General features: G+C 67.6%; 99 protein-coding genes and 1 riboswitch (1 of these 100 running past the window's edge). Of the genes, 38 read left to right on the forward strand and 61 right to left on the reverse strand.

What is annotated here, in order from left to right; genetic code table 11:
• The first annotated feature begins 107 nt into the window (after window positions 1-107).
• Window positions 108-1544 (forward strand): GGDEF domain-containing protein, encoded by a 1437-nt coding sequence (locus AC07PA_RS06470; protein ID WP_494608662.1) that lies wholly within the window; start codon window positions 108-110, stop codon window positions 1542-1544.
• A 38-nt stretch (window positions 1545-1582) separates the two neighbouring features.
• On the opposite strand, the gene AC07PA_RS06475 is transcribed toward AC07PA_RS06470, so the two are convergent.
• Window positions 1583-3157: an RCC1 domain-containing protein gene (locus AC07PA_RS06475; protein ID WP_494608661.1), complete on the reverse strand. Its 1575-nt coding sequence runs from the start codon at window positions 3155-3157 to the stop codon at window positions 1583-1585.
• A gap of 472 nt (window positions 3158-3629) precedes the next feature.
• Here AC07PA_RS06475 and AC07PA_RS06480 point away from each other — a divergent pair, with 472 nt between their 5' ends.
• The 8 genes from AC07PA_RS06480 to AC07PA_RS06515 all read left to right on the forward strand — a co-directional run bounded on the left by AC07PA_RS06480 (window position 3630) and on the right by AC07PA_RS06515 (window position 12054).
• Window positions 3630-4697 (forward strand): ABC transporter substrate-binding protein, encoded by a 1068-nt coding sequence (locus AC07PA_RS06480; RefSeq protein WP_494608664.1) that lies wholly within the window; start codon window positions 3630-3632, stop codon window positions 4695-4697.
• Window positions 4698-4977: 280 nt separating this feature from the next.
• Window positions 4978-6159, forward strand: a complete 1182-nt coding sequence (locus tag AC07PA_RS06485) for an ABC transporter substrate-binding protein (protein ID WP_494608660.1) — start codon at window positions 4978-4980, stop codon at window positions 6157-6159.
• A gap of 37 nt (window positions 6160-6196) precedes the next feature.
• Window positions 6197-7117 (forward strand): branched-chain amino acid ABC transporter permease, encoded by a 921-nt coding sequence (locus tag AC07PA_RS06490; protein ID WP_494608659.1) that lies wholly within the window; start codon window positions 6197-6199, stop codon window positions 7115-7117.
• Between the two features lie 16 nt (window positions 7118-7133).
• Window positions 7134-8159, forward strand: a complete 1026-nt coding sequence (locus AC07PA_RS06495) for a branched-chain amino acid ABC transporter permease (protein WP_494608658.1) — start codon at window positions 7134-7136, stop codon at window positions 8157-8159.
• The gene (locus AC07PA_RS06500; RefSeq protein WP_494608657.1) at window positions 8156-8926 is read left to right on the forward strand and encodes an ABC transporter ATP-binding protein; all 771 of its coding nucleotides are present in this window, start codon (window positions 8156-8158) and stop codon (window positions 8924-8926) included. Before AC07PA_RS06495 ends, AC07PA_RS06500 begins: the two co-directional genes overlap by 4 nt.
• The gene (locus AC07PA_RS06505; RefSeq protein ID WP_494608656.1) at window positions 8923-9636 is read left to right on the forward strand and encodes an ABC transporter ATP-binding protein; all 714 of its coding nucleotides are present in this window, start codon (window positions 8923-8925) and stop codon (window positions 9634-9636) included. Before AC07PA_RS06500 ends, AC07PA_RS06505 begins: the two co-directional genes overlap by 4 nt.
• Before the next feature lie 30 nt (window positions 9637-9666).
• On the forward strand, window positions 9667-10458 hold the full coding sequence (locus AC07PA_RS06510) for an alpha/beta fold hydrolase (RefSeq protein ID WP_494608655.1): 792 nt from the start codon (window positions 9667-9669) through the stop codon (window positions 10456-10458).
• Window positions 10459-10584: 126 nt separating this feature from the next.
• Complete coding sequence (locus tag AC07PA_RS06515; protein ID WP_494608654.1) at window positions 10585-12054, forward strand: methyl-accepting chemotaxis protein; 1470 nt, start codon at window positions 10585-10587, stop codon at window positions 12052-12054.
• 28 nt (window positions 12055-12082) lie between these two features.
• Here the strand turns inward: AC07PA_RS06515 and AC07PA_RS06520 are convergent, their stop codons facing one another.
• On the reverse strand, window positions 12083-13615 hold the full coding sequence (locus AC07PA_RS06520) for an amidohydrolase family protein (RefSeq protein ID WP_494608653.1): 1533 nt from the start codon (window positions 13613-13615) through the stop codon (window positions 12083-12085).
• 251 nt (window positions 13616-13866) lie between these two features.
• Here AC07PA_RS06520 and AC07PA_RS06525 point away from each other — a divergent pair, with 251 nt between their 5' ends.
• Entirely contained in the window at window positions 13867-14970 is a 1104-nt protein-coding gene (locus tag AC07PA_RS06525; protein WP_494608652.1) for an iron-containing alcohol dehydrogenase, read from the forward strand.
• Window positions 14971-15012: 42 nt separating this feature from the next.
• Window positions 15013-16473 (forward strand): aldehyde dehydrogenase family protein, encoded by a 1461-nt coding sequence (locus AC07PA_RS06530; RefSeq protein ID WP_494608651.1) that lies wholly within the window; start codon window positions 15013-15015, stop codon window positions 16471-16473.
• Window positions 16474-16618: 145 nt separating this feature from the next.
• Here the strand turns inward: AC07PA_RS06530 and AC07PA_RS06535 are convergent, their stop codons facing one another.
• The 4 genes from AC07PA_RS06535 to AC07PA_RS06550 form a co-directional block, all read right to left on the reverse strand.
• The gene (locus AC07PA_RS06535; RefSeq protein ID WP_494608650.1) at window positions 16619-17614 is read right to left on the reverse strand and encodes a tripartite tricarboxylate transporter substrate binding protein; all 996 of its coding nucleotides are present in this window, start codon (window positions 17612-17614) and stop codon (window positions 16619-16621) included.
• The gene (locus tag AC07PA_RS06540) at window positions 17611-18510 is read right to left on the reverse strand and encodes an alpha/beta hydrolase (protein WP_494608649.1); all 900 of its coding nucleotides are present in this window, start codon (window positions 18508-18510) and stop codon (window positions 17611-17613) included. Before AC07PA_RS06540 ends, AC07PA_RS06535 begins: the two co-directional genes overlap by 4 nt.
• A gap of 152 nt (window positions 18511-18662) precedes the next feature.
• A complete protein-coding gene (locus tag AC07PA_RS06545; protein WP_035203285.1) occupies window positions 18663-19568 on the reverse strand; it encodes a LysR substrate-binding domain-containing protein in 906 nt (301 codons plus the stop codon).
• A gap of 122 nt (window positions 19569-19690) precedes the next feature.
• Window positions 19691-20728: an amidohydrolase family protein gene (locus AC07PA_RS06550; protein ID WP_007854035.1), complete on the reverse strand. Its 1038-nt coding sequence runs from the start codon at window positions 20726-20728 to the stop codon at window positions 19691-19693.
• Between the two features lie 258 nt (window positions 20729-20986).
• Here AC07PA_RS06550 and AC07PA_RS06555 point away from each other — a divergent pair, with 258 nt between their 5' ends.
• Window positions 20987-22024, forward strand: coding sequence for a porin (locus AC07PA_RS06555; RefSeq protein WP_494608648.1), 1038 nt, complete (start codon window positions 20987-20989; stop codon window positions 22022-22024).
• Window positions 22025-22105: 81 nt separating this feature from the next.
• Here AC07PA_RS06555 and AC07PA_RS06560 read toward each other — a convergent pair whose 3' ends face one another.
• Window positions 22106-23731: an FAD-dependent monooxygenase gene (locus AC07PA_RS06560; RefSeq protein WP_035203289.1), complete on the reverse strand. Its 1626-nt coding sequence runs from the start codon at window positions 23729-23731 to the stop codon at window positions 22106-22108.
• Window positions 23732-24050: 319 nt separating this feature from the next.
• Between AC07PA_RS06560 and AC07PA_RS06565 the strand changes: the two genes are divergently transcribed.
• The 5 genes from AC07PA_RS06565 to groL all read left to right on the forward strand — a co-directional run bounded on the left by AC07PA_RS06565 (window position 24051) and on the right by groL (window position 28192).
• Window positions 24051-24317, forward strand: a complete 267-nt coding sequence (locus AC07PA_RS06565) for a hypothetical protein (protein WP_494608647.1) — start codon at window positions 24051-24053, stop codon at window positions 24315-24317.
• A gap of 10 nt (window positions 24318-24327) precedes the next feature.
• On the forward strand, window positions 24328-25167 hold the full coding sequence (locus tag AC07PA_RS06570; protein ID WP_007854028.1) for a fumarylacetoacetate hydrolase family protein: 840 nt from the start codon (window positions 24328-24330) through the stop codon (window positions 25165-25167).
• 31 nt (window positions 25168-25198) lie between these two features.
• Window positions 25199-25780: a VOC family protein gene (locus AC07PA_RS06575; protein ID WP_007854026.1), complete on the forward strand. Its 582-nt coding sequence runs from the start codon at window positions 25199-25201 to the stop codon at window positions 25778-25780.
• A gap of 359 nt (window positions 25781-26139) precedes the next feature.
• Complete coding sequence (locus AC07PA_RS06580) at window positions 26140-26430, forward strand: co-chaperone GroES (RefSeq protein ID WP_007854024.1); 291 nt, start codon at window positions 26140-26142, stop codon at window positions 26428-26430.
• A gap of 109 nt (window positions 26431-26539) precedes the next feature.
• The gene (gene groL, locus AC07PA_RS06585) at window positions 26540-28192 is read left to right on the forward strand and encodes a chaperonin GroEL (RefSeq protein ID WP_007854022.1); all 1653 of its coding nucleotides are present in this window, start codon (window positions 26540-26542) and stop codon (window positions 28190-28192) included.
• Window positions 28193-28294: 102 nt separating this feature from the next.
• On the opposite strand, the gene AC07PA_RS06590 is transcribed toward groL, so the two are convergent.
• From AC07PA_RS06590 to edd, 3 genes are all read right to left on the reverse strand, one after another.
• Window positions 28295-30391, reverse strand: coding sequence for a TonB-dependent siderophore receptor (locus AC07PA_RS06590; protein WP_494608646.1), 2097 nt, complete (start codon window positions 30389-30391; stop codon window positions 28295-28297).
• A 198-nt stretch (window positions 30392-30589) separates the two neighbouring features.
• Window positions 30590-31246 (reverse strand): bifunctional 4-hydroxy-2-oxoglutarate aldolase/2-dehydro-3-deoxy-phosphogluconate aldolase, encoded by a 657-nt coding sequence (eda, locus tag AC07PA_RS06595; RefSeq protein ID WP_494608645.1) that lies wholly within the window; start codon window positions 31244-31246, stop codon window positions 30590-30592.
• The gene (edd, locus tag AC07PA_RS06600; RefSeq protein ID WP_494608644.1) at window positions 31237-33006 is read right to left on the reverse strand and encodes a phosphogluconate dehydratase; all 1770 of its coding nucleotides are present in this window, start codon (window positions 33004-33006) and stop codon (window positions 31237-31239) included. The genes eda and edd overlap by 10 nt, the downstream gene beginning before the upstream one ends.
• 102 nt (window positions 33007-33108) lie before the next feature.
• Here edd and AC07PA_RS06605 point away from each other — a divergent pair, with 102 nt between their 5' ends.
• Window positions 33109-34026 (forward strand): SMP-30/gluconolactonase/LRE family protein, encoded by a 918-nt coding sequence (locus tag AC07PA_RS06605; protein ID WP_494608643.1) that lies wholly within the window; start codon window positions 33109-33111, stop codon window positions 34024-34026.
• Window positions 34027-34035: 9 nt separating this feature from the next.
• Here AC07PA_RS06605 and AC07PA_RS06610 read toward each other — a convergent pair whose 3' ends face one another.
• Window positions 34036-35250: an AGE family epimerase/isomerase gene (locus AC07PA_RS06610; RefSeq protein ID WP_145694578.1), complete on the reverse strand. Its 1215-nt coding sequence runs from the start codon at window positions 35248-35250 to the stop codon at window positions 34036-34038.
• A 93-nt stretch (window positions 35251-35343) separates the two neighbouring features.
• Window positions 35344-36906, reverse strand: coding sequence for a glucose-6-phosphate isomerase (gene pgi, locus AC07PA_RS06615; RefSeq protein ID WP_494608642.1), 1563 nt, complete (start codon window positions 36904-36906; stop codon window positions 35344-35346).
• A gap of 190 nt (window positions 36907-37096) precedes the next feature.
• Here pgi and zwf point away from each other — a divergent pair, with 190 nt between their 5' ends.
• Window positions 37097-38551 (forward strand): glucose-6-phosphate dehydrogenase, encoded by a 1455-nt coding sequence (gene zwf / locus AC07PA_RS06620; RefSeq protein ID WP_007854008.1) that lies wholly within the window; start codon window positions 37097-37099, stop codon window positions 38549-38551.
• A 179-nt stretch (window positions 38552-38730) separates the two neighbouring features.
• On the opposite strand, the gene AC07PA_RS06625 is transcribed toward zwf, so the two are convergent.
• From AC07PA_RS06625 to AC07PA_RS06665, 9 genes are all read right to left on the reverse strand, one after another.
• On the reverse strand, window positions 38731-39024 hold the full coding sequence (locus AC07PA_RS06625; protein ID WP_494608641.1) for a DUF4148 domain-containing protein: 294 nt from the start codon (window positions 39022-39024) through the stop codon (window positions 38731-38733).
• Window positions 39025-39089: 65 nt separating this feature from the next.
• Window positions 39090-39383 carry a DUF4148 domain-containing protein gene (locus AC07PA_RS06630; protein ID WP_108016751.1) on the reverse strand — a complete coding sequence of 98 codons (294 nt, stop codon included), beginning with the start codon at window positions 39381-39383 and terminating at the stop codon, window positions 39090-39092.
• 240 nt (window positions 39384-39623) lie between these two features.
• The gene (gloA2, locus tag AC07PA_RS06635; protein WP_494608640.1) at window positions 39624-40037 is read right to left on the reverse strand and encodes an SMU1112c/YaeR family gloxylase I-like metalloprotein; all 414 of its coding nucleotides are present in this window, start codon (window positions 40035-40037) and stop codon (window positions 39624-39626) included.
• A gap of 2 nt (window positions 40038-40039) precedes the next feature.
• The gene (glk, locus tag AC07PA_RS06640; protein WP_494608663.1) at window positions 40040-41011 is read right to left on the reverse strand and encodes a glucokinase; all 972 of its coding nucleotides are present in this window, start codon (window positions 41009-41011) and stop codon (window positions 40040-40042) included.
• Between the two features lie 193 nt (window positions 41012-41204).
• On the reverse strand, window positions 41205-42266 hold the full coding sequence (locus AC07PA_RS06645; RefSeq protein ID WP_145694581.1) for an ABC transporter ATP-binding protein: 1062 nt from the start codon (window positions 42264-42266) through the stop codon (window positions 41205-41207).
• 15 nt (window positions 42267-42281) lie between these two features.
• Window positions 42282-43151, reverse strand: coding sequence for a carbohydrate ABC transporter permease (locus AC07PA_RS06650; protein ID WP_007857801.1), 870 nt, complete (start codon window positions 43149-43151; stop codon window positions 42282-42284).
• Window positions 43141-44025 (reverse strand): carbohydrate ABC transporter permease, encoded by an 885-nt coding sequence (locus AC07PA_RS06655; protein WP_007857799.1) that lies wholly within the window; start codon window positions 44023-44025, stop codon window positions 43141-43143. Before AC07PA_RS06655 ends, AC07PA_RS06650 begins: the two co-directional genes overlap by 11 nt.
• A 167-nt stretch (window positions 44026-44192) precedes the next feature.
• Window positions 44193-45317 (reverse strand): carbohydrate porin, encoded by a 1125-nt coding sequence (locus tag AC07PA_RS06660; protein WP_238541887.1) that lies wholly within the window; start codon window positions 45315-45317, stop codon window positions 44193-44195.
• Window positions 45318-45402: 85 nt separating this feature from the next.
• Complete coding sequence (locus tag AC07PA_RS06665) at window positions 45403-46653, reverse strand: ABC transporter substrate-binding protein (protein WP_007857797.1); 1251 nt, start codon at window positions 46651-46653, stop codon at window positions 45403-45405.
• A gap of 238 nt (window positions 46654-46891) precedes the next feature.
• On the opposite strand from AC07PA_RS06665, the gene AC07PA_RS06670 reads away from it, so the two are divergent.
• Both AC07PA_RS06670 and AC07PA_RS06675 read left to right on the forward strand, forming a co-directional pair.
• Complete coding sequence (locus tag AC07PA_RS06670) at window positions 46892-47617, forward strand: response regulator transcription factor (RefSeq protein ID WP_007857796.1); 726 nt, start codon at window positions 46892-46894, stop codon at window positions 47615-47617.
• A gap of 9 nt (window positions 47618-47626) precedes the next feature.
• Window positions 47627-49036, forward strand: coding sequence for a sensor histidine kinase (locus AC07PA_RS06675; RefSeq protein ID WP_007857795.1), 1410 nt, complete (start codon window positions 47627-47629; stop codon window positions 49034-49036).
• Window positions 49037-49082: 46 nt separating this feature from the next.
• On the opposite strand, the gene tal is transcribed toward AC07PA_RS06675, so the two are convergent.
• From tal to AC07PA_RS06695, 4 genes are read right to left on the reverse strand one after another with little or no spacing between them, the layout of a single operon-like run.
• Complete coding sequence (gene tal, locus AC07PA_RS06680) at window positions 49083-50030, reverse strand: transaldolase (RefSeq protein WP_007857794.1); 948 nt, start codon at window positions 50028-50030, stop codon at window positions 49083-49085.
• Window positions 50031-50055: 25 nt separating this feature from the next.
• Entirely contained in the window at window positions 50056-51120 is a 1065-nt protein-coding gene (locus AC07PA_RS06685; protein ID WP_494608639.1) for an ABC transporter ATP-binding protein, read from the reverse strand.
• Between the two features lie 31 nt (window positions 51121-51151).
• Window positions 51152-53386 (reverse strand): ABC transporter permease, encoded by a 2235-nt coding sequence (locus AC07PA_RS06690; RefSeq protein WP_494608638.1) that lies wholly within the window; start codon window positions 53384-53386, stop codon window positions 51152-51154.
• Window positions 53386-54399, reverse strand: a complete 1014-nt coding sequence (locus AC07PA_RS06695; RefSeq protein WP_007857791.1) for an ABC transporter substrate-binding protein — start codon at window positions 54397-54399, stop codon at window positions 53386-53388. The genes AC07PA_RS06690 and AC07PA_RS06695 overlap by 1 nt, the downstream gene beginning before the upstream one ends.
• 232 nt (window positions 54400-54631) lie before the next feature.
• On the opposite strand from AC07PA_RS06695, the gene AC07PA_RS06700 reads away from it, so the two are divergent.
• Entirely contained in the window at window positions 54632-55477 is an 846-nt protein-coding gene (locus tag AC07PA_RS06700) for a MurR/RpiR family transcriptional regulator (RefSeq protein ID WP_108016385.1), read from the forward strand.
• Window positions 55478-55498: 21 nt separating this feature from the next.
• On the opposite strand, the gene fabF is transcribed toward AC07PA_RS06700, so the two are convergent.
• Window positions 55499-56824, reverse strand: coding sequence for a beta-ketoacyl-ACP synthase II (fabF, locus tag AC07PA_RS06705; protein ID WP_494608637.1), 1326 nt, complete (start codon window positions 56822-56824; stop codon window positions 55499-55501).
• Between the two features lie 112 nt (window positions 56825-56936).
• Between fabF and AC07PA_RS06710 the strand changes: the two genes are divergently transcribed.
• Window positions 56937-57545: a TetR/AcrR family transcriptional regulator gene (locus tag AC07PA_RS06710; RefSeq protein WP_007856609.1), complete on the forward strand. Its 609-nt coding sequence runs from the start codon at window positions 56937-56939 to the stop codon at window positions 57543-57545.
• Between the two features lie 87 nt (window positions 57546-57632).
• On the opposite strand, the gene AC07PA_RS06715 is transcribed toward AC07PA_RS06710, so the two are convergent.
• The 8 genes from AC07PA_RS06715 to AC07PA_RS06750 all read right to left on the reverse strand — a co-directional run bounded on the left by AC07PA_RS06715 (window position 57633) and on the right by AC07PA_RS06750 (window position 67811).
• Window positions 57633-58661, reverse strand: a complete 1029-nt coding sequence (locus AC07PA_RS06715) for an ABC transporter ATP-binding protein (RefSeq protein ID WP_007856608.1) — start codon at window positions 58659-58661, stop codon at window positions 57633-57635.
• A complete protein-coding gene (locus AC07PA_RS06720; RefSeq protein WP_007856607.1) occupies window positions 58658-59638 on the reverse strand; it encodes an ABC transporter ATP-binding protein in 981 nt (326 codons plus the stop codon). Before AC07PA_RS06720 ends, AC07PA_RS06715 begins: the two co-directional genes overlap by 4 nt.
• A 26-nt stretch (window positions 59639-59664) precedes the next feature.
• Window positions 59665-60576 carry an ABC transporter permease gene (locus AC07PA_RS06725; protein WP_007856606.1) on the reverse strand — a complete coding sequence of 304 codons (912 nt, stop codon included), beginning with the start codon at window positions 60574-60576 and terminating at the stop codon, window positions 59665-59667.
• 108 nt (window positions 60577-60684) lie between these two features.
• Window positions 60685-62262 (reverse strand): ABC transporter substrate-binding protein, encoded by a 1578-nt coding sequence (locus AC07PA_RS06730; protein ID WP_007856605.1) that lies wholly within the window; start codon window positions 62260-62262, stop codon window positions 60685-60687.
• Between the two features lie 70 nt (window positions 62263-62332).
• Window positions 62333-63550 carry a M20 aminoacylase family protein gene (locus AC07PA_RS06735; protein WP_007856604.1) on the reverse strand — a complete coding sequence of 406 codons (1218 nt, stop codon included), beginning with the start codon at window positions 63548-63550 and terminating at the stop codon, window positions 62333-62335.
• A 1-nt stretch (window position 63551) separates the two neighbouring features.
• Entirely contained in the window at window positions 63552-64532 is a 981-nt protein-coding gene (locus tag AC07PA_RS06740) for an ABC transporter permease (protein ID WP_007856603.1), read from the reverse strand.
• A 133-nt stretch (window positions 64533-64665) separates the two neighbouring features.
• A complete protein-coding gene (locus tag AC07PA_RS06745) occupies window positions 64666-66246 on the reverse strand; it encodes an ABC transporter substrate-binding protein (RefSeq protein ID WP_145694589.1) in 1581 nt (526 codons plus the stop codon).
• A gap of 515 nt (window positions 66247-66761) precedes the next feature.
• A complete protein-coding gene (locus tag AC07PA_RS06750) occupies window positions 66762-67811 on the reverse strand; it encodes a porin (RefSeq protein ID WP_007856601.1) in 1050 nt (349 codons plus the stop codon).
• A 329-nt stretch (window positions 67812-68140) separates the two neighbouring features.
• On the opposite strand from AC07PA_RS06750, the gene coq7 reads away from it, so the two are divergent.
• Complete coding sequence (gene coq7 / locus AC07PA_RS06755; RefSeq protein ID WP_494608636.1) at window positions 68141-68758, forward strand: 2-polyprenyl-3-methyl-6-methoxy-1,4-benzoquinone monooxygenase; 618 nt, start codon at window positions 68141-68143, stop codon at window positions 68756-68758.
• Between the two features lie 73 nt (window positions 68759-68831).
• On the opposite strand, the gene AC07PA_RS06760 is transcribed toward coq7, so the two are convergent.
• Window positions 68832-69281, reverse strand: a complete 450-nt coding sequence (locus AC07PA_RS06760; protein ID WP_494608635.1) for an OsmC family protein — start codon at window positions 69279-69281, stop codon at window positions 68832-68834.
• Between the two features lie 358 nt (window positions 69282-69639).
• Between AC07PA_RS06760 and ilvA the strand changes: the two genes are divergently transcribed.
• From ilvA to AC07PA_RS06775, 3 genes are read left to right on the forward strand one after another with little or no spacing between them, the layout of a single operon-like run.
• Window positions 69640-71199 (forward strand): threonine ammonia-lyase, biosynthetic, encoded by a 1560-nt coding sequence (gene ilvA / locus AC07PA_RS06765; RefSeq protein WP_494608634.1) that lies wholly within the window; start codon window positions 69640-69642, stop codon window positions 71197-71199.
• A gap of 28 nt (window positions 71200-71227) precedes the next feature.
• Window positions 71228-72034: an adenosylcobinamide-GDP ribazoletransferase gene (locus AC07PA_RS06770; RefSeq protein WP_494608633.1), complete on the forward strand. Its 807-nt coding sequence runs from the start codon at window positions 71228-71230 to the stop codon at window positions 72032-72034.
• Window positions 72027-72611, forward strand: coding sequence for a histidine phosphatase family protein (locus tag AC07PA_RS06775; RefSeq protein ID WP_494608632.1), 585 nt, complete (start codon window positions 72027-72029; stop codon window positions 72609-72611). Before AC07PA_RS06770 ends, AC07PA_RS06775 begins: the two co-directional genes overlap by 8 nt.
• Window positions 72612-72714: 103 nt before the next feature.
• Here AC07PA_RS06775 and AC07PA_RS06780 read toward each other — a convergent pair whose 3' ends face one another.
• Window positions 72715-73170, reverse strand: coding sequence for a type II secretion system protein N (locus AC07PA_RS06780; protein WP_494608631.1), 456 nt, complete (start codon window positions 73168-73170; stop codon window positions 72715-72717).
• Window positions 73171-73216: 46 nt separating this feature from the next.
• Here AC07PA_RS06780 and gspG point away from each other — a divergent pair, with 46 nt between their 5' ends.
• The 10 genes from gspG (at window position 73217) to AC07PA_RS06830 (ending at window position 83336) form a co-directional block, all read left to right on the forward strand.
• Window positions 73217-73684 carry a type II secretion system major pseudopilin GspG gene (gspG, locus tag AC07PA_RS06785; RefSeq protein ID WP_007856594.1) on the forward strand — a complete coding sequence of 156 codons (468 nt, stop codon included), beginning with the start codon at window positions 73217-73219 and terminating at the stop codon, window positions 73682-73684.
• A gap of 336 nt (window positions 73685-74020) precedes the next feature.
• On the forward strand, window positions 74021-74419 hold the full coding sequence (locus tag AC07PA_RS06790) for a type II secretion system protein GspH (RefSeq protein WP_007856593.1): 399 nt from the start codon (window positions 74021-74023) through the stop codon (window positions 74417-74419).
• On the forward strand, window positions 74416-74787 hold the full coding sequence (gspI, locus tag AC07PA_RS06795) for a type II secretion system minor pseudopilin GspI (RefSeq protein WP_007856592.1): 372 nt from the start codon (window positions 74416-74418) through the stop codon (window positions 74785-74787). Before AC07PA_RS06790 ends, gspI begins: the two co-directional genes overlap by 4 nt.
• A 2-nt stretch (window positions 74788-74789) precedes the next feature.
• Complete coding sequence (locus AC07PA_RS06800; RefSeq protein WP_494608630.1) at window positions 74790-75521, forward strand: prepilin-type N-terminal cleavage/methylation domain-containing protein; 732 nt, start codon at window positions 74790-74792, stop codon at window positions 75519-75521.
• Complete coding sequence (gspK, locus tag AC07PA_RS06805) at window positions 75521-76519, forward strand: type II secretion system minor pseudopilin GspK (protein WP_494608629.1); 999 nt, start codon at window positions 75521-75523, stop codon at window positions 76517-76519. Before AC07PA_RS06800 ends, gspK begins: the two co-directional genes overlap by 1 nt.
• A 50-nt stretch (window positions 76520-76569) precedes the next feature.
• Window positions 76570-77826 carry a type II secretion system protein GspL gene (gene gspL / locus AC07PA_RS06810; protein ID WP_494608628.1) on the forward strand — a complete coding sequence of 419 codons (1257 nt, stop codon included), beginning with the start codon at window positions 76570-76572 and terminating at the stop codon, window positions 77824-77826.
• Entirely contained in the window at window positions 77823-78500 is a 678-nt protein-coding gene (locus AC07PA_RS06815; RefSeq protein ID WP_494608627.1) for a type II secretion system protein M, read from the forward strand. Before gspL ends, AC07PA_RS06815 begins: the two co-directional genes overlap by 4 nt.
• Before the next feature lie 17 nt (window positions 78501-78517).
• Window positions 78518-79336, forward strand: coding sequence for a type II secretion system protein N (gene gspN, locus AC07PA_RS06820; protein ID WP_035204339.1), 819 nt, complete (start codon window positions 78518-78520; stop codon window positions 79334-79336).
• 4 nt (window positions 79337-79340) lie between these two features.
• Complete coding sequence (gene gspD / locus AC07PA_RS06825) at window positions 79341-81944, forward strand: type II secretion system secretin GspD (protein WP_494608626.1); 2604 nt, start codon at window positions 79341-79343, stop codon at window positions 81942-81944.
• A 3-nt stretch (window positions 81945-81947) separates the two neighbouring features.
• The gene (locus AC07PA_RS06830) at window positions 81948-83336 is read left to right on the forward strand and encodes a GspE/PulE family protein (protein WP_494608625.1); all 1389 of its coding nucleotides are present in this window, start codon (window positions 81948-81950) and stop codon (window positions 83334-83336) included.
• Window positions 83337-83410: 74 nt separating this feature from the next.
• On the opposite strand, the gene AC07PA_RS06835 is transcribed toward AC07PA_RS06830, so the two are convergent.
• The 25 genes from AC07PA_RS06835 to AC07PA_RS06955 form a co-directional block, all read right to left on the reverse strand.
• Complete coding sequence (locus AC07PA_RS06835) at window positions 83411-85114, reverse strand: methyl-accepting chemotaxis protein (RefSeq protein ID WP_494608624.1); 1704 nt, start codon at window positions 85112-85114, stop codon at window positions 83411-83413.
• A 175-nt stretch (window positions 85115-85289) separates the two neighbouring features.
• Window positions 85290-87185 carry a phosphomethylpyrimidine synthase ThiC gene (gene thiC, locus AC07PA_RS06840; protein WP_494608623.1) on the reverse strand — a complete coding sequence of 632 codons (1896 nt, stop codon included), beginning with the start codon at window positions 87183-87185 and terminating at the stop codon, window positions 85290-85292.
• Window positions 87186-87320: 135 nt separating this feature from the next.
• Window positions 87321-87448: riboswitch (TPP riboswitch) on the reverse strand.
• 31 nt (window positions 87449-87479) lie between these two features.
• Window positions 87480-87653, reverse strand: coding sequence for a hypothetical protein (locus tag AC07PA_RS06845; protein WP_494608622.1), 174 nt, complete (start codon window positions 87651-87653; stop codon window positions 87480-87482).
• Between the two features lie 10 nt (window positions 87654-87663).
• Window positions 87664-88587 (reverse strand): UDP-3-O-acyl-N-acetylglucosamine deacetylase, encoded by a 924-nt coding sequence (lpxC, locus tag AC07PA_RS06850; protein ID WP_035204894.1) that lies wholly within the window; start codon window positions 88585-88587, stop codon window positions 87664-87666.
• 130 nt (window positions 88588-88717) lie between these two features.
• Window positions 88718-89974, reverse strand: coding sequence for a cell division protein FtsZ (gene ftsZ / locus AC07PA_RS06855; RefSeq protein WP_145694604.1), 1257 nt, complete (start codon window positions 89972-89974; stop codon window positions 88718-88720).
• Window positions 89975-90128: 154 nt separating this feature from the next.
• Window positions 90129-91358: a cell division protein FtsA gene (ftsA, locus tag AC07PA_RS06860; protein ID WP_145694605.1), complete on the reverse strand. Its 1230-nt coding sequence runs from the start codon at window positions 91356-91358 to the stop codon at window positions 90129-90131.
• A 66-nt stretch (window positions 91359-91424) separates the two neighbouring features.
• On the reverse strand, window positions 91425-92225 hold the full coding sequence (locus tag AC07PA_RS06865) for a cell division protein FtsQ/DivIB (protein ID WP_007857393.1): 801 nt from the start codon (window positions 92223-92225) through the stop codon (window positions 91425-91427).
• Window positions 92225-93220 carry a D-alanine--D-alanine ligase gene (locus AC07PA_RS06870; protein WP_494608621.1) on the reverse strand — a complete coding sequence of 332 codons (996 nt, stop codon included), beginning with the start codon at window positions 93218-93220 and terminating at the stop codon, window positions 92225-92227. The genes AC07PA_RS06865 and AC07PA_RS06870 overlap by 1 nt, the downstream gene beginning before the upstream one ends.
• Window positions 93217-94665: a UDP-N-acetylmuramate--L-alanine ligase gene (gene murC / locus AC07PA_RS06875; protein WP_494608620.1), complete on the reverse strand. Its 1449-nt coding sequence runs from the start codon at window positions 94663-94665 to the stop codon at window positions 93217-93219. Before murC ends, AC07PA_RS06870 begins: the two co-directional genes overlap by 4 nt.
• Window positions 94662-95729: an undecaprenyldiphospho-muramoylpentapeptide beta-N-acetylglucosaminyltransferase gene (gene murG / locus AC07PA_RS06880; protein WP_494608619.1), complete on the reverse strand. Its 1068-nt coding sequence runs from the start codon at window positions 95727-95729 to the stop codon at window positions 94662-94664. Before murG ends, murC begins: the two co-directional genes overlap by 4 nt.
• Window positions 95726-97006, reverse strand: a complete 1281-nt coding sequence (ftsW, locus tag AC07PA_RS06885; RefSeq protein ID WP_494608618.1) for a putative lipid II flippase FtsW — start codon at window positions 97004-97006, stop codon at window positions 95726-95728. The genes murG and ftsW overlap by 4 nt, the downstream gene beginning before the upstream one ends.
• Window positions 97006-99108 carry a Mur ligase family protein gene (locus AC07PA_RS06890; protein ID WP_494608617.1) on the reverse strand — a complete coding sequence of 701 codons (2103 nt, stop codon included), beginning with the start codon at window positions 99106-99108 and terminating at the stop codon, window positions 97006-97008. Before AC07PA_RS06890 ends, ftsW begins: the two co-directional genes overlap by 1 nt.
• A gap of 2 nt (window positions 99109-99110) precedes the next feature.
• A complete protein-coding gene (gene mraY, locus AC07PA_RS06895; RefSeq protein ID WP_007857387.1) occupies window positions 99111-100289 on the reverse strand; it encodes a phospho-N-acetylmuramoyl-pentapeptide-transferase in 1179 nt (392 codons plus the stop codon).
• Window positions 100290-100337: 48 nt separating this feature from the next.
• A complete protein-coding gene (locus AC07PA_RS06900) occupies window positions 100338-101777 on the reverse strand; it encodes a UDP-N-acetylmuramoyl-tripeptide--D-alanyl-D-alanine ligase (protein ID WP_494608616.1) in 1440 nt (479 codons plus the stop codon).
• The gene (locus AC07PA_RS06905; protein ID WP_494608615.1) at window positions 101768-103267 is read right to left on the reverse strand and encodes a UDP-N-acetylmuramoyl-L-alanyl-D-glutamate--2,6-diaminopimelate ligase; all 1500 of its coding nucleotides are present in this window, start codon (window positions 103265-103267) and stop codon (window positions 101768-101770) included. The genes AC07PA_RS06900 and AC07PA_RS06905 overlap by 10 nt, the downstream gene beginning before the upstream one ends.
• Window positions 103267-105012: a peptidoglycan D,D-transpeptidase FtsI family protein gene (locus tag AC07PA_RS06910; RefSeq protein ID WP_007857384.1), complete on the reverse strand. Its 1746-nt coding sequence runs from the start codon at window positions 105010-105012 to the stop codon at window positions 103267-103269. Before AC07PA_RS06910 ends, AC07PA_RS06905 begins: the two co-directional genes overlap by 1 nt.
• Window positions 105009-105335, reverse strand: a complete 327-nt coding sequence (gene ftsL / locus AC07PA_RS06915) for a cell division protein FtsL (RefSeq protein ID WP_007857383.1) — start codon at window positions 105333-105335, stop codon at window positions 105009-105011. Before ftsL ends, AC07PA_RS06910 begins: the two co-directional genes overlap by 4 nt.
• Window positions 105332-106261 (reverse strand): 16S rRNA (cytosine(1402)-N(4))-methyltransferase RsmH, encoded by a 930-nt coding sequence (gene rsmH / locus AC07PA_RS06920; protein WP_007857382.1) that lies wholly within the window; start codon window positions 106259-106261, stop codon window positions 105332-105334. Before rsmH ends, ftsL begins: the two co-directional genes overlap by 4 nt.
• 9 nt (window positions 106262-106270) lie before the next feature.
• Complete coding sequence (gene mraZ, locus AC07PA_RS06925) at window positions 106271-106699, reverse strand: division/cell wall cluster transcriptional repressor MraZ (RefSeq protein WP_007857381.1); 429 nt, start codon at window positions 106697-106699, stop codon at window positions 106271-106273.
• A gap of 252 nt (window positions 106700-106951) precedes the next feature.
• Window positions 106952-108283 carry an ATP-dependent protease ATPase subunit HslU gene (hslU, locus tag AC07PA_RS06930; protein WP_494608614.1) on the reverse strand — a complete coding sequence of 444 codons (1332 nt, stop codon included), beginning with the start codon at window positions 108281-108283 and terminating at the stop codon, window positions 106952-106954.
• Window positions 108284-108383: 100 nt separating this feature from the next.
• Window positions 108384-108947: an ATP-dependent protease subunit HslV gene (gene hslV / locus AC07PA_RS06935; protein WP_007857377.1), complete on the reverse strand. Its 564-nt coding sequence runs from the start codon at window positions 108945-108947 to the stop codon at window positions 108384-108386.
• A gap of 80 nt (window positions 108948-109027) precedes the next feature.
• Window positions 109028-110746, reverse strand: a complete 1719-nt coding sequence (locus AC07PA_RS06940; protein WP_007857376.1) for an STAS domain-containing protein — start codon at window positions 110744-110746, stop codon at window positions 109028-109030.
• A gap of 53 nt (window positions 110747-110799) precedes the next feature.
• Window positions 110800-111585: an RNA polymerase-binding protein DksA gene (dksA, locus tag AC07PA_RS06945; RefSeq protein ID WP_081497363.1), complete on the reverse strand. Its 786-nt coding sequence runs from the start codon at window positions 111583-111585 to the stop codon at window positions 110800-110802.
• A gap of 234 nt (window positions 111586-111819) precedes the next feature.
• Entirely contained in the window at window positions 111820-112896 is a 1077-nt protein-coding gene (locus AC07PA_RS06950; RefSeq protein ID WP_494608613.1) for a CobW family GTP-binding protein, read from the reverse strand.
• A gap of 219 nt (window positions 112897-113115) precedes the next feature.
• A complete protein-coding gene (locus AC07PA_RS06955) occupies window positions 113116-114351 on the reverse strand; it encodes a class I SAM-dependent rRNA methyltransferase (protein WP_494608612.1) in 1236 nt (411 codons plus the stop codon).
• Window positions 114352-114641: 290 nt separating this feature from the next.
• On the opposite strand from AC07PA_RS06955, the gene AC07PA_RS06960 reads away from it, so the two are divergent.
• Window positions 114642-114971 carry the 5' end (the start) of a methyl-accepting chemotaxis protein gene (locus AC07PA_RS06960; protein ID WP_494608611.1) on the forward strand. It continues 1287 nt past the right edge of the window, so 330 of the gene's 1617 nt are visible here — the first part of the coding sequence; the start codon lies at window positions 114642-114644; its stop codon lies beyond the right edge, outside the window.

Genomic DNA, 114971 nt, shown 5'->3' on the forward strand with positions numbered 1-114971 from the left:
TCTGGTCAAAGACCGCAGATGACATCCTCGCGAGTGTCGAGAGATTTTGCCTGCGAACTTCTAACTCACGACACTAGTATCTGGTGAGCACGGCAAGGCCTGCTGCCATGAACCGCAACCCGCACCATCCGCCATTCAACGCTTCGCTCGCCAGCGAACCCGCGGGACCCAGGAAAACCTTTGCCGCCTGGCTCACCGTCATCCTGTCGCTGGTGCTGTTCGCGGTCGCCCTGCCCTATGCCCAGGTAGCGCTCACGCCGTTCCCGGCGTTCATCCCGATCTATGTCACCGCACTGGTGATCTTCGATCTGGTCACGGCAGTGCTGTTGTTCGGCCACTACCGGGCCTTGCGCTCCCTCGGGCTGCTGGTGCTGGGTGGCGCCTACCTGTTCACCGCCACGGCCACCGCGGCGTATGCGCTGATCTTTCCGGGGCTGTTCGCTCCGAGCGGCCTGCTGGGGTCCGGCCCCCAGACCTCATCGGCCCTGTACATGCTGTGGCATGCAGGCTTTCCGCTGATCCTCATCGCCTATGCCTTCATCAAGCGGTGGGAACAGGCGGGCCCGGTGCACCGCAAGGGCCCGCGGGCGCTCTGGAGCATCGCGGCCATGACCGCCGCCATCGGGCTGCTGGTGGCGCTGTTCACCGTGTTCGCCACGGCCGGGCATGGCTTCCTGCCCACGTTTCTCGAGGGCAACCGCACGACGGTCGTGGGCAAGGCCTTCCTGGCCGGCATCTGGCTGCTGAGCCTGGTGGCGCTGGGGCTGCTCCTGCGCAGCCGGCCCCATTCACTGCTTGATGTCTGGCTGCACGTGGTGATGTGCGTCTGGCTGCTGGACCTGGCCCTGGCGGCGGTCCTGAACACAGGGCGCTATGACCTGGGTTGGTACATGGGGCGCATCTACGGACTGCTGGCCGGCGGCTTCCTGTTGATCGTGTTGCTCAGCGAAAATGCGCGCCACCATGCACGGCTGCGCGAGCTGACGACCGCACTGGAGAGCGCCAACGAGACCCTGTGGCGCCTGTCGATGCAGGACAGCCTGACCGAGGTGGCCAACCGCCGTGCGTTCGATCTCCATCTGGCGGAGCATGTGGCCCTTGCCCAGCGCCACCAGCGGCCGCTGGCCCTGGTGCTGCTGGACGTCGACCACTTCAAGACCTACAACGACGAGTATGGGCACCAATTGGGTGACGAGTGCCTGAAGGCCATCGCCCAGGTCCTGCAGGCCAGTGGCAAGCGCCCCTCCGACCTCGCTGCCCGCTATGGTGGCGAGGAATTCGCCCTGGTGCTGCCCGAAACGGGTCCCGAGGGCGCCCTGCACATCGCCAACGCCGCCCAGGCGGCCGTGGCGAAGCTGTGCATTCCCCACCGCCAGTGCCCGACCGGGCCGCACGTGACCGTCAGCGCAGGCATCGCGACCCTGCACCAGGGCGAACGGCTGACCCCGCAGAGCGTGATCGAGGTCGCAGACAAGGCGCTGTACCAGGCCAAGAATGCCGGCCGCAACCGGATCGTGCTGCTGGAGGCCTCGGCCCTGCCTTGACGGCCCCGCCTTGTGCCGGGCCCTGTCGACAGCGCCGCTCAGTTGAGCGTGTGCACGACCTTGTAGCGGCCCGCGCGGACCATCTCCGCGGCCGCACTGGCATCATCCCCCACACCGTACCCCACCACCAGCTGCACGCCTTCCAGCCCGCTGAAGTTCAGGCCCGAGGCAATGCGCACCGGCACCATGCGCGGCAGCGCACCCGACAGGTACGCCGGGAAGGCACCACCCGTGTACTGCGCCCAGCCGTTGGGGCCCAGGAACAGCACGGTCGAGCCCGCGAACGCCGCCACGTACACGCGCCCGGTCTTGCCCCGGTGCAGCGTGGAGACCGTGGCCCCGACGTCCAGCGTCACGTTGCTCAGGGGGCCGGTCTGGCTTCCCGCGAAGGTGCCGCTGGCATCGCCCACCCGCCCGGCATCGAAGGCCGCTCCGTTACCGCCCATCACGCGCACAGGCGCGGTGGTCTTGTCGGTGCCGCCCAGGTTGGTGCCCTTGCCCCAGATCCAGACGCTGCCATCGGTGCCGATCACGCCGGAGATCGCCGAGCCCGCAGCCGCTGCAACCACGGGCGGCAAGCCCGCGATGTGCGCGATCTTGGGCACGTCGGTGCTGGGGTTGACCAGGGTGCCGTCGCCGAGCTGGCCGGCAGCATTGGCGCCGCAGGCGTGCACGGCGCCGTCGGCGTCAACGAACAGGGTATGGCCTTCTCCGGGTTCGATCTGCTGGATGCGCGACAGGCCGAGGATGGGTGAGATATCGATCAGGGCAAAGCCCGACGCGGCCGGCACGCCCTTCTGGCCGCAGAACGGTGCGTTGGTGCCGGCCTGGCCCCACACGGCCACGGTTCCGTCGTTCTTGAGCGCGTAGTACTGGCCGGCGATGTTGACGGAGGTGGAGGCCACGGCTTGCGCCGAGGGCAGCGCGTCGATCACGACGGGCGCCGTGGCGGTGCCTGCAACCGGCGCCAGCGCCTTGTTGCCGTTCGATCCCCAGGCGACCACCCGGCCGTCCTGGCGCAGCGCGAGCACCGCGGCGTCCGAGGCGCTCAGCGCCACCGCACCTTCGGCACCGACCACCAGCCGCGGCACAGGATTGCCACCCGGGCTGGTCTGCCCGGTGCCCAGTTGGGCGGTGCTGTTGCTGCCCCAGGCGTAGACCTGGCCGGCGGCATCCGTGGCAAACGCCGCCGCCGTGTTGGTACCGGCATTGATGCTGACGATGTTGGTCAAGCCGTTGATCTGCACCGGCACGCTGGTGCCGTTGCCGCCGGTGCGGCCACCGGAGTTGTCGCCCCAGGCCCAGACGCTGCCGTCGGCCTTGAGCGCCAGCGAGAACGAGCCGCGCGCCACCACCTGCACCACGTTCTGCAGCGTGGGGATCTGCGTGGGCGTGGTGCGGGTGGCGGTGTTGCCCAGGCCCAGTTGCCCGCCGCCGCCGTAGCCCCAGGACCAGACGGTGCCGTCGGCGCGCAGCACCAGGGCGTGGTCGTAGCCCATGGAGATGGCCGGCTGCACTGCGTGCGCCGAGGTCATCGCAAAAGCACTGCACAGTGCGGCAGCACCCAGGGCTGCGCCGGTGCGGAAATACGTGTTCTTCAGCAGTTGTTTCATCGGTTCCCTCAACAAGAATAAAAAAGAAAAGAAAGGATTCGCTGGAAGCCCCCGCCTGACAGCGCTGGCTGAAAAGGCCGCGCCGCAGACCCCTCGGCGCTTGACCGCTGCAGGCCGAAGCCGCCCGGCCGCCAACCCGCAGCGCCCTGGACTTGGCAGCGGTGGGCAGCACATGCACAGGCGCGGCGCACGACAGGGTGGCCGCAAGCGCCAAGACAGCGCAAGGTACCGAGGTTTGACGTCCTTCGCCCCACCCCGAGGGGGTGAGGTACCGCAAAGCCCCACCCGCACTACGGCGCTGCAAAGGCACCGAAGCGCCCGCCGTGCGCCGATGCCAAAGATGAATCGCCGGGAAAAAAGAGCCATCTGCCCTGCGGTCGAAGGATCTCCTACGGTGCTGGCCACCTCCGTACCACAGGCACAAAGACCCATGCAACACCTCGCATCGCTGATCCTGGCAGGCTTGGCACTCGTGACCGCAAGCGCCATCGCGCAACCACTGCTTGTCGGGCGCTCGCTGCCGCTGAGCGGGCCACTGCAATCGATCGGAGAGCTCAAGCGCGACGGCGCAGACGCCTACCTCCACAAGGTGAATTCCACCGGGGGTGTGGCCGGGCGCAAGGTGGAAACCATCACCTGGGACGATGGCTATGTGGCAGACAACACCGTCGCCAACCTTCGGCGCATGGCCAGTGAACACAAGCCCCTGGCCTTCCTGAGCCTGCTGCGGGTGCCCGCCGCCGGCCATGAAATCCCGCTGCTGGACGAACTGAAAATCCCGGTGGTGGGCATCGCATCCGCCACACACCTCCTGCGGGCCCGCCTGCACCGCTACGGATTTCCCGTCAGGGCGAGCGTCACGGACGAAGGGCGGGAGCTGGCAAAGCATGTCAAGGTCGTGGGCATCGATCGCATCGCCATCGTTTTCCAGGATGTGCCCCTGGGCCACGCGACCCGCCAGTCCATGGATGCGGGACTGCGCGAGGTGGGCCTGCAGGCCAGCCATGTCCTGCTGGACGCGGCAGCCACCCAGGCCGCCGAGGTGGCGCGCTCCGCCGTCCAGTCCAAACCCCAGGCCATCTTCCTGGGGGTGCTGACGCCTGCTGCAGCAGCGCTGATCCTGGAATTGCGCAAGCTGTCCTTCAATGGCTCGCTGTACACGTTCTCTTCCACCGACGTGGTTGTGCTGACGAAGCTGGTCGGCGACAGGGCCGTCGGCGTGGCGCTCTCGCAAATTGTTCCCATGTCGGATGGGCTTCGGGTCAAGGTCGTCGCCGAATACATCCAGGCGGTGAAGGAACTGGGCAAGGGGAGCCCGACGATGCTGGGACTCGAGGGTTTCCTGGAAGCGAAGATCCTCGTGGAAGGGCTGCGGCGCAGCGGCCCCAAGCCGACATCGGAGGGGCTGGTCAGGGCACTGGAGACCCTGCGCGACTTCGACCTCGGTGGCTTCTTCGTGAACTACAGCCCCCAGGCGCACACGGGCAGCCTGTTCGTGGAGATCGACATGATCGGCCCCGGCGGAAAGCTCATGCGCTAGGCGCCTGCCTCGTGCAGGCTTCTGGGGCGGCCACAGCGATACGCAGTGCGAATCACCTGGCCCTTTTTGACATCTTCTTGATGCACTGAAGCGCCCCTAGCATGCGCCCACGTCCCATGCATCGAGTGTCCACGTGAACCGTCCCCCTGTGCCCGATCCGGGCGTTCTCACTGCAGGCCTGCGCCTGCCGCGCCACGCCATGGCCTGCTGAATTCCACCATCCCGTGCAAGAGCCTCGCCACAAGGGGCCGCATGTTCCACCTCACCGGAGACAACCACCATGTTCAAGTTCACCACCTTCAAGGCCGCGGCCGCCGTCCTGGCGCTGGGCGCCGCGTGCGGCGCCCAGGTGCACGCCCAGTCGCCCATCAAGATCGGCTACCTCGGCACCTTCTCCGGCCCCATCGGGGCCCTGGGCCAGGACAACTACGACGGCTTCATGCTGGCACTGGAGCAGCGCGAGGGCAAGCTCGGCGGCACGCCCGTGCAGGTGCTCAAGGAGGACGACCAGTTCAAGCCCGACGTGGGCCTGCAGATCGTGCAGAAGCTGGTCGAGAAGGAGAAGGTGCCGATCATCACCGGCGTGATGGGCTCCAACGTGATGATGGCCGTGCACCGTCCGATCACCGAAAAGCAGGTGTTCCTGATCGGCTCCAACGCCGGTCCGTCGGCCCAGGCCGGCGCGCAGTGCTCGCCCTACCAGTTCGTCGTGTCCTGGCAGAACGACGGCCACGCCGAGGCAGCGGGCAAGTTCTCCATGGACAAGGGCTACAAGCGCATGGTGCTGATCGCCCCCAACTACCAGGCAGGCAAGGATGCGCTGCAGGGCTTCAAGCGCACCTACAAGGGCCAGGTGCTCGAAGAACTCGCGCCGGGCATGGCACAGCCCGACTTCTCCGCCGAGATTGCCCAGATCGCGGCAGCCAAGCCCGATGCGGTGTACGCGTTCTTCCCAGGCGCGCTGGCGGTGAATTTCATCCGCCAGTACCAGCAGGCCGGGTTGGGGAAAACCATCCCGCTGCAAAGCTCGTCGATGCTGGACGCCACCACGCTGCCGGCGCTCAAGGACTCGGCCCTGGGTCTGAACAGCACCCATTGGTGGGCGCCCGACCTGGACAACGCCGCCAACAAGGGATTCGTCGAGGCCTTCGAGAAGAAGTACAACCGCATCCCCTCGCTGTTCGCCGCGCAGGGCTACGACGCCGCGCTGCTGCTGGATGCGGCCATCGCCCGCGTCAAGGGCAATGTGGGAGACAAGCCGGCCTTCATGGCGGCGCTCAAAGCCGGCAACCCCCACTCCGTGCGCGGGGTGCTGAAGTTCGGGAACAACAACTTCCCCATCAACGACTACTTCGCCTTCACGGTGGTCAAGGATGCCAAGGATCGCTACACCCTGAAGACACTGGCCACGCCGCTCAAGGCGCACCAGGACGCCTACCACGCCCAGTGCCCTCTGAAGTGATTGCCGCCCGCGCAATCCCTTGCAAGGAGCATTCGACATGACAGGTTCTCTGCTGCTCGCGCAGTTGCTCAACGGGTTCCAGCTCGGGGTGCTGCTGTTCCTGCTGTCCGCCGGGCTCACGCTGGTACTCGGGATCATGCACGTGATCAACCTGGCGCACGGCTCGCTGTTCATGATGGGCGCGTACTTCGCCGCGGCCGCCTACGGTGCCAGCGACTCCTTCGTGCTGGCGGCGCTGGCCGCCGTCGGCGGCAGCCTGCTGCTCGGCCTGGCGCTGGAGCGCATGGTGATCGCCCGGCTGTACGACCGGGACCACCTCTACCAGGTGCTGGCCACCTTTGGCGTGATCCTCATCTTCAACGAAGTGGCCCGCTTCGGCTGGGGCCAGGCGCCGGTGTTCATGAACGTGCCCGACGCCCTTTCCGGCACGGTGGACCTCTTCGGCGTGGCCTACCCGGCCTACCGGCTGGCCATCATCGCCGTGGGGCTGCTGGTGGGTGCCGCGCTGTACTGGCTGGTACACCGCACGCGCATCGGCATGCTGATCCGCGCCGGGGCCAGCGACGCCGGCATGGTGTCGGCGCTGGGCGTGAACATCGGGCGGCTCAATGCCCTGGTCTTCGCGGCCGGTGCCGCGTTGGCGGGCCTGGCCGGGCTGATGGCCGGTCCCATCCTGTCGGTGCAGCCCGGCATGGGCGAGCCCATCCTGATCCTGACCCTGGTGGTGCTGATCACGGGCGGCGTCGGGTCCATCCGCGGCGCCTTCTACGGGGCCCTGATCGTGGGCGTCGTGGACACCATCGGGCGGGCCTTCATGCCCGGGCTGATGCGCGAACTGATGGAGCGCTCGCTGGCGCAGGCCGCCGGGCCGGCCATCGCCTCGATGCTGATCTACCTGCTCATGGCGGTCGTGCTGGCGGTGCGGCCTGCTGGATTGTTCCCGGTGAAACATGGCTGAAGTCCTTCCAACCCCTATGTCCCCCCTCTCCGTCCCCACCACCGGCAAGCCCATGGGCTCGCGGAGTCCTTCCCTGCGGCTGGCGGTCGCAGGCGCGCTGCTCGTCCTGCTGGCCCTGGTCCCGGTGTTCTCGCACGCCCTGGGCCAGAGCTTCTACGTGACGCTGGTGTCGCGCATGATGATCTTCGCGCTGGCCGCTACCGGGCTCAACCTGGTGATGGGCTACGGCGCCATGGTCAGCTTCGGCCATGCGCTGTACATCGGCCTGGGCGCCTACGCGGTCGGCATCCTGTCGCAGCATGGTATCGGCAACGGCTGGCTGCACCTGGCAGCGGCGCTCGGTGCGGGCGCGGTGCTGGCCACGCTGATCGGCCTGGTGTGCCTGCGCGCCCGGGGGGTGGGCTTCATCATGATCACGCTGGCGTTCGCGCAGATGTTCTACTTCCTCGCGGTCAGCCTCAAGCAGTACGGCGGCGACGACGGCTTCAGCATCGGCGGGCGCAGCGACTTCGGCGTGGTCGATCTCAACGACAACGTCGTGCTGTACTACGTGATCTTCGCAGCCCTGGTGGCGGCGCTGTTCCTGTTCCACCGGCTGGTGCATGCCCGCTTCGGCATGGTCCTCAAGGGCTGCCGCACCAACGAGCGGCGCCTGGAGGCACTGGGCATGCCCGTGGCGCGCGTGAAGCTCGCGGCCTATGTGCTGTCGGCCCTGGTCTGCGTGCTCGCGGGCGTGCTGCTGGCCAACCTCACGCGCTTCGTGTCGCCGTCCTACATGCACTGGGTGGTCTCGGGCGACCTGATCGTGATGGCCGTGCTCGGCGGCCTGGGCACGCTGATCGGCCCCGTGGTCGGCGCCATCCTCTGGCTGACACTGGAAGACTTGCTGTCCTCGTTCAACCTCGGCTGGGCCGTGCTCGATGACTTCGTGCGCAACCACTGGCTGGGCGTGCTCGGCCTGATGGCCCTGCTGGTCGCCCTGCGGCTCAAGGACGGCATCTACGGCATCCTCGTCGCCCGCGAGCAGGGGGACCAGCCATGAGCGCCGCCACGCAAGGATCCACGCTGCGCGTGGACGGGCTGGTCAAGCGCTTCGGCGGCCTGCTGGTCACGGACCACTTCCGCCTTGAAGTACGGCCCGGGGAGTTGCACGCCATCATCGGCCCCAACGGCGCCGGCAAGACCACGCTGATCAACCAGCTCTCGGGCGAGCTGGCGCCGCATGCGGGCAGCATCCAGCTCGACGGGCAGGAACTGATCGGCACGTCGGTGCAGCGCCGCGCGCGCATGGGGATCGCGCGCAGCTACCAGATCACCTCGGTGTTCCACGAGTTCACGGCGCTGCAGAACGTGATGCTGGCGGTGCAGGGCGCGAGCGGCCACAACTTCGCGTTCTGGAAGCCGGTGCTGCAGGACGCGGACCTGGTCGATCCGGCGCAGGCCCTGCTGCTGCAGGTGGGGCTGGGTGGCCAGGCCGGGACCCGTGTCTCGGCCATGGCACACGGCGCGCGCCGCCAGCTGGAGCTGGCGATGACCCTGGCGCTGCGGCCCCGGGTGATGCTGCTCGACGAGCCCATGGCCGGCATGAGCCAGAAGGAATCGGAGGACATGGTGCGCCTGTTGCATACGCTCAAGGGCCGCTACGGCATCGTGCTGGTGGAGCACGACATGGACGCCGTGTTCGCGCTGGCCGACCGCATCACCGTGATGGTGTACGGCAAGCCCATTGCCTGCGGCACGGCCGACGAGATCAAGAACGACCCCGAGGTGCGCAGGGCGTACCTGGGAGACCAGGTGGAGGCGGTATGACGACGACGTTGCTGGAAGTCGATGGCATCGAGACCTTCTATGGGGCCAGCCAGGCGCTGTTCGGCATGAGCTTCGACGTGCGCGAACGCGAAGTCATGACGCTGATCGGGCGCAACGGCATGGGCAAGTCGACGACCGTGAAGTCCATCATGGGCCTGCTGGCACCGAGCCGGGGCGCGGTGCGCGTGGCGGGCGAGGACGTGACGGGCCACGCCGCGCACCGGGTGGCGTGCAGCGGCATCGGCCTGGTGCCCGAGGGGCGGCGCATCTTTCCCAACCTCACGGTGCGCGAGAACCTGGTGGCCACGGCCGGCAACCGGCGCGGCAACACCGCGCCCTGGACGCTGGCACGCGTGTACGAGATGTTTCCGCGGCTGCAGGAGCGCGAGCGCAACCTGGGCAGCAACCTCTCGGGCGGCGAGCAGCAGATGCTGGCCATCGGGCGCGCGCTGATGACCAACCCGCGCCTGTTGATCCTGGACGAGGCGACCGAGGGCCTGGCACCGCTGGTGCGCGCCGAGATCTGGAAGTGCCTGGCGCGCCTGAAGGACGAGGGCCTGTCGCTGATCGTGATCGACAAGAACATCGAGCCCCTGCTGCGCCTGGCCGACCGCCATTGCATCGTGGAAAAGGGCCGCGTGGTCTGGCGCGGCAGCTCGGACGAATTGCGCCAGCAGCCCCGGCTGCTGCAGGAATACGTGGGCATCTGAACACACGCCCTACAAGACAAGGAGACATGGATGCAGACCGATTCGATGCAGGTGACGCGTTGGGGCCCGGCCGGCCCCCGCGTGGTGATGGTGCACGGCAGCGCACAGGGCAGCCGCCTGGGCGGCGAGCGGCATTTCGTGGCGCAGCAGCAGCTGGCCGCGCAGGGCTGGCAGGTCCTGGTGCCCGACCGGCCGGGCCACGGGCGCAGCCCCGACCCCGGCCGCCCCGATGATGCCGAGGCCGACGGTGCGCTGGTGGCCACACTGATGGAGGGCGAGGAAGGGGCCCACCTGGTAGGCCATTCCTTCGGCGGCTGTGTGGCGCTGGCGGCGGCGGCGAGCCACCCGGAGCGCGTGCGCTCGCTGACCATCATCGAGCCCGCCATGGCGGCGCTGGCGACGGACCTGCCGGTGGTGCGGCGCTTCCTGCTGCAGATCGTGAACGTGCTGTTCTTCTCGCTGTCGGCGCGCTCGCGCATCGAGCGCTTCATGCGGCTGGCCAACATCCCGGCCGAGATCGGCGGCCGCTCGTCCGAGGAAGAACTGCAGCAGATGGGGCGTGCCCTGAGGCGCATGAAACTGCCCAACAAGAAGACCCTGGCGCGCCAGCTCGCGGCGGTGCGGCAGGCCGGCGTCCCGGTGCTCGTGGTCTCGGGCGGCTGGAGCCCGGCCTTCGACGCGATCTCCGACCGCGTGGCCGAGGTCGCAGGCGGGCGCCGGCTGATGATCGCCTCGCCGCACCATTTCCCACAGCAGGTATCGCAGGAATTCAACCAGGTGCTGGACAGCTTCATGCGCGAGGCCGACGCCCGGCGGCCCTGACAGGCGCACACGGGCGGGGCCGCCCCGGCGGCCCCGCCCTTTCTTTCGACAAGACATCCCCGCCAGCTTGCGGGTTGCGCTGGCCGCGCCGCGCCGTTGCGTGACCCGCCCCACAGGAAACGTCCCATGAAATTCCGCCAGAAGATTTGGGCCCTGCCCGTGAGCGCCTGCCTGGTGTTCGGCCTGGGCGTATCGGCCAGCCTGGTCATCGCATCGGGCAGTGCTTCGCAGCTGGACCGGCTGCGCCACACCGACAACCGCCTGCTGGAGACCACGCTGCAGATGGAGCGCCTGTCCGAGCACATGGACAACGCCCTGGAGGCCGCCGCCATGGGCGACCCACGCCGGCTGAACGAAGCCAAGGGCCATGCCCAGGCGATCGAGCAGCGCCTGGACGGCACCACGCCGGCGCTGCAAGCCGCGTTCGCGGCGCACCGCGAGCACAGCTTCGCCGTGGTGGAGGGCATGATGTCCGGCCAGGACGTGTCGGAACGCGTCGCACAGCGGCGCGGCGCGCAGGCGCAATGGAACGCGGGCCGCAAGGCGGTGGTGGAGGAAACCCGGCGCTCGGTGGAAGCGGGTTTCGACACCCTGGAAAAGGCCTTGCGCGACACCGTGCTCGCCAGCGCACTGACCGCCATCACCGTGCTGCTGGTGCTGGGCCTGGCCTCCTGGCTGATCGTGCGCTCGGTGTGGCACGAGCTGGGCGGGGAGCCCGGGGAGCTGCGCCGGGTGGCCGAACAGGTCGCCTCCGGGCAGCTCGACTGGGACGCCACGCCCCAGATCCGCAACTCGCTGCACGACGCCATGGGCCAGATGACCGGCCGCCTGCGCGAGACGGTGGCCACGATCCGCGAAGCCTCCCGCTGCATCGACGATGCGGCCATCGAGATAGCCACGGGCAACCAGGACCTGAGCTACCGCACCGAAAGGGCCGCGGGCAGCCTGCAGGAAACCAGCGGCTCGGTGCAGCAGCTGGCCGACGGGGCGCGCGCGAGCGGCCGCGCGGCCACGGCCGCGAATGCCCTGGCCACCGCGGCGACCGAGGCCGCCAGCCGCGGCGGCCAGGCGGTTTCGCAGGTGGTGGCCAGCATGGACGCGATCAACCAGTCGTCGCGCCACATTGCCGAGATCATCGGCGTGATCGACTCCATCGCTTTCCAGACCAACATCCTGGCGCTGAACGCGGCGGTGGAGGCGGCCCGCGCCGGCGAGCAGGGGCGCGGCTTCGCCGTGGTGGCCAGCGAGGTGCGCACGCTGGCCGGCCGCAGCGCCGAGGCCGCCAGCCAGATCAAGGCCCTGATCCAGGCATCGACGGCGCGGGTGGACGGGGGCGCGCTGCTGGTGCGCGAAGCCGGCGAAGCCATGGCCCACATCGTCGACAGCGTGCACCAGGTCAGCCAGATGATCGACGGCATCCACCGGGCCACCGGGCACCAGGCCGAGGAGATCGGCGGCGTGAGCGAGGCCATCGTGCAACTGGACGGCATGACCCAGCAGAACGCCGCCCTGGTCGAGCAGTCCGCGGCCGCCTCGCTGAGCCTGCAGGAGCAGACACGCCGCCTGTCGGGCACGGTGGCGGTCTTTCGCCTGTAGCGGCCAGCCAGCCGCTGGCCGCCGCCGCTCAATGGCGGTGGCTGGTGTCGATCACCGTGCTCGGGTCGCGCAGCGGCGCGGCGGCGTGGTTCGCGGCCACGCCGTCCAGCAGCGCATCGAGCGCGCTGCGCGGGAAGTACTTGCCGGCATTGAACACGCCCGCGATCTTCGACAGGTTGGCGACGTCGGCCACCGGATTGGCATCGAGCAGCACCAGATCGGCATTCTTCCCTGCTTCCACCGTGCCCATGCTGGTCTCGCGGCCGAGAAAGCGCGCCCCATTGAGGGTGGTGGCCTGCAGGATCTCCAGCGGCGTGAAGCCGGCCTTGGCGAACGCGCGGAACTCCTGGTGCAGAGAAAAGCCGGGAATCACCCAGATGCCACCGACGTCGGTGCCCACCAGGGTCCGCGAGGCACCGCCGTTCTGGTGCAGCTGCGCCAGCGTGTGCTCGAACGACGTGTAAGAGCTGCGGAAGGTGGCCGCAGCGCTCGCCGGCTGCATGGTCTCGAAGTCGCGCGAGAGCTTGTTCCACAGGGCGCGCGTGGTCGGGTCCACGTAGCGCAGCAGCGGGTCGTTGCGGAATTCGGCGCTGTCGCTCTGGGTCATGGTGCGCATCCGGACCATGGTGGGCACCTGCCAGGTGCCCTTTTGCACCACGGCGCGGGTGACGGCATTGCAGGCGGCGCTGTCGTAGCTGTCCAGCGAGCGCTGCACGAAGGGCGCATCGGCGGCCGCATGGATGTAGGGGCTGATGGCATAGGTGGGCGGAAACGGCGAGGGCATCCTGGCGCCCTTGCCGGCCAGCAGGTCCTCGCGGATGGCGGCCTGGTCCCGGGCGCAGTCGAGGGCGATGCTCCAGCCACCGCCCAGGTGCTCCATGGCGGTCCACCCGATGTTGGCAGCCTCCACCGCGCCCATGCCGGGCGAGAGGTGCCCCGCCACGGCCAGGCCCTGCGCACGCGCCTCGGCCACGATGGCCGCCAGCGCCGCGGGCGAGGCACCGACCACCTTGACGAAGCTGCCGCCCATGGCCTGGGTCTGCCGCACGGCGGCCACGCCGTCTTCGGCCGTGCGCGCGCCCACGACCGGCGGACCGGGGATCTGCAACACCTCGGGCGCATCGAGCGTGCCGGCCGCGCGCGCGGCGTTGAATTGCTGCGCGGCGGCGATCAGCGGCGGTGCGCCGGCCATGTCGCGGATGCCCGTGACGCCGTTGGCCAGCAGCAGCGGCCAGTGGGGCGCTTTCTGGAACACGGCGGGCGGGACCGAATGGGTGTGCATGTCGAGGTAGCCCGGAACCACGTACTTGCCCGCGCCCACCACCACCGTGGCACTGCCTCCGGTGCGCACCGCCGCATCGGGCAGCACCTGGCGGATGCGGCCCTGCTCGATGACCACGGCCATGCGCTGCGCCAGCGCACCGGTGCGCGTGTCGACCACGGTGACATTGCGCAGCACGGTGCCGCTGGTCACTGGTGGGGTGTCTGGGGGCACGGCGCAGGCCGTGAGCATGGCGCCGACGGCTGTGGCGGCCGCGATGGCGAGAGGGGATCGCTGCATGGGATGGGTCTCCTGGTTGAATGGGCGCTCCGGGCAGGAGCGCCAGCGCCCAGGGACTCTAGGTGGGGCAGCCTGGTTGAAAAAGATGCGCCGTAGCTGCGGGCGATGCGCCTGCGGCATCGCTCGCAGCCGTCCGCAGGTGATTCAGTGGCGCTATCGGAGGTCCGAAAAAGCCATCTTCTGCGCAGTACTGTGGCTGCCTACCATGCAGCGACATGACCGCCGTGCCTTCGCCTTCCCATCACCCCGCCGTGCTGCCCCTGCCCCGCTGGATCCTCGGTCCCGGCAGCCTCTCTGGCCTGCCCGGGGAGCTTGCGCTGCTGCGCGTGGCGCGCCCCCTGCTGCTGAGCGACGAGGGCCTGGCGCGGGCCGGCGTGCTGGAGACGGTGGCGGCCTTTCTGCCGCCCGGAACCGCACGCCACCTGCTCGCCGCCGAGGACCCGACCTGCCGCGATGCGGACCAGGCCTTTGCCGTCTACCAGGCGTCAGGCTGCGATGGCATCGTCGCACTGGGCGGCGGCTCGGTCATCGACACGGCCAAGATCGTGGCGGCGCTGGTGCAGGTCCCCGCCGATGGCGCGCGCGGCCTGCTGGGCCGGCCCGATCGCATTGGCCCCGGAGTGGCGCCGTTGCTGGTGGTGCCCACCACCATCGGCACCGGCAGCGAAAGCTCGCCCGCCACCGGCCTGCACCCCAATGCGGGCACGCGCGCCATCGGCACGCGCAGCCCCTTCCTCGTGCCGCGCGCGGTGATCAGCGACCCGCAACTGGTGCGCAGCCTGCCGCCGCGGCTGGTAGCCGCGACGGGCATGGACGCGCTGGCCCATTGCCTGGAAGGCTTTCTCGCCGACCCGCCGCACCCGCTGGTGGACGCCATCGCCCTCGACGGCCTGGCGCGCGCCTACGGCCATGTGCAGGCCGCGCTGCACCCCGGCGCGGACGCTGCGCGCCTGGAGCTCATGGTGGCTTCGTTCGCGGGCGGGGTGGCCATCCACAAGGGCCTGGGGCCCGCACATGCCATTGCCCTTGCCTGCGGCGACCAGCGCCTGCACCACGGGATGATGGTGGCGGCCGCCCTGCCCGAGGCCATGGCCATCGCCGCCGACAAGGTGCCGGCCAAGTCCGACCGACTGGCGCAGGCGCTGGGACTGTGCTCACGCTTCGACATCGCCCCGGCCCTGCGCGAGCTGAATGCCGCGCTGGACCTGCCCACGCACCTGGGCCGCGCCGGCTACCGCGTGTCGGACCCGGACGGCCTGGTCCAGGCCATGGCCACCAGCCCCTTCAACCGCAGTGCGGCCTATGCACCCAGCGCCGACGAATACCGCGCGATGGCAGCCACGCTGCTCTTCTGACGCCACCGAACACGACACACCCAGAACCGGAGACACGACCCCATGCCCCCCTTGATCGACCACACCACCCACTTCATCGCAGGGCGCTGGAGCGCCCCTGACACAGCCACCTTCCCCGACCGCAATCCGTTCACGGACGAGGTCGTGGCGCAGGTGGCCGCCGGCACGCGGCAGCACGCGCAGGCCGCCATCGACGCCGCACACGCCGCCTTCCCCGCCTGGGCCGCGATGCCGCCAGGGCAACGTCAGCGGCTGTTCCTGGCCGCGGCCGACATCGTGGAGCGCCGCGCCGAGGACTTCGTGCGCCTGCTGGCGGCCGAGACCGGCACCGCCTCGGGCTTTGCGCGCTTTCAGATCCGCTGGTCCGTCGACCTGCTGCGCCAGGCCGCGGGCTGGGGCTACCGGCCTGCGGGCGACGTGCTGCGCAGCGACACGCCCGGGCGCTTCGCGATGGCCGTGCGCAAGCCCCTGGGCGTGGTGGCCGGCTTCGCCCCCTGGAACGGCGCGTTCTGCCTGGCCTGGCGCACCGTGGTGCTGCCCATGGCGTTCGGCAACACCATGGTGCTCAAGCCCTCGGAAGAGGCGCCCCTGTCCGCCGGCTTGGTGCTGGCCGAGGTGCTCGAAGAGGCCGGCTTCCCCGCGGGCACCTTCAACGTGGTGACGCACGGCCCCGGTGACGCCGGCCCGATCGCCGACGCGTTCTTCGAGAGCCCGCACGTGCGCAGCATCAACTTCACCGGCTCCTCGGCCACGGGCCGCATGCTGGCCGAGCGTGCGGGCCGCGCGCTCAAGCGCATCGTGCTGGAGCTGGGCGGCTACAACCCGCTGCTGGTGCTGGACGACGCCGACCTGGACCTGGCGGTGAACACCACGGCCTTCGGCGCCTTCTTCCACCAGGGGCAGATCTGCATGAACACGCGCAAGGTGCTGGTCGACCGCAGCATCGCCGACGCCTTCGTGGAGAAGCTGGCGGCCAAGACGCGGTCGCTGCCCCTGGGCGATCCGGCATCGCCCGGCACCGTGATCGGCCCGCTCATCAACGACCGGGCCCTGGCCCAGGTGCGCCAGCGCGTGGACGAAGCCGTGGCCCTGGGCGCGCGCGTAGTGACCGGCGGACGTGCCAACGGCCGCGTGTACGAGCCCACCATCCTGGTGGATGTGCCGGCAACGGCCCCGGTGAGCTGCGAAGAGACCTTCGGCCCGGTGCTGATCGTGCAGCCCGTGGACAACGCCGAGCAGGCCATGGCCGAGGCGCTGGCCACGCCGTACGGCCTGTGCGCCGGCATCCTCACGCGCGATGCGCAGCGCGGCTTGGCATTGGCGGAGCGCTTCGACTGCGGCATGGTGCACATCAACGGCGCCACCATGGCCGGCGAGCCGGCCATGCCCAATGGCGGCGTCAAGGACAGCGGCTGGGGGCGCTCGGGCCACTACGCCATCGAGGACTTCACCGAGGTGCGCCTGACCACCTTGACCCAGGGTGCGCTGCAGTACCCGGTGTGACACCCTTCGCATACCCCAGGCCCTGGATGCAGACCGGCATCCAGGGCCTTTCCCTTTCTGCGGGGCACCAACGGCGGCCCAAAGTAAAAGCCAGCCGGCGCGGGCCGACTGGCTTGGCATCCCCATCGGCGCTCCGGCGCATGCGTCAGTCGGCCGTGATGCCCGCGCGCTTGACCACGCCCTTCCAGCGGGCGATGTCGGTGTTGATCAGCGCGCCCATCTGGGCCGGGGTGCCCGTGCTCACGCGCAGGCCCTGCTTGGCCAGCTCGGCCTGCACATCGGCACGGTTCATCGCCTCGACGAAGTCGCGGTTCAGGCGCTGCACCAGGTCGGCCGGGGTGCGCGCCGGTGCCAGCACCGCGTACCAGGCGTCCACCGCGTCCATGGCAGGAAAGCCCTGCTCGCGGAAGGTGCGCACCGCCGGCAGCAGATCGCTGCGCTTTTCGCCGGTCACGGCCAGCGCCTTGACGCGCCCCGCCTGGATCTGAGTGCGCAGCGAAGGCACGGAGCCGAACATCATGTCCACCTGCCCGCTGATCAGGTCGGTCGTGGCATTGGCGATGCCGCGGTAGGGCACGTGGACCACAAAAACCCCTTGGTCCGCCTTGAACAGCTCCATGGCCAGGTGGTGCGGCGTGCCATTGCCCGGCGTGGCGTAGTTGAGCTTGCCCGGCCGGCCCTTGGCCAGCACGACCAGCGAAGCCACGTCCTGCACCGGCAGGGCCGGGTTCACCGCGAGCACGAAGTTGGCCTCGGCCAGCTTGGCCACGGCGGCGAAGTCGCGTGCCGCATCGTAGGGCTGGCTCGCCTGCACCGCGGGCGTCATGGTGTGGGTGTTGATGGCCATGAGCAGGGTGTGGCCGTCGGGCTCGGCCCGGGCCACGGCCTGCGCACCCATGGCGCCGCTGGCCCCGGGCTTGTTGTCCACCACCACGGGTTGGCCCCATTTGGCAGCCAGGTGCGGGCCGATCAGGCGGGCAATGGTGTCGCTGCCGCTGCCGGGCGTGAACGGCACGACCAGGGTCACGGCCCGGGCCGGGAACGCGGCGCGGGCCTGCGCGGCAGCGTGCAGGCCGGTACCGAGCAGGCCGGGCGCCGCCAGGCAGGCGAGCAGCTGTCTTCTGCACAGTGGCGTCGTCATGTGGCCTCGCATGCGCACTGCAGGGCAAACGCCAGCTGCTGCAGCTGCAGCGTGTAGCCGTAGTGGTGAAAGTCCATGCAGTGGCCGGTCTGCTGCACCATGGCGGCATCGACGCGCGGCGAGTGCGCCAGCGCCCGGGCAAAGCCCGCGACCTCGTCGGCGCCCATGATCCACAGCGGGTCCTGCGCCGACTGGCGGTAGTGCACCGGCACGCGGATGGCCGCGAGCGTGGCGGGCGCGTTGTCCGTCCAGGTGCTGACGATGTCCACCAGCTCCGCCTTGGGCGCTGGCGCATCGGCCGCCTGGCTGGCCTCGACCATGGCCGGATGGTAGCTGCCCGCCGGGCCGAACATCATCTGCACCTTGACGGGGCCGGGCATCTCCACGGTGGGGGTGTCGGGCAGGCTCTCCCACAGCGGCTTGTGCTCGGGCGGGGTTTTGAGGCACATGCCCGACAGCGCAATGCCCAGCAGCGGGAAGGCGGGCGCTGCACTGGCCGCCTCGGCGGCGAGGCTGGCGGTGATGGCGCCGCCGATGGAGTGGCCGATCAGGAAGATGCCGCGCGTGCCCTCGCCATAGCGCTGCCAGCAGTCTTCCAGCACCTTGAGCAGGTAGGTGGCCTGGCCCTTCACGGTGCTCTGCGCTGCGGGCAGGGCCGGGCTGCCGCCGTAGCCCGGGCGGTCCAGCGCCACCACAGGGATGCCGTTGGCCACGGCCCGGTCCAGCAGCGATGCGCCGGGAATGTCGAAGTAGCGCGAGGTGTAGGTGCCGCCGTGCAGGGCGACCACCAGGGGCAGCGGGGGGCGGCTATTGCTGCTGCCGGGCAGCCGCACGCGCCCGGTCAGGTCGCCGGCGACCTTGGCGGCGGGGCCGGGTTGGAACGATGAGGTATTCATGCTTTTTGTCTCCGTTGAAATGCTTCTGTGGGGCCATGCCCGGGTGCATATCCACCCACCGAACGCGCAGCGTAATGCCTCAGGGAAACAACGGACAGATGAGAAAGATGAGAAACCGATGCTGCGATTGCATCGCAGCGGGCCCTGCGGCCTCAAGGCACCACGGTGTCCATGTGCAGTGCGGCCCGGCGGATCATGTCGCAGAAGTACTCGGCCGCGGGCGTGAGCGGAAGGCCGGTGCGGCGCACGATGCAGATCGGCGGCGCAGCCAGCGATTCCTGCACATCGATCTTCTGCAGAAACCCCTTGAACAGGGGCACCTGCGCCCACTGCTGGGGCAGCATCGTCAGCAGGTCGGAATGCGCCACCGTGAAAAAGAAGGTCAGCGCGGAGTGGCCCTGCACGACCAGCCTGGGGGCGGGCAGGTCGTGCTGCTTGAACAGGGGGGAGAGCTCGTCTTCGGCACGGTGCGTCACCGAGGTGCTGACCCATTCTGCGCCCACGAGGTCCCTCAAGGACCTCGCGGATGACAGCGGGTGCCCCTTGCGCCCCAGGATGACGCGCTCATTGTCGAACAGCTTTTCCACCGTCAACTCGCCGGAAACCTCCCCGAGGATCGGGCCGATGTAGAAGTCCATCGTCCCGCCCGTGAGCTCCAGTTCCACCCGCGGCAGCACGGCGTCGAACAGGTCCAGGGTCACCTTGGGGAAGGCCTGCCTGAACGGCCCCAGGGCATTGGGAAGCAAGGCCATATGGGCAACGCTCGAGAGGCACATGCGGATGTGCCCATGGGTCGCACCTTGCAGCTGTTCGATCTCTTCCTGGGCACGCCGGAACTCGCTGCGCACGGCCTTCGCACGCCGCAGGAATACTTCGCCCATGGGCGTCAGCTGCACGCCTTTCGCACGGCGCTCGAACAGCACCGCACCGAGTTCCTTTTCCAGCTCCTGGATACTGCGCGTCATGGCCGGCTGCGCCAGTCCCAGCTGGCGCGCTGCGGCACGCAAACTTCCACGCTCTGCCACTGCCAGAAAATCACGAATCGAATTGAACTTCACTGGCGGAGTTTGGCGTGGGATGCGCTATGCAAAAGAGGGAGAAAGCCGAAAATTATCGGCCCTCCCTCGTGCGCCAGGCATCCGGGGAATCCCGCACCATCGGCCCGATGGCGGCAACGCGTTCAGCAGTCGCCGTGCATCCCGAGCAGCTTGTACGCGTTGCCGAAGTACAGCTTGCGCGCGTCCTTCTCGTCGAGGTCCAGGTCTTCGATGGAGCGGATGCCCTCCCGGATGAACATGGGTCCGCCCTCGGGATCGAACGGACAGTCGCTTGCAAACACCACGTGGTCGGCGCCGAAGAAATCCAGGCCGCAGCGCAGCGCGGAACTGGACCCACCGAGCACGGTGTCACCGTAGAACATCTTGAAGTACTCGATCGGCGGCTTGGACAGGCGTTTGAGCGCGTCGGCGTCCGACCCGTCGATGCTGCGGCTGCCCAGCTGGGCCCACAGCGTTTCGGCACGCCCGGAAAAGTACGGCAGCATGCCACCGCAGTGGTGCGTGATCAGGCGCAGCCCGGGCAGCTTTTCGAGCAGCCCCGAGAACACCATGCGGGCCATGGCGACGCTGGTCTCCACCGGCCAGCCCAGCACCTGCCAGATCTCGTACTGGGACTTGTCCTCGTCGGGGTAGTCGGCCCGGCTGGCTGGCCGCGTGGGATGCATCCACACCGGCATGCCGTGCTTTGTGGTCACACGCTCGAAGACCTCGAACAGCTCCGGCCGGTCCAGCGCGCTGCCGTTGACGCTGGTCAGGATCTGCACGCCCTTGGCGCCGAGGACCTCGATCGCATAGTCCATCTCGTCGAGCGCGGCCGCGGGATTGTTCATGGGCAGCGAGGCCACGAAGGCCGGAAACTTGTGCGGCCACTGGCGGCAGATTTCGGCCATGCCTTCGTTGGCCACCCGCGCGTAGCCCGGGGAGACATCGGGCCCGCCCAGCATTTCCGGCGACGGCACCGCACAGGTGATGACCTGCCGGACCTCGGGCCACTGGTCCAGCATCTTCACACGTGCCTCCATGTCCCAGAGCATGCGCAGGGAATTCATGCGCCGGACCATGCCGGGCTCCTTGCCATGCCGGTTCACCAGCTCCAGGTAGGCGGGGGGCATGACGTGGTTGTAGATATCGATCTTGGTGGGTTTTGCAGTCGTGGTCATGGGTCTCGGTGTCTCCTGCAGGCACTTTAAGCGACCCGGGCTGCTGCCCGGTAGATCACAAAAACGCGCATGCGCCACGGATTCTGAATCGCTCCACGCCGCCTGCGCAGGGCCGGCCCCGAGAGATGCGCCAACGCTATCGAACCGACGATTCCGTCATCTGTTGCGGAACTTCTTCGCTCCCTATCTTCGGGGCCCAGTTGCTCGCAACCCCATGCGGCGACTGACAACCCATCAGGAGACAAAGTGAAAAAATCCATGCTTGCCGTGGCAGCCATTGCTGCCACCGTTCCGTTTTCCACCCACGCCCAGTCGAGCGTCACGCTGTACGGCCGCATCAATGTCGGTGTCGAGCATTTCAGCTATGGCTCCACGCCCACGCGCGCCGCGTCGCGCCTGAGCGTGCTGACCAGCGACGCATCCCTGTGGGGCGTGCGCGGCAGCGAGGACCTTGGCGGCGGCAACCGTGCCTACTTCAAGCTGGAATCGGGCTTCCAGGCGGACACGGGCGCGGTCACCGACGGCACCAAATTCTTCAGCCGCGAGTCGTACGTGGGCCTGAGCAGCCCCACGATGGGCTCGCTGCAGCTGGGCAGCCAGTGGGCGCCAGGGCTGTGGCAGTCGCTGCGTGCGGACCCGTTCCTGCGCTTCGGGCCGGGCGGCCAGCCCTATGTGCTGCAGGTGGCGCGCGGCTACACCTTGCGCTACGACAACGCGCTGCAGTACCTCTCGCCCAAGCTCGGCGATGTCTCGGCCCGCTTCTACCATGCGCTGGGCGAAGGCCAGGCCGTCGGCAAGGCCAGTGCCCTGAGCGTGGACTACGACAGCGCACCGCTGTACGTCGGGGCCTATGTGGAGCAAAGCCGCGTCGATGGGGCCACCGTGGGCCGCCCTGGAGGCCCGGTCTCCAGCCGCACCACGTCCGTGGCGGCCTCCTACGACTTCTCGGTGGTCAAGCTCCACGCGCAGGCCCAGACCAACCACGTGGCCGGACTGCCCAACGTCGATGGCTACCTGCTCGGCGTGTCGATCCCCGTCGGCGTGGGGCAGATCAAGGCCTCCTACGTGCACAAGGATGCCCGCAACGCGGACGCATCGTCCCTGGGCGTCGGCTACTGGCATTCGCTGTCCAAGCGCACCATGCTGTTCGCGAACGTGGCCCGCCTGTCGAACAAGGGTCTGGCCGCCTACCGCATGGGCCCCGCGCTGGCCGAGCAGGGTGCCCTGGGCCCCAACGGTCCGGTGGCCGGGCAGAACGCCACGGCCATCAACATCGGCATGATGCACACGTTCTGAGCCTCCATGCAAAAAGCCGCAACACGGACCGTGTTGCGGCTTTTTTCTTGTGCGCCCGCTGCCGGCAGCGGGCCTCGGGAATCAGCTGCTGCGCCCGCTCACCCGTGCCAGCAGCGCCACCAGGTCCGCGGGCAAGCCATCCCCGCGCCAGGCCACGTGCTGGTCCGGACGCACCAGCACGTGGCGCGCACCATAGAGTGCTGCCACGGAACCTTTTGGCGCGCGCACCACGGTCAGTGGCAGCTGGCAGGCCCGCGCCGCGGCCTGCACCTGCTCCGCGGCCGCATCCTCGGACCCATCGGTCACCAGCCAGGTGAAGCCGCTGCCAAAGGTGTCGTAGAGCGAGCGCCCGTCGTGCAGCCAGGCGTGGGGTGCGATGCTGCCGGGGCGCGCCGAGGGCAGGTAGTTGAGGAAGTCGGCCTCGGGCTCGGGCCCTTCCTCGCTGGCGATGATGGGCGAAGCCACATACCGGTAACCCTTGACCACGCCCAGGGTGTTGAACTCGCGCAGCTTGGCGGCCATGATGCGCGCACCAATGGCAGCCCGCGCCTGCGTGCCCGCGGCGGAGTCGTCCTCCAGCCCGTCCTGCACCAGCTGGTTGCTCAGCGTCGAGTGGTTGGCCGTGGCCTCGTCCATCACGAACTGGTGCACCGGGCGGCGCTCGGCCTCATAGCTGTCGAGCAGCCGGGGGCCTCCCCAGCCCTGCAGCACGGCAGCCAGCTTCCAGCCCAGGTCCACGCCGTCGGCAATGCCCATGTTCATGCCGTAACCACCGAAGGGCGGGTGCAGGTGGCAGGCATCGCCCGCCAGGAAGACACGGCCCTGGCGGTAGCGGTTGGCCAGCAGCTTGCTCGCCACCCACTCGTCGGAACTGAGGATCTCGTAGGGCAGGTCGATCCCCGTGGCGCGCTGGATCAGCGGTGCGGCGTCGGCCGCACGGAACTTGACGCTTTCGGACACCGCGGTGGGCATGAAGAACCAGCGGTCCCCGGTGTCCATGGGGCCGATCAGGCTGGGCACATCGGTATTGACCTGCCAGTACATGATGGCCGGGCCGTGGCGGTGGGCCTTGTCCAGGCCGGGCGCGCGAAACACCACGTTGTAGTTGCGCGAGAGCCCGTAGCTGCCCTCCATCTTCGCGCCGATGGCGTCGCGCACGGCGCTGCGTGCGCCGTCCGCGCCCACCAGGAAGTCGGCCACGATCACGGACTCGCCACCGCCGTCGAGGTCCTTGACCCGGGCGGCCACGGTGTCGCCCTGCTCGAAGCCCAGCAGCTCGCAGTTGAAGCGGATCTCCACGCCCGGCAGCGAGGCGGCATGCTCGCGCAGCACCTCCTCCACCGTGTACTGCGGGATCCACTGGGCATGCTCGGAGTACATCGGGTTCTTGCCGGGCGCGCAGTACATCGCATTCTCGAAGCGGGCCAGCTCATGGCCGGCCAGCCGCGTCACGAAGAGCACGTTGGAGGGGTAGTCCACGCCCAGCGGCGAGGCCTGGCGCAGCTTGTCGGCAATGCCCCAGCGCCGCAGGTGCTCGCGCGTGCGCACATTGGTGGTCTTGGCGCGCGGCGCATGGCCGACCCGCGCATTGCGCTCGATGACCAGGCAGGGGATGGAGCGGTGGCCCAGCTCGATGGCCAGGGCCAGTCCGGTGGGGCCTGCACCGACGATCAGAACACGCGGCGTGGTGCGGAGGGGTTGATTCATGTTGTCATCCTTGGCTTGGTTGGCGCAGCTGTCGCCGCTTTGCGAGTCGGGATCGTAGGAACCAAGCACGAGCGCCAACAGATGCCGCACGCGTGGCATTGATAGCTGGTTTCGATCACCCGGCCATCTGTGGCGCCAAGTTGATTCACGGGCGGCATCGACAGGCGCTTTTTTCCATCTCCCTCGGCGGTGTCGTCAGTCCTACGATGCGCCCACAACAAAGGAGATGGCCGTGACAGCCGAGACAACCCCGTGGATACGTTCCGCGTTCTGGACTGGCCGGGTCAGGGCCGGTGCCGAAACACGCTTCCAGAAGCACATGCAAGAGGTCCTGGTGCCGGGCCTCGCGGCCATGCCCGGTGTGCATGGCGTGTACGCGCTGTGGCCCCGCAACCTGGAAGACTCCCCGCCCGCCATCGCCTGCCAGGTGCTGGTGACCTTTGCCAGCCGCGCCGACCTGGAACGCATGCTGGCGTCCGAAGAGCGCCGCCAACTGCGCCCCCAGGTGGCCGAGGCTGTCTCCATGTTCGACGGCAGCATCAGCCACATCGAGTTCGTGGCCAGCGCCCCCCCAACCCCCTACTGAAGTCCATCCCATGAAGCTGCTACGCCATGGCCTGCCCGGCCAGGAAAAGCCCGGCGCGCTCGACGCCGCCGGCCAGGTCCGCGACCTGTCTCTTCTGGTCGCTGATTTCACCCCCGAATGGCTGTCGCCCGAGAAGCTCGGTGCGCTGGCGGCCATCGACCTCGCCCGCATGCCCCTGGTGCCCGCGGGCACGCGGCTCGGCGTGCCGGTGGCCGGCATCCGCCAGTTCGTCGCCATCGGCCTGAACTACCGCAAGCATGCGCAGGAGGCTGGCATGGAGATCCCCAAGGAGCCGGTGGTCTTCAACAAGGCTCTGACCTCGATCGCCGGGCCCAACGACGACATCACCCTGCCCCCAGGATCGGAGGCCGGCGATTGGGAAATCGAGCTGGCCTTCGTGATCGGCACGCTGGCGCGGCAGGTGCCGGTGGAGCGCGCACTCTTGCACGTGGCCGGCTACTGCCTGGCCAACGACGTGTCCGAGCGCGACTGGCAGATCAAGCGCGGCGGCCAGTGGGGCAAGGGCAAGAGCTTCGACGGCTTCGGCCCGATCGGTCCCTGGCTGGTCACCGCCGACGAACTGCCCGATCCGCAGGCCATCCCCCTGGAACTCAGGGTCAACGGCGAGCTGCGCCAGCGCAGCAACACCTCCGACATGATCTTCGGCGTGGCCGAGGTGGTCTCGCACCTGAGCCAGTTCATGACGCTGCTGCCAGGCGACGTGGTGATCACCGGCACGCCCGAAGGCGTGGGCCTGGGCATGAAGCCCAACCCCGTGTTCCTGCGCCGTGGCGACGTGATGGCGCTGTCCGCCGGTCCGCTCGGTACCCAGACACAGCGGGTGGTCTGAAACCCACGCCGCCCAGATTCAGGAGTTGTCCATGACCGATACCATCCGCCCCCGCTCGTTCGCACACGTCGTGTACCGCACCTACCGCTTCGAGCAGATGCTGCAGTGGTACGTGACCGTGTTCGGCGGCCATGTCCAGTACCAGAACCCCGTGATCGCCTTTGTCACCTACGACGACGAGCACCACCGTGTCGCACTGCTCAACCTGGGCATCCTCAAGGGCGAGTCCCAGGACCGCGTGCCGCGCGGGCAGCCCGGCGTGGACCATGTGGCCTATGGCTTCCAGAGCCTGACCGAGCTGATCGCCAAATACGCCGAACTCAAGGCCCGGGGTGTTCTGCCGTATTGGTGCATCCACCATGGCGTGACGGTCTCCATCTACTACGCCGACCCCGATGGCAACCAGATGGAATTCCAGGCCGACTGCTTCACGACCAACGACGACGCCAACGGCTTCATGAACGGCCCCCACTTCGAAACCAACCCGATCGGCGTGGAATTCGACCCCGAGGTCTACCTCGCGCGCCTGAACATGGGAACAGCAGAAGCCGACCTGCTGCCGCGCAGGGAGCACCTGCCGGTCTCTGACATCCGCGGTACCCTGATGGGCTAACCCGCGAACCATTGGCACCTCCAAGGATTCGGGCCCCTTTTTGCGGGCCCTTTTTTTCGCCAGTCGACTCTGGCCCTGGCGGCCTGGCGGCCTGGCAGCCTCGCACAGTGGTCTGAATTTATTCACAATTAGTTACAAATACCCTCTGCTCGGGGCGGCTCCACGGCCGCGTTCCGCACAACCGGATGCGTGTTTGACATCTTCCAATCACCCCCATGTCTTGAAACGGCAACAAATGCCCGTATCATTAGCACTCACTGCAACGGAGTGCTAACACCCCTTGCTGGATGAAGTTTGGCAGTGACTGGCTTTTCCAGGCGCTGCGTACCGTCGGTAATTTTTGAACCAGGAGCAATGCAATGAACCTTCGCCCCCTGCACGATCGCGTGATCGTCAAGCGTATCGAAAGCGAAACCACGACCGCCTCCGGCATCGTGATCCCCGACAACGCCGCTGAAAAGCCCGATCAAGGTGAAGTGCTGGCCGTCGGCCCCGGCAAGAAGAACGACAAGGGCGAGCTGATCGCCCTGAACGTGAAGGTCGGTGACCGCGTTCTGTTCGGCAAGTACTCGGGCCAGACCGTCAAGATCAAGGGCGACGAGCTTCTGGTCATGAAGGAAGACGACCTGTTCGCAGTGGTCGAAAAGTAAAAAGCTGCCGAGCGCGTGCCATGCATGGTTGCCTGGCACCTGCTCACCGCGCTTTTTCTTTTTCCCCAAGACAGTCGTAATTGATTCAGTTAATTTTCAGGAGCTCCAAATGGCAGCAAAAGACGTAGTTTTCGGCGGCGAAGCCCGCGCACGCATGGTTGAAGGCGTGAACATCCTGGCCAATGCGGTCAAGGTGACCCTGGGCCCCAAGGGCCGCAACGTGGTGCTGGAGCGCTCGTTCGGCGCCCCCACCGTGACCAAGGACGGTGTGTCCGTGGCCAAGGAAATCGAACTCAAGGACAAGCTGCAGAACATGGGCGCCCAGCTCGTGAAGGAAGTGGCCTCCAAGACCAGCGACAACGCTGGTGACGGCACCACCACCGCCACCGTGCTGGCCCAGGCCATCGTGCGCGAAGGCTTCAAGTACGTGGCCGCCGGTATCAACCCGATGGATCTGAAGCGCGGTATCGACAAGGCCGTGACGGCCCTGGTGATCGAGCTGAAGAAGGCTTCCAAGCCCACCACCACCTCCAAGGAAATCGCACAGGTCGGCTCGATCTCTGCCAACTCCGACGAAACCATCGGCAAGCTGATCGCTGACGCCATGGACAAGGTTGGCAAGGAAGGCGTGATCACCGTGGAAGACGGCAAGTCCCTCGACTCCGAACTGGACGTCGTGGAAGGCATGCAGTTTGACCGCGGCTACCTGTCGCCCTACTTCATCAACAACCCCGAAAAGCAATCCGCGATTCTGGACAACCCCTTCGTGCTGCTGTTCGACAAGAAGATCAGCAACATCCGCGACCTGCTGCCCACGCTGGAGCAAGTCGCCAAGGCTGGCCGTCCGCTGCTGATCATTGCCGAAGAAGTCGAAGGCGAAGCCCTGGCGACGCTGGTGGTCAACACCATCCGCGGCATCCTGAAGGTCGTAGCCGTCAAGGCTCCTGGCTTCGGCGACCGCCGCAAGGCCATGCTGGAAGACATCGCCATCCTGACGGGCGGCAAGGTCATTGCTGAAGAAGTGGGCCTGACCCTCGAGAAGGTGACCCTGGCCGACCTGGGCCAGGCCAAGCGCATCGAAGTGGGCAAGGAAAACACCATCATCATCGACGGCGCCGGCGCTGCAGGTGACATCGAAGCCCGCGTCAAGCAAGTGCGCGTGCAGATCGAGGAAGCCACGTCCGACTACGACCGCGAAAAGCTGCAGGAACGCGTGGCCAAGCTGGCCGGCGGTGTGGCCGTGATCAAGGTTGGCGCTGCCACCGAAGTCGAAATGAAGGAAAAGAAGGCCCGCGTGGAAGACGCACTGCACGCTACCCGCGCTGCCGTGGAAGAAGGCGTGGTTGCCGGTGGTGGCGTGGCCCTGCTGCGTGCCAAGCAAGCTGTGGGTGACTCGGTCAAGGGCGACAACGCCGACCAGGAAGCCGGTATCAAGCTGGTGCTGAAGGCCATCGAAGCGCCCCTGCGCGAAATCGTCAACAACGCCGGCGGCGAAGCCTCGGTGGTGGTGAACGCTGTGTTGGCCGGCAAGGGCAACTACGGCTTCAACGCTTCGAACGACACGTACGGCGACATGCTCGAACTGGGCATTCTGGACCCCACGAAGGTCACCCGCACGGCCCTGCAGAACGCTGCCTCCGTGGCATCGCTGCTGCTGACGACCGAAGCCATGGTTGCCGAAGCACCCAAGGACGAGGCCGGTGCCGGCGGCGGCATGCCCGACATGGGCGGCATGGGTGGCATGGGCGGCATGGGCATGTAATTGCCTGGCCGGGCACAGGAGCAGGCCGCCACGCGGCCCCTGTGCCCACCATGAAAAAAGCCCCGCAGGCTGCAAGGCCTGCGGGGCTTTCTCGTTGGCGCGTCAGAATCTGTAAGTCGCGCTCAGCACCACGTTGCGGCGCGTGGCCCACCAGCAGTCGCCGCGCGCGAGGCAGGTGCTCACATACTGCTTGTCGGCCAGGTTGCTGATGTTGAGCGCATAGCGCCACTGCGGCGTGTCGTACGCGAGCAGCGCATCCACGACCCCGGCCGAGGGGATGGTGGGACCGGCACCATCGCGGAAGGACGACAGCCAGCGGTACCCCGCTCCGACCGAGAAGCCCCGTACATCGCCGATCGCAAAGCGGTACACGCCCCAGGCCGCGGCCTGGTGGCGCGGCAGGCCTTCGAGTTGCGCATCCACGTCGGTGTAGTTGTAGTGGGCGATCACATCGAAGGCCGTGGCGACGCGGCTCTTGACCTCCAGCTCCAGCCCCTTGTTGCGGGTCTGCCCGGCCTGCAGCGTATTGCCGGCATTCACCGGGTCGGCGATCTTCTGGTTCTTTTCCTTGAGGTCGTACACCGCTGCCGTGAACTGGGTGCCGCTGCCTTCGGGCACGTACTTCACGCCCAGTTCGATCTGCTCGCCCTCCAGCGGCTTGAAGCGTTGGCCCTGCTTGTTGGTGCCGCTCACGGGGCTGAACGACTCGGCGTAGCTGATGTAAGGCGTCCAGCCACCTGGCAGCTGGTACATCACGCCCAGGCGCTTGGTGGTGTCGCTGGTGCGGTCGTCGGCCGATCCGGCCAGGCTGTTCACCGCGCGGTCATGGCGCAGGCCGGCCACGACGATCCAGTGGCCCCACTTCATCTGGTCCTGCAGGTAGATACCACCCTGGCGCTGCACGTTGCGCGGGCTGGCCTCGAGCGGTGCGGTCACCAGGTTGCCGTACACCGGCGCATAGGCGTCGATGGTGCTGAAGGCGCTGGCGGTCGCCTTGTCTTCGGTCTGGCGGTTCCAGTCCACGCCCAGCAGCAGCTGGTGGCGCAGCGCACCCGTGGCCAGGTTGCCCTGCAGGTGCGTATCCACCGCGGCCATGCGCGTGCGGGTAAGGGAGTCATCGTAGAAGCGGCCCAGCACGCGCTGGTTGACCGGGTCGGAACCGAAGCCGCCAAGGGCCGTGTAGAAGTCGCCCCAGTGGTACACGCCGCGGTTCTCGTTGCGTGCCAGGCGCAGGTTCTGGCGCACGGTCCAGGCGTCGTTGAAGCGGTGCTCGAACAGCCAGCCGACCGATTCGCGGTCGCTGTCGTAGTGGTCACCGGGCTCGCCGATGAAGCGCGACAGCGACAGCTGGCCGTTCGGGTTGGGCAGTAGCGTGCCCGACCAGGGGAGGAACTGCGAGGTGCTGCCCGTGCGGTCCTGCTGCCAGTGCGCCTGCAGCACCAGCGAGGTGGCGGCATTGGGACGCCAGGCCAGCGAAGGGGCGATCAGGCGGCGGTCGTCGGGCACATGGTCCACCTGGGTGTCGGCCGTGCGCGCCAGTGCCACCAGGCGGTAGGACCACTCGCCCTCCTTGGTCAGCGGGCCGGTCAGGTCGGCCTGCACCTGGCGGCGGTTCCAGCTGCCCAGCTGCACACCGACCTCGCGCTGCGCCTCCTGCAAGGGACGCTTGCTGCCCATGTTTATCACGCCGGCCACCGTGCCCGCACCGAACAGCATGCCCGAAGGACCGCGCAGCACCTCGATGCGCTCCAGCGTGTAGGCGTCGGAGCGGGTGACGCTGGTGTACCAGTTGTAGTTCTGTCGCAGGCCGTCGAGGTAGACGTCCGGGTAGCTGCCGCGCACGCGCATGCCGTCGGAGCGGCTGTCCAGGCCGTAGGCATCGCTGCGCACCCCGGCTGCGTAGAGCAGCGCATCCTGCAGGTTGGAAGCGCCCTGGTCCACCAGTTGGTCGCGCGTGACCACGGTGACGGACTGCGGTGTCTCGGACAAGGGCGTGTCCGTCTTGGTGGCCGTGGCAGCATGGCGTGCGCGGTAGCCCACCACCGGGGCCGTGGCCGACTCCTTCTCAGCGTTTGCATCCACCCGCACCTCACCCAGGGTGGGTGCCGTTCCTTGCTGCGCAACAGCCCACGATGGAAGCAGGCCAAACGCGAGCGCGATGCCCATGCAGAATGCCGTCTGCTGGTGGTGGATCTTCATGATGGTCTCAAATGGAGTTAAGAATGATTCCCATTTTAAAAACCAAAATTGGACCACAGCCACCAGGTGTCGCTCTGAGACAACAAGCGTCCGGCGGGCTCCATCCCATGCAAAAGGCCCGCAGGCGATTCGCCTGCGGGCCTTTTTTCAGCCGCGTGTGAGAGGAATGGGTCAGCGGCCCACCGGGAGAAGCTGCGCTCAGCTGGCCGGCCGCAGCGACTGCGTGGCCTGCGCCAGCTGCGTGATGCGCGCCCAATCACCCGAGCGCACTGCATCGCCGGGCGTGAGCCACGAACCGCCCACGCAGCGCACATTGGCCAGCGCCAGGTAGTTGGGCGCCGTGGCATTGGTGATGCCGCCCGTGGGGCAGAAGCTCACCTGGCCAAACGGGCTGGCCCAGGACTTGAGCAACGGGATGCCGCCCACGGCCTCTGCCGGGAACAGCTTGAGGAACTGGAAACCATCGGCCAGCGCCTGCATGATCTCGCTGGAGGTGGCCACGCCGGGCAGCAGGGGCAGGTTCAGCCCCTTGCAGGCCGAGCCCACCGCCGAGGTGTAGCCCGGGCTCACGGCGAAGCGGGCACCGGCCTCGCTCGCGCGGCGCGCATCCTCGGCATTGAGCACGGTGCCCACGCCGACCACGGCCTCGGGCAGTTGGCGCGCGATGGCCTCGATGGCGGGCAGGCCTGCAGGCGTGCGCAGCGTGACTTCGAGCACCTTCACGCCGCCGGCGAGCAAGGCCTCGGCCAGGGGAATCGCGTCTTCGACACGATCGATCACGATGACCGGAATCACCGGGCCGTAGCTGGCGATGTCCAGCGGGTTCAGGGCAGGGGTGGAGGCATTCACAGCCATGTACAGGCTCCTTGTTCAGCGCCGCCTGCATGGCGGCGAAAGTTGGCAAACAGTTCACGCCCGAAGCCAGTGGCCACGGGCGCCTTGCATTCGTCGGGGGTGCGCGCAGACCATTCGGCCTCGTCCACCAGCACGTCGAGCGTACCGGCCACGGCGTCCACGCGCACCATGTCGCCGTTGCGCACCTTGGCCAGCGGCCCGCCGCCCAGCGCCTCGGGCGTCACGTGGATGGCAGCCGGCACCTTGCCCGAGGCGCCGCTCATGCGGCCGTCGGTCACCAGCGCCACCTTGAAGCCCTGGTTCTGCAGCACGGCCAGGGGCGGCGTGAGCTTGTGCAGCTCGGGCATGCCATTGGCACGCGGGCCCTGGAAGCGCACCACGGCCACCATGTCCTGCTGCACCTCGCCCGCGCTGAAGGCCGCGAGCAGTTCCTCCTGCGAGTCGAACACGCGCGCCGGCGCCTCGATGATGTGGCGGTCCTCCGGCACGGCCGAAACCTTGATCACGGCACGGCCCAGGCGCCCCTGCAGCAGGCGCAGGCCACCCGTGGGCGAGAACGGTTGGGCCACGGGGCGCAGCACGGCCTCGTCGCCCGAGGTGGCGGGCGCGGGCTGGCCACCGGCGGCGATGCCGCCCTCGTTCACGCTCAGCACGTCGGGGTGCATGAGGCCGTTGGCCAGCAGTTCGCGCAGGATCCAGGGCGGGCCGCCCGCGGCCTGGAACTGGTTCACGTCGGCGTCTCCATTGGGGTAGACACGGGCCAGCAGCGGCACCACGGACGACAGGTCGTCGAAATCGGTCCAGTCGATCAGGATGCCGGCGCTGCGCGCGATCGCCACCCAGTGGATCAGGTGGTTGGTGGAGCCGCCCGTGGCCAACAGTGCGGCCATGGCGTTGACGATGCAGCGCTCGTCCACCACATGGCCGATGGGCGTGAAGCGCTTGCCGCGCTTGCCGATGTCGAGCACGGTGCGCATGGCCTGGCGCGTGAACTCCTCGCGCTCGCCACTGCCCGGCGGGGCGAATGCGGCATCGGGCACGTGCAGGCCCATGGCTTCCAGCAGCATCTGGTTGCTGTTGGCCGTGCCGTAGAAGGTGCAGGTGCCAGGGCTGTGGTACGCGGCCGATTCGGCCTTGAGCAATTCGTCGCGGCCGACCAGGCCCTGCGCGTAGAGCTCGCGCACCTTGGCCTTGTCCTTGTTGGGCAGGCCCGAGCCCATGGGGCCGGCGGGCACGAACACGCAGGGCAGGTGGCCATAGTGCAGCGCGCCGATCAGCAGGCCGGGCACGATCTTGTCGCACACGCCCAGCAGCAGCACGCCATCGAACACGTCATGGGACAGCGCTACCGCGGTGGCCATGGCAATATTGTCCCGGGAGAACAGCGACAGCTCCATGCCGGGCGTGCCCTGGGTCACGCCATCGCACATGGCGGGCACGCCGCCGGCCACCTGGGCCATGGCGCCGTGGCGCGCAGCCTCGTCGCGCAGCAGCGCAGGGTAGCTCTGGTAGGGCTGGTGGGCCGACAACATGTCGTTGTAGGCGGTAACGATGCCGATGTTGGGCGCCTTCTCGACCGTCACCTTGAACTTCTCGGAGCCTGGCAGCGCGGCATAGGCATGGGCCAGGTTGGCGCAGCCCATGCGGTCCTGCGGGGGCTTGCGCTGGACCATGGCGTCGACCGTGGCCAGGTAGGCGGCGCGGGTGTCCTTGCTGCGTTCGATGATGCGGGCCGTCACGCGCGCTACGACTGAATGCATGGAATGCTCCATCGGGGGTGGATTTGGGTAGTGGGGAAAAGAGACAACGGCTCCGGTCGGAGCCTCTAGAATGTAACTCGATAACCATCCCGGATCAAGCCAATGTCCCTGCAGACCCTGCCCCTGCCGCCCTCGGAACTGGGCGAATCGCCGTTCTGGCACCCCCATGAAACATCCCTTTACTGGTGTGACATCCAAGGCAAACGGGTGAATGCCTGGGATCCGGCCAGCGCACGCCTGCGCACCTGGCATATGCCCTCCGAGCCCGGCTGCTGCGCACCGGCGGGTGGTCAAAAAATAGTAATCGGGTTACGGGACGGCTTTTACCTGCTCGATACCGTGAGCGGCGCCCTCGCCTGTCTGGCCCTGCTCCCTGCCGCCGCGCACGACACCCGTGTGCTGCGCCTGAACGATGGCCGCTGCGATTCGGCGGGCCGGTTCTGGGCCGGCTCGGTGATCAGCCCCCGCACGGCGCCCGACGCGGCCCTGTGGCGGCTGGAGGCGGCGCCAGGCGGCTTTCGGGTGCAGAAGATGGCCGGCGACAACTTCACTGCCAACGGCCTGGCCTTCAGCCCGGACGACCGCTGGCTCTACTGGTCGAACACGCCCGAGCACCGCATCGACCGCTTCGGCTTCGATGCCACCACCGGCAGCATCGAGGGCCGCACGCCCTGGGCCACCTTCCCGCCCAAGGTGGCCGGCGAGCCCTATGGCGGCCGGCCCGACGGCGCGGCCGTGGACGTGCAGGGCAACTACTGGGTAGCCATGTACGAAGGCGCCTCTTTGCTGCAGCTCTCGCCCGAAGGCCAGGTGCTGCAGAGCATTGCCGTGCCCGTGCAATGCCCCACCATGGTCTGCTTTGGCGGTGAGGAACTGCGCACGCTGTACATCACCTCGGCGCGCGCCGGGCGGCCGCAGGAGGAACTGGATGCAGCCATCCCGGCTGGCTCGCTGTTCAGCCTGCCCGTCGAGGTGCCGGGCCTGCCCGTGAACTTCTTCCAGGCCAGCGCGGCACTGTAAGACCCGCGCTCAGGGTGCGCGCTGCGCACCCAGCGCCAGCAATACGTCGTAGCAGGCGCCCATGTTGTGGTAATCGACCTTGCCGGCGTTGCTCTTCTCGCGCGTGTGGTTGCGGTTGCGGCCGTCGAGGATGCGGAACCAGGCGCCATGCGCGTGGTCCACGAAGTGCTGCCAGCAGTAGGCCCATATCCGGTCGTACCAATCCCAGTAGCGCTGCTCGCCGGTGTGCACGGCCAGCACGGCGGCGGCGGCCATGCTCTCGGCCTGCACCCAGTGGTACTTGCCGTCGTCGCAGATGCTGCCGTCGGGCGCCATGCCATAGACGATACCGCCGTGCGCGGCGTCCCAGCCCTTGTCCAGCGCGGCGTCGAACAGGAAGCGCGCGCACGGCAGGTGCCAGTCCGCAGGCGCCAGCGCATCGAGCTGCAGCAGCAGCTTGGCCCATTCGGTCTGGTGGCCGATCTGGTAGCCCCAGGGGCGGAAGATGTTGGTCCGGTCGTGGCGGTTGTAGTCCCAGTCCACCGACCAGTCGGCGCGAAAATGCTCCCACACCCAGCCACCCGACAGCGCCGCCTGGCGCTGGCAGATGCCCTGCGCGAGTTGCTCGGCACGCTCGATGTAGCGCCGCTCGCCCGTGGCGCGAAAGGCCGAGATCATGGCCTCGCAGGCATGCATGTTGGCGTTCTGCCCGCGGTAGTCCGACAGCGCCCAGTCGCGCGTGGCCTCATCGGCATACAGGCCCTGGGACGGCTGCCAGAAATGCTGCTCGGCCGTCTCGAAGGCCTCGGCCAGCCACTGCCGCGCCTCGGGCACGCCGGCTTCGTGCGCACGCGCATAGGCCAGCATCACGAAGGCCATGCCGTAGCAGTGGCGCGTGGCGTCGAGCAAGGTGGCATGCCCGCCATGCCAGTCGATGAGCCAGGCGTAGCCGCCGGTGGCCGGGTCGAGGAAGGCCGCGCGCAGGAACTGCAGCGCATGCTCCATGCCCTTGCGGTAGCGTGCCTCGCCCGTGGTCTGGAACAGGATGGCATGCGTGACCACGAAGCGCGTGGCGCTCACCAGGTGGCGCGTGCGCTCGTCGTAGACGGTGCCGTCGTCCAGGAAGAAGTGGTACATGCCGCCGCCCGCATCGGTGGCCACGGGCTCGTAGAACGCCATGGTCTGGCGGATGTGCGCATGCAGGAATGCGGGCGAACGGAAATCGGGCGGCTGCGGTGCAGTCATGGGCTTGTCTCCTCGTTGGGCCGCGGTGGGCGGCCTGGACGCCTGAAGGCGCCTCGTTGTGAATGCAATGGAAGAAAAACGCTGCGCGGCAGCTCAGCCGCCGCGCAGGCGCGCCAGCAGGCCTGCCGTGGAGCCATCGAGCCCCGCCGCATCGCCCGAGGCCAGGCGCGACTCCAGGTCGCGCGCCAGCACCTTGCCCAGCTCCACGCCCCACTGGTCGAAGCTGTTGATGCCCCACAGGCTGCCGCTCACAAACACGCGGTGCTCTTGCAGCGCGATCAGCGCCCCCAGCGAGGCCGGGGTCAGCGAGTCGAGCAGCAGGAACGTGCTGGGCCGGTTGCCCGGGAAGTGGCGGTGGCCGTCTTCGGGGCTGGCCTTGCCCACCATCAGCGCCTGGGCCTGGGCCAGGGCGTTGGCGAGCAGCTTGTCCTGGTGGCCCGGCAGCGGGTGTGCGGCCTGGCGCACGGCCACGATCTCCAGCGGCAGCACGTCGGTGCCCTGGTGCAGCATCTGGAAGAAGGCGTGCTGGCCGTTGGTACCGGGCTCGCCCCAGAGCACAGGCGAGGTGGCGTACGGCAGTTCCTGCCCGTCGGCCCCCACGCGCTTGCCGTTGCTCTCCATCTCCAGCTGCTGCAGATAGGCCGGCAGCCGGCCCAGCGAGGCATGGTAGGGCGCGATGCAGCGGCTGGTGAAGCCGTGGAAGTTGCGGTACCAGACATCGAGCAGGCCCAGGCGCACCGGCAGATTGGTGGCCAGCGGCGCGGTGCGGAAATGCTCGTCCATGGCATGCGCGCCGGCCAGCAGCTCACGAAAGCCCGCCGCACCGATGGCGATGGCAATCGGCAGGCCGATGGCCGACCACAGGGAATAGCGGCCGCCCACCCAGTCCCAGAAGCCGAAGGTGGTGGTGATGCCCAGGGCGCCAGCGGCTTCCACATTGGTGGTCAGCGCCGCGAAGTGGCGCGCCACGTCGGTGCCGCCTTCTGCACCGAACCAGGCCAGCGCGGAGCGCGCATTGGCCATGGTCTCGGCCGTGGTGAAGGTCTTGGAGGCGATCAGGAACAAGGTGCTCTCGGGCTTCACGCCCTGCAGCACGCCGTGCAGCTCGTGGCCGTCCACATTGGAGACGAAGTGCAGGCGCTTGCCGGCCGCGCGGAACGCATCGAGCGCGAGCACTGCCATGTGCGGTCCCAGGTCCGAGCCGCCGATGCCGATGTTCACCACGTCGGTGATCGCTCGGTCGTTGCGCACCTGCTCGGCGTACTGCAGCATGGCTTCGAGCGTGTCGTGCACCTCGGCCAGCTTCTGTGCGATGTCGGCGCCGTCACCGGGAAGTGCCAGGCCCTGGGGGCGGCGCAGCAGCGCGTGCAACACCGCGCGGCCCTCGGTGTGGTTGATGGCTTCGCCAGCGAACATGGCGTCACGCTGGGTGGCGAGCCCGCAGGCCTCGGCCAGAGCGAGCAACAAAGCCTCGGTCGGCCGGTCCCACAGGTTCTTGGACAGGTCGGCAAAGATGTGCGGCGCCTGCTGGCTGAAGTGGCCGAAGCGCTCGCCATCCTGCGCGAACGCCTGCCGCAGATCCAGGTGGCGTCCCTCGGTGTCGAACAAGGCCTGCAAGGCGGGCCACGGCGGGGTCTGGTCGCAACGGAGGGACATGGAAAGGCTACCTGGGGCGAAAGAATGAAAACGGCGAGATAGTAACTTGATTACCAAAACTGTCTGGTATTTTTTTGTTGCAGACACAGCTTGGAACGCCAGTTGCTCTGCAGTCCTACACAAAACGATGTAACGTGATTACAATTTCGAGCCACACGCGATCACACAAATGCACTGACACGGAGACCCCATGAGTTTTGACCTTGTCCTGTTTGGCGGCACCGGCGACCTGGCCTGGCGCAAGCTCATGCCGGCGCTGTTCCAGGCGTTCCGCCACGGAACGCTACCCGAAGGGGGCCGCATCATCGCGGTGGCCCGCGACGAGCTCAGCCATGAACAATACCGCAGCCTGATCCAGTCACGCTTCGATGGTGTGGATCTGGCCAAGCGGCCGACCCCCGACGAGTTCGCACGCTTCGGCGCCCTGCTGCACTACCTGCGCATGGACCTGTCGCAAACCCAGGACTATGCCCGCCTGGCCGAGATGTTGCACGAGCGCAATGCCGAGTCGGTGGTGATGTACGTGGCCACGGCCCCGAGCCTGTTCACCAATGTCTGCGAGCAGATCGCCGCCGTGGGCCTGAACGGCCCCACCACCCGCGTGGTGCTCGAAAAGCCCCTGGGCCACGACCTGCGCTCCAACCAGGCCATCAACGACACGCTGCGCCGCGTGCTCAAGGAGGAACAGGTCTTTCGCATCGACCACTACCTGGGCAAGCCCTCGGTGCAGAACCTGTTCGCCATGCGCTTTGGCAACGCCCTGTTCGAGCCGCTGTGGCGGCGCGAGACCATCGCCAACATCCAGATCACCATTGCCGAGGAGCTGGGCGTGGAAACGCGCGGCGCCTTCTACGACCAGACCGGCGCCCTGCGCGACATGGTGCAGAACCACGCCCTGCAACTGCTGTGCGCGATCGGCATGGAGCCGCCCATCAACGCCAGCGCCAACGCCATCCGCGACGAAAAGCTCAAGGTGCTGCAGTCGCTCAAGCCCTGGAGCCCTGAGACCATCGGCCAGCACGTGATCCGCGGCCAGTATGTGGCAGGCAAGACGCATGGCGCCAGCGTGCCGGGCTACCTGCAGGAAAAAGGCGTGGCCGCAGCCAGCACCACCGAGACCTTCGTCGCGCTGCGCACCGAGATCTCCAACTGGCGCTGGGCCGGCGTGCCCTTCTACATCCGCACCGGCAAGCGGCTGGCGGGGCGCGACGCGCACATCGTCGTCAACTTCCGGCCCGTGCCGCACCCGATCTTCCGCACCTCGGCCGGCGCCGCCAACCGCCTGGTGATCAACCTGCAGCCCAAGGACGGGCTGGAACTGCACCTGATGGCCCAGGGCGCCGCCCAGCACCAGACCGAGCCGGCCCTGTCGCAGGTGTACCTGAACCTTGACTTCGACCAGCGCTTCGGCACCGAGCGCGTGGGTGCGTATGAGCGCCTGCTACTCGACGTGATCGCCGGCCGCCTGAACCTCTTCGTGCGCAGCGACGAGCAAGAGGAGGCCTGGCGCTGGGTGGAACCCATCCTGCAGCACTGGCGCAATGACGCGCTGGGCCCACGGCCCTACACCGCTGGCAGCTGGGGCCCCAGCGCCGCCAGCGCCATGATCGCGCGCGACGGCTACTGCTGGAGTGAAGAGGTGTAAGGTCCAGCACGCGCCATTGCAGGCACCAACAAAAGAAGGGCTCCCAATGGGAGCCCTTTTCAATTGCCCGTTTCAGGGCAAGGGTGGGGAAACACTTCCACATGGTGGCGGCACCCACGACCGTGAAATGCCACCACCATGGGAAGGCCCGCAACTGGCGAGCCTTGGAAGGCTATCTATTACAGGGCGCTGATTTCGCCCGAAGGGATCTGGCCCAGGCGCACGGCTTCGGCGGCTGCTGCACGCACGGCAGCGCGGTCGGCCGTGGACTTGTAGGTCACGACGCGCGAGCCAGCGGGCTCGATGCTGCGGGTCTGTGCCACGGTAGCGGCTTCTGCCGCCACTTCAGCGCGGGTGCGGTTCGTCTCGAACTTCAGGGCGAACTGCGAGCTGTCGGCTTCGTCAGCGTGGGCACCGAAAGCGGAGAAAGCAGCCACAGCGGCGATGGACAGGAAACGTGCGGTCTTGTTCATGGTGATCTCGATTCTTTACTTTGTTTATTGATTGGGCAGAGGGTCAGTCCAGTCCGGGGCGCTGATTACAGAGCGCCGATTTCGCCAAAAGAGATCTGGCCGGTGCGAACAGCGTCAGCAGCCTGGGCACGCACGGCAGCGCGGTCAGCGGTGGACTTGTAGGTCACCACACGCGAACCAGCGGGCTCGATGCTGCGGGTCTGGGCCACGGTGGCGGCTTCGGCGGCCACTTCGGCGCGGGTGCGGTTGGTTTCGAACTTGGTGGCGAATTGCGAAGCATCGGCTTCGTCGGCGTAAGCACCGAAGGAAGCGAAAGCGGCAACAGCGGCGATGGAGAGGAAGCGTGCGGTCGTGTTCATGATGAAAATCCTTAAAGTGAAAAAGCGTCTCAAAAAAACCGGGACAAAAACAACTTCGAACCGGGTTCGGTGAGTCGCCTTGCGGGTTCGGCTCATCGATGGGTTGAACTGTACGCCTCACGTGTTCAGAGAAAAACTACCCAGTCGCAAACTGTCTGTTCCAGTTTTGAGAACAATGCGCACAAGAAAAATGCCGCGCAGGACACCCTGGGCGGCATGGCGCTGGACGTAGGAAAGCGGCTATGCCGGCGCTGGCCCCACGAGTTCGATGGGCAGCCCGTCCGGGTCGGCGATGAAGGTGAAAGGACAGCCCGTGAAGGGATCCATGCGCACCGGTTCGGCCGCAACGCCGTGGGCCGCGAGGGCTTGCAGGCTTGCAGGCAGATCGGCCACGCGCAGCGCCAGATGGCGCAGGCCGCAGGCCTCGGGGTAGGAGGGCCGCGGCGGCGCCTCGGGAAAGGAGAAGAGCTCGATCTGTGTGCCATCGGGCAGCGCGAGGTCGAGCTTGTACGACTGGCGCTCGGCGCGGTAGGTCTCGTTCACCACGGCAAGGCCCAGCACCTCGGTGTAGAAACGCTTGGAGCGCGCGTAGTCCGACCCGATGAGGGCCACATGGTGCACGCCCGCAAGCGGCAAGGATGGCGCACCGGCCATGTTCAACCGCCCGCGATGTCGAGCGCGCGCGAGGCGCCATAGAGCGCCGGGGTGGCGCTCGGATCGATGATCCAGCAGGGAATGGAAGCGAGGTAGGGCGCAAAACGCCCCTTGCCCTCGAAGCGCTGGCGAAAGGACGACTGGTCGAACCACTCGCCCAGGCGCGGCACCATGCCGCCGCCGATGTACACCCCGCCGCGCGCGCCCAGCGTGAGCGCAAGGTTGCCCGCCACATTGCCCAGGAAGCCGCAGAACAGGTCCAGCGCCTGCAGCGCCAGCGGGTCCTTGGCCTGCAGCGCGGCCTCGGTCACCTGGGCGGCCGAGTTCACCTCGGTGCCACCCGCCCGGGCCACGGTGCGCACCGCGTGGTACAGGTCCACCAGGCCCGAGCCCGAGACGGCGCGCTCGGCCGACACATGGCCATAGCGCTGCTGCAGAACCTGCAACACGTCGAATTCATGCTGGGTCTGCGCGGCCAGCGTGACGTGGCCGCCCTCGCCCGACAGCGGCACGCCGGCCGGCGAGTGGGGCGGGAACACCAGGCCCGAGACACCGAGGCCGGTGCCGGCCCCCACGAGGCCGATGGCCTCACCCGGCACGGCCTGGCCGCCGCCCACCTGGCGCAGCAGGTCGGGCGTGAGCAGGGGCAGCGCCAGGGCCAGGGCGGTGAAGTCGTTGATGACCACCAGCCGCGCAAAGCCGAAGGCCTCGCGCACCGCCTTCTGCGAAAAGCTCCAGCTGTGGTTGGTCATGCGGATGGCATCGCCCGTGACCGGGTTGGCGATGCCGAAGGCTGCCTCCTGCGGCGCAGCAATGCCCACCTCGGCCAGGTAGGTGCGGATGGCATCGTCCACCGTGGGGTACTGGGCGCACTGCAGCACGCGCGTGTCGTGCAGGGTGTCGTCGCCGGGGTTCTGCCAGGCCAGGCGGATGTTGGTGCCGCCGATGTCGGCGAGAAGGCGTGTTGCGGGCATGGGCATGGGAGGCAATGCATCCACTGGAACACAGCAGACGCGTCACCCCAAAAAAGAGTGGCGGATGGACGGCAGGACCGGTGCAAGACCTGTTTTTACCCCAGAACACCGCAAGCGGGCGGGTCAAAGTCCCCATGTACCAAGGCCGAAGGGAGGGCACTGCGAGCGCAGGCCCTGTCCTTTGGCCTGGCCGTCACGCGATGCGCTGTTCCGTACCGGTGTCGAACCAGTGGGCATGCGCCGGGGCCACAGCCAGGCCCACGCGGTCGCCGGGCTTCACGCGGGTCTGGGCATCGGTGCGCAGCGTCATGCTGCCGGCGGCGGTGTCCACCATCACATAGGTGTCCGGGCCAGTGGGCTCGACCACGCTGACCTCGCCGCGCCAGGGCGAGGTGTCCTGCAGCACCAGGTGCTCGGGGCGCACACCCAGCATCACCTCGGGCGCGGCCTGCGGCGCGGCCAGGTCCAGCGACACACCCTGCACCGCGAACTGCCCCGCCGCCTGCGTGCCGCGCAGCAGATTCATGGTGGGCGAGCCGATGAAGGTCGCCACATAGGTGTTGGCCGGGTGGTTGTAGATCTCGTCGGGTGTGCCCAGTTGCTGCACCACGCCGCCCTTCATCACGGCGATGCGCGAGCCCAGGGTCATGGCCTCGACCTGGTCGTGCGTCACATACACGCTGGTGATGCCGCTGGCCTGGTGCAGGCGCTTGATCTCGGCACGCATCTCCACGCGCAGCTTGGCGTCCAGGTTGGACAGGGGCTCGTCGAACAGGAACAGCTGCGGCTGGCGCGCCAGGGCCCGGCCCATGGCCACGCGCTGGCGCTGGCCGCCCGACAGCTGGCTGGGCCGGCGGTCCAGCAGGTGGCTGATCTGCAGCATGGCAGCCACTTCGTCGATGCGCTTTTGCCGCTCGGGCTTGGGCATCTTGCGCATTTCCAGCGCAAAGCCGATGTTGTCTGCCACGCTGAGCGTGGGGTACAGCGCATAGCTCTGGAACACCATGGCGATGTCGCGGTCGCGCGGAGGCATGCCCACCACGTTCTTGCCGGCGATGCGGATCTCGCCCTCGGTCGGTTCGTCGAGCCCCGCGATGATGTTGAGCAGCGTGGACTTGCCACAGCCCGAGGGGCCCACCAGGATCAGGAACTCGCCCGGAGCGACCTGGATGTCGATCTTGCGCAGCACCTCGACACTCTTGTCGCCCTTGCCGAAACGCTTGTTGATGCCCGCGATATCCAATGAAGACGCCATGATTGCTTAACCTCTTTAACCCTTGACCGCACCGGCCGTCAGCCCGCGCACGAAAAATTTGCCCGCCAGCACATAGATCACCATGGTCGGCAGGCCGGCGATGATGGCGGCCGCCATGTCCACGTTGTAGGCCTTGACGCTGGAACTGGTGTTGGCCAGGTTGTTCAGGCCCACCGTCACCGGCTTGGAGTCGGTGCCCGAGAACACCACGCCGAACAGGAAATCGTTCCAGATGTTGGTGAACTGCCAGATCAGCGTGACCATGATGATGGGCGTGGACAGCGGCAGCACGATGCGCCAGAAGATCTGGAAGAAGCTCGCGCCGTCCATGCGCGCGGCGTTCACCAGCTCCTTCGGTATCGCTGCGTAGTAGTTGCGAAAGAACAGCGTGGTGCCGGCCAGGCCCGCCAGGCAGTGCACCAGCACCAGGCCCGTGATCGAGCTCGACAGCCCGAGCCAGCCGAGCACCTGGCTCATGGGCAGCAGCACCACCTGGAAGGGCATGAACACGCCGAACAGCAGCATGCCGAACAGCGCGTCGCTGCCGCGGAACTTCCACAGGCTGAGCACGTAGCCGTTGAGCGCACCCCACACCGTGGAGACCAGCACGGCCGGCACGGCCATGGCCACCGAGTTCCAAAAGAAGGGGCGCAGGCCGTTGCAGTCCACACCCGTGCAGGCGCTGGACCAGGCGGTGCTCCAGGAAGACAGGTTCAGCGAGGCGGGCAGGGCCAGCAGCGCGCTGCTGCGGATCTCCTCGGCATCCTTGAACGAGGTGACCAGCATCGCGTACAGCGGCAGCAAAAAGAAGGCGGTGGCCAGGGCCAGCACCGCATAGACCAGCAGGCGGCCCACGGAAGGAAACAAGGAAGGCTTAGCGGTCATGGGGTTTGCTGCGCAATTCGCTGTACAGGTAGGGAATGACCAGGGCGGCCACGGTGGCCAGCATCATGGTGGCGCTGGCCGCGCCCAGGCCGATCTGGCCGCGCGAGAACGACATGGTGTACATGAACGTTGCGGGCACGTCGGTGGCATAGCCGGGCCCGCCGGCCGTGAGCGCCATCACCAGGTCGAAGCTCTTGATCGCCAGGTGCGACAGCACCATCAGCGTGGAAAAGAACACGGGGCGCAACGCCGGCAGCACGATGCGCCAGTAGATGCGTGGCAGCGAGGCACCGTCGACCTGGGCGGCCTTGATGATGCTGTCGTCGATGCCGCGCAGGCCGGCGAGGAACAGCGCCATCGCAAAGCCCGCGCTCTGCCAGATGCCGGCGATCACCACGCAGTAGATGGCCATCTCGGTGTCCACCAGCCAGCCGAACTCGAAATTGGGAAAGCCCCAGTCGCGCACCATCTTCTCGATGCCCAGGCCCGGGTTGAGCAGCCACTTCCAGGCCGTGCCGGTGACCACGAACGACAGCGCCATGGGGTACAGGTAAATCGTGCGCAGCGCGCCTTCGGCGCGGATCTTCTGGTCCAGCAGCACGGCCAGCGCCACACCGATGGCCAGCGAGCCGCCCACGTAGCCCACGCCGAAGATGCCCAGGTTCTTGAGGGCCACCCACCAGCGGTCCATCTCCCACAGGCGTTCGTACTGCGCCAAGCCCACCCATTCGTAGTTGGGCAGCATGCGCGATGCGGAAAGGCTCAGCACGCCGTTCCACACCATCAGGCCGTAAATGAAGGCAAAACCCAGCACGAAGGCTGGCGCGACGACCAGCTTGGGCAGCCAGGATTCAAAGGAGTTCTTGGTCGTCATTGCAAAAGAAGCATCGGGTGCATACGCAGGCTGGGACATGGGCGACGGCCACGCCGTCCATCATCACGTCAACAGGAAAAACAACAAGGAAAAAAGGGGGCACACAGGGAGTGCCCCCCAAGAACAAAGTCACCTCTGACTTAACTCGCTCTCACACTCACTCCCTCTTACCACCAGATCTCGTACTGCACACCCACCAGCGTGCGCGAGGTCTTGCCGTTGGCACCGAAGGTCGCGGCATTCGCAACCGCCGCCGCCTGGTTCCAGTTGGCCTTGGTCACGTACAGGCGCAGCTCGGGGCGCGACCAGAAGTCTTCGTTCATGGCCAGGGCGCCGGCCAGCGTCACCTTGCTCAGGCGCTGGTCAGGACCCGTGCCCTTGCGTGTGGTGGTCGACACTTCGGCCAGGGCCTTGAAGTTCTTCGAGAGGGCGTACGAACCGCGTCCACCCAGCGAGAAGTCCTTGGTCTCCACATTCGTCAGGTCGGTCTTGTTGGTCTGGTAGCCAATCAGGGCCTGCCCGCCGAAGGGACCGCTTTGCCAGTTGATGGAGTCGGCGATGCGCGTGGAGCGGCGGCCAGGACGGGTGCCGTCGATGGCTTCGAACTCACCGTCGATGCGGGCATGGCCGCGCGAGCCCTGCAGGTACAGGGTGTTGCTCACGCCGGACAGCAGGAAGTCCTTCTGGGTGTGCATCAGCGAGATGCCCGAACCCGAGCCGCCGTTGACCTGGTTCTTGCCGCCCACCGCGGTCAGCAGCACACGCAGCTTGCCGTTGGGGTTGGTGTTGATCTCGGACAGGTCGACGTTCAGGCGGTGTGCCTTGACGTCGTTGGGCAGGTTGCCGTCGAACTTGTCGCCCGAGAACACGCCCACGCCGAGCTTCATGCCGCCGATCGGCACGTCGGTCACGCCGGCACCGACGTTGTCGCCGTAGTTCAGCAGGAAGTAGTCGACGATGTGCACGTCCTGGATACGCAGGCGGCGCTGGCCGACCCAGAACTTGGCTTCGGGCGAGAACGACAGGCCGCTCATTTCCACATAGGCCTGCTCGGTGCTGATGTCACCACTGCCCCACTTGGCGGGCATGTAGTTCACCTTCCACTTGACGCCACCGGCCTCGAAGCTGCGGGCGAAGTTGACTTCGATGCCGTTGTCGCCTTCGTTGCCCAGGCGGTACTTCTGCAGCTCGCCGCCGAGCGACAGGTTGCCCTTGACGCCGTCGGAGTGGTTGAACACCGGGCCACCCCGCGAGTAACCGTTGAACTCGAAGCCGGCAACATCCATTGCCATAGCGCTACTCATCGCGCATGCGGCGGCCAAAGCCACCGCCGTGAGGCGGTTTCTTTTCATCATGATGGGATCCCTCAGTGTTGGTCTACTTGGTCTTCGCGGCGGTCGCGATCTTCTTCATGGCGTCGGCGACGCTCACCTTGTCGTCATTCCAGAACTGGCTGACGGCGTCCTTGATGGCACCTTCCGTGGCGGGTGCGATGGCCATGCCGTGGGCCACGCTGGGCAGCAGGCTGGCGCTCTTGGCGGTGTCGACGAAGTCCTTGGCGGAGGCCTTGGCACAGTCGTCGAACTTGTCCATCTTCTGGCCGGCGCGCACCGGGATGGAGCCCTTGTTCAGGTTGAACACTTCCTGGAACTCGGGGCTCATGATGGAGCTGGCCAGGTCGCTCTGCGCCTTTTGGGCAGCTGCGTCCTTGAGCTTGAACAGGATGAACGAGTCCACGTTGAAGGTGTAGGACGTGGTCGTGCCCGGCGCTGCGGCGCACAGGAAGTCCTTGCCCGGCGCCTTGTTGGCGGCCAGGAACTCGCCCTTGGCCCAGTCACCCATGAGCTGGAAGCCCGCCTTGCCCTGGATCAGCATGGCCGTGGCCAGGTTCCAATCACGGCCCGGTGCGCCGGAGTCGGTATAGGACTTGATGCGGCGGAAGGTCTCGAGCGACTTCTTCATGGTGTCGCTGTTGAGGGCCTTGTCGTCGAGCTTGACCAGGGCATCCTGGTAGAACTTGGGGCCGCCGACGCCGAGCACCACCGATTCGAAGGTGGTGAAGTCCTGCCAGTTCTGGCCGCCGTGGGCCACGGGCACCAGGCCTGCGGCCTTGAGCTTGTCGGCTGCGGCGAAGAACTCGTCCCAGGTCTTGGGCATGGCGGTCACGCCGGCCTTCTTCAGGGCCTCGGAGCTGCCCCACATCCAGTTGACGCGGTGCACGTTGACGGGGGCGGCCACGTAGGCGCCCTTGTACTTCATGATGTCGGCGACCACCTTGGGCAGCAGCTCGTCCCACTTCTCGGCCTTGGCCAGTGCATCCATGTTGGCCAGCACGCCTTCGGAGGCCCACTCCTGGATGGCCGGGCCCTTGGTCTGGGCGGCCGATGGCGGGTTGCCCGAGATCACGCGGCTCTTGAGCACGGTCATGGCGCTGTCGCCACCACCGCCGGCCACGGCGAAGTCACGCCAGGTATGGCCCTTGCCCTGCATGATCTTCTTGAGCTCGGCCACCGACTTGGCTTCTCCGCCCGAAGTCCAGTAGTGCAGAACCTCCACTTCCCCTGCACCGGCGGTCGCCGATGCCGCCAGAACCGCCGCGACGGCGGCGACTTTTGTCAACTTCCACATACCCATGTCTCCTCGTTTGTGTGAGTCCGTTTGTGCGCCGGCTGACCCATGCCGGTCAGCGCAGTCGGTACTTTAATTACAATAATTAATGAACATATCAGGGCTTTCCCGGGGTGTGCGTTACACGCCAATGGAATTCCACTGTTATCGAATTACGACGCCGCCTGCGCCTCGGTGCTTTCCCTGCTGTGAACACTCCCCCGCGCCTGCACGAAGGACCCTTTGCTATCCTCTATCCATGGCCACCCTATTGATAGTCGAAGACGATGCCTTGCTGCTGGACGCCTTGACGGGCCAGCTCCAGCAACTGGATTTCAACGTGTGCACGGCCTGCAGCGTGGCCGAGGCCACCGCCGTGCTGCAAAGCCAGGCGGTGGACGGCATCATCCTCGACCTGGGCCTGCCCGGCGCCGATGGCATGGAGCTGCTGACCTGGGCGCGCACCCACATTGCCGGCCTGCCAGTGTTGATTCTCACCGCGCGCGACGGCATCGATGACCGCATCCACGGGCTGAACGCCGGGGCCGACGACTACATCACCAAGCCCTTCAACATGCAGGAGCTGCAGGCCCGCCTGCAGGCCATGCTGCGGCGCGCGCGGCAGCCCGCATTCACGCAGGCCAGCAGCGCCTCTGGCGGCCCCAGTACCGCCATCGGCAGCCTGCAGATCGACCATGGCCAGCGCAGCGCCGTGCTCGGCGGTGAGCCGCTGGAGCTCACGCAGCGCGAATGGGAACTGCTGGAATTGCTGGTGAACCGCTGCGGCGAGGTGGTCACGCGCGACGACGTGCTTGCCGCCTGGCGTGCCGGCCCGCCCGAGCCCGGGCAGGCGGCGGCCGCACCACTCAACTCGAATGCGCTGGAGGTCTACGTGCACCGCCTGCGCAGGAAGCTCGACGCCTCGAACCTGGTGATCCGCAACATCCGCGGGCTGGGCTACATGCTGGCCAGGCCTGCCGAGTAGACCGCGTCCATGCGCCCCATTCCCGGTGTTTCCCTGCAACGCAAGCTGTTGCTGTGGCTGCTGCTGCCCCAGCTCGTGCTGTGGCTGTCGGGCGGCTTCCTGGCCTGGCGCATTGCGCTGCAGAACGGCGAGAAGGGCATCGACCAGACGCTGACCCAGTCGGTGCGCGCGCTGGCGCGCCAGATCAAGCCTATCGGCGATGGGCTGCTGGTCGATTTTCCGAAGGCCGCGCAGGACATCCTGGAGCAGGACCCGGCCGACCGCATCACCTACATGGTGTCTTCGCCGCCGGGCCGTTTCCTGCTGGGCAACGCACAGTTGCCACCGCCGCCGCCGGTGGACGTGGCGGTGGGCGACCCGTTCCTGTACCAGGCGCGGGTGGACGACCGTCCGGTGCGCGTGGCCCTGCTCGACGTGGACTACGGCACGCCGCAGACGCGCCAGCGCCTGCGCGTGCAGGTGGCGCAAAGCCTCACGGTGCGCGAGCGCATCGCGCAGGAGCTGCTCGAGCAGATGCTGCTGCCCATGGGCCTGATGGGGCTGGCGCTAAGCGCCGTGGTGTATGCCGGCGTGCTGCGCGGCCTGCAGCCCCTGAAGCGCCTGGAGGCGCAGATCGAAAAGGCCGGTGCCCGCAAGCGCAACACGGCCGACCCCTTGCCGCCCATCGAACTGACCTCGGCGCCGCAGGAGGTGCACTCGCTGGCCAGCACCATCAACGCCTTGCTGGAGGCCGTGGCGCGCGGCCAGCAAAAGGAAAAGCGTTTCCTCAACGATGCCGCCCACCAGCTGCGCACGCCGCTCGCGGGCCTGATCGGCCAGACCGAACTGGCACTGCACGAGAGCCGCGAGCCGGCTGTGCAAGAGAGGCTGCACAAGGTGCTGTCGGCTGCGCGGCGCAGTGCCCACCTGGTGCACCAGCTGCTGCAGCTGGCGCGCTCGGAAAGCAGCGTGGCCATGCAGACCCTGGACCTGCCTGCCCTGGCGCGCGAGGTGGCCCGCGACTGGGCTGCACGTGCCGTGGCCAGCGGCGTGGACCTGGGCTACGAGGGCGAGGAACAACTGGCCGTGCAAGGCCACCCGTTGCTGCTGCGCGAGGCGCTCAACAACCTCATCGACAACGCCCTGCACTACGCAGGCCATGGCGCCACGGTGACGGTGCGGGTGGACATTGCGGGTGCCGGCTTGGCCACCCTGGCCGTGGAAGACGATGGCCCGGGCGTGGAGCCGGCCCACCTGCGTGACCTGTTCGCGCGTTTCTGGCGCGGCTCGGACAAGCCCGGCGGCTGCGGCCTGGGCCTGTCCATCGTCGAGGAAATCGCACTCCAGCACGCAGGCCAGACCTTCGCCGAGCCCGTGGTCCCGCATGGCCTGCGGGTGGGCCTGAAGGTGCCGCTCAGCGCGGCACCGCTGCGGGCCTGACGGGGTTGAGTTCGTCCGTCCGCAGGGCGCGTGGCGCCCTGCGGAGTCAGGCCGCGAGGATCAGCTTCTCCAGCTTCACGGCATCCACCGCAAAACCGCGGATGCCCTCGGCCAGCTTCTCGGTGGCCATGGCGTCTTCGTTGAGCGCATAGCGGAAGCCCGCCTCGTCGTAGTTCACGACCGGCAGATCCAGGGTCTTGGCGGCCGCCGCATCGAGCGCCGGGGCCAGCGGGGCGTCGCTGGCGGCCAGCTGGGCCAGCAGGTCGGGGGCGATGGTGAGCAGGTCGCAGCCGGCCAGCGCGGTGATCTGGCCGGTGTTGCGAAAGCTCGCGCCCATGACCTCGGTGGCGATGCCGAAGTGCTTGTAGTGGTTGTAGATCTGCGCCACGGACTGCACGCCAGGGTCGTTCGCACCCGAGCGCGCGGCCTCATCCCACTGGGCGCCGGCCTGCTTCTTGTACCAGTCGTAGATGCGGCCCACGAAGGGCGAGATCAGCTGCACCTTGGCCTGGCCGCAGGCCACGGCCTGGCAGAACGAGAACAGCAGGGTGAGGTTGGTGTGGATGCCGCGCTGCTCGAGCTTTTCGGCCGCCTGGATGCCTTCCCAGGTGGCGGCTACCTTGATCAGCACGCGGTCGATGTGGATGCCTTCGGCCTGGTACAGCTCGATGATGCGCTCGCCGCGCGTGATCGTGGCCTCTGTGTCGAAGCTCAGGCGCGCATCCACCTCGGTGGAGACGCGGCCCGGGATCGTGTCCAGGATCTCGCGGCCGAAGCGCACGATCAGGCGGTCGATGATCTCGTCCATGGGCCGGCCACGGAACTGGTTCACCGTGTCCGTGAGCAGCGGTGCGTACTCGGGCTTTTGCACGGCCTTGAGGATCAGCGACGGGTTGGTCGTCGCGTCCTGGGGCTGGAACTGGGCCAGCTGCTTGAAGTCGCCGGTGTCGGCAACCACGGTGGTGAACTGTTTGAGGGCGTCGAGTTGGTTCATGCCCCCATTATTCCGCATCGCCGCGTCAGGGTCTTGTACTACCAAGCACCGATACGCCGTGCACGCCCAGAGCGAGCTGCACCGCTTCGCCGACGGCCAGCAAATCGCCCAGGTCGGAGGAGACGACAAAGATGCTGCCCAGCGCCGTCTCGAAGGTGTATTCGTACACGGCGCCCAGGTAGGCACGCTTGCGCAGCGTGGCGGGCAGCAGGTCTTCGCCGGCACGCTGGATGCTCCAGGCCTCGGGGCGCACCGCCACCTTCACCGGGCCCGGCGCGGCCGCGGTGCGCGGGCGTATCACCAGCGGGCCGAGCTGCACCGAGCCATCGGCCAGCGCGGTGCCGGGGAACAGCATGGCCTCGCCCATGAAGCCCGCGACGAACTCGGTGCGCGGCGCTTCGTACAGCGCCTGGGGGGTGCCGCTCTGCGCGATCAGACCCTGGTCCATGACGATGATCTGGTCGCTCACGGCCATGGCCTCGGCCTGGTCGTGCGTGACGTAGGCCACCGTGAGCGACAGGCGCTGCTGCAGCGCGCGGATCTCCTCGCGCATCTCGCGGCGCAGCCGCGCATCGAGGTTGGACAGCGGTTCATCGAACAGCAGCACCTCGGGCTCCAGCACCAGGGCGCGCGCCAGCGCCACGCGCTGCTGCTGGCCACCCGAGAGTTCGCTGGGCAGGCGATCGTCATAGCCCACCAGCCCCACGCCGCGCAGCGCATCGACGGCCTTGCTGCGCGCCACCTCCTTGGCCAGGCCGGACATGCGCAGGCCGTAAGAGACGTTCTCCACCACGTTCATGTGCGGGAACAGCGCGTAGCTCTGGAACATCATGCTCACGTTGCGCTGGGCCGGGCCCAGCGTGGTGACGTCCCGGCCGCCGATGAAGATCTCTCCCGAGGTGGGCGATTCGAGACCGGCGATCATGCGCAGGGTGGTGGTCTTGCCGCAGCCCGAGGGGCCCAGAATGGTGGTCAGCGTGCCGCGCGGCACCTCGAAGCTGATGCCCTTGACCGCCAGCGCCGCCGAGGCGTCGGCCCCGTAGCGCTTGGTGATGTTGCGAAACACGATACCCGCGCCGCTGTTGTTCATGGTGTCATTTCTCTCAGCATTCAGCATGGGTTCAGTGGGGGGCGGGCATGGCGGCTGCGCCTGAGCGCCGGCCCAGCTTGCGCTCGCCCACCAGCCACTGGATCAGCGCGATGGCCAGCGACATCAGCACGATCAGCACCGTGCAATAGGCCAGAGCCACGCCGTAGTCGCCATTGCCCACGCGGCCGATGATGTAGGTGGTGGCCAGCTCGTTCTCGGCCGTGACCAGGAAGATCACCGCGCTCACGGTCGTGATGGCACGCACGAAGCTGTAGACCAGCGCAGCCACCAGGGCCGGCTTGAGCAATGGCAGCACCACGTGGCGCAGCGTCTGCACGCTGCCGGCGCGCAGCATCAGCGAGGCCTCGTCGAGCGAGCGGTCGAGCTGCTTGAACGCCGCCGTGCCGGCGCGCACGCCCACCGGCAGGTTGCGGAACATGAAGCACAGCACGATGATCAGCGCCGTGCCCGTGAGCTCGAACGGCGGCACGTTGAAGGCCAGGATGTAGCTCACCCCCAGCACCGTGCCCGGGATGGCGAAAGCCAGCAGGGCCGAGAACTCGAAAGCCCCCTGCCCCTTGAACTCGGTGCGCGCCAGCAGCCAGGCAATGCCGATGCCCAGCGCCGCCGTGAGCGGCGCCGACAGGGCAGCCAGCTTGATGGTGGTGAAGAACGAGTTCCAGGCCGTGCCGGCCCACACCACACCGAACTCGCCCCACTCCATGTTGAACGCGGTGCGAAAGTGGTTGAGCGTGATGGTGTAGTCGCGCCCCCAGGTCTGCACAAAGCCGCCAGCCAGCGCGAACAGGTAGACGATGAGCGTGAAGGCCATCCACGGCAGCGCCACCGAATGCACCACGCGGCGCACGCCCGTGGGCAGCGGCATGGCGATGCCTGCATCGCCCTTGCCCGAGACGGTGGTGAAGTTCTGCCGCCCGAGCAGCGCGCGCTGGATGGCGAACACCGCCAGCGCGAACAGCGTGAGGATCCACGCCAGCGAGGCCGCACGCCCCTGGTCGTACTGCGCGCCGACGATGGCGAAGAAGATCTCGGTGGACAGCACCGAGAACTGGCCGCCGACCACGATGGGGTTGCCGAAGTCGGCCATGCTCTCGATGAAGCCCACCAGGAAGGCATTGGCCAGACCGGGCTTGAGCAGCGGCAGAGTCACCGTCATGAAGGTCTGGTGCGGGCTGGCGCGCAGGGTCTGGGCCGCCTCTTCGAGGCTGGGTGCCACGCCCTGCACCACGCCGCGCATGATCATGAAGGCAATGGGCGTGAAGGCGAAGGTCTGCGCCACCCACACGCCGAGCCAGCCGTAGAACCAGCGCGAGGGCGTGATGCCGAAGGCGTATTCGAGGAGCTGGTTGAACACGCCTGCGCGGCCGAACAGCAGGATCAGCCCCAGGCCCACGACGAAGGGCGGCGTGATGATGGGCAGCAGCGCCACGATGTTCAGCGGCCGCGCGTAGCGGCGCGAGGCGCGCTCGGCCATCAGCGCCATGAAGGTGCCGAGCAAGGTGGTGCTGGCCGCCGTCATGAGGCCCAGGAACAGCGTGTTCCAGGCCACGCCGCAGCGCTGGCCGCCAGCCAGGCAGGCCAGGCCGAAGTTGCGCTCGTGCGCCACGCGCTCCCACATCACGGCCAATGAGAACGGCCCGTCTTCCAGGAAGAAGGCACCGCTGAGCGCCTTGAGCACCGGGAACACGATGAACAGCGCCAGCAGGCTGCCCATGCCGAGCACGGCCGCGGCCACGAACAGGTCGCCCTTGAAGTAACCGCGCCGCGCCACGCCGAACGACGCCAGCACCAGCAGGGCCGTGAGCACCACGAAGCCGCCCCAGCCCACGCCGGGCTGGCGCATGGCCAGCTCGCCGAAGCTGGCGTTGAGCCAGTCGAAGGCCCAGCCGCGTGCACCGATGGCAAAGCCGCTGACCAGCAGGGACGCCAGGCCCAGGCCACCGCCCAGCACCAGCCAGCCGCCCTGCCTGCGCCCGGCGGGCAGCAGCGCGCCCACGCCAGCGATCGCCAGGCCCAGCAGCGCCAGCCACAACCAGGGCCGCCCGAAGGCAGCGGCCTGCATGAGCCCGCTGCCCGTCTGCGCCTGGCTGAAGACCTGGCCCAGCACGGTCAGGCCATTGGCATCCTGCTGGGCATACCAGGGCAGCGCCACGTAGCCCACCAGGCCCAGTGCCAGCCACACCCACAGCGACTGGTTGACCGCGGGCCTGCCGGCCAGCGGCGCCTGCAATGCGTGCGCCGACATCAGCGCCCGGCGTTCTGGACGTCTTTTTCCCAGCGCGCGATCAGGCGGCGGCGCTCGGCGCTCGCGCCGTACTTGGCGTAGTCGTAGTTGATGAGCTTCATCTTGGCCGGGTCCGTCATGCGGGGATCCCGGGGCACCTGGGTGTTGCTGGGCAACTGGAACTGCTTGGCCGCCAGGCCGAACTGCTGGCCGCCAGGCGTGAGCGCCCACTCATAGAACTTCTTGGCCGCCTCGGTGTTGGGGCCGTTCTTGACGATGCTCATCGAACCCACCTCGGCGCCCGTGCCTTCGGACGGGGTGGTCGAGCCCACGGGAAAACCATTGACGGCCTCGGTGGTCACGTCGTGCACGAAGCTCACCGACACCGTGGTCTCGCCGCGCGCGGCCGCCTTGACCGGTGCCGTGCCGGAGCGGGTATAGGCGCTGATGTTGGGATGCAGCGCCTTGAGGTAGTCGAAGGCCTTCTCCTCGCCCATGATCTGTACCAGTGTGGCGATCATGGTGTAGGCCGTTCCGCTCGAAGCGGGGTTGGCCATCTGCACCTCGCCCTTGAACTCGGGCTTGAGCAGGTCGGCCCAGGACTGGGGCGGATTGAGCTTGCGCTTGGCCAGCAGTTCCTTGTTGTAGCCAAAGCCCAGCGGGCCCAGGTAGACACCCACGGTGCGGTACTTGGAGTCGGACGCCTGTTTTTGCGCCCAGGGGTACAGCTGCGTGAGCTGCTGGGACTTGTACTCGAGCGTCAGGCCCTGCTCGGCCGCCTGCAGATGCGGGTCGCCCGTGCCGCCGAACCAGATGTCGGTCTTGGGGTTGGCCTTCTCGGCATTGAGCTGGGCCAATGCCTCGCCCGAGCCCTTGGCCGTCATGTTGACCTTGGTGCCGGTGGTCTTGGCATAGACGGTGGACATCAGGTTGCACCACTCGGCCTGCACGGAGCAGATGATGTTGACCTGGCCCTGTGCCAGGGCGCCGGAAGCCGCCAGCGCCAACGCAGTGCCCGCAAGGAATTTCTGCATGGAGTCTCTTTCTGTAGTTGTTTGTTTAGTGACAGTTTAATGACAAACATCCTACGATGGCCCCTTCGAGGCGACCAGCGGGATTACACGAAGGCAGGCGCTCACACCCGTGTGCCCGCCGCCGGGTGGCATCAGGGTTTCATGCGCTCCCCCCAATCGATGAAACCCAGTTACCATTGATCGCAACCATCCCAACCAGCCATGAACATGGTGCCCCCGAGGACCTGCCAGCGTGCTTGACCGCATCACCGCCTCCCTGTCGTCCCTCGCCCCTGCAGAGCAGCGCGTGGGCAAGCTCGTGCTGGCCGACCCGCGCAGCTTTGCGCGCCTGCCCGTGCGCGAGCTGGCCGAACGCGCCCATGTGAGCAAGCCCACCGTGGTGCGGTTTTGCCGCAGCATGGGCTATGACGGGCTGGCCGACTTCAAGCTCAAGCTCGCAGGCAGCGTGAGCGAGGGCGTGCCCTTCATCCACCGCAGCGTGGATGCGGACGACAAGACCGGCGACGTGCTGGTGAAGGTGGTGGACAACGCGGTGGCCGCCTTCTTGCAGTACCGCAATGCCGCGAGCACCGTGGCGCTGGAGCGTGCGGCCGAAGCCATTGCCGCCACCTGGAAGACCGGGCGGCGCATCGAGTTCTACGGGGTGGGCAACTCGGGCATCGTGGCACAGGACGCGCAGCACAAGTTCTTCCGCCTGGGCGTGACCTCCATCGCCACCAGCGATGGCCACATGCAGGTGATGAGCGCCACCCTGCTCGGCCCGGGCGACTGCCTGGTGATCGTCTCCAACTCGGGGCGCACGCGCGACCTGATGGATGCGGCCGATATCGCGCGCAAGAACGGCGCAACCACCATTGCCATCACGGCCAGCGGCTCGCCGCTGGCCAGCACCTGCCAGATCCACCTGGCCGCGGACCACCCCGAGGGCTACGACCGCTACAGCCCCATGGTGTCGCGGCTCATGCACCTGCTCATCATCGACGTGCTGGCCACCTGCGTGGCCCTGCGCATCGGCAGCCCGCTGCAGCCCATCCTGCAGCAGATGAAAGAGAACCTGCGCGCCAAACGCTACGCGTAGGTATCTCCTCTTACCCCCTCTTCACGCAGCCGCCGGCGCCCAGCGCTTGAGCACCAGGGTTGCGTTCACGCCGCCAAAACCAAAGCCATTGAGCATCGCGTGCTCCAACGCCATGGGGCGGCTGGCGCCCGCCACCATGTCCATGCCCTCGGCCAGCTCGTCGGGATGGTCGAGGTTGCGCGTGGCGGGCACGACCTGGTCGCGCAAGGCCAGCGTGGTGAAGATGGCCGCCACGGCACCCGCCGCCCCCAGCAGGTGGCCCGTGGCCGCCTTGGTGGAGGCAACGGCCACCGACTTGCCGGTGCCGAACACGCGGCGGATCGCAGCCAGCTCGCCCCGGTCACCCACGTAGGTGGAGGTGGCGTGGGCGTTGAGGTGCTGCACCTCGCTGGCCGCCAGGCCCGCCTGGGCCAGCGCGATCTCCATGGCGCGGCGCGCTCCATCGCCGTCCTCGGGGCCTGAGGTGATGTGGTGGGCATCGGCCGAGGTGCCATAGCCCACGACCTCGGCCAGCGGCGTGGCGCCGCGCGCCAGCGCATGGTCCAGCGATTCGATCACCAGCATGCCTGCGCCCTCGCCCATCACGAAGCCGTCGCGTGCCGCATCGAAGGGACGCGAGGCCTGCTCAGGCTGGTCGGCAAAGCCGGTGGACAGCGCCTTGGCCGCCGCAAAGCCGCCCAGACTCACGCGGTCGATGGTGGCCTCGGTGCCGCCGCACACGGCAATGTCGGCCTCGCCGCAGCGGATCATGCGCGCGGCGTCGCCAATGGCCTGCACACTGGCTGCGCAGGCCGTCACGGGCGCTCCCAGCGGGCCCTTGAGCCCGTGGCGTATGGACACATGGCCGGCCGCCAGATTGACCAGGAAGGACGGCACGGTGAACGGTGACAGGCGCTGCGGCCCGCGCGTGTCGGTAGTGCGCACGGCCTCGGCAATGGCGCCGAAGCCGCCGATTCCCGAAGCGATCACGGTGGCGGTGCGCTGCTGCTCCTTCTCGCCCGTCGGCGCCCAGCCGGCCTGCGCCAGCGCCTGCTGCGCGGCGCCCAGGGCGAAGGGGATGAAGCGGTCCATCTTGCGCTGGTCCTTGGACGAGGCGACGGTGTCGGGGTCCCAACCGCCTTCGGGGTCCTGCTCCTTCGTCGGCACCGCGCCACCGACCTTGGCCGCCAGCCCCTCCACCACGGCATCGGGCAGGCGCCGCAGGCCCGAGGCGCCTGCCAGCAGGCGGCGCCAGGCCAGCTCCACCCCGACGCCCAGGGGTGATACCAGGCCCATGCCCGTGATCACCACGCGCGGCAGGCGCAGGCCCTGGCCCGGTTCCTGTGTTCCCTTGAGTTCATTCACCATCGCTCTACCCTTTCAGCGCGCGGCGCGGGCCGCGCATTTATGATTGCGGGCGTCATCATAAGTGTCTTGGCGCATTTTTGCGTACGACCATCATCAAAAAGAGGTCTCCCCCATGAAAGTCTCGAAGGCGCAGTCCGCGGAGAACCGCCAGGGCATCCTGGATGCTGCCGCGCGCCTGTACCGCGAGCATGGCCTGGCGGGCGTGGGGGTGGCCGACATCACGCGCGATGCGGGGCTGACCCACGGCGGCCTGTACCGGCACTTCGAGAACAAGGATGCGTTGGTGCGCGAGGCCTGCGCGCGTGCCTTCGACTGGTCGATTGCCCCGCTCGACGGCATGGAGGGCCGCATGGGTACTGGCAGCGAAGGCCTTGCGGCGCGCGTCACCAGCTATCTCTCGACCCAGCACCGCGACCACCCGGGCGAAGGCTGCCCTGCGGCGGCCCTGGCAGTGGATGCAGCGCGTGCCGGAAGCGATCTGTCCGAGGTGTTTGCGCAAGGCATCGAACGCAACATCGAGCGCTTTGCCCGCGTGATCGAAGGCCTGGAACCAGGCGAGCAGCCCAGCGCCGAAGGCCGCACGCGTGCCATGCAGATGCTGGCCACCATGGTCGGCGGGCTGGTGCTGGCGCGCGCCACGGCGGCGGGGCGACCAGCCCTGTCCGACGAGATCCTCGCGACCCTGCGCGAGCACCTGGTTGCAGGCTCCGAGCGCCCCTGATACGCGGCGGGCGCGCACGGAACGGATCCGGCATGAAAAAGGGCTCCCGAAGGAGCCCTGGGTCGTACCGGCACCGCTGGCCAGGACCTACTGGATGCGCCCCTCTTCCACCGCATGGCAGGCGATGCGGATACCGCCGATGCTCAGCAGTTGCGGGCGCTCGGTGCGGCAGCGGTCGTTCACATGCGGGCAGCGCGGGTTGAAGGCGCAGCCAGGTGGCGGATTGAGCGGGTTGGGCACTTCGCCCTGCACCGGGGTGCGCGCCTTGCCGGTGTCGTGCATCTTGGGAATGGCATCGAGCAGCATGCGCGTGTACGGGTGGCGCGGGTTGTCGAACAGCGTGTGCTTGTCCGCCAGCTCCACCAGGCGCCCCAGGTACATCACGCCGACCTGGTCGCTCACGTGGCGCACCACGGCCAGGTTGTGCGAGATGAACAGGTAGGTCAGGTGCCGCTCGCGCTGCAGGTCCTTCATGATGTTGAGCACCTGCGCCTGCACCGAGACGTCGAGCGCCGAGGTGGGCTCGTCGCAGACCAGGAACTCGGGCTCGGTGGCCAGGGCGCGCGCGATCGAGATGCGCTGGCGCTGCCCGCCCGAGAACTGGTGCGGGTACTTGACCATGTCCAGCGGCGACAGGCCCACCGACTGCAGCAGCTCGCCCACGCGCTGCTTGAGCTCGGCCTTGTCGGTGATCAGCCCATGCTCACGCAGCGGCTCGCCGATGATGTCTTCCACCAGCCAGCGCGGGTTCAGGCTCGCGTACGGGTCCTGGAAGATCATCTGGATGCGCCGGCGCATGGCACGCGCGTCGTTGCCCTTGAAGGCGGCGTGGGCGTCCTGGTTGTCGAAGGTAAGGCCGCCGCGCGTGGGCTCGTACAGGCCCACCAGCAGGCGCGCCACGGTGCTCTTGCCGCAGCCCGACTCGCCCACCAGGGCCAGGGTCTTGCCCTTTTCGATCTCGAAGCTCACGCCGTCCACCGCATGCAGCAGGGTGCGTGGCTTGCGCTCGATCATGCGGTTGAGCCAGGGGGCAGAGACGTCGAAGGTCTTGGCCAGGTCGTGCGCCTGCACGAGTGGCTTGCCGGCGCTTGCGGTGGTGGAAGGCACGGCGCTCATGCGGACACCTCCGCCGTGGCAGGGGCGTGCAGCCAGCAGGCCGCGCGGGTGGACCCGGCAGGCATCAGGTCGGGCCGCTCGACCATGCAGCGGTCAAAGGTCTTGGGGCAGCGCGGGTTGTAGGCGCAGCCCTTGGGGATGGCGTTGAGGCGGGGCATGGCTCCGTCGATCTGGTTCAGGCGTTCACGGTCCACCGCCATATCGGGGATGGAGGCCATCAGGCCGCTCGTGTAGGGGTGGGAGGGCTTGTTGATGACATCGTGCACGGGGCCGATCTCGGCCACGCGGCCGGCATACAGCACGGCCACGCGGTCGCAGGTCTCGGCGATCACGCCCATGTCGTGCGTGATCAGCATGACGGCGGCGCCGCGCGATTTGCAGATGTTCTTCAGCAGCGTGATGATCTGCGCCTGGATGGACACGTCCAGCGCGGTGGTCGGCTCGTCGGCCACGATGAGCTTGGGCTCGGCCGCCAGGGCCAGGGCGATCACCACGCGCTGGCGCATGCCGCCCGAGAACTGGTGCGGGTAGTGGTCGATGCGCTCGGCGGCGGCGGGGATGCCGGTGTCCTGCAGCAGCGAGATGGCGCGCTGGCGCGCTTCTGCGGCGTTCACGGGAAGGTGCGCAAGAATGGTTTCGGTGAGCTGGCGGCCCACCGTGTACAGCGGGTTCAGCGAGGTCAGCGGGTCCTGGAAGATGGCGCCGATGCGCCGCCCGCGGATGTGCCGCATCTGGTCGCTGGTGAGGTTGTCGATGCGCTGGCCCTCCAGCAGGATCTGGCCCGAGGCCACGCGGCCCGGGGGTTCGAGCAGGCCGATGATGGCCGCGCCGGTGAGCGACTTGCCCGCGCCGGACTCTCCCACCACGCCCAGGATCTCGCCGGGCGCGATGGAAAAGGAGATGTCGTCCAGGGCGCGCAGGGTACCGCGGCGGCTCGGGAATTCGACAACGAGGTTTTTGACTTCTAGAAGACTCATGGGAATATCGCTTTTCTTGTTCTTGTTCAACGCAGACGCGGGTTCAGGGCGTCGCGCAGCCAGTCGCCGAGCAGGTTCACGGACAAAGCGATCAGCACCAGCATGGCGCCGGGGAACACTGTGATCCACCACTCGCCGGAGAACAGGTAGTCGTTGCCGATGCGGATCAGCGTGCCCAGCGATGGCGAGGTGGGCGGAGCACCCACGCCCAGGAAGGACAGCGTGGCCTCGGTGATGATGGCGGTGGCGACCTGGATGGTGGCCAGCACCATCACCGGGCCCATCACGTTGGGCAGCACGTGCTTGCGCATGATGCGCAGCGAGGAGACCCCCGTGACACGGGCGGCCTGCACGTATTCCTTGTTGCGCTCGACCAGCGTGGAGCCGCGCACGGTGCGGGCGTACTGCACCCAGCCGGTCAGCGAGATGGAGATGATGAGCACCCCGAAGGCCAGCGACTCGTGGGCATTGGGGAACAGCGCCCGGCCGACGCCTGCGATCAGCAGGGCCACCAGGATGGCAGGGAAGGACAGCATCACGTCGCACAGGCGCATGAGCACCGCGTCGATCCAGCCACCGCGAAAGCCTGCCAGCAGGCCGAAGGCCACACCGACCACCACGGACAGCAGCACCGAGGCGAAGCCCACCACGAGGGAGATGCGGGCGCCGTAGATCAGCGCCGAAAGGATGTCGCGGCCCTGGTCATCGGTGCCCAGGGGGTATTTCATGGAGCCCTCCGCAATCCAGGCGGGGGGCAGGCGCGCGTCGCCGAGCTCCAGCGTCGCCAGGTCGAAGGGGTTGTGGGGTGCGACCCATCCTGCAAACAGGGAGCAGAACAGACATATCAGGGCGATCACCGCCGCGACGATCGCCATGGGCGATGTGCGGAAGCTGTAGCCAACGTCGCTGTCAAACCAGCGGGCAAGGGTTGTTTTCATTGTGGGAAACCAGTGGGCAGACAGCACGCGCGGCGCGGGTAGCAACCGGCGTGGCTGGTCTGCTGAATGTCCGTCTCTATCTATCGAGGTACTCGGAAAGGAAAGCGCTTACTTGATGCTCATCCACTTGAAGGGCATGAAGTTGTCGGCCAGCTGGACCAGCGTGACCTTCTTGCTCACACCCCAGGCCAGGGCCTGCTGGTGCAGGGGCAGCGTGCCCACGTCGGCGGCATGGATGTCGAAGGCCTCCTTGATCATGGCGTCGCGCTTGGCCTTGTCGGTCTCGGCCTGGATCTTCTTGGTCAGCTCGTCCACCTTGGGGTTGCAGTACGAACCCAGGTTGAACTGGCCGGCGCCCTTGTCGTCCACGCAGGCCACCAGTGCATTGAGGGCGTTGTGCGAGTCGTAGGTGGCGGGCGTCCAGCCCAGCATGTAGAAGCTGGTGTCGCGGCGCAGGATCTTGGGGAAGTAAGTGCCCTTGGTCTCGGCCTGCAGGTTGATCTTGACGTTGATGCGCGAGAGGTTGGCGGCCACGGTCTGGCAGATGCGGCCGTCGTTCACGTAGCGGTCGTTGGGGCAGTTCATCGACACTTCGAAGCCGTTGGGGTAGCCGGCTTCGGTCATCAGCTTCTTGGCGGCTTCGACATCGTAGGGCAGGCGCTTGGCATCGGGCTGGAAGCCGTTGATGCCGGGGCCCACCAGCAGGGCCGACGGGTTGGAGGCGCCGCGCATCACGGTGCGCTTGATGCCGTCGATGTCGATGGCCTGGTAGAAGGCCTGGCGCACGCGCTTGTCCTTGAAGGGGTTCTTGCCCTTGACGTTGGAGTACAGCAGTTCGTCGCGCTTCTGGTCCATGCCCAGGAAGATGGTGCGCAACTCGGGGCCGGTGATGGCACGCGTGTTGGCGCTGGTGTTGACGCGCTCGATGTCCTGCACAGGCACCGGTTCCATCACGTCCACTTCGCCCGACAGCAGGGCCGCCACGCGGGTGGCGTCGTTGCCGATGGGCGTGAAGACAACCTCAGAGGCATTGCTGTCGATCTTGCCCCAGTAGGTACCGTTGCGCGTGAACACCGTGCGCACGTTGGGCTGGCGTTCGCGCAGACGGAAGGGGCCCGTGCCATTGGCCTTGAACGATGCAGCGTTCTCGATGCCCTTGCGGCGGTCCACAGGTCCCATGGCCTGGTTGGTCTCGCACCACTTCTTGCTCATCATGTACACCAGCGAAACCACATCGGGCAGGATGGGGAACGGTGTCTTGGTCTCGATCTCGACCGTGTGGTCGTTGATCTTGCGCACTTCCTTGAAGTCGTTGGTGTAGCTCTTCATGTCCGAACCCTCGACCTGCGTGCGGCCGAAGCTGAAGACCACGTCGTCGGCCGTGAAGGGCGTGCCGTCGTGGAATTGCACGCCCTTGCGCAGCTCGAAACGCCACACCGTGGGGGAAGTCTGCTTCCAGCTCGTGGCCAGGGCCGGGGCCAGGCTCAGGTCCTTGTTGCGGCCGACCAGCGGCTCGTAGACGTTGCCAGTGACGCTCAGCTGCAGGGATTCATTGAGCGAGTGCGGGTCCATGGACAGCGAGTCGCCCTGGTTGGCCACGCGAATGGTCTGCGCATTGGCCACCACGCTGGACGCAGCCAGCGCGGCGAACAAGGCCGTCATGGCCAGTTTTTTTTGAAATGTCATGCAGTTCTCCTGGTGGGTGAAAGGGGGTTGCGGTACAAGGGGAAAAAAGGCGCAGGTACCGGTGGCTCTGTCAGAGCGTGGGCAGGGGCATGGCCTGTTCGATCAGGCTGGCATGCAAGGCAGAGCCCAGCGGCAGAATCTCGTCGTTGAAGTCGTATCGGCTGTTGTGCAGTGCGCTGCCGCTGGCACCCGTGCCCTGCCCTATGCGCAGGTAGGCGCCGGGCTTGTCCTGCAGCATGAAGGAGAAGTCCTCGGCGCCCATGCTGGGCTCCAGGTCGCGCACCACGTGGTCGGCACCGACCAGCGATTCGGCCACGTTGCCGGCAAAGAGCGCTTCGTCCTCGGAGTTGATGGTGGCCGGGTAGATGCGCTCGTAGTGCACGGTGGCCGTGGCACCAAAGCCCAGCGCAATCGCGCTGCACAGCTCCTTGAGGCGCTTTTCGACCATCTCCTGCACCACCGGGTTGAAGGTGCGCACCGTGCCCACCAGCGTGGCCGAACCCGGCAGCACGCTGAAGGCGCCGAGGTCACCGGCCTGCATGGCGCACAGGCTGACCACCGCGCCGTCGAGCGGGCGCACGTTGCGCGAGACGATGGTCTGCGCGGCCGTGATGATGTGCGCCGCCACGAGCATCACGTCCACCGTCTGGTAGGCGTGGGCGCCATGGCCGCCGCGGCCCGTGATCTCGATGGTGATGCGGTCCGCCGCCGCCATCATGGCGCCGGAGTTCAGGCCCACCGTGCCGGGTGCCATCGCCGGCCAGTTGTGCATGGCAAAGATCGACTGCACGGGGAAGCGCTCGAACAGGCCGTCCTCCATCATCACGCGGGCGCCGGCAAAGCCTTCCTCGCCGGGCTGGAACACCAGCACCGCCGTGCCGTCGAAATTGCGCGTCTCGGCCAGGTAGCGGGCCGCGCCCACCAGCATGGCCGTGTGGCCATCGTGGCCGCAGCCGTGCATCAGACCCTGCTTGCAGGACTTCCAGGAAAAGTCGTTGTGCTCGGTGAGCGGCAGCGCATCCATGTCGGCGCGCAGGCCCACCATGGAGCCGCTGGCCGTGCTACGCCCACGGATCACCGCCACCAGCCCGGTGCGGCCGATGCCGTCATGGACCTCGTCCACGCCGCAGACCTTGAGGGCCTCCTTGACCCGGGCACCGGTGTACACCTCTTCGAAGCCCAGCTCGGGGTGCGCATGCAGGTCGCGGCGCAGGGCCGTGAGTTCTGGATGGAACTGCGCAATGTGCGCGAAGGCCCGGCCGCCCGCCTTGAGTCGGCTCGCCTGCATCTCAATGGCCTCCGGCCTTGCCCACGCGCAGGCGCGGATCGACGGCGAAGTACAGCAGGTCGACCACCAGGTTGATGACCACGAAGATCAGGGCAATCAGGCACAGGTAGGCGGCCATCACGGGGATGTCGGCAAAGGTCACTGCCTGGATGAACAAGAGGCCCATGCCAGGCCACTGGAACACCGTCTCGGTAATGATTGCGAAGGCGATCAGACCGCCGAGCTGCAGGCCGGTGATGGTCATCACGGGCACCAGCGTGTTCTTGAGGGCGTGGCCGAAGTGGATGGCCCGGTTGGACAGGCCCCGCGCACGTGCGAACTTGATGTAGTCGGTGCGCAGCACCTCCAGCATCTCGGCGCGCACCAGCCGCATGATCAGCGTGAGCTGGAAGATGGCCAGCGTCACCGCCGGCAGGACGATGTGGTGCCAGCCCTTGGCCTTGAGCAGGCCGGTGCTCCACCAGCCCAGTTGCACCACCTCGCCGCGCCCGAAGCTCGGGAACCAGCCCAGGTGCACGGCAAACACCAGGATCAGCAGGATGCCGATCAGGAAGGTGGGCAGCGAGACGCCCAGCAGCGACAGCGTCATGAACAGCTGGCTGGTGAAGGTACCGCGCTTGAGGGCCGCATACACACCCATGGGAACGCCGAGCGCCAGGGCCAGCACGGCGGCCACCATGGCCAGCTCCAGCGTGGCGGGAAAGCGTTCTGCGATCAGGCGCGAAACCTTGGCGCCCTGGCGCAGGCTCAGGCCGAATTCGCCCTGGGCGGCATTCACGAGGAAGTGGCCGAACTGTATGAAGAAGGGTTTGTCCAGACCCAGCGCCACGCGCAGTTCGCGGATCTGCTCGGGTGTTGCGTCCTGGCCCAGCAAGAACACCACAGGGTCTCCGACGTACTGGAACAGCATGAAGGAGATGAAGGCCACCGTGACCATGACGATCACGGCCTGGATCAGGCGGCGCAAAATAAAGGCAAGCATCGGAGAGTCGAGTGTGTATTCGATGGGACGCCTTGGCCACTTTTGGTGGCGGGGCGCTCGTGGGAATCGTGTCGGAAAAAACCAAGGAGAGCAAAGGCCCGACAGGCCCTTGCCCTCCATCTGCGAGGATAGATCAGTTCACCTTGACCAGGCGCATGTCCACGCGGTTATCGGCGCGGTGGACGACCTCGATGTTCTTCTTCATGGCCCACGGGATCACCTGGTCATACAGAGGAATGTGCGAGACCGTGTCGTTGGACAGTTGCAGCGCCTCGGTCAGCATGCGCGAGCGCACGGGGGCGTCGGTTTCGGCCTTGATGCGGTCCACCAGGTAGTCCATGCGCTGGTTGCTGTAGCGGCCCACGTTGTAGTTGCCGTCACCGCCTTGGCCCACGCTGCGCACCAGCGATTGCAGGCTGTACAGCGCGTCGAAGGTCGGAACGCCCCAGCCCAGCATGTAGATGCTGGCTTCGTAGCGCTGGATCATCGGGAAGTAGGTCACCAGCGGCAGTGTGCGCAGCTTGGCCTTCACGCCGATGCGCGACCACATGGCGGTCACGGCCTGGCAGATGGCCTCGTCATTGATGTAGCGGTTGTTGGGGCATGCAAAGTCGACTTCGAAGCCATCGGGGTAGCCGGCTTCGGCCAGCAGTTTCTTGGCAGCGTCCACGCTGTAGGGGAAGCGCTTGCCCACGGCTTCGGTGTAGCCGGCCACCTGGGGCGCCACGAGCGTGCCGGTGGGCTTGCCCAGGCCGCGCAGGGTCACGCGCTCCAGCGAGGCCGTGTCGATGGCCTGGTACAGCGCCTTGCGCACCTTGACATCCTTGAGCGGGTTCTTGCCCTTGACGTTGGAGCCCGGCAGTTCCTCGCGGAACTGGTCCATGCCCAGGAAGATGGTGCGGTTTTCGAGGCCGTCGATGACCTTCAGGTTGCTGTCCTGGCGCAGGCGACCCAGATCCTGGGGTGCGGGGTCGAGCACCATGTCCACCTCACCCGACAGCAGCGCGGCGATGCGGGTGGCTGCCGACTTGATGGGGGTGTAGACGATTTCCGTCACGTTGCCGTCCATCTTGCCCCACCAGTTGGGGTTGCGCTTGAAGACCATCTTCACGTCGGCCTGCCAGGAGTCGAGCGTGTAGGGGCCGGTGCCCATGGCGTTGCGGTGGGCGAAGTTCTCGTCCGTGCCCTTGATGTCCTTGGGTTCCACGGAGCGGTTCTTCTCGGCCCAGGCCTTGCTCATCATGCGCAGCTCGGTCATCTGGCGCAGCAGCACGGGATTGGGGGCCGACAGGATGACGTCGATGGTCTGCGCGTCGACCTTGTTGATCTTGGTGATGCCCTGGACGTAGGGTGTGAAGTTGGAGGTCTTGGCCATGGCCCGCTGCAGCGAGTACACGGCGTCGTCGGCGGTGAAGGCCGAGCCATCATGGAACTTGACACCCTGGCGCAGCGTGAAACGCACCTGGGTGGGGGTCACTTCCTTCCAGGCCGTGGCCAGGACGGGCTCGACCTCGAAGGTCTTGCTGTTGTAATAAACCAGGCTCTCATACACATTGGCATGGATGCCGTTTTGCAACGCGTTGTTTTGGGAATGAATATCCCACGTGGCGATTTCGCCCTGGCTCGCCCATTTGAATGGTTTGGCATTAGCACCCGTGGCCATCAGCATGGCGGCAGCTGCGGCAATCGACAGCAGGCTGAGATTGAGTTTCATGAAACCTCTTCAACAATGTAAAAGTTTTACTATGCAGTAAATAGCGGCCATCGGCCAACGGGAAATCCCTGAATCCCGGCCCGTTGCGAGGGACTATTCCTGCCCTGGTGAGGCCTGTTGACATGCAAGTAAGGTGCCAGCGCAGCGCTGGCCTGTGCTGCCGACGGGTGATGGGCCGGCAGGCCTGACAGGGCCTGGATTCGGCGCTTTGCGCCAGTGAATCGTTTGGCCGGAGGCGTGGCACAGCAGACCGGCAGGCCGGTGGCAATGCCCCTCTTGCGGGCATCTTCGCAGCTCTGCACCAGGCCCATACCCAAGGGCTGCACGGCCACTCCGGCAGGCACTCTCCAGGAATACCAGTCAACCCACCAGAAAATACCGACCCTTTGCAACACCCGCCGCCAATGGAGCGCCTGGCCCAAAGAAACAAATCAGCGTTGGAAATAAAAAAAGCCGCCCGAAGGCGGCTTTTTTGTATTCATCCATTGAGACTGGCATATAGCCAGCCATCAATATCAGAAGCTGTGACGGATACCGAAGTCGTAACCGCTGGAGTTGCGGCCAGCAGCAGTCGTGGAACCGTTCAGGGCTTGAGCCGAACCGTTCTTGTTCTTCACAGCAGCTGCGGTAGCGTACACGGCGGTGCGCTTCGACAGGTTGTGCACGTAGCCCAGAGCGAACTTGTTGGCACGTGGGTCAGGACCAGCGACGTCGATTTCGTACGTGGAGTAAGCCACGCGGATTTCGCCAGCACCCACTGGAACCAGAGCGCCGACCAGCCAGCCGGTGCCTTCTGCGCCGTTCTTGATGTCGTCACGGTTCACGTGCGTCAGCAGCTTGGCGACGCCGAAGTCATATTGCAGACCCAGGTTGAAAGCCTTGATGTCGGCGTTCAGGAACTTGGTTTGCGACACGGCACCAGCCACGTTCAGAGGACCGTTGGCCCAGCCAGCGCGCAGAGCCAGACCATTGCCGTCCTTCTTGTTGGCAACGTTGCTTGCGTTTTCGCCCAGGTAGTACTGCACTTGGCCGTAGAAACCGCCCAGGTTGCCTGGCAGGAAGTAGCCGATGGCGTTCGAAGCGCGGATGGTGGTTGGGCCACCCAGGCTGGAGTTCAGCGTTTGGGTCGTGCCAACGCCGTTCGTGCCGAACGGATCGAACACGGTCAGGTTCCAGAATTGGGGCGTGTAGTCACGGCCCAGACGCAGTTCACCGAAGCCACCGTTCAGGCTCACGGTCGAACGACGGTTGAACACCAGACCGCCGTTGGCGTTGGCGCCGGTGGTTTGGTTGTTGGTGTTGGTCGAACCGCCACGGCCGTCGTCGTTGGTCAGGCCGGCTTCCAGCCAGAACGAAGCAGACAGGCCACCGCCCAGGTCTTCAACGCCGCGGAAACCCAGACGGCTGCTGTTGTAGCCGGAGTTCGTCAGTTGCGAGCGGTTAGCAACGCTGCCGTTGCCGTAGGCGTAGGTTGCGTCAACCACGCCGAACAGCGTCACGGACGATTGAGCCATTGCAGCGCCGGAAGCAGCCAGCACAGCCAGGGCAATCAGGGATTTTTTCATTGCGAGTTACTCCAAGGTTAAACATAGGGCGCCGGTACGGGGGGTCTAGGGGTGCCTTTGCACCTGCTCAGTCCCGCCGGTTCCCCGGGCCAACCTCCTGGTGGGGAAGTTGTTCTTATTGCACCAGACCCCGACCTCTTTCGCAAAGGAATTCACCCACAATCGACCCGAAAGGGAGATTTCGTTGCAGTGTTGCAACATTTCAGTGCACCCCGGCAAAATCCACCAGCGGTGCACCAGCAAAGTGCTTTTCGGGCACTTTTGAGCCTGCATGCATTTGTGTCTACTTGCAACACCTGTTTCCACATCCATCCTCATCCCAGCCCGCCATGGACGCCTTCTTGACTGCCGCCGACAACGCACTGCGCACCCTTTTTGCCACACCGCGCGCCTCGGAAGCCTCACCCGCCACCGGTCATGCGGAGGGCGAAATGACCCCGGCAGAACGCAAATTGGCGGGCTCCCTGATGCGCGTCAACCACGTGGGCGAAGTCTGTGCGCAGGCGCTTTACACCGCCCAGGCGGCTGTCACCCGTGACGACCACCTGCGTGGCCACCTGCTGGAGGCAGCGCGCGAGGAAACCGACCACCTGGCCTGGACCCGGGAACGGCTGGACGCCCTGGGCGCCCGGCCCAGCGTACTCAACCCACTGTGGTTTGCCGGCGCCTTCGCACTCGGCCTGGTGGCGGCAAAGGTCAGCGACAGGGTGAGCCTGGGCTTTGTGGCAGAAACCGAGAACCAGGTGGCGGCCCACCTGGCGGGCCATCTGGACCGCCTGCCGGTCGATGACCTGGCCTCTCGCGCCGTGGTGGCGCGCATGAAGGATGACGAGGAGCGCCATGCGGCGCAGGCATTGGCCGAAGGCGCCACGCGCCTGCCGCCGCCGGTCCAGGCACTGATGCGGGCCGCCGCCAAGGTCATGACGACTACGGCGCATTACGTTTAGCCCCCCTGGGACGTCTTCAGCGCGGCGGGGCGACCCTTGCACGGGGGCGCTGGCCTTGGGCGCGCCAGGAGTTTCAGGCCTCCACGATCTCGAAGCCGTTGGTGATCTCGGCCGTCTTGCCGAGCATGATGCTGGCCGAGCAGTATTTTTCGTGGCTCATGGCGATCGCGCGCTCCACGGCGGCGGGTGGGATGCCCTTGCCGGTCACGGTGAACTGCATGTGGATCTTGGTGAACACCTTGGGATCGACCTGGGCGCGCTCGGAGGTGAGCTTGACGCTGCAGCCGCGCACGTCGTGGCGCCCGCGCTTGAGGATCAGCACCACGTCGTAGGCCGTGCAGCCGCCCGTGCCGGCCAGCACGGTCTCCATGGGCCGGGGTGCCAGGTTCTGCCCTCCATTGGCCGGATTGGCGCCGTCGGGCGCGCCGTCCATGGTCAGGACATGGCCGCTGCCGGTTTCCGCCACAAACCCCATTCCCGAGCGGGTTCCGGCGCCGCCGGTCCAGCTGACTGTGCATTCCATGTGTTCTCTCCTCGGTGATTCATCAAAAAAACGTGGCTTTTTTCACGAAATGGACAGGCCACTCCAAAAAAGTCGGTGAATTTTGCTGCATCGCAGCATCCGTTGCGCTAACATTGCGCCAAGCGTTGCCCTTTTATCGAAAAGGGACAGGTGCTGGAAACCTCTCCACCACCTCCAACGCGCCGATTGTCTCCTCCATCTCCTCAAAGGATGGATTCAGCCCTGGGCTTTGCGGCCTGGGGCTTTTTTTTGCCCGGATGGGGCACTCGGCACCGCCTGCACCCAGGCGGCAAGGACGAACACCTATGATGTGTGCCCCGCCTGCACAGGCGGCGCGCGCCACAGCCAGCCCCTTGCCATGACCCACGACCTGACCCCCGCCGATTACCTCAAGAAGATCCTCACCGCCCGCGTGTACGACGTGGCGATCGAGTCGGACCTGGAACCCGCCCGCGACCTGAGCCGCCGCCTGAACAACCGGGTGCTGCTCAAGCGCGAGGACCAGCAGGCCGTGTTCAGCTTCAAGCTGCGGGGCGCCTACAACAAGATGGCGCACCTCACCCCCGGCCAGCTGCAGCGCGGCGTGATCTGCGCCTCGGCCGGCAACCATGCCCAGGGCGTGGCCATGAGCGCCAGCAAGCTCGGTGCACGTGCCGTGATCGTGATGCCCACCACCACGCCCCAGGTCAAGGTGGATGCCGTGCGCACGCTGGGCGGCGAGGTGGTGCTGCATGGCGAGAGCTATTCCGACGCCTACCAGCACGCCGCCGAACTGCAGGCCAAGGAAGGCCTGACCTTCGTGCACCCCTTCGACGACCCGGACGTGATCGCCGGCCAGGGCACGATCGCCATGGAGATCCTGCGCCAGCTGCAGCGCTTGGGCAGCAACCGGCTCGATGCCGTGTTCGTGGCCATCGGCGGCGGCGGCCTGGTCAGCGGCGTGGCCAACTACATCAAGGCCGTGCGCCCAGAAATCAAGGTCATCGGCGTGCAGATGAACGACTCGGACGCCATGCTGCAGTCCGTGCGCGCGCACCAGCGTGTGACCCTGCCCGACGTGGGCCTGTTCTCCGACGGCACGGCCGTCAAGCTGGTGGGCGAGGAGACCTTCCGCATCGCCAGCGGCCTGGTGGACGAATTCATCACCGTGGACACCGATGCCGTCTGCGCCGCAATCAAGGACGTGTTCGTGGACACGCGCAGCATCGTCGAGCCCTCGGGCGCGCTGGCCGTGGCGGCCATCAAGCAGTACGTGGAAACGCACCAGACCGAGGGCGAGACCTATGCCGCCATCCTGTGCGGCGCCAACATGAATTTCGACCGCCTGCGCTTCGTCGCCGAGCGTGCCGAGGTGGGCGAGGAGCGCGAGGCACTGCTGGCCGTGACCATCCCCGAAGAGCGTGGCAGCTTTCGGCGCTTTTGCGAGGTGGTGGGTGCGCTGCCGGGTGGCCCGCGCAACGTGACCGAGTTCAACTACCGCATCAGCGACTCCGCCGAGGCCCATGTGTTCGTGGGCCTCACGGCGCAGGGCAAGGGCGAATCGCTAAGGCTCGCGCAGATCTTCACGGAGCATGGCTTCGGCGCGCTGGACCTCACGCACGACGAGCTGGCCAAGGAGCATCTGCGCCACCTGGTGGGCGGGCACTCCGCACTGGCGCAGGACGAGCGCCTGCTGCGCTTCGTGTTCCCTGAGCGGCCCGGTGCGCTGCTCAAGTTCCTGAGCCTGATGCAACCAACCTGGAACATCAGCCTGTTCCACTACCGCAACCAGGGCGCGGACTACGGCCGCATCCTGGTGGGCATGCAGGTACCGCCCGAAGACTCGGCCACGTTCGACGCCTTCCTCGCCACGCTGGGCTATCCCTATGTGGAAGAGACGCTGAACCCGGCCTACCGCCTGTTCCTGCGCGCCAAATAGGCCGGCCGGCCCGCACAGCGCCACCCCCATGCAAGCCCTGCGCCACTACCTGCTGGCCGTGCAGTTCTTCACCCGCATCCCGGTCACCGGGCGGCTGGCCGGCTGGGTGGGCTTCAGCCCCGCCATGCTGCGCGCCAGCGCCGCGCACCTGCCGGGCGTGGGCTGGCTCGCCGCGGCTGTGGCGGCAGGGGTGTATGCGGCCCTGTACCTGGCCCTGGCCCCCAACCCGCTGGGGCCGGCTGTGGCGGCCGTGTTCTGCACCGTGGCCACGGTGCTGCTCACCGGAGGCTTCCATGAGGATGGCCTGGCCGACGTGGCCGACGGCCTGGGCGGCAGCTACGACCGCGAACGGGCGCTGGACATCATGAAGGATTCGCGCGTCGGCGCCTTTGGCGCCATGGCGCTCATACTGGCCCTGCTGGCCAAGGTGAGCCTGCTGGCGGCGCTCGGCGCACACAGCCTGGCCACGGCGCTGGCGGCCCTGGTGGGCGGGCATGTGCTGTCGCGCCTGTGGCCGCTGTTCATCGTGCGCCGCCTGCCACACGTGGGCGACACCGCGCGCTCCAAGAGCAAGCCGCTGGCCGACCAGATCACCGGCACGGCCCTGGTGGTGGCTGCCGCCTGGTGCGTGGCCCCGCTGGGGCTGGCCTGGCTTTGGGGCACCTCCGCCACCGCCCTTGCCGCCTGCACGCTGAGCGCGCTGGCGGCGGCCTGGATGGCCCGGTGGTTCGCGCGTCGCTTGCAGGGGTTCACCGGCGACTGCCTGGGCGCCACTCAGCAGATCGGCGAGATCGGCTTCTACCTGGGCGCCGCGCTGGCCCTGGGGCATGGCTGAACACCCCGCCGCGCAACTCTGGCTGGTGCGGCATGCGCCGCCGATGGTGGCCAGGGGCACCTGCTACGGCATGCTGGACATGTCCGCCGAAAGCGACCCCACCCGGGCTTGCGCCCAGCGCCTGGGCCAGGCCCTGCCGGGCCCCGCACTGGTCTGGCATTCGCCCCTGCAAAGGTGCGTGCAATTGGCCCAGGCCGTCCAGGCAGCACGCCCCGACTGGCAGCCCCTGCCCGACGCCCGGCTGCGCGAGATGGATTTCGGCACCTGGGAAGGCCGCGCCTGGAACAGCCTCGCCAAGGCCGACATCGATGCCTGGAGCACGGATTTCGCCCACCACCGCCCGGGTGGCGGCGAGCCGCTGGCGGAGATGCTGGAGCGTGTGGCCCAGGCCCTGCAGGACACGCGAGCCGCGGTGCAGGCCGCGGGCCTGCACCACGCGGTGTGGCTCACCCATGCGGGTGTGGCCCGCTGCGTGGATTGGTTGCTGCACCATGCGGACAAGGCCCAGCCACGGGCGGACCAGTGGCCGGTGCATGCCCCCGCGTGGGGGGACTGGGATACGGTGGACCTGGGGTGAGGCGCCGCCCCCGGGTGGCAAAATACCAACAGACCCCGCAGTAAGGAGAAGCAAACCGTGCAAGCGCCGGATTCGGCACCAAGGGCCTGCCGTCCCTGAAGGATCAGTTCTTGCGCGGCATGTCCAGCGTGAGCATGGCCGGGCCGCCCACATCGGCCCCCAGCTGGGCCTGGCGCGGGCTCAGCGCCTGCAGGACCATGCCGGAATCCACCACGGTCCCCACACGGAAGGGCTTGGCGGGCTTGCCGTCGACCGCGATTAGCGCGGCACCGCCGCCACTGTGGCGCCCGGACAGCACGCCGATCAGGGCAAACCGGCTGGCCAGAGAGGCCATCGGCGCGGCCACGGCGGCGACGGCGCCGGCGGGCAAGGCCCCGAGCGCGCGCGCGACTGCCTGTGCGTCGGGCACCGCCGCCAGGGACGCCACCGTCGGGACGGTTTGCGCGACCGGCCGGTTCGACAGGCGCAGGCCCCAATAGACCACGCTGGCCCCTGCGGCGGCCCACAGCGCCAGAGTCCCCAGGCGCACGCCCCACTTGCTGTATGAATTGGTCACCATGCGGGCATTATGATTCACCGTTACGACCCTAGCGAGACCGCCTGCAGTGAACACCCCCTCTTTCATCCTGTCCTCCTCCCCTGCCCTGCCCCGTGCACGCCGCAGCCTGGCCCGGGGCTTCACCCTGATCGAGCTGATGGTGGTGGTGGTCATCATCGGCGTGCTGGCCGCGCTGATCGTGCCCAACGTGCTCGACCGCGCCGACGATGCCCGCGCCACCGCGGCCAAGACGGACATCACCAACATCATGCAGGCGCTCAAGCTGTACCGTCTGGACAACCAGCGCTACCCCACGCCCGAGCAGGGCCTGCAGGCACTGGTCGCCAAGCCCACGTCCGGCCCCGTCCCCGGCAACTGGAAGCTGTACCTTGAAAAGCTCAACAACGACCCCTGGGGCCGCCCTTACCAGTACCTGAACCCAGGCATCAAGGGCGAGATCGACGTGATGTCCTTCGGTGCCGATGGCCAGTCGGGCGGCGAAGGCAAGGATGCCGATATCGGCAGCTGGCAGTAATGACCCCCACGGTCGCGCACTGGCGTGTCGCTCCCTGCCCCCCGGGGGGGCCGCGTTTCGCCTTGGGGCGGCCCGGCGGCGAAACCTTGGCCCCCACGCTCCCGCACTGCGTGTCGCTCCCTGCCCCCCGAGGGGGCCGGGCCTTGCTTGGGGCGGCCCGGCGCTGCGGCCGCACGCCCTCAGCCCACGCAGTGACCGTTTCAGCCATTTCCCTTCGTGACCAAGGGCCGCACCCGAGCGGACCGGTGGCGAAGCCGTGATTTCCGAGAGAGCGCAGTGCGCACCATGCAACCTGTGCCCCCAACATCCATAACCCGTCGCGCACGCGGATTCACCATGCTCGAATTGCTGGTGGTCATCAGCATCATGGCGCTGGCGACGGCGGGTATTGCGCTGGCGATGCGCGACAACGGGCAGACGCAACTCGAGCGCGAGGCGGCGCGGCTGGCGGCGCTGCTCGATGCGGGGCGGGCGCAGTCGCGGGCCAGCGGGGTTCCGGTGCGCTGGCGCGGCGGGCCGCAGGGTTTCAATTTCGAAGGGCTTGCGCCCAACGCCCTGCCGCACCAGTGGCTGGCGACCGGCACGCTGGTGCGTGGCAATGCCGTCCTGCTGCTCGGGCCGGAGCCGGTGATCGGAGCGCAGCAGGTGCTGCTCACGCACCAGGACCATCCCGACCAGGCCCTGCGCGTGGTGACGGACGGGCTGCGGCCCTTCCGTGTGGAGTCGGTGCAATGAGCGCCCCGCTGCCCGGGAGCCAGCGCGGTTTCACGCTGGTGGAGGTGCTGGTGGCCCTGAGCATCGTGGCCATCGCGCTGATGGCCGGGCTGCAGTCGACGAATGCCCTTACGCGCAATGCGCTGCGCCAGTCCGACATCGTGCTGGCACAGCTGTGCGCCGAGAACGAGCTGGTGCGCGTGCGCCTCTCGCGCCAGATGCCCAGCGTCGGCGACAGCACCCAGCCCTGCGAGCAGGCGGGCCGGCGCCTGGACGTGCGCCTGACCGTGCGGCCCACGCCCAACCCGAGCTTTAGGCGTGTGGATGCGCAGGTGCTCGATGGCGAAAACTCCATCCTGCGCATCTCGACCATCGTGGGACGCTACTGAAAATGGTCTCCAGGCTTCACCCCACCGTGCAACCCGCCGTGCTGCAAGGCCACGGGCGCGGCCCCCTGCCGACAGTTCAGGGCGGTTTCACGCTGATCGAATTGCTCGTCGCGATCGCGCTGATGTCCATCCTGGCCATCATGAGCTGGCGCGGCATCGATGGCATGGTGCGCGCGCAAGAGCTGACGCGCCAGCGCGCCGACGAAATGCTGGTGATCCAGTCGGCCCTGGCCCAATGGGGGGCCGACCTCGATGCCATCCTGCCACTGGCCAGTACCACCCCGATGGACTGGGACGGGCAGGTGCTGCGCATCACGCGCCGCACCTCGGCCGTGCCCGACACGGGCGCTCTGGTGGTGGCCTGGACCCGGCGCGACATGCCGGGTGTGGAAGGCGGGGGCCAGTGGGTGCGCTGGCAGTCACCGCCCGTGCGCAACCGCAATGAGTGGCAGCAGGCCTGGCAACAGGCCGAGCAGTGGGCGCGCACGCCCGACGAACAGGCCCGGCGCTACGAAATCAGCCTGGTGCCCATCAGCAGCTGGCAGCTGTTCTACTTCCGCGGCGGCGCCTGGTCCAACCCGCTGTCGAGTGCCGGCCAGACCACGGGCAGCACCCCGGCCGCGGCCCTCCCCGACGGGGTGCGGCTGCAGGTCACCCTGTCACCAGGCCAGGCGCTGACGGGCGCCATCGTGCGCGACTGGGCCAACCCGACCCTGGGCGGAGGCCGCACCTGATGCGCCGCACAACCCCTTCCCGACGGCAGCCCACGCGGGCCCAGCGCGGGGCAGCGCTGCTGGCGGCCATGCTGACCGTCACGCTCGTGGCCACCTTCGCCGCCGCCTCCCTGTGGCAGCAGTGGCGCGCCATCGAGGTCGAGACCGCCGAACGCGACCGCGTGCAGGCCGCCTGGATCCTGGTGGGGGCGCTGGACTGGTCGCGCCTGATCCTGCGCGAGGATGGCCGTGCCGGCGGCGCCGACCACCTGGCCGAACCCTGGGCCGTGCCGCTGCAGGAGGCGCGCCTGTCCAGCTTCCTCGCGGCCGAGCGCGGCGTGGCCCAGGTGGAGGACGCCAGCACCGACACCGCCGACGCCTTTCTCTCCGGGCAGATCACGGACCTGCAATCGCGCCTGAACATCACCAGCCTGGCCGAGGGCGGGCAGGTGCAGGCCGGTGCCCTGAAACAGTTCACCCGGCTGTTCGAGCGGCTGGGGCTGCCCTCACAGGAGCTGACACTGCTGGTGGAGAACCTGCGCAAGGCCCAGGCCCGCACCGGCGCCGATGGCAGCGCCCCCCTCATGCCCCAGACGGTATCGCAGCTGGGCTGGCTGGGGCTGTCGCCGCCGACCATCGCGGCGCTGCTGCCCCATGTCACCATCCTGCCGGTGCGCACCCCGGTCAACCTCAACACCGCGGGCATCGATGTGGTCTGGGCCGCCATCGACGGGTTGGACATGGCCGGCGCACAGAAGCTGGTGCAGGCCCGCGAATCCAAACATTTCCGCTCCATGGCCGAGGTGGTCGAGGTGCTGGGCAGGGCCTCGTTCGACACCAATGACCTGGCCATCGCCTCGGCCTACTTCGAGGTACGCGGCCGGTTGCGCATGGACAACACCACCGTGGACGAGCGCTCCCTGGTGCGCAAGCTGGGCCTGGAAGTGACGACGCTGTGGCGGGAACGCGGCGCCTTCGACCGTGATACTGCCGCCCCGGCGCAACAGACCTTGCGCTGAATGCACTCAGCACAGGAGCCACCGCCTAAAATGATCCGCACTACCCGCCCATGAGCACGCTGATACTCTCCCTGCCGCCCACCCCTCCGGGGCTATCGACCCAGTACGGCTATACGCTGACGGCGGACGGGCATACCGCCCAGCGCCATGCGCTTGCCGAGGCGGCCCTGCTGCCCGAGACCGCGCGCCCCGGCGAGGTGGTGGCCGTGGTGCCGATCCAGGCGCTGTCCTGGCAGAAGGTACAGCTGCCGCCCGGCCTGCCCCTGGGAGCCAGCCAGCAGACACCGCGCCTGCGCTCGGTGCTCGATGGCCTGCTCGAAGACCGCTTGCTCGACGACCCGGCCCAACTGCACTTTGCGCTGCAGCCGGGCGCCCAGGCCGGCGTGCCGGTGTGGGTGGCCGTGTGCGACCGGACCTGGCTGCGCGCCCACCTGCAGGCCCTGGAAGCCGCCGGCCGGCGCGTGTCCCGCGTGGTGCCCGAGTTCGCCCCCGGCCCCACGGCCAGCGGCGACCCCGAGGTGTCGGCCATCGGCACGGCAGACGACCCCCAACTGATCCTGTGCGGCCTGGGCGCCGACCAGGGCATTTCGATGCTGCCGCTTACGCCGGCCACGCTGGCGCTGGCCGGCCTGGGCAGCGCCGCCGGCGGCGATGCACCGCCCACGCCGCTGCGCGCCGATCCGGCCGTGGCGGAATTGGCCGAGCATGCCCTGGGCCACCCGGTGAGCCTGCACACGGCCAGCGCCCGCGCCCTGGACGCCGCCCGCAGCGACTGGGACCTGGCGCAGTTCGAACTCTCCAGCAACAGCCGCTCGCGTGCCCTGCGCAAGGCCGGCGGCGCCCTGAGCGCCCTGCTGTACGCCCCCCAGTGGCGCGCAGCCCGCTGGGCGCTGGGAGTGCTCGTGCTGGCGCATCTGGCGGGCCTGAACGTCTGGGCCTGGCAGGAGCGGCAGGCCCTGGCCGCCAAGCAGACCAGCCTGCGCAGCACCTTCACCCAGACCTTTCCGCAGGTGCAGGCCGTGATCGCCCCCCTGGAGCAGATGGAGCGCGAGATGGCGTTGCTGCGCCAGGCGTCGGGCAGCTTCTCGCCGCGCGACCTGGAACCCATGATGGCCGCTGCCGGCAGCGCGCTGCCCAATGGCCGCATTCCCTCCGGCCTGGAATTCACCACCGGCGAACTGCGCCTGCGCGGCCTGCCACTCACCCCCCAAGAGGAACCCGTGCTCACCACCCGACTGCGGGCCGCCGGCTACACCGGCCGCCTGGACGATGGCAGCCTGGTGCTGCGTGCGGAGACCGCCCCATGAGCCAGCTCGCTCCCTTGAAAGCCCAATGGCAGGCCATGGCCCCGCGCGAACAGAACTTCGTGCTGGGCGCTGCCGCACTGGTGGGCCTGGCCCTGGTGTGGTGGGTGGGCATTTCCCCCGCCCTGCAGACCTTGCGCACGGCCCCCAAGCGCCATGCCGAACTGGACACGCAGCTGCAGCGCATGCGCAGCCTGCAGGCCGAAGCCCAGCAGTTGCAGGCTGTTCCGCAGAGCAGCACGGGCGACGCCACCGGCGCCCTGCGCAGCGGCCTGACGCAGCGCATGGGCACGGCCGCCCAGCTCAACGTGGCTGGGGACCGGGCCACCGTGACACTCAAGGCCGCCCCTGCCGATGCCCTCGCGCAGTGGCTGGCGCTGGCGCGCAGCAACGCCCGGGCCGTGCCCATCGAGGCACGCCTGACCCGCACCGCGCCCGCTGCCACCCCATCGGCGATGGGCAACAACAGCGCCCGCCCCGGCCCGCAGGCCGCAGCCACGCCACCGACCATGCTGCCCCCCACCCCGGGCGCCGCCCCCGCAGGCCCGCTGGTGCCCCCCATCCCCGGTGCCATGCAGGCCCTGGTGGCCAGCCCCGCACAGGACGCCCCTGCAGGCACGGCGCCCGCCACCCCGCGCTGGGATGGCACGCTGGTGCTGGCCCTGCCTGCACGGTGAACCCCACGAAACGCCCCGTGTCGCCTACCCGCAACCCACGCCTCTCCCCACGCGCCACCGGCGCCGTACCGCGCTCGCCCTGGGGCTGGGCCGTGGGCGGCGCATTGGCCGGCCTGCTGCCGGCGCTGGTGGTCTTTGCCCCCGCGCAATGGCTGGCCCAGGGCCTGGCCCGGGCCACGGGCGGGCAGTTGCTGCTGTCGGAAGCGCGTGGCACCGTCTGGAACGGCTCGGCCCAGCTGGTGCTGACCGGCGGCACCGCCAGCCAGGACCGCACGGCCCTGCCCGGGCGCCTGCAATGGACGCTGCGCCCCACCCTCAGCGGCGTGCACGCCCAGGTGCAGGCGCCCTGCTGCACCGTGCAGCCGCTGCAGGCCCGGCTGGCCCTGGGCCTCTCCCAGTTGCGCGTGACGGTGGGCGACGGCCAGAGCCGCTGGCCCGCCGCGCTGCTCTCGGGCCTGGGCACGCCGTGGAACACGCTGCAGCCGCAAGGCCAACTGGTGCTGCAGACGCAGGGGCTGCAGGCCGCCTGGCAGGCAGGCCGCATGGTGCTGGATGGCAAGATGCAGCTCGATGCGCTGGACATGTCCTCGCGCCTGTCCACCCTGCGCCCCATGGGCAGCTACCGCCTGGCCATGCAGGGCGGCGAAGTGCCCATCCTGACCCTGAGCACCCTGGGCGGCCACCTGCAATTGAGCGGCACCGGCCAATGGGTAGGCCAGCGCCTGCGTTTTGCGGGCGAGGCCAGTGCGGCGCCCGACCGCGAAGCGGCGCTCACCAATCTTCTGAACATCATCGGACGGCGCAACGGCGCGCGCTCCCTCATCAACGTGGGTTGACCCTATGACGACTTCCGCATCCTCCCCCTCGCCGCATCTGCAATTCGCCGTCAGCTCCATCACCCTGGCCGCCATGCTGCTCACCAGCAGCCCGCTGGCCCTGGCGCAGACGGCTGTCGGCACAGGCACCAGCAGCGTGCGCGGCAACGAGCCCGTCACGCTGAACTTCGCCAACGCCGAGATCGAGGCCGTGGCCCGCACCATGGCCACCATCACCGGACGCAACGTGGTGGTCGACCCGCGCGTGAAGGGCCAGCTCACGCTGATCACCGAACGCGCCGTACTGCCCTCGGCGGCGTTCCAGCAGTTCCTGGCGGCGCTGCGGCTGCAGGGCTTCACGGTGGTCGAATCGGCCGGCCTGTACAAGGTGGTGCCTGAGGCCGACGCCAAGCTGCAGGGCGGCAGCGTGAGCGTGAGCGAGTCGGGCTCGGCGCGTGGCACACCCGGCGGCGGACAGATCGTGACGCAGATCTTCAAACTCAACTATGAGAACGCCGGCAATCTGGTGCCGGTGCTGCGCCCGCTGATCAGCCCCAACAACACCATCAACGTGAACCCCGGCAACAACTCGCTGGTGATCACCGACTATGCCGACAACCTGCAGCGCCTGGGCCGCATCATCGCGGCGATGGATGTCTCCAACGCCAGCGACGTGGAGATCATCCCGCTGCGCAATGCCCTCGCGGCCGACCTCGCGCCCCTGGTGGCGCGCCTCATCGATGGCGGCAGCGGCGCCGCGCCTGCCGCCGCCCAGGGCCAGGCGGATACCTCGTTCAAGACCACGCTGCTGGCCGAGCCGCGCAGCAATTCGCTGATCCTGCGTGCGGCCAACCCTGCACGGGTGGCCATGGTGCGTGCGCTCGTGGACAAGCTCGACCAGCCCCCGGTGCCAGGCAGCAGCGCCTCCACGGGCAACATCCATGTGGTCTACCTCAAGAACGCCGATGCCACCAAGCTCGCCACCACCCTGCGCGCAGCCATGGCCAGCATGGGCGGCAACGCAAGCGGAGGGGCCAGCGCCAGCACGCCGGCGATTTCCGGTGGCGGTGCGTCTTCCCCTTCACTTTCGGGCGGGGGCAGCAACAGCGGAGGCTTGAGCGGCGGCTCCAGCAGCAGCAACAGCAGCCTCGGCGGGCTGGGCAGCAGCTCCGGCATGGGCGCCGGCTCGGGCATGGGCAGCGCCAATAGCAACCAGCCCTCCACCGGCGGCCTGATCCAGGCCGACCCGACCACCAACTCGCTGATTATCACGGCGCCCGAGCCACTGTTCCGCCAGCTGCGCGCAGTGATCGACCAACTGGACGGTCGACGGGCACAGGTTCTGGTGGAAAGCATGATCGTAGAGGTCTCGGCTACCAAGCTGGCGGAGTTCGGCATCCAGTGGCAAGGGGTTTTGGGAAAGCAGGGAGATGGCACCGTCGGCGTCATCGGCACCAATTCCACCCAAGGTGGAGGCGCCAACATCCTGAATGTCACAGGAGCGCTGGCCAGTGGAAGCACCAGTGCCATCACTGCGGCCGCCAGCACGCTGAGCAAGGGCCTGAACCTGGCCCTTGCACCGCGCATCAATGGCCAGTACTACCTGGGCGCGCTGGCCAACTTCCTGCAGAACAGCGGTGACGCCAACGTGCTGTCCACCCCCAACCTGATGACGCTGGACAACGAGGAAGCGCGCATCGTGATCGGCAACAACGTGCCCTTCCCGACCGGCTCGTATGCCAACACCGGCGGCAGCAACACGGTGAACCCCTTCACCACGGTGGAGCGCAAGGACGTGGGCCTGATGCTCAAGGTGCGCCCGCAGATCAGCGAGAACGGCACCGTGAAGATGTCGATCTATCAAGAGGTCTCCAAAATCGACCGCGCAACCCTCTCTGACGTGAACGGACCCACGACAAGCAAGCGATCCATTGAGTCGAACGTGGTGGTGGACGATGGCAACATCATCGTTCTCGGCGGTCTGCTCGAAGACAGCTACTCGCAGGGGGAAGACAAGGTGCCAGTGATGGGCGATCTGCCCCTGGTTGGCGGCCTGTTCCGCAGCGAAAACCGCACGCGCAACAAGACCAACCTGATGGTCTTCCTGCGCCCCGTGGTGGTGCGCGATGCGGCCACCAGCGAAGCCCTGATGGCAGACCGCTACGACGCGATCCGCGGGCTGCAGCAGGTGACGCAACCCGCGTCGAGCCTGCCGCTGCGCTCGGTATCGGGCGCCCCTGTCTTGCCTGAACTGCCCCAGCGCAGCACCCCGGCGCCGCGCGTGCAACCCGCCGCCCCCCTGCAGGACCTGGTGACGCCCGTGCAGCCAGCGCCCCGGCTGACGCCTTCGGGAGTGCCCATCAGCGAAGCACCTGTGCCCGCTGCGGCCACTGCACCGACCTACTACGTGCGTGCCGGTGTGTTCGGCGATGACTCGGCCTCGCAGGCCGCACTGGCCAGGCTGCGCAATTCGGCACTCCCCATCTCGGAGCAGCCGGTGGACACCAGCCAGGGCCCCCGCACCAGCGTGCGTGTAGGCCCGTACCACAACCCGGCTTCGGCCGACTCCGCTGCCGCGATGGTGCGCGAGCTCGCGCCCGCCGCCACGGTGACCCGCCAGACGCTCTGACCCATGCGCCACCCCCTGCCCTACGCCTTTGCCCGCACCTCGCAGCTGCTGCTGGAGGACGATGGCCAGCAGCTCGTGCTGTGGCACGGCCCTGCACCCGACGTGACCGCGCTGTCGGAAGTGATGCGCAAGCACAAGATCCGCCACCTGCAGTCGCTGGCGGCCCCCGCCCTGGCCCAGCGCATCAGCGCAGCCTACGCCCAGGGCGAGTCGAGCGCCGCCACCGTGGTGAGCGAAGTCGAGTCCGACGCCGACCTGTCGCGCATGATGCAGGACCTGCCGGCGGTGGAAGATTTGCTGGAGACGGCCGACGACGCGCCCATCATCCGCATGCTCAACGCCCTGCTCACGCAGGCCGCGCGCGATGGCGCGAGCGACATCCACATCGAGCCCTACGAGCGGCATTCGAGCGTGCGCTTTCGCGTCGACGGCTCGCTGCGCGAAGTGGTGCAGCCCAACCGCGCCCTGCACGCCGCACTGATCTCGCGCCTGAAGATCATGGCCGACCTCGACATTTCGGAAAAACGCCTGCCGCAGGACGGGCGCATCAGCCTGCGCCTGGGCACGCGCGCCATCGACGTGCGCGTCTCCACCCTGCCCAGCGCCCACGGCGAGCGCGCCGTGCTGCGCCTTCTGGACAAGAGCGAGAGCAAGCTGAGCCTGGAGGCCGTGGGCATGCAGGGCGACACGCTGCGCCGCTTCGAAGGCCTGATTGCCCAGCCGCACGGCATCATCCTCGTAACCGGGCCCACAGGCTCGGGCAAGACGACCACGCTGTACGCCGGCCTGGGGCGGCTCGACGCCTCGCGCAACAACATCATGACGGTGGAAGACCCCATCGAGTACGAGCTGCCCGGCGTGGGCCAGACCCAGGTCAACAGCAAGATCGAGCTGACCTTCGCCAAGGCCCTGCGCGCCATCCTGCGCCAGGACCCGGACATCATCATGATCGGCGAAATCCGCGATTTCGAGACCGCGCAGATCGCCATCCAGGCTTCGCTCACCGGCCACCTGGTGTTGGCCACGCTGCACACCAACGACGCGGCCAGCGCCGTGACGCGGCTGACCGACATGGGCGTGGAGCCCTTCCTGCTGTCGTCCTCATTGCTCGGCGTGTTGGCCCAGCGGCTGGTGCGCAAGTACTGCAGCCACTGCCAGGGTGCCGGCTGCGAGCACTGCGGCCAGACCGGCTATACGGGCCGCACCGGCCTGTTCGAGCTGCTGGTGACCAACGACGCCATCCGCGCGCAGATCCACAACCAAGCCTCCGAGGCGGACATCCGCACGGCGGCACTCGCAGGAGGCATGGCGCTGATGCGCGAGGACGGCGAGCGCCTGATCGCGGCCGGCGTCACCAGCCGTGAGGAAGTCGTGCGGGTGACCCGCGACTGACGCAACCGGCGACGGATGCATGCAAAAAGGGCCGCTGATGCGGCCCTTTTGCTTGGGATCAGCGGCTGGAGGGGTCAGCGGATCTGCAGCGCCGGGCGGCCGCTGCTGGCGACCTTCTTCATCAGTGGCAGGGGTGTATGCGCCGGGGCTGGAATGCCGCGCGGCGGTGCAGCGCTATCGCCACCCATTCCCGCAGTGCCCACCGCTCGGGTCCCAGCACCGGGCTGCAGCTTGAACTGGCTCACGGCCTGGGTCAGCTGCAGGGCCTGTTCGCGCAAGGATTCCGATGCCGCGGTGGACTGCTCGACCAGCGCAGCGTTCTGCTGCGTCATGTTGTCCAGCTGGCTGACCGACTGGCTGATGTGGCCCACGTTGTCGCGCTGCTCGGCCGACGAGGCCGTGATCTCGCTGATGATGTCCGACACCCGGCGCACGCTGCCCACGATCTCGTTCATGGTGGCGCCGGCCTGGCTCACCAGGCGCGAGCCGTCTTCCACGCGCTCCACCGAGGAACCGATCAGGCCCTTGATCTCCTTGGCGGCGGCAGCCGAGCGCTGGGCCAGGTTGCGCACCTCGCTGGCCACCACGGCAAAGCCCCGGCCCTGCTCGCCAGCGCGCGCGGCTTCCACCGCCGCATTGAGCGCCAGGATGTTGGTCTGGAAGGCGATGCCGTCGATCACGCCGGTGATGTCGGCGATCTTGCGCGAGCTGGTGGTGATCTGGTCCATGGTGGTCACCACCTGCGAGACCACCACGCCGCCACGTCCGGCCACTTCGGCGGCCGAGGAGGCGAAATCGCTGGCCTGGCGCGAGGACTGGGCGCTCTGGCCGATGGTGCTGGTGAGCAGTTCCATCGACGAGGCGGCCTCTTCGAGGTTGGCTGCAGTCTGCTCGGTGCGGTGGCTCAGGTCGTGGTTGCCCGACGCAATCTCGGTGCTGGCCGTGGAGATGTTGCCGGCCGCCTCCTGCACCTGCTGCACCAGGCCACGCAGGGCATCCTGCATGCGCGCCATGGAAGCCACGAGCTGGCCCACCTCGTCCTGCGAGGTCACCTCCACATCGCGCGACAGGTCGCCGCCGGCGATGCGCTCGGCCAGGGCGCTGGCCTGCGAGATCGAGCGGGTGATCGAGCGCACGCTGAAGAAGGTCAGCGGAATCAGCACGGCCAGTGCCAGCACCAGCACGATGCCGATCAAGCCGGACATGGTGGTGGTCAGGGTGTTGACGCCTTCGCGCGCCTCGTCCATCTTGGTGCGTGCGGTCACGGAAAGATCAGACAGCAGCTTGTCCGTGGCCTCCATGTGCTTCTTGAGGCGGTCGGCGTAGGCACCGCCCACGGCGCCATCGATCTGGGCACGCTCGATCTGCTCGAACACGGGCGAGATGCCGGCCTCGTACTCCTTGACCTCGGCCAGCGACTTGTCGATGGCCGCCACGAAGGCCGCGTCGCCCGACTGCACCTGGCGCACGTCGGCCATGCCCTTGTTGAGCGCGGTCAGCGATTTCTTCCAGCCCTCGCGCAGGGCTGCGACTTCGACGGAGTTGTTGAAGCTGATGATGATGTCTTTTTCGAGGCGGCGCAGGTCCCCCAGGGTGGTGCGCAGCTCGGCCACATCGGTCAATGTCTGCACCCGCTGGGAGAACAGCTGGTCCAGGGTACTGCGGGTGCGCTCCAGGGCCAGATAGCCCATGGCACCGATCACGACGAGCAGAACCAGCGAAAAGATCGTGCCGAAATAAAGACGCGCACGGATGGAAAGACGGCTGAGCAGGTTCATCGCTCTTCCTTACATTTATTGACAACTACAGCATAGCAACTTTGGTGCCACAGGACCAGTTATCCCTATGGCGCCGGTGTGGGCGCGACTGTATGCGCGCCCACAGGCTATGCCGCAGAGGGTATTTACCGCCCTGCCATTCCCAACAGCGGAACTGCGGGGGCAGTAGCCGTGCTTATCGCACCGGCGTGAGGGGCACGTACAGTTGGCCCCCGGTGCGCTGGAACTCCGCCGCCTTGTCCTGCATGCCGGCTGTCAGGGCCTGCCCCTCCGCAACGCCCTTCTGGGCCGCGAACTCGCGCACTTCCTGGGTGATCTTCATGGAGCAGAACTTGGGCCCGCACATGGAGCAGAAATGCGCCACCTTGGCACTGTCCTTGGGCAGGGTCTCGTCGTGGTACTCCTGGGCCGTCTCGGGGTCCAGGCCAAGGTTGAACTGGTCCTGCCAGCGGAAGTCGAAGCGCGCCTGGCTCAACGCGTCATCACGCGCCCGGGCACCCGGGTGCCCCTTGGCCACGTCGGCCGCATGCGCGGCGATCTTGTAGGCAATGATGCCCTGCTTGACATCGTCGCGGTCGGGCAGTCCCAGGTGCTCCTTGGGCGTCACATAGCACAGCATGGCCGTGCCCATCCAGCCGATCATGGCCGCGCCGATGGCCGAGGCGATGTGGTCGTAGCCCGGCGCGATGTCGATGGTCAGCGGGCCCAGGGTGTAGAAAGGCGCCTCGTGGCAGGTTCGGAGCTGCTCGGTCATGTTGGCCTGGATCATGTGCATGGGCACGTGGCCGGGGCCTTCGATCATGGTCTGCACGTCGTGCTTCCAGGCCACCTGGGTCAACTCGCCCAGGGTGTGCAGTTCGGCGAACTGCGCCTCGTCGTTGGCGTCCGAAGCGCAGCCGGGGCGCAGGCCATCGCCCAGGCTGAAGGACACGTCATAGGCCTTCATGATGTCGCAGATGTCCTCGAAGTGCTCGTACAGGAAGCTCTCGCGGTGGTGGGCCATGCACCACTTGGCCATGATGGAGCCGCCGCGCGAGACGATGCCCGTGCGCCGCGCCGCCGTGAGGTGGATGTAGGCCAGGCGAACCCCGGCGTGGATGGTGAAGTAGTCCACGCCCTGCTCGGCCTGCTCGACCAGCGTGTCACGGAAGATCGCCCAGGTCAGATCCTCGGCCACACCGCCGACCTTCTCCAGGGCCTGGTAGATGGGCACGGTGCCGATGGGCACCGGGCTGTTGCGCACGATCCAGTCGCGCGTGGTGTGGATGTTCTTGCCGGTGGACAGGTCCATCACGTTGTCGGCCCCCCAGCGGATGGCCCAGACCAGCTTTTCGACCTCTTCCTCGATGCTGGAGGTGACGGCCGAGTTGCCGATGTTGGCGTTGATCTTCACGAGGAAGTTGCGCCCGATGGCCATGGGTTCCACCTCGGGGTGGTTGATGTTGGCCGGGATGATGGCGCGCCCGCGCGCCACTTCGTCGCGCACGAACTCGGGCGTGATGATCCGCGGAATGCTCGCCCCCATGGGGTTGCCGGCCAGGCGGCGCTCGCGGCCGGTGTCTGCCTGGTACTGTGCCATCCATTCGCGCTTGCCGTTCTCACGGATGGCCACATACTCCATCTCGGGCGTGACGATGCCTTTCCTGGCGTAGTGCATCTGCGTCACGTTGGCGCCGCTGCGTGCGCGCAGCGGCTTGCGCTGCAGGGCGGCCGCCTCGGCGCGCAGCTGGGCCAGGCGCACGGCATCCTCGCTCTTTTGGCCGTCGTCCAGAGCCAGGGGCGCGCGGCCCTCGTAAGCCTCGGTGTCGCCCCGGCCGGCGATCCAGCCGCCGCGCACGCTGGCCAGGCCGCGGCGCACGTCGATCACGGCACCGGGATCGGTGTAGGGCCCCGAGGTGTCGTAGACACTGACCTGCTCGCCATTGGTCAGCGCGATGTCGCGCACGGGCACGCGCAGGTCGGTGTGCAGGTGGCCAGGCAGGTAGGCCTTGTGCGAGGCCGGGAAGGGTTCGCGCGCGGCGGCCAGCAGCTCGGCGAATTTTTCGCGGGCAAGGGGATCGGGTGCATTCATGGGGCGGGTCTCCAGGTTCCGGTGGCAAAGGAATATTTGCTCCGGAATGGACCTGGCGCCCCGCGCACGCGCCAGTGCTGGCGCATGGACGGCATGCCCCGCAGTGGCACTCCCCAAAAAAGGCGTGCGCGCGCAGGCATGAAGGTCGGCTCTTCTTCCGCCGGTATGAACCGGATCAAGTTCGTCGGGTTCGCAGGCCGCCTGATGGATCAACCATCAGGCCCTTTGCATCTCAGCGCTTTCGCACACCCCGGAGCAGGCGCCAGTATATCGACACCGGCCTGCAACAGGGTTTCAGATGCGTCCGATGATCACCACGGCGAAGAAGAACACGGCGGCAATGACGGTCCATTTGAGGACCACCAGGCCCCAGCGCTTGTAGTGCGCCTGGCCCGTGCCCGCATAGAAGGCGAAGGACACCGCCGCTGCCAGCAGCAGCGCCATGACCATCCAGCGAAAGAGCAGCATGGGGGCGCGCCTACCAGGCGCGCGCGGGCCGTGCAAAGCCCTGCGGTGCCTGGCGCTCGTCCTCGAAGGTGACCTCTTCCCAGGCATCGGGCTGCGACAGCAGCTCGCGCAGCAGCAGGTTGTTCATCGCATGGCCCGAGCGGAAGGCGCTGTAGGCGGCCAGCAGGGGCCGGCCGATGATGTACAGGTCGCCCATGGCATCGAGGATCTTGTGCTTGACGAATTCGTCGTCGTAGCGCAAGCCGTCGCTGTTGAGCACCTTGTAGTCGTCCATCACGATGGCGTTGTCCAGCCCGCCGCCCAGGGCCAGACCGTTGGAGCGCATCATCTCCACGTCGCGCGTGAAGCCGAAGGTGCGCGCGCGCGCGATGTCGCGGCTGTAGTTGCCCGACCCCAGGTCGAACTCCACACGCTGGCCGGTGGAATCCACCGCCGGGTGGTCGAAATCGATCTCGAAGCTCAGCTTGTAGCCATGGTAGGGCACGAGGCGCGCCCACTTGGCCTGGGCGCCGCTGCCCTCGCGCACCTCCACGGGCCGCTTGATGCGGATGAAGCGCTTGGGCGCGTTCTGCAGCTCGATGCCCGCACTCTGCAGCAGGAACACGAAGGACGACGAGGACCCATCCAGGATGGGCACCTCTTCGGCCGTGATGTCCACATAGAGGTTGTCCAGCCCCAGGCCCGCGCAGGCCGACATCAGGTGCTCCACGGTATGCACCTTGGCGCTGCCGACGCCGATGGTCGACGCCAGGCGCGTGTCCGTCACCGCATCAGCCCGGATCGGAATGTCCACCGGCTGCGGCAGGTCCACCCGGCGGAACACGATGCCGGTGTCCGGCTGGGCCGGCCGCAGGGTCAGCTCGACCCGCTGGCCGCTGTGCAGCCCCACGCCGACGGCGCGGGTCAAGGTCTTGAGGGTGCGTTGCTGGAGCATGCTCCGATTGTAAAAGGCCAGGCCCGACCCCGCTTGCAATAGGACCATGGCCCAAGAGCCCATGAAAAAAGGGCCCGAAGGGCCCTTGGGAAGGACGCGGGGCCGCCAGTCGGCCCCTTCACCCACGCAATCAATCTGCCTGCTTGCGCAGGAAGGCGGGGATCTCGAGGTCGTCCATGCCGCCCGAGGACAGCGCGTCCACGCGGGCGGCGGCCTGCGTGCGGTTGGTGCGCCAGACGCTGGGCACCGACATGCTGCCGTAGTCGGCCTGCGAGCTGCCGCCGCCATGGCCGGTCTGGCCAGGAACCGCGCCCATGGCGTTGCCCATCACACCCGCGGCACCGGCCACGGGGATCTGGTAAGCCATGTTGTCAGTACCGGTGCGCAGGCCGCCCTGCACCACCGAGATCGGCTGGCGGCGGGCGTTGTGGCGCGACAGGCCGGTGGCGACCACGGTCACGCGGATCTCGTCGCCCAGGGTGTCGTCGTAGGCGGCACCGAAGATCACGTGCGCATCCTTGGAGGCGTAGGCGTTGATGGTGTTCATCGCCAGGCGCGACTCGGACAGCTTCAGGCTGCCCTTGCTGGCCGTGACCAGCACCAGCACGCCCTTGGCGCCCGACAGGTCGATGCCTTCGAGCAGCGGGCAGGCGATGGCCTGCTCGGCTGCGATGCGGGCGCGGTCGGGGCCGCTGGCCGTGGCCGTGCCCATCATGGCCTTGCCGGGCTCGCCCATCACGGTGCGCACGTCTTCGAAGTCGACGTTCACCTGGCCGTACTCGTTGATGATCTCGGCAATGCCGCCCACGGCGTTCTTGAGCACATCGTTGGCATGCGCGAAGGCCTCGTCCTGAGTGATGTCATCGCCCAGCACTTCGAGCAGCTTCTCGTTGAGCACGACGATCAGCGAATCGACATTGGCTTCGAGCTCGGCCAGGCCGTTGTCGGCGTTGGTCATGCGGCGCCCGCCTTCCCACTCGAAAGGCTTGGTGACCACGCCCACGGTGAGGATGCCCATCTCCTTGGCGATGCGCGCGATGACCGGCGCGGCGCCCGTACCCGTGCCGCCGCCCATGCCGGCGGTGATGAACAGCATGTGCGCGCCATCGATGGCGGCGCGGATGTCCTCCACGGCCGCTTCGGCGGCATCACGGCCCTTGTCGGGCTTGCTGCCGGCACCCAGGCCGCTGGCACCGAGCTGGATCACGCTGTGCGCGGAGCTACGGGTGAGCGCCTGCGCGTCGGTGTTGGCACAGACGAATTCCACGCCCTGCACGCTGCGGGCAATCATGTGCTCGACGGCATTGCTGCCGCCACCGCCCACGCCGATCACCTTGATCTGGGTGCCCTGGTTGAAAGTTTCGGCTTCGATCATTTCGATGGTCATGTTGGAACTCCTGATTCTGTCTTCGTATGCATTGGCCAAATGTGAAAAACTGTCTCTGGGTGCGGGCAGCGGCATGGCGGTCCTGTACATCGCCATCGCCCGCCGGGCATTCGGGGACCGGCACGGGCAGGACTGTGGTGGTGGAAGTAGCGCATCAGAAGTTCCCCACGATGAAGTCCTTGAAGCGGCCGAACGCCGTCTTCATGGAGCCGCTCTTCTGCGCCACCTTGAAACCACGCAGGCGCGCCAGGCGCGCCTCCTCGAGCAGGCCCATCACGGTCGATGCCCGGGGCTGGGCCACCATGTCCGACAGCGCGCTCGCATACTTGGGGATGCCGCGGCGCACGGGCTTGAGGAAGATGTCCTCGCCGAGCTCGATCATGCCGGGCATGACGGCACTGCCGCCCGTGAGCACGATGCCCGAAGACAGTACTTCCTCGTAGCCCGACTCGCGGATCACCTGCTGCACCAGCGAGAAGATCTCCTCCACGCGTGGCTCGATCACTCCGGCCAGGGCCTGCTTGCTCAGCATGCGCGGGCTGCGGTCACCGAGGCCCGGCACCTCGACCTGGCTCTCGGGGTCGGCCAGCAGCTGCTTGGCGTAGCCGCTCTCGACCTTGATGTCCTCGGCGTCCTTGGTCGGCGTGCGCAGGGCCATGGCAATGTCGCTGGTGATCAGATCGCCCGCGATCGGGATCACGGCCGTGTGGCGGATGGCCCCGCCGGTGAAGATGGCCACGTCGGTCGTGCCGGCACCGATGTCCACCACCACCACGCCGAGTTCGCGCTCGTCGTCGGTCAGCACGGCCTGGCTCGATGCGAGCGGGTTGAGCAGCAACTGCTCGACTTCCAGTCCGCAGCGGCGCACGCACTTGATGATGTTCTCGGCCGCGCTCTGCGCTCCGGTCACGATGTGGATCTTGGCCTCCAGGCGGATGCCGCTCATGCCGATGGGCTCCTTGACATCCTGCCCGTCGATCACGAACTCCTGCGGCTCCACCAGCAGCAGGCGCTGGTCGGACGAGATGTTGATGGCCTTGGCCGTCTCCACCACGCGCGCCACGTCGGCCGAGGTGACCTCCTTGTCCTTCACGGCCACCATGCCGCTGGAGTTGAGGCCACGGATGTGGCTGCCGGTGATGCCGGTGTACACCCGCTGGATCTTGCAGTCGGCCATCAGCTCGGCTTCTTTCAGCGCCTGCTGGATGCTCTGCACCGTGGCGTCGATGTTGACCACCACGCCGCGCTTCAAGCCATTGCTCGGGGCCACGCCCAATCCTGCGAGCTTGAGTTCGCCATTGGGCAGGACTTCGGCAACCACGGCCATGATCTTCGCCGTGCCGATGTCCAGGCCGACCACCACGTCTTTGTATTCTCTTGCCATATTCAGTCACTGCCCTTCGTTGTTCTGCCCTGCCCGCCGCGTCGTCTGTACCTTGCCTGCATGCTGCTACCTCCGTGTGGCGGCACCCGCGGCCGCCTCCGGGCTCGTGGTGGTCACCCCCTTGAGCCGCAAGGCATAACCCCCCGTGTGCCGCAGGTCCGCCGACTCGAGCGCATCCACCCGGCGCTTGTACTGGGCCGCCACCTGGGTCAGCGTGCGCGCAAAGCGCTTGGCGCGCGCCACCACCTCCGCCGGCGTGCCGCCGCCGAGTTCCACCACGGCCCCGGTGTCCAGCGTGGCGCGCCAGCCACCGCGGCCGGTCAGCGCGAGTTCTTCCACGTCCATGCCCAGCGGCTCGAACACCGGCTGCATCAGGCCGTACATCTGCAGCACCTCGCCCGAGGTGCCGCCCGGCCCCTGCAGACGCGGCAGGCCGTCCTGTTCCACATCGCCGACATTGGCCTCGAACACCTCGCCCTGGGTGTTGACCATGGCCGACCCCGAATCGGGGCCCCAGTACGCCACGGCGTCGTGTTCTTCGAGCACCACGTGCAGGCTGCCCGGGAATTCGCGCCGCACCGAGGCCTTGCGCACCCAGGGCACCTGCTCGAAGGCCTCGCGCGCCTTGCGCAGGTCCACCGTGAAGAAGTTGCCCACCAGGTGCGGCGCCACGTTGGCGCGCAAGGTGACGGCGTTGTTGTGCACCAGCTCGCCCTGCACGACGATGCGCGCGATCGCAAAGCCCGGGTAGCGCAGCACCCACCAGGCCCCCGCCGCCAGCACGAGCATGGCGCAGCCCACGAACAGGACCGATGCGGTCATGTTCATGAGCTTGACGTCCAGCGGTGCGGGCAGCGCGTTGTTCATCAGGTTCCCAGGGTGCTGCCGGCGGGCGTGTCCATGGTGGCGCTGGCCAGCACCCCCACGCACAGGTCTTCGTAGCTGATGCCCGAGGCACGCGCCGACATGGGCACGAGCGAGTGGCCCGTCATGCCCGGCGAGGTGTTGATCTCCAGCAGGAAGGGCTGGCGGTCGCTGGCGCGGATCATGATGTCCGCGCGCGCCCAGCCGCGGCAGCCCAGCGAGCGGAAGGCCGCCACCACCAGGCGCTGGATCTCGCGCTCCTCGGCCTCGGGCAGGCCGCTCGGGCAGTGGTACTGCGTGACGTCGGTGAAGTACTTGTTCTGGTAGTCGTAGTTGCCCTCGGGGGCGACGATGCGGATCACCGGCAGCGCATAGGCACTGTTGCCTTCTCCCAGGATCGGGCAGGTGGTTTCCTCGCCCTCGATGAACTGCTCGCACAGTACCTCGGGGTCGTAGCGCGAGGCCAGTGCATAGGCCTGGGCACATTGCTCGGGCGAAGTGACCTTGGTCAAGCCGATGGTGGAGCCCTCGCGCGATGGCTTGACGATCATCGGTGCGCCCAGGGCCGCCAGCGCGTCGGTGGTCTCGGCCACGCTGCCCACCAGGCGCCAGTCCGGCGTGGGCAGGCCCTCGGCGCGCCAGATGCGCTTGGTCATGATCTTGTCCACCGCGATGCTCGAAGCCATCACGCCCGGGCCGGTGTAGGGAATGCGCAGCAGCTCCAGCGCGCCCTGCACCGTGCCGTCCTCGCCATGGCGGCCGTGCAGTGCGATGAAGCAGCGTGCATAGCCGTCGCGGCGCAGCTCGCCCAGCTCGTTCTGCGAGGGGTCGAAGGCATGGGCATCCACGCCGCGCGAGCGCAGCGCCTGCAGCACGCCGGTGCCGGACATCAGCGACACCTCGCGCTCGGCGGACGCGCCGCCCATCAGCACGGCCACCTTGCCCAGAGCCTTCACATCCACGTTGGAACCCAGTTTCGTCGTCATCATCGTCGTCATGTCGCGCTCCCCGCCAGCGCCTTGTCCTTGGTTTGCTTGTCGTCGTTGCCTTGCAGCAGGTCCACCACCTTGGCCGGCACCGCCCCGATGGAGCCCGCGCCCATGCACATCACCACATCGCCATCGCGCGCGTTGTCGGCAATGGCCTGGGGCAGCTCGGCCACGTCGTCCACGAAGACTGGCTCCACGCGCCCGGCCACGCGCAGTGCGCGCGCGAGCGAACGGCCGTCGGCCGCCACCACGGGGGCTTCGCCCGCGGCATAGACCTCGGTCAGCAGCACCGCGTCGGCGTTGCCGATGACCTTCACAAAGTCCTCGAAGCAGTCGCGCGTGCGGCTGTAGCGGTGCGGCTGGAAGGCCAGTACCAGGCGCCGCCCGGGGAAGGCGCCGCGCGCCGCGGCCAGCGTCGCCGCCATTTCCACCGGGTGGTGGCCGTAGTCGTCGATGACGGTGAAGCGGCCGCCGTCCTTCGCAGGCAGGTCGCCATAGCTCTGGAAACGCCGGCCCACGCCCTTGAAGCCGGCCAGCGCACGCTGCACGGCCTCATCGGGGATGTTCAGCTCCACCGCCACGGCAATCGCCGAGAGCGCGTTGAGCACGTTGTGCTCGCCCGCGAGGTTGAGCACGATCTCCAGGTCGGGCAGGGTGACGCCGTTGCGCCGCTGCACCGTGAAGCGCATCTGGCCGGCCTCGGCACGCACGTTGACGGCGCGCACCTGGGCGTCTTCGGAGAAGCCGTAGCTGGTGATCGGGCAGGTCACGCTCTGCAGGATGTCGCGCACCGCCGGGCTGTCCACGCACAGGATGGCCGTGCCGTAGAACGGCATGCGGTGCAGGAAGTCGACGAAGGCGCCCTTGAGCCGGCCGAAGTCGTGCCCGTAGGTCTCCATGTGGTCGGCATCGATGTTGGTCACCACCGCCATCACGGGCAGCAGGTTCAGGAACGAGGCGTCCGACTCGTCGGCCTCGACCACGATGTAGTCGCCGCTGCCCAGCTTGGCGTTGGCGCCCGCGCTGTTCAGGCGCCCGCCGATCACGAAGGTGGGGTCCAGGCCGGCCTCGGCCAGCACGCTGGTCACCAGGCTGGTGGTGGTGGTCTTGCCATGCGTGCCGGCAATGGCGATGCCCTGCTTGAGGCGCATCAGCTCGGCCAGCATCAGCGCACGCGGCACCACGGGGATGCGCTTGTCGCGCGCGGCCAATACCTCGGGGTTGTCGGCCGTGACGGCAGTGGAGGTGACCACCGCATCGGCCCCGTCGATGTGCGCGGCCGCATGGCCCAGGCAGGTCTTGATGCCCAGGCCCTGCAGGCGGCGCAAGGTGGCGCTGTCGGCCAGGTCCGAACCGGAGATGCGGTAGCCCAGGTTGAACAGCACCTCGGCGATGCCGCTCATGCCCGCGCCTCCGAGGCCTACGAAATGGATGTGGCGAATGGCGTGCTTCATGGTGTTGCAAGCTCCTCGCAGGCAGTCACCACCTCATGGGTGGCGTTGGTTTTTTGCATCTTCTTGGCTTCTGTGGCCCGGCGCAGCAGCTCCGGGCGCTCTGTGTTGCTCAGCACCGCGGCCAAGCCCTGGGCCGTGAGCTCGCGCTGCGGCACCAGCCAGCCGCCCCCGGCGTCCACGAGGAAGCGGGCGTTGGTGGTCTGGTGGTCGTCCACCGCCGAGGGGAAGGGCACGAACAGGGCGGCAGCGCCCACGGCGGCGATTTCGGTCACGGTGCTCGCGCCCGCGCGGCAGACGATGAGATCGGCCTGCGCAAACGCGGTGGCGGTGTCGTCGATGAAGGGGGTCAGCTCGGCCTCGACCCCGGCGGCGGCATAGTTGGCGCGCAGCGCGTCGATCTGGGTGGCACCGCTCTGGTGCAGCACCACGGGGCGTTGCCCGGCCGGGATCAGCGCCAGCGCCTGGGGCACGATCTCGTTGAGCGCGCGTGCGCCCAGGCTGCCGCCGACGACCAAAAGGCGCAGCGGGCCGCTGCGGCCGGCAAATCGCTCGGCCGGATCGGGCTGGCGCGTGAACGGAGCACGCAGCGGGTTGCCCACCCACTGGCCCTTCCTGAACGCATGGGGGAAGGCGGTGAACACCCGGTCGGCCACGCCGGCCAGCACCTTGTTGGCCATGCCGGCCACCGAATTCTGCTCGTGCAGCACCAGCGGCTTGCCGCACAGCACACCCATCATGCCGCCCGGGAAGGTGATGTAGCCGCCCAGGCCCACCACCACGTCGGGCTTGACGCGGCGCACCACCTGCAGCGCCTGCCAGAAGGCGCGCAAGAGGCGCAGCGGCAGCAGGGCCAGCGTGACCGGGCCCTTGCCGCGCACGCCCGAGAAGTCGATGGCCTCCAGCGCAAAGCCTTGCGCGGGCACGATGCACGACTCCATGCTGCCGGGCGCGCCCAGCCAGTGCACGCGCCAGCCGCGCGCACGCAGCTCCTCGGCCACGGCCAGGCCGGGAAAGATGTGGCCGCCGGTGCCACCGGCCATGATGAGGGCGGTCTTGGCGGTCATACGCGCCCCCCCCTCATCATGTGTTTGTTTTCATAGTCCACCCGCAGCACCACCGCAATCGCCACCAGGTTCATCAGAATGGCCGATCCGCCGAAGCTCATGAACGGCAGGGTGAGCCCCTTGGTGGGCAGCGCGCCCAGGTTCACGCCCATGTTGATGAAGGCCTGGAAACCCAGCCAGATCGCCACGCCCTGGGCGACCAGGCCCGCAAACACGCGGTCCAGGGCAATCGCCTGGCGGCCGATGTGCATGATGCGGCGCGTCAGCCACAGGAACAGCACGATCAGCACGAGCACGCCCAGGAGGCCGAACTCCTCGCCGATCACGGCCAGCAGGAAGTCGGTGTGCGCCTCGGGCAGCCAGTGCAGTTTTTCGACGCTGCCACCCAGGCCCACGCCGAAGATCTCGCCGCGGCCGATGGCGATCAGCGAGTGCGACAGCTGGTAGCCCTTGCCCATCGCATGCTCTTCGCTGAAGGGGTTGAGGTAGGCGAACACGCGCTCGCGCCGCCAGGGCGAGCTGGCGATCATCAGGGCGAATGCGCCCACCAGCACGCCCGCGATCAGGAAGAACATGCGCGCATTGACGCCGCCCAGGAACAGGATGCCCATGGCGATCACCGCCACCACCATGAAGGCACCCATGTCCGGCTCGGCGAGCAACAGCACGCCGACGATGGCCACAGCGGTGCCCATGGGCAGCACGGCGCGGAAGAAACGTTCCTTGACCTCCATCTTGCGCACCATGTAGTCGGCGGCGTAGATGAGCACGGCGAACTTGGCGACCTCGGAGGGCTGGAAGCTCACCGGCCCGATCGACAGCCAGCGCCGGGCGCCATTGACCACCTTGCCAACACCCGGGATCAGCACCGCCACCAGCAGCAGCAGTGCAGCCACGAAAAGCCAGGGCGCGGCGCGCTCCCAGAGCCTCATGGGGACCTGGAAGGCCAGCAGCGCCGCGACGAAACCCACCACCAGGTACATCATGTGGCGGGTGAGGAAGTGCGTGGGCGCGTAATTGGCAAAGCGCGGGTTGTCCGGCATGGCGATGGAGGCCGAATACACCATCACCAGGCCCCAGGCCAGCAGCGCCACCACCACCCACAGCAGGGCCTGATCGAAGCCGAGCACGCTGGCAGGCGTGGTGGTGGACTGGCGGTACTCGGTGCCGCCCACGCGCACCGGCAGCACCTCGCCGGCCTTGCCGGTGAGGCGGCCGAGCCAGCCGGCCAGGCGTTCAGCGAAGCTGGCGGGGGCGTTGGCAGGGGTGGCAGCCATCACATACCCTCCAGGGATTGGCCGGCGTCCTGTGCCATGGCCAGAACGGTGTCGCAGAACACGCGTGCGCGGTGTTCGTAGCCGGTGAACATGTCGAAGCTCGCGCAGGCAGGCGACATCAGCACGGCATCGCCCGAGCGCGCGCGCTCGCGTGCCAGGTGCACGGCCTCGGGCAGCGTGGCGGCATTGATCAGCGCGGCCCCGCTCTCCTGCAGCGCAGTGCGGATCAGCGGCGCATCGCGCCCGATGAGCACCACGGCGCGCGCATAGCGCGCCACGGGCGTGGCCAGCGGCGCGAAGTCCTGCCCCTTGCCATCGCCGCCCAGGATCAGCACGATGCGCCGGTCGGCCCCCAGGCCGTTGAGGGCGGCCACGGTGGCGCCCACGTTGGTGCCCTTGCTGTCGTCGAAGAATTCCACGCCATCGATCAAGGCCACGGGCTCCACGCGGTGCGGCTCGCCCCGGTACTCGCGCAGGCCGAACAGCATGGCCGACAGCGTGCAGCCGGCCGAAGACGCCAGGGCCAGGGCGGCGAGCGCGTTGGAGGCGTTGTGGCGCCCGCGGATGCGCAACGCGTCGGCAGGCATCAGGCGCTGGATGTGCAGATCTTCCTCGTCTTCAGGCGCAGCGGCGGCTTCGCCGCCTTGCCACGCAGGGGCCGCACGGCGGCGGGTGCTGCGCTTGCGGGTTTCGTCCGCTTCGTGCGCGCGCACCAGCCAGGGAATGCTGCCCACGGTCTCGATGCCGAAGTCGCCAGGGCGCCGCGGCATGTCGATGCCGAAGGTCAGGTGGTCGCGCAGCGGCACCTTCACGGGCTGCTTGCTGCGCGAGGTCGGGGCGGGCTTGCCGGAGGCCAGTTGCGCTGCCTGCGCCGTGGCGGCTGACGCCGTGCCCAGCATGTCCATGACCGTGGGGTCTTCGCGGTTGAGCACCATTAGGGCCGTGTCGCCGAAGATGCGCGCCTTGGCCGCTGCATAGGCACCGATGTCGCCATGCCAGTCCAGGTGGTCCTGGGTGATGTTGAGCACCGTGGCCGCCGTGGGCTCGAAACCGGTCGCGCCATCAAGCTGGAAGCTCGAGAGTTCGAGCACCCAGACTTCGGGCAGGGTCTCGGCGTCGATGTGCCCGGCCAGGGTGTCGAGCAGCGTGGGGCCGATGTTGCCGGCCACGGCCACGCTCTTGCCCGCGCGCTCCACCAGTTGCCCGGTGAGCGAGGTGACGGTGGTCTTGCCATTGGTGCCGGTGATGGCCAGCACGGCCGGCGCATAGCCGTGCGAGGCGCGCAGGTACTGCAGCGCTGCGGCATACAGGCCGAGTTCGCCGCCGGTGGCCAGGCCGATGGCCTGCGCCGCGGCCCACACCGGCGCCACGGTGGCCGGGCTCAGGCCGGGCGAGCGGTAGACGGCGTGCACACCGGCACCGCCTTCGACCAGGCTGGCGTCGAAGGGGCCGGAAACAAAGCGCACGCCGGGCAGCTCGTGCTGCAGCACCGCCAGCTGGGGCGGGGCCTCGCGCGTGTCGGCCACCGTGACGCTGGCACCGCAGCGCACGCACCAGCGCGCCATGGCCAGGCCCGAGGCGCCCAGGCCCAGCACCAGGAAATGCCGGCCCTCGTAGGGTCGCATGCCCTCGCCCGGACGGCCCTGGGGCTGCACCGCCTCGGCCTCGCACTCGGGCTCGTCCGTCGGCGCGGCCAGCGGCGGCGCGGGCTCGGTCGTGTCGGGCGCGTTCACCTCGGCAAAGATCTGGGCCACGAAATCGGCGGCCGCCTTGGCCGCGGAGATGGCTGGAGCCACATAGCCATCGCCAGGCGGGGACGCTGGCGCGGCGACAGGGGCTGCGGGCTCCGGAGAAGCCGATTCCGATGCGGACTCCTGCGTGGCATCGGTATCCTGCGCGCCATCGTCGGCGGGTGTCTCCTCGCCGGCCTCGGGCTCGGCCGCAACGCTCTCGGGCGTGGCGGATTCTGCAGGATCCGGATCGGTCGCCTTCGGGGTGTGCACGGCCTCGGGCACACGCACCTCCTCCCGCCCGGCCGTCTCGGGCAGGTGATCGCCTGGCTCGGAGCCGAGGGCGTGGGGATCGTGGGGCGTGGTCGTCATGTTCAGCGCAGCTTGAGCGTGGACAGGCCGATCAGGCACAGCAGCATGGTGATGATCCAGAAGCGCACGACCACCTGGGTTTCCTTCCAGCCGCTCTTCTCGAAGTGGTGGTGCAGGGGTGCCATCTTGAGCAGGCGGCGGCCCTCGCCATAGCGCTTCTTGGTGTACTTGAACCAGGTCACCTGCAGCATCACCGACAGGGCCTCGACCACGAAGATGCCGCCCATGATGGCCAGCACGATCTCCTGGCGCACGATGACGGCGATGGTGCCCAGGGCCGCGCCCAGCGCCAGCGCGCCCACGTCACCCATGAACACCTGCGCGGGGTGGGCGTTGAACCACAGGAAGGCCAGGCCGGCGCCGGCCATGGCGGCGCAGAAGATCAGCAGTTCGCCGGCCCCCGGGATGTTCGGGAAGAACAGGTACTTGGAATAGACCGAGCTGCCGGTGACGTAGGCGAACACACCGAGGGCCGAGCCGACCATCACCACCGGCATGATGGCCAGCCCGTCGAGCCCGTCGGTCAGGTTCACGGCGTTGCTCGAACCCACGATGACCAGGTAGGTGAGGATCACGAAGCCGAGCACGCCGAGCGGGTAGCTCACCTCCTTGAAGAAGGGCAGCTGCAGGCCGGCCTTGGGCGGCAGGTCCAGCGAGAAACCCGACTGCACCCAGGTCAGGAACAGCTCGAACACCTTGGCGTTGGAGCTTTCCGAAATGCTGAACACCAGGTAGACGGCCGCGATCAGGCCGATGACGGACTGCCAGAAATACTTCTCGCGCGAGCGCATGCCCTCGGGGTCCTTGTTGACCACCTTGCGCCAGTCATCGACCCAGCCGATGGCGCCGAAGCCCAGGGTGACGATGAGCACGATCCACACGAAGCGGTTGGACAGGTCGAACCACAAGATGGTGGAGATCGCGATCGACAGCAGGATCAGCACCCCCCCCATGGTCGGCGTGCCGCTCTTGGACAGGTGCGACTGCATGGCGTAGCCACGGATGGGCTGGCCGATCTTGAGCGAGGTGAGCACACGGATCACCTTGGGGCCGGCCAGCAGGCCGATCAGCAGTGCCGTGAGCGCCGCCATCACCGCGCGGAAGGTGAGGTACTGGAACACGCGGAAGAAGCCGAGCTCGGGCGACAGCCCCTGCAGCCATTGCGACAGGATCAGCAGCATGCGGCACCTCCCTGCTGGAGGCACAACGCCTGGCGTGCGTGCGTCGGTTCAGTGCGTTGCGTCATGGCTTCCCTCGGACTTTCCTTGTTCTTGTTGTGTTGCTTGCGCAGCGGTGGCAGCCGCAATGGCCTGTACCACCCGCTCCATCTTCATGAAGCGCGAACCCTTGACGAGCACGCTGCTCACGCTGGGCAGTGCAGAGCAGACCGCGGCCTGCAATTGCTCCATGCTCTCGAAATGCGTGGCGGCGCCATGGGCCCGCGCCGTGTGTGCCGACAGCGTGCCCAGCGCATACAGCGTGGCAATACCCGCTTCCTGCGCCTGGGTGCCTGCCTCGGCGTGGAACTGCGGCCCCTGCTCCCCGACCTCGCCGATGTCGCCCACCACCAGCAGGTGCGGGCCGGGCAAGGCCGCCAGCACCTGGATGGCGGCCTGGAGCGAATCGGGGTTGGAGTTGTAGGTGTCGTCCACCACGGTGATCTCGCGCCCGGCGTGCTGCACGCTGAAGGCGCGCGAGCGGCCCTTGACCGGCACGAACGCATCGAGCCCCTGGGCAATGGCGGCCAGCGGGGCGCCTGCAGCCAGGGCGCAGGCGGTGGCGGCCAGGGCGTTGGTCACATTGTGGCGACCGGCGATCTGCAGGCGGCAGGCCAGTGGCCCGGTGGGGGTGCGTACCTGCACGGCCCAGGCACCCTGCGTCCATTCAGCCGAGGTGCAGGCCACGTCGCCCTCCTCGCCGAACGCGAGGCAGCGGCGGGGCCCGGCCAGTTCACGCCACAAGGGCGTGAAGGCGTCACCGGCCGGGAACACGGCCACACCATCGGCGGGCAGCGCCGCGAACACCGAGCCGTTCTCGCGCGCCACGGCTTCCACCGTGTGCATGAACTCCATGTGCTCGCGCTGCGCGTTGTTCACCAGGGCCACCGTGGGCTGGGCCATGGCAGCCAGCACGGCGATCTCGCCCGGGTGGTTCATGCCCATCTCGATCACGGCAGCACGGTGCGCCTCGCGCAGGCGCAGCAGCATCAGCGGCACGCCGATGTCGTTGTTGAAATTGCCCTCTGTGGCAAAGGCGGCATCGCCCTGCCAGGCGCGCAGGATCGAGGCGATCATCTGCGTTACCGTGGTCTTGCCGTTGCTGCCGGTCACGCCGATCAACGGCAACGCCCGTTGCGCACGCCAGCCGGTGGCCAGCGCACCGAGCGCTGCCAAGCTGTCGGGCACCTCGATGCCGGGCAGACCGGCCGCGTCGAGGCCACCGTGCGCAATGGCAGCTGCAGCACCACCGGTGCGGGCCTGGTCCAGAAAGGCATTGGCATCGAAACGCTCGCCCTTGAGCGCCACGAAGAGGTCGCCGGCCTGCAGGCTGCGGGTATCGGTGTGCACGCGCTGCACGGCCACGCCACCATCACCCACCAGGCGCGCCGATGGGATGCGCTGCTGGATGAGGGCGTGCGCCTGGCGCAGGTTCATCATCGTCATGCCCATGTGCGGGCTCCTCGGGCCTGCAGCGCGGCTTGCGCGTGGGCCATGTCGGAGAACGGCAGGCGCACGCCGGCCGTCTCCTGGGTGTCTTCGTGTCCCTTGCCGGCGATCAGCACCACGTCCAGCGCATCGGCCTGGCCGATGGCGGCCGCGATGGCGGCGCCGCGGTCGGGCTCGGGCTGCACCGAGGCGCCGGCGATCGTGCCTTGCAGGATCTGGTGGATGATCACGGCGGGGTCTTCGCTGCGCGGGTTGTCGCTGGTCACGAGCACGCGGTCGGCCTGTTGCTGCGCCACGGCACCCATCAGCGGGCGCTTGCCGGCATCGCGGTCGCCGCCGCAGCCGAACACGCACCACAGCCGACCGCCGCGCTCGGCCGCCAGGGGGCGCAGGGCGCGCAGCGCCTTGTCCAGCGCATCGGGGGTGTGGGCATAGTCCACGGCCACCAGCGGCTGCCCGGCAGCCGCCAGGCGCTGCATGCGCCCGGGCACGGGCTGCAGGCGGCTGCAGGCACCGACCGCATCGGCCAGGGGCACGCCCAGGCTGCGCAGCGTGGCCAGCACGCCCAGCAGGTTCAGGATGTTGTACTGGCCGATCACGCGGGTCTGCAGCAGGTGCCGCTCGGCCCCTTCCACCACCGTGAAGCGCAGACCCTGCTCGCCCAGCGCCACGTCGCGGGCGGCCAGGCGGGCCTCCTCGGCGTCGAGCGCAATGCTCCACAGGTCCAGCGCCGAGCCCGCCAGCTCGGCATGCAGCTGGGCGCCGGCCGGGTCGTCCACGTTGACCACGGCGGCCTGCAGGCCGTCCCAGCCGAACAGCTCGCGCTTGGCCAGCCAGTAGCCGGCCATGCTGCCGTGGTAATCGAGGTGGTCCTGCGTGAAATTGGTGAACACCGCCGTGCGGATGCGCGTGCCGTCGAGGCGCCGCTCGGCGATGCCGATGGACGATGCCTCGATGGCGCAGGCAGACAGGCCCTCGTCCGCGAACTGCGCGAAGGCGCGCTGCAGACGCACCGGGTCGGGCGTGGTCATGCCGGTATAGGTGAGCGAAGGCGGCTGGCCCATGCCCAGGGTGCCGACGATGGCGCAGCCTTTGCCGCTGCCCGCACCAGCCAGCAGGTTCAGTGCATCCGCCAGCCACCAGGCGGTACTGGTCTTGCCGTTGGTGCCGGTTACGGCGAGCACGTCCAGGCGCTCGGTGGGCTGGTCGAACCACTGGGCCGCGATCGGGCCTGTGGAGGCCTTGAGGCCCGGCAGTGCGGCGATATGCCCGCCCTCGAACGCAAACGCCTCCACGCCAGCCTGTTCCACCAGGCAGGCCGTGGCCCCGCGCACCAGGGCGTCGGCGACATGGGCGCGCCCGTCGGTCGCGGCACCCGGCCAGGCGATGAAGCCGTCGCCCGGGGCCACCAGCCGGCTGTCGGTCTGCAGCGTGCCGGTGACACGGCTGCGCAGCCACTGCACGGCGTCGCGGGAGGAAGTCAGCACCTGCATCACAGGGACTCCTCCACCGGGTTGGCCACGATCTGGGGCTTGACGGCCATGTCCGGCTGCACGCCCATCATGCGCAGGGTCTGCTGCACCACCTCGCTGAACACCGGTGCGGCCACGGCACCGCCGTAGAACACGCCGTTGCTGGGCTCGTCGATCATCACCGCCACGATGATGCGCGGCTTGTCGATGGGGGCCATGCCGGTGAACCAGGCGCGGTACTTGCCCGAAGCGTAGTTCTTGCCCACCTGCTTGCGCGCCGTGCCGGACTTGCCACCCACCGAGTAACCGAGGGTCTGGGCCTTCTGGCCGGTACCACCCGGGCCGGCGGCCATCTGCAGCATCTTGCGCACCTGGTCGGCCGTGCGCTCGGAAAACACGGGCACGCCGAGGGCCGGCTCCTGGGTCTTGAGCATGGTGGCCGGGATCACGCGACCGCCGTTGGCGAACACGGTGTACGAGCGCGCCATCTGGAACAGGCTGGCCGACAGGCCATAGCCATAGGACATGGTGGCCTGCTCCACGGGGCGCCAGGTCTTGTAGGGGCGCAGCCGCCCGGTCACCACGCCCGGGAACCCGATCTGCGGCTTCTGGCCGAAGCCCGCGGCCGAAAAGGTTTCCCACATCTCGCGCGCTGGCATCTGCATGGCGAGCTTGGTGGTGCCCACGTTGCTCGACTTCTGGATCACGCCCTCGACCGTGAGCAGGCCGTAGTTGTGCGTGTCCGAGATCGTGGAACCGGTGATGGTGATGCGCCCGGGGTTCGTGTCCACCGGCGTCTCGGGGCGCACGCGCCCGCTCTCCAGGGCCAGGCCGATGGTGAAGGGCTTCATGGTCGAGCCCGGCTCGAACACGTCGGTCAGCGCGCGGTTGCGCAACTGCTCGCCGGTCAGGTTCTGGCGCTTGTCGGGCACATAGCTCGGGTAGTTGGCCAAGGCCAGCAGCTCGCCGGTGTGCGCATCGAGCACCACCACGCTGCCGGCCTTGGCCTTGTGCGCCGTGACCTGGTCGCGCAGCTTCTGGTAGGCGAAGAACTGCACCTTGCTGTCGATGGACAGCTGCATGTCACGCCCGTCCACGGGCGGCACGGTCTCGCCCACGCCCTCGACCACGCGGCCCAGGCGGTCCTTGATCACGCGGCGCGAGCCCGCCTTGCCGGCCAGCTCCTTGTTGAAGGCCAGTTCCATGCCTTCCTGGCCATGGTCCTCGACATTGGTGAAACCCACCACGTGGGCCGCAGCCTCGCCTTCGGGGTACTGGCGCTTGTATTCCTTGCGCTGGTAGATGCCCTTGATGCCCAGCGCCGCAATCTGCTGGCCCACGTCCCAGTCGAGCTGGCGCTTGATCCAGACGAAGGTCTTGTCCTCATCGGCCAGCTTGGCATTGAGTTCGGACAGCGGCATCTCCAAGAGCTTGGCCAACTGCTTCATCTTGGCCTTGACCTCGGGCTGGTCCTGCTCCACATCCTCGGGGATGGCCCAGATGCTGGCGGCCGGCACGCTGGACGCCAGGATCAGGCCGTTGCGGTCAAGGATCTTGCCGCGGTTGGCGGGCATCTCCAGGGTGCGTGCAAAGCGCACCTCGCCCTGGCGCTGGAAGAACGCGTTGCCGAACACCTGCACATAGGCCGCCCGCGCACCCAGGCCGAGGAAGCCGAGCGCGATCATCGCCACGATGAACTTGCTGCGCCAGACCGGCGTCTTGCTGGCCAGCAGCGGGCTGGAGGTGTACAGAACGCTGCGGCTCATGGCTGCGTTCCTGCGGCAGGCGCTGCGGCCTGCGAAGATGATGCGGTGGCCGTGACACCGGCCGGATCGGACACGTACTGGGTGATGGCCGGCGTGGCCGTGCGCATCTGCAGCTGTGCGCGCGCGAGTTTTTCCACGCGCAGCGGCGTGGCCTGGGCGCGCTTTTCCACCTGCAGGCGCTGGTGCTCGGTCTCCAGGCGGCGCGCCTCGGCCGTGGCCCGGTCGAGCTCGGTGAACAGGCGGCGTGACTGGTACTGGGTGTGCACCAGGAACAGTGCACTCGCCAGTACCGCCAGCAGCAGCACCAGGTTCAACCGCGTCATGCAGGCACCTCCGTGCGCTCGGCCACGCGCATGATGGCGCTGCGCGAGCGGGGGTTGCCAGCCACCTCGGCAGCACTGGGCTTGACGCGGTCCAGTGCCAGCAGCTTCATCGCCTGGGGTGCGGCGAACGGCGCGCGGCGGTCGTAGACCTCCTTGGAGTGCTTGGCGATGAACTGCTTGACGATGCGGTCCTCGAGCGAGTGGAAGCTGATCACGGCCAGGCGCCCGCCCGGCTGCAGCACCGTGAGGCTGGCCTCTAGCGCCTGTTGCAGCTCTTCAAGCTCGGCGTTGATGAAAATCCGAAGAGCCTGAAATGTGCGCGTTGCAGGGTTCTGGCCCGGCTCGCGGGTTTTGACCGTGCCAGCCACGAGACTGGCCAGTTCACCGGTGGTTGCAACAGGCCCCCGCTCTTCGCGCCGCGCAACAATCGCCTTTGCAATGGGGCCAGCAAACCGTTCTTCACCGTAGTCACGTATCACCTCCGCAATCTGTTGAACCTCGGCAGTTGCCAACCACTGGGCCACGCTTTCGCCGCGCGTGGTGTCCATGCGCATGTCCAGCGGCCCATCGAAACGGAAACTGAAACCCCGCTCGGGGCTGTCGATCTGGGGCGAGCTCACGCCCAGGTCCATCAGCACACCCGCGGCACTGCCAGCGGGCAGCTCACCGAGGTGGCGAAATCCTTCATGCCGAATGGAAAAACGCGCATCGGTGATGCGCGTTGCTTCGGCGATGGCTTCAGGGTCCTTGTCGAATGCCACAAGACGCCCCTGTGGCCCCAGCCGCAGCAGGATCCTGCGCGAGTGCCCCCCGCGCCCGAAGGTGGCATCCACAAAGGTGCCGGACGGCTCGGGGCCCGCGCCGCCGAGCAGCGCGTCCACCGCTTCTTCGAGCAGGACGGTCGTGTGTTGCAAAGCCTCGGTCACCGCGCGCCCTTAGAAAGAGAAGTCCTTGAAGACGTCCGGCATCTCGCCCTGCATGGCCTTGGCCTCCTGCTCGTCATAGGTAGCCTTGTCCCAGAGTTCGAAGTGGTTGCCCATGCCCAGCAGCATGGTCTCGCGCGAGATGCCGGCGGCCTCGCGCAGTTCGGGCGACACCAGCACACGGCCCGTGCCATCCATCTCCACGTCCTGGGCATTGCCCAGGAAGATGCGCTTCCACCACTGGGCGGACATGGGCAGCTCGGCAATGCGTTCGCGGAACTTCTCCCACTCGGGGCGGGGGAAGACCATGAGGCAGCCGTGGGGGTGCTTGGTGATCGTGAGCTGGCCGCCTGCCGTCGCCGCGAGGACGTCACGATGCCGGGTCGGCACGGACAGCCGACCCTTCGCATCGAGACTCAGCGACGAGGCACCTTGGAACACGGACAGATTTCCCACTCGGTTGGAATCCACTCGGGCCCTGGAATCGGGCGCTGAGGGCACTTTTCACCACTTAATTGCACTTTTTTGCACTGTAGCAGGAAAAGCACACCGAGCAAGGGGGTGCACAACAAACTTTTGCAATGAAATCAAGGACTTAGGCGCGACTCCAAAGAAGCCAAACAAGCAAAAGTCCTTGAGAAAGAACCACTTACGGAGACCTGTGCAAGTGATACCTCAACGCAGCGCCCGTGGTCACAGGATGTAGCGCGAAAGATCCTCGTTCTGACTCAGGGTTTGCAACCGCGCATCCACATAGGCGGCATCAATAACAACGGTCTGACCCGATAGTCGCGTTGCATCGAAACTGACTTCGTCAAGCAAGCGCTCCATCACCGTGGACAGGCGCCGGGCGCCGATGTTCTCGGTGCGCTCGTTGACCTCGAACGCGATGTGCGCCAGGCGCGTGACACCCTCGGGCGCGAACTCCAGCGTGACCCCCTCGGTGGCCAGCAGCGCCTGGTACTGCTTGACCAGGGAGGCATGGGTCTGCACGAGGATGGCCTCGAAATCCTGCACCGACAGCGAGCCCAGTTCCACCCGGATCGGAAAACGGCCCTGCAGCTCGGGTATCAGGTCGCTGGGCTTGGCCAAGTGGAAAGCCCCCGAGGCGATGAACAGGATGTGGTCGGTCTTGACCATGCCGTACTTGGTGGACACCGTGGTGCCCTCCACCAGCGGCAGCAGGTCGCGCTGCACGCCCTGGCGCGAGACATCGGCACCGCTGCTTTCCTGGCGCGCGGCCACCTTGTCGATCTCGTCGATGAAGACAATGCCGTTCTGCTCGGCATTGGCAATCGCGCGGGTCTTGATCTCTTCCTCATTGACGAGCTTGGCGGCCTCCTCCTCGATGAGCAGCTTGAGTGCCTCGGCGATCTTGAGCTTGCGCGTACGCCGCTTGTCCTGGCCCATCTGGCTGAACATGCCGCGCAGTTGCTCGGTCATCTCCTCCATGCCCGAGGGGCCCATGATCTCGAGCGCCGCCCGGCTCTCGGCCACCTCGATCTCGATCTCCTTGTCGGCCAGCGAACCCTCGCGCAGCTTCTTGCGGAACACCTGGCGTGCGGTGCTGTCGGTGGCGGCAGCAGGCTCCGCGCCGGCAGCCGAACGGGCCGGCGGGATCAGCACGTCCAGGATGCGCTCTTCGGCGGCATCCTCGGCCCGGGTGCGCACCTTGCGGGTTTCGGCATCGCGGGTCTGCTTCACGGCGATCTCGGCCAGGTCGCGGATGATGGAATCCACGTCCTTGCCCACATAGCCCACCTCGGTGAACTTGGTGGCCTCGACCTTGATGAAGGGCGCATCGGCCAGGCGCGCCAGGCGCCGCGCGATCTCGGTCTTGCCCACGCCCGTGGGGCCGATCATGAGGATGTTCTTGGGGGTGATCTCGTGGCGCAGCGTGCCCTCGACCTGCTGGCGGCGCCAGCGGTTGCGCAGCGCGATGGCCACCGCGCGCTTGGCGCCGGCCTGGCCGACGATGTGGTGGTCGAGTTCGGAGACGATTTCTTGGGGGGTCATGGACGACATGGGGATCCACCTGGTAGCAAGGGAGGGACCGGCCGCCACAGCACACTGCGGCCGGCACCATGAAAGGGAAAGCCCGGGACGAGTACGCCGGGCGAGGCGCTTACAGCGTTTCGATCGTGTGGTGCATGTTCGTGTAGATGCACAGCTCACCCGCGATTTCGAGGGATTTCTTGACGATCTCCTGCGCCGGCAGGTCGGTGTGGTTGAGCAGCGCCTTGGCCGCCGAGTGGGCATAGGCCCCGCCCGAGCCAATGGCCACAATGCCCTGCTCGGGCTCCAGCACGTCGCCGTTGCCGGTGATGATGAGCGAGGCCTCCAGGTCGGCCACGGCCAGCATGGCTTCGAGGCGGCGCAGCACGCGGTCGGTGCGCCAGTCCTTGGTCAGCTCGATCGCGGCGCGCACCAGGTGGCCCTGGTGCTTGTCGAGCTTGGCCTCGAAGCGCTCGAACAGCGTGAACGCATCGGCCGTGGCACCGGCAAAGCCGGCCAGCACCTTGCCATGGTGGAGCTTGCGCACCTTGCGCGCCGAGCCCTTGACGACGATGTTGCCCAGGGTGACCTGGCCGTCACCGCCGATGGCGACCTGCATGCCGGCAGGGGTCTGGCGGCGCACGCTCAGGATGGTGGTGCCGTGAAACACCGGATGGTTGTGAGAGGAGTCCATAGCTGCCGCAGATGCGGGCGCCGGTGCCGTTTTCAAGCCAGGGCAAGGCCCGTGCCCCGCGCGGGCACCCAGCCTGTCCGTCAGTTCTTGCGGGGGAGGACCCAGGCGTGCTCGTTGATGCCGATCACGTTGAAGAAGATGGCCACCAGGCGCTGCAGGTTGTGGAAATGCACCTCGTGGCCCTGGCCCTGCTGCTCTGCGGCCCAGTTGAGCACCGAGCCGGCAGCGGCAAAATCGACGCGGATCAGCTTGTCGCAGGACACCACCAGTGGCACCCCGGGGCGCATCAGCGCCTGGAAGGGCTCCAGCAGCGGGGTCGCATCACCATCGATGTGGCCGCTGAGCGACGCCACAGGCGTGGTGTCCAGCGTGGCCGGGACGGATGCATCAAAGCCGAAATCCGACGCCAGCATGTCGCGCTCGGCAGGCGCCGCCGCCTGGCTGCTGGCCGCGGTGGCGTCGTCCGAGTAGCCCATCTTGGGCGCCACCCAGGAAGGTGGCGACACCTCGTAGGTCACGCAGTAGTCGAGCGCCACCAGTTCGAACTCGTCGGGCCGGCCCATCAGGCGCAGCGCGGCCATGCGCAGGCGCCACCACTCGGGGCCCGAGGCCCGATCGCCCGACTGGGTCATGATCTCCATCAGGGTGGTGAGCCGGTCCACACCCGAGAACACGAACTGCCCCGCCCGGTCCGCCCATTTGGTGAACTGGTCGGCCAGCAGGGGCACGGCGGCATCGTCGATGCCGGCGATGCGTGTCCACGCCAGGGTCCAGGGGGCGGCAGAGCGCTCGATGGACGCCTGCAGCGCCGCCACGGACGACACCGTGAGGCGCGCGGGCGCGTTCCAGCTGAAATCGCGGCGGGCCATGCCCGCCTTGGGCTCCTGTTCCTGCACCAGGCCGAGCTGCTCGGGCATGGAGAACCACAGGGGGGCCGAGCGGCTGAAGCCGGCGGCAAAGTCGATGGCCAGGGTGTCGAAGCGGTCGTGCTGGCCTGTGGCGCGGTACAGGTCGAACAGCGTCATCCAGATTTCCAGCTGCTGTGCCGGGTCGTCCTGCTGGTGCTGTGCCAGCACATCGAGCAAGCCGGACTCCGCTCCCGCGTGATCGCCGTTGGCGAAGCGGATGGCGGCTTCTTCAAGGTCGGGTTCGTGCACGAATTCCTCCGGTGCGGATGCGGTTTCGGGCGTTGGTGCCGGACTCGGGTCAAACGATGCCAGTTCGGTGGGCTGCTGCTCTCCCCGCATGGTCGCATCTGAGCCGCCAAACTGGCCGATCGCCATGCTGTCGTCGTCAAAAAGTGGCTTCACCGCAGCCGGTGCGGCGGCAATAGGTGCTGCCAGGCTGACGGGAGCCGTGGGCGCGAAGGCGCGCGCCGCGGCCTCGTCCTCCCCGCGGAAATCCGCCGGCACGGTGGGCGCGTCGCCATTGGCCTTGCTCTTCCACCACTGCTGCGACATCTGCGCTTCGATCTCGTCGATCTTCTTGAGCGTCACCGCGCGCTCGTCGGGCGAGGCCATGCTGCTCTGGAAGAACGAAGGACGTGCGGTAGGGTCCTCGGTGCGCTGGCCTTGCAGCACCTCGCGCTGGCGCAGCTTGCGCAGCTGATCGAACTCACGGCGGCGCACGAAATCGTTGCGGCGCTTGCGCTCGATCATCTCCTTGAGCATCTGCTTGCTGTACTGGCTTTCCCGGTCCTCCTGGAGCGAGTCGAGCTCGGTCCAGTTCGTCGTCGGGTTGCGCACAAACCGCACCATTTTGGACAGCAGGCCGCCGGGCGTGGTTTCTTCCTTGCTCATGGGATAGGCGAGAGAGGGTGCGTGCGCAGGAGTGTGTTCAGGCCGGGCAGACTTCAGTCACCAAACATCTTCTGCTTGAGTTCGCGGCGCTGCTGTGCTTCGAGCGACAGCGTGGCCGTGGGACGGGCGATCAGGCGGCCGACGCCGATGGGCTCGCCGGTCTCGTCGCAATAACCATAGTCGCCTGCGTCGATGCGGGCGATGGACTGCTCGATCTTCTTGAGCAACTTGCGCTCGCGATCACGCGTGCGCAGCTCCAGGGCGTGCTCTTCCTCGATGGTGGCGCGGTCGGCAGGGTCCGGCACCACCACGGTGTCTTCACGCAGGTGCTCGGTGGTTTCACCGGCACTGTTGTGGATGTCCTGCTTGAGCTGGACCAGCTTCAGGCGAAAGAACGCCATCTGCTTGTCGTTCATGTATTCGCTGTCAGGCATGGCCAGGACCTCCGCGTCGGTCAGCTCCTGGGCCGTCTTGGCTTTCCAGTTGTTGGCCAGCTTGGGGTCTTTTTTGGCAGCAGTGAAAGTGGGATGCACTTGCGCGGTCGTGGGCATGGTCTGTTGGTAGCTGGCTTTGGCAGCGGTGGAAGCCGTTGCCTGTGCCATGGATGGTACGGTCAATTGGGCCAATCGGGAAGAAGGCCGGGTCGTGCGCACGGGTACATGGGATCCCGCCTGCGGGGCGGGGGCGGGGGCGACAGGAGCCGGGGCGGCTACCACCTTGGGAGCAGTCTTGGCAGAGGCCTTTGCAGCAGCTTTGGCTGCCACTGGTACGGCAGTGCTTTTACCCGCGTTCGGAGCTGCTTTCGCAGCTGCCTTGGATTTGCTGGTTTCGGCTTTCACTTCCTGGTCTCCTCGCAGTACGGGCGGACCCAGGCTGCGCTGGCAGCCAAGGGTGGATGGCAAGCCTTCCGGGGTTTTACCGGGGCGCGATTGTATCGACCTGGGCTGACGCAAACGAAAACGTTGCAGATACGACACATCTTGCCACCCATATCACCCCATCCACAGGGCAATCCGGGGGAATCGGCGGTCCGGGACAGTCTTTGACAATCCCGCACCCACCACTCCGGCCGGTCAGGCCAGGCTCTGTTCCAGCCCTTGCAGGAGGATGTCCTTGGGCAGGTCGATGCCGATGAAGACCATCTTGCTCAGCCGTTCCTCGCCTTCGGCCCACTGTGGCCCCAGGTCGCTGCCCATGAGCTGGTGCACGCCCTGGAAGATCACCTTGCGCTCGGTACCCTTCATGTACAGCACGCCCTTGTAGCGCAGCATGCGCGGGCCGTAGATATTGACGATGGCGCCCAGGAAGTCCTCGAGCTTGGCCGGATCGAACGGACGCGTCGAGCGAAAGACAAAGCTCTTGACGTCGTCATCGTGGTGATGGTGGTGGCCATGGCCGCCATGCTGGTGGGAGGGGTGGTCGCAGTGCTCGCCGTGTTCATGGTCATGGTGGTCATGGCCATGGTCGTGGTGATCGTGGTCGTGGGCGCCCTCTTCCTTGAGGAAGTCGGGGTCGATGTCGAGCTTGGCGTTGAGGTTGAAGCCGCGCAGGTCCAGCACCTCTTTGAGCGGCACTTCACCGAAGTGCACAGCCTTGATCGGCGCCCGCGGGTTCATGTGCTTCAAGCGGTGGATCAGGGCATCGGTCTCTTCGGCACTCACCAGGTCGGTCTTGGACAGGAAGATCTGGTCGGCAAAGCCCACCTGGCGGCGCGCCTCCTGGCGGTCGTTGAGCTGCTGGGGCGCGTGCTTGGCATCCACCAGGGTGACGATGGAGTCGATGAGGTAGGTTTCGGCGATCTCCTCGTCCATGAAGAAGGTCTGCGCCACGGGGCCGGGGTCGGCCAGGCCGGTGGTCTCGATCACGATGCGGTCAAAATCGAGCAGGCCCTTGCGCTTCTTGGCAGCCAGGAGCTGCAGCGTCTCTCGCAGGTCTTCGCGGATGGTGCAGCAGATGCAGCCGTTGCTCATCTGCACGATCTGCTCCTTGGACTCGGTCACCAGGATGTCGTTGTCGATGTTCTCTTCGCCGAACTCGTTTTCGATCACGGCGATCTTCTGGCCGTGGGCTTCGCTGAGCAGGCGCTTGAGCAAGGTGGTCTTGCCCGAGCCCAGGAAGCCGGTGAGGATGGTGGCAGGAATGAGGGACATGGAAAAAGCCTAGAAAAGGATGCGGATGCCAGGGGGACAAGTTGTGGAAGTTTAGCCACGAAATCAAGACCACACCGGAAACCCACTCCGCTGAGTGCACCTACTTTTTTCGCCTTACCAAATACCAGTCATAACTTTTCAGCTATGGATACAGGAGCAAAAACGCATCCCTTGATGTAAGGAAGTTGCGTTAACACCCGAACACAGGGGCCCAGAGCGTCAGGATTTGCGCATCACCACCAGCCCTTTGAGGTACTCGCCCTCGGGAAACTCCAGCGTCATCGGATGGTCGGGAGCCCCCGCCAGGCGCTCGACGATGTAGCCGTCCACCCCGGCATCGGCCCCGGCCGAGGCCACGATCTTGTGGAACAGGTCGGCGCTGATGCCCCCCGAGCAGGAGAAGGTGAACAGCACGCCGCCCGGCGTGAGCAGCTGCAGCGCCAGGCGGTTGATGTCCTTGTAGGCGCGCGCGGCGCGCTCGGCATGCGCTGCGGTGGGCGCGAACTTGGGCGGATCGAGGACGATGGCGTCGAAGCGCTGGCCCTCCTTGAGGAACTGGCGCAGCGAGGCGTTCACGTCCGCATCGAGAAAACTCGCCCGGTTCACGTCGAAGCCATTGAGCACCACGTGGGCCCGTGCCCGCTCCAGCGCCGGGCCCGAGGAATCGATCGAGGTCACCTGCCCGCCCCCCGGGCCGCCGGCCGCCTCGGCCGCACGCATGCCGGCCAGCGCCGCGACGCTGAAGCCGCCGGTGTAGCAAAAGCAGTTGAGCACATGCTGGAAGCCCAGGCGGCGCGCATATTCGGCAAAGCGCTTGCGGCTGTCGCGCTGGTCCAGGTAGAAGCCGGTCTTGTGGCCTTCGGCAATGTTGAGCGTGAGCCGCCACTGGTGTTCGTGGATGGTCAGCTCCACGGGCGGCGCCTCTGCGCCGGCCACCGGGCCGCCACGCAGCCAGCCGGTGGCGGGCTCCAGGCCCTCCAGGGCGCGCACGCTCGCATCGGAGCGCTCGTACAGCCGGGCAAGGCCGGTCTCGCGCAGCAGGGCGTCGGCCAGCACATTCTTCCAGCGCTCGGTGCCGGCACTGGTGAACTGTGCCACCAGGGTGTCGCCGTAGCGGTCCACGATCAGGCCCGGCAGACCGTCGGACTCGCCGTGCACCAGGCGGATGCCATCGCTTTGCACGTCGAACCGGGCGCGGGCGATGATGGCGCGCGCGCAGGCGGCGATGAAGAAGGGTTCGTCGATGCGCTGCGCCTCGTCGAAGCTCCACACCCGTGCGCGGATGCGCGAACTGGGGCTGAATGCGGCCCAGGCCAGGAACTGGCCTTCGTGCGACTCGACGCGCACCGTCTCGCCGCTGTCGCCACCGCCCTTGGCGATGGCCGACTCGAAGATCCAGGGGTGGCGGCGCAGGAGCGAGCGCTCCTTGCCAGGGCGAAGGCGAAGGGTTTTCATGCCCTCGATTGTGCCGGCTGGGCGCTGCGGTTTGCGTTGCCCGGCGATTCTTTCAGAGAACGAGGCGGCTCCCTCCTGCGCAGCCCGACCCGCCGCTGGAAGCAGCCCTGCGGCCACAGGCGCCCCCGCCCGGCCAGTGTGTCAAATTCATTTCGCCATGGCTGGATTTAAGTGATACAAAACCCCGCCGTTTCCATCGGATTTTCTGGCGGCCAGCGCCATCGCGACATCCGTTTTCGTGCCGCATGCGCCGGGCAGACCCACGAACTCCAAACAAGCGAGCTGATGCCATGCACTTCAACCAGCTGAAAGTTTCCACCCGCCTGTCACTGCTGCTCTTGGTGCTGTGCGCGCTGACCGTGGTGATCGGCGCTGCAGGCTTGATGGGAATGCAGCGATCCAATGCGGGCCTCAACACGGTCTACCAGGATCGCGTGGTTCCACTCCAGCAGATCAAGATCGTGTCAGACGCCTACGCGGTCAACATCGTGGATACGGCACACAAGGTGCGTGACGGGGCACTGACGGCCCGACAGGGACTCGACTTCATCGGCAAGGCCAAAAAGGACATCCGCGACCAATGGGGCGCCTACCTTGCAACCAGCCTCGTGCCCGAGGAA

This window comes from Acidovorax sp. GW821-FHT09B03 (assembly GCF_059418305.1).

Coding starts and splice junctions, on each gene's coding strand:
- AC07PA_RS06650 (WP_007857801.1), bottom strand. CDS start 43,151: ATGACCGCTAAGCCTTCCTTGTTTCCTTCCGTGGGCCGCCTGCTGGTC.
- AC07PA_RS06660 (WP_238541887.1), bottom strand. CDS start 45,317: ATGGCAATGGATGTTGCCGGCTTCGAGTTCAACGGTTACTCGCGGGGT.
- lpxC (WP_035204894.1), bottom strand. CDS start 88,587: ATGCTCCAGCAACGCACCCTCAAGACCTTGACCCGCGCCGTCGGCGTG.
- hslV (WP_007857377.1), bottom strand. CDS start 108,947: ATGGACTCCTCTCACAACCATCCGGTGTTTCACGGCACCACCATCCTG.
- ilvA (WP_494608634.1), top strand. CDS start 69,640: ATGACCCACGACCTGACCCCCGCCGATTACCTCAAGAAGATCCTCACC.
- ftsA (WP_145694605.1), bottom strand. CDS start 91,358: ATGGCAAGAGAATACAAAGACGTGGTGGTCGGCCTGGACATCGGCACG.
- ftsW (WP_494608618.1), bottom strand. CDS start 97,006: ATGGCTGCCACCCCTGCCAACGCCCCCGCCAGCTTCGCTGAACGCCTG.
- AC07PA_RS06815 (WP_494608627.1), top strand. CDS start 77,823: ATGAGCCAGCTCGCTCCCTTGAAAGCCCAATGGCAGGCCATGGCCCCG.
- AC07PA_RS06865 (WP_007857393.1), bottom strand. CDS start 92,225: ATGAACAACGCGCTGCCCGCACCGCTGGACGTCAAGCTCATGAACATG.
- AC07PA_RS06565 (WP_494608647.1), top strand. CDS start 24,051: ATGCAAGAGGTCCTGGTGCCGGGCCTCGCGGCCATGCCCGGTGTGCAT.
- murC (WP_494608620.1), bottom strand. CDS start 94,665: ATGAAGCACGCCATTCGCCACATCCATTTCGTAGGCCTCGGAGGCGCG.
- AC07PA_RS06835 (WP_494608624.1), bottom strand. CDS start 85,114: ATGAACCTGCTCAGCCGTCTTTCCATCCGTGCGCGTCTTTATTTCGGC.
- AC07PA_RS06665 (WP_007857797.1), bottom strand. CDS start 46,653: ATGTGGAAGTTGACAAAAGTCGCCGCCGTCGCGGCGGTTCTGGCGGCA.
- AC07PA_RS06790 (WP_007856593.1), top strand. CDS start 74,021: ATGCTCGAATTGCTGGTGGTCATCAGCATCATGGCGCTGGCGACGGCG.
- AC07PA_RS06695 (WP_007857791.1), bottom strand. CDS start 54,399: ATGCAGAAATTCCTTGCGGGCACTGCGTTGGCGCTGGCGGCTTCCGGC.
- AC07PA_RS06550 (WP_007854035.1), bottom strand. CDS start 20,728: ATGACCACGACTGCAAAACCCACCAAGATCGATATCTACAACCACGTC.
- AC07PA_RS06655 (WP_007857799.1), bottom strand. CDS start 44,025: ATGACGACCAAGAACTCCTTTGAATCCTGGCTGCCCAAGCTGGTCGTC.
- AC07PA_RS06505 (WP_494608656.1), top strand. CDS start 8,923: ATGACGACGACGTTGCTGGAAGTCGATGGCATCGAGACCTTCTATGGG.
- AC07PA_RS06540 (WP_494608649.1), bottom strand. CDS start 18,510: ATGAATACCTCATCGTTCCAACCCGGCCCCGCCGCCAAGGTCGCCGGC.
- AC07PA_RS06870 (WP_494608621.1), bottom strand. CDS start 93,220: ATGACGACGATGATGACGACGAAACTGGGTTCCAACGTGGATGTGAAG.
- gloA2 (WP_494608640.1), bottom strand. CDS start 40,037: ATGGCCGGTGCGCCATCCTTGCCGCTTGCGGGCGTGCACCATGTGGCC.
- gspL (WP_494608628.1), top strand. CDS start 76,570: ATGAGCACGCTGATACTCTCCCTGCCGCCCACCCCTCCGGGGCTATCG.
- AC07PA_RS06710 (WP_007856609.1), top strand. CDS start 56,937: ATGAAAGTCTCGAAGGCGCAGTCCGCGGAGAACCGCCAGGGCATCCTG.
- ftsZ (WP_145694604.1), bottom strand. CDS start 89,974: ATGACCATCGAAATGATCGAAGCCGAAACTTTCAACCAGGGCACCCAG.
- AC07PA_RS06735 (WP_007856604.1), bottom strand. CDS start 63,550: ATGCAGGCGAGCCGACTCAAGGCGGGCGGCCGGGCCTTCGCGCACATT.
- AC07PA_RS06485 (WP_494608660.1), top strand. CDS start 4,978: ATGTTCAAGTTCACCACCTTCAAGGCCGCGGCCGCCGTCCTGGCGCTG.
- AC07PA_RS06555 (WP_494608648.1), top strand. CDS start 20,987: ATGCTTGCCGTGGCAGCCATTGCTGCCACCGTTCCGTTTTCCACCCAC.
- hslU (WP_494608614.1), bottom strand. CDS start 108,283: ATGTCGTCCATGACCCCCCAAGAAATCGTCTCCGAACTCGACCACCAC.
- AC07PA_RS06720 (WP_007856607.1), bottom strand. CDS start 59,638: ATGAGTCTTCTAGAAGTCAAAAACCTCGTTGTCGAATTCCCGAGCCGC.
- AC07PA_RS06745 (WP_145694589.1), bottom strand. CDS start 66,246: ATGAAACTCAATCTCAGCCTGCTGTCGATTGCCGCAGCTGCCGCCATG.
- AC07PA_RS06750 (WP_007856601.1), bottom strand. CDS start 67,811: ATGAAAAAATCCCTGATTGCCCTGGCTGTGCTGGCTGCTTCCGGCGCT.
- AC07PA_RS06780 (WP_494608631.1), bottom strand. CDS start 73,170: ATGGTGACCAATTCATACAGCAAGTGGGGCGTGCGCCTGGGGACTCTG.
- gspI (WP_007856592.1), top strand. CDS start 74,416: ATGAGCGCCCCGCTGCCCGGGAGCCAGCGCGGTTTCACGCTGGTGGAG.
- AC07PA_RS06490 (WP_494608659.1), top strand. CDS start 6,197: ATGACAGGTTCTCTGCTGCTCGCGCAGTTGCTCAACGGGTTCCAGCTC.
- AC07PA_RS06800 (WP_494608630.1), top strand. CDS start 74,790: ATGGTCTCCAGGCTTCACCCCACCGTGCAACCCGCCGTGCTGCAAGGC.
- groL (WP_007854022.1), top strand. CDS start 26,540: ATGGCAGCAAAAGACGTAGTTTTCGGCGGCGAAGCCCGCGCACGCATG.
- edd (WP_494608644.1), bottom strand. CDS start 33,006: ATGCATTCAGTCGTAGCGCGCGTGACGGCCCGCATCATCGAACGCAGC.
- AC07PA_RS06845 (WP_494608622.1), bottom strand. CDS start 87,653: ATGCTGCTCTTTCGCTGGATGGTCATGGCGCTGCTGCTGGCAGCGGCG.
- AC07PA_RS06770 (WP_494608633.1), top strand. CDS start 71,228: ATGCAAGCCCTGCGCCACTACCTGCTGGCCGTGCAGTTCTTCACCCGC.
- AC07PA_RS06535 (WP_494608650.1), bottom strand. CDS start 17,614: ATGACGACGCCACTGTGCAGAAGACAGCTGCTCGCCTGCCTGGCGGCG.
- AC07PA_RS06775 (WP_494608632.1), top strand. CDS start 72,027: ATGGCTGAACACCCCGCCGCGCAACTCTGGCTGGTGCGGCATGCGCCG.
- AC07PA_RS06900 (WP_494608616.1), bottom strand. CDS start 101,777: ATGGGCATGACGATGATGAACCTGCGCCAGGCGCACGCCCTCATCCAG.
- glk (WP_494608663.1), bottom strand. CDS start 41,011: ATGCCCGCAACACGCCTTCTCGCCGACATCGGCGGCACCAACATCCGC.
- AC07PA_RS06830 (WP_494608625.1), top strand. CDS start 81,948: ATGCGCCACCCCCTGCCCTACGCCTTTGCCCGCACCTCGCAGCTGCTG.
- AC07PA_RS06470 (WP_494608662.1), top strand. CDS start 108: ATGAACCGCAACCCGCACCATCCGCCATTCAACGCTTCGCTCGCCAGC.
- AC07PA_RS06670 (WP_007857796.1), top strand. CDS start 46,892: ATGGCCACCCTATTGATAGTCGAAGACGATGCCTTGCTGCTGGACGCC.
- AC07PA_RS06645 (WP_145694581.1), bottom strand. CDS start 42,266: ATGGCGTCTTCATTGGATATCGCGGGCATCAACAAGCGTTTCGGCAAG.
- coq7 (WP_494608636.1), top strand. CDS start 68,141: ATGGACGCCTTCTTGACTGCCGCCGACAACGCACTGCGCACCCTTTTT.
- AC07PA_RS06890 (WP_494608617.1), bottom strand. CDS start 99,108: ATGACGACCACGCCCCACGATCCCCACGCCCTCGGCTCCGAGCCAGGC.
- AC07PA_RS06625 (WP_494608641.1), bottom strand. CDS start 39,024: ATGAACAAGACCGCACGTTTCCTGTCCATCGCCGCTGTGGCTGCTTTC.
- ftsL (WP_007857383.1), bottom strand. CDS start 105,335: ATGACGCGGTTGAACCTGGTGCTGCTGCTGGCGGTACTGGCGAGTGCA.
- gspD (WP_494608626.1), top strand. CDS start 79,341: ATGACGACTTCCGCATCCTCCCCCTCGCCGCATCTGCAATTCGCCGTC.
- AC07PA_RS06605 (WP_494608643.1), top strand. CDS start 33,109: ATGTCCCTGCAGACCCTGCCCCTGCCGCCCTCGGAACTGGGCGAATCG.
- eda (WP_494608645.1), bottom strand. CDS start 31,246: ATGGCTGTGAATGCCTCCACCCCTGCCCTGAACCCGCTGGACATCGCC.
- AC07PA_RS06580 (WP_007854024.1), top strand. CDS start 26,140: ATGAACCTTCGCCCCCTGCACGATCGCGTGATCGTCAAGCGTATCGAA.
- AC07PA_RS06610 (WP_145694578.1), bottom strand. CDS start 35,250: ATGACTGCACCGCAGCCGCCCGATTTCCGTTCGCCCGCATTCCTGCAT.
- AC07PA_RS06725 (WP_007856606.1), bottom strand. CDS start 60,576: ATGAAAACAACCCTTGCCCGCTGGTTTGACAGCGACGTTGGCTACAGC.
- AC07PA_RS06760 (WP_494608635.1), bottom strand. CDS start 69,281: ATGGAATGCACAGTCAGCTGGACCGGCGGCGCCGGAACCCGCTCGGGA.
- AC07PA_RS06955 (WP_494608612.1), bottom strand. CDS start 114,351: ATGAAAACCCTTCGCCTTCGCCCTGGCAAGGAGCGCTCGCTCCTGCGC.
- AC07PA_RS06500 (WP_494608657.1), top strand. CDS start 8,156: ATGAGCGCCGCCACGCAAGGATCCACGCTGCGCGTGGACGGGCTGGTC.
- AC07PA_RS06570 (WP_007854028.1), top strand. CDS start 24,328: ATGAAGCTGCTACGCCATGGCCTGCCCGGCCAGGAAAAGCCCGGCGCG.
- AC07PA_RS06560 (WP_035203289.1), bottom strand. CDS start 23,731: ATGAATCAACCCCTCCGCACCACGCCGCGTGTTCTGATCGTCGGTGCA.
- AC07PA_RS06950 (WP_494608613.1), bottom strand. CDS start 112,896: ATGTCCCTCATTCCTGCCACCATCCTCACCGGCTTCCTGGGCTCGGGC.
- fabF (WP_494608637.1), bottom strand. CDS start 56,824: ATGGTGAATGAACTCAAGGGAACACAGGAACCGGGCCAGGGCCTGCGC.
- zwf (WP_007854008.1), top strand. CDS start 37,097: ATGAGTTTTGACCTTGTCCTGTTTGGCGGCACCGGCGACCTGGCCTGG.
- AC07PA_RS06475 (WP_494608661.1), bottom strand. CDS start 3,157: ATGAAACAACTGCTGAAGAACACGTATTTCCGCACCGGCGCAGCCCTG.
- AC07PA_RS06685 (WP_494608639.1), bottom strand. CDS start 51,120: ATGAACAACAGCGGCGCGGGTATCGTGTTTCGCAACATCACCAAGCGC.
- AC07PA_RS06630 (WP_108016751.1), bottom strand. CDS start 39,383: ATGAACACGACCGCACGCTTCCTCTCCATCGCCGCTGTTGCCGCTTTC.
- tal (WP_007857794.1), bottom strand. CDS start 50,030: ATGAACCAACTCGACGCCCTCAAACAGTTCACCACCGTGGTTGCCGAC.
- AC07PA_RS06690 (WP_494608638.1), bottom strand. CDS start 53,386: ATGTCGGCGCACGCATTGCAGGCGCCGCTGGCCGGCAGGCCCGCGGTC.
- AC07PA_RS06910 (WP_007857384.1), bottom strand. CDS start 105,012: ATGAGCCGCAGCGTTCTGTACACCTCCAGCCCGCTGCTGGCCAGCAAG.
- mraY (WP_007857387.1), bottom strand. CDS start 100,289: ATGCTGCTGATCCTGTCGCAATGGCTGCAGGGGCTGTCGCCCGAGCTC.
- AC07PA_RS06575 (WP_007854026.1), top strand. CDS start 25,199: ATGACCGATACCATCCGCCCCCGCTCGTTCGCACACGTCGTGTACCGC.
- gspK (WP_494608629.1), top strand. CDS start 75,521: ATGCGCCGCACAACCCCTTCCCGACGGCAGCCCACGCGGGCCCAGCGC.
- AC07PA_RS06530 (WP_494608651.1), top strand. CDS start 15,013: ATGCCCCCCTTGATCGACCACACCACCCACTTCATCGCAGGGCGCTGG.
- AC07PA_RS06515 (WP_494608654.1), top strand. CDS start 10,585: ATGAAATTCCGCCAGAAGATTTGGGCCCTGCCCGTGAGCGCCTGCCTG.
- murG (WP_494608619.1), bottom strand. CDS start 95,729: ATGACCGCCAAGACCGCCCTCATCATGGCCGGTGGCACCGGCGGCCAC.
- AC07PA_RS06510 (WP_494608655.1), top strand. CDS start 9,667: ATGCAGACCGATTCGATGCAGGTGACGCGTTGGGGCCCGGCCGGCCCC.
- AC07PA_RS06905 (WP_494608615.1), bottom strand. CDS start 103,267: ATGCAGGTGCTGACTTCCTCCCGCGACGCCGTGCAGTGGCTGCGCAGC.
- AC07PA_RS06590 (WP_494608646.1), bottom strand. CDS start 30,391: ATGAAGATCCACCACCAGCAGACGGCATTCTGCATGGGCATCGCGCTC.
- AC07PA_RS06520 (WP_494608653.1), bottom strand. CDS start 13,615: ATGCAGCGATCCCCTCTCGCCATCGCGGCCGCCACAGCCGTCGGCGCC.
- pgi (WP_494608642.1), bottom strand. CDS start 36,906: ATGTCCCTCCGTTGCGACCAGACCCCGCCGTGGCCCGCCTTGCAGGCC.
- AC07PA_RS06675 (WP_007857795.1), top strand. CDS start 47,627: ATGCGCCCCATTCCCGGTGTTTCCCTGCAACGCAAGCTGTTGCTGTGG.
- AC07PA_RS06940 (WP_007857376.1), bottom strand. CDS start 110,746: ATGAGCAAGGAAGAAACCACGCCCGGCGGCCTGCTGTCCAAAATGGTG.
- AC07PA_RS06740 (WP_007856603.1), bottom strand. CDS start 64,532: ATGCTTGCCTTTATTTTGCGCCGCCTGATCCAGGCCGTGATCGTCATG.
- thiC (WP_494608623.1), bottom strand. CDS start 87,185: ATGAATGCACCCGATCCCCTTGCCCGCGAAAAATTCGCCGAGCTGCTG.
- AC07PA_RS06715 (WP_007856608.1), bottom strand. CDS start 58,661: ATGAGCGCCGTGCCTTCCACCACCGCAAGCGCCGGCAAGCCACTCGTG.
- AC07PA_RS06495 (WP_494608658.1), top strand. CDS start 7,134: ATGTCCCCCCTCTCCGTCCCCACCACCGGCAAGCCCATGGGCTCGCGG.
- AC07PA_RS06730 (WP_007856605.1), bottom strand. CDS start 62,262: ATGACATTTCAAAAAAAACTGGCCATGACGGCCTTGTTCGCCGCGCTG.